The organism is Ureibacillus galli (genome assembly GCF_014836845.1).
GTDB classification, from domain to species: domain Bacteria; phylum Bacillota; class Bacilli; order Bacillales_A; family Planococcaceae; genus Ureibacillus; species Ureibacillus galli.
This window is the reverse complement of the sequence record NZ_JACSQA010000009.1, coordinates 1-101,774: the sequence shown is the minus strand read 5'-3', so window position 1 is coordinate 101,774 and position 101,774 is coordinate 1. Positions and strand designations below refer to the sequence as shown.

General features: G+C 34.8%; 104 protein-coding genes and 1 other annotated feature. Of the genes, 76 read left to right on the top strand and 28 right to left on the bottom strand.

Annotation, left to right across the window (positions count from 1 at the left end):
* Positions 1-305: 305 nt before the first annotated feature.
* The 6 genes from H9636_RS08425 (at position 306) to H9636_RS08400 (ending at position 7,905) form a co-directional block, all read left to right on the top strand.
* Positions 306-1,766, top strand: coding sequence for an alpha-amylase family glycosyl hydrolase (locus H9636_RS08425; RefSeq protein ID WP_191707178.1), 1,461 nt, complete (start codon positions 306-308; stop codon positions 1,764-1,766).
* Between the two features lie 308 nt (positions 1,767-2,074).
* Positions 2,075-3,103 (top strand): ABC transporter ATP-binding protein, encoded by a 1,029-nt coding sequence (locus tag H9636_RS08420; protein WP_191707177.1) that lies wholly within the window; start codon positions 2,075-2,077, stop codon positions 3,101-3,103.
* Positions 3,081-4,028 carry an ATP-binding cassette domain-containing protein gene (locus H9636_RS08415; protein ID WP_191707176.1) on the top strand — a complete coding sequence of 316 codons (948 nt, stop codon included), beginning with the start codon at positions 3,081-3,083 and terminating at the stop codon, positions 4,026-4,028. Before H9636_RS08420 ends, H9636_RS08415 begins: the two co-directional genes overlap by 23 nt.
* A gap of 2 nt (positions 4,029-4,030) precedes the next feature.
* Entirely contained in the window at positions 4,031-4,993 is a 963-nt protein-coding gene (opp4B, locus tag H9636_RS08410) for an oligopeptide ABC transporter permease (protein WP_191707175.1), read from the top strand.
* 30 nt (positions 4,994-5,023) lie between these two features.
* Positions 5,024-5,929, top strand: a complete 906-nt coding sequence (locus H9636_RS08405; RefSeq protein WP_191707174.1) for an ABC transporter permease — start codon at positions 5,024-5,026, stop codon at positions 5,927-5,929.
* A 152-nt stretch (positions 5,930-6,081) separates the two neighbouring features.
* Positions 6,082-7,905, top strand: a complete 1,824-nt coding sequence (locus tag H9636_RS08400) for an oligopeptide ABC transporter substrate-binding protein (RefSeq protein WP_191707173.1) — start codon at positions 6,082-6,084, stop codon at positions 7,903-7,905.
* Positions 7,906-8,002: 97 nt separating this feature from the next.
* Here H9636_RS08400 and H9636_RS08395 read toward each other — a convergent pair whose 3' ends face one another.
* Both H9636_RS08395 and H9636_RS08390 read right to left on the bottom strand, forming a co-directional pair.
* The gene (locus tag H9636_RS08395) at positions 8,003-8,857 is read right to left on the bottom strand and encodes a DegV family protein (RefSeq protein WP_191707172.1); all 855 of its coding nucleotides are present in this window, start codon (positions 8,855-8,857) and stop codon (positions 8,003-8,005) included.
* Positions 8,858-8,951: 94 nt separating this feature from the next.
* Entirely contained in the window at positions 8,952-9,758 is an 807-nt protein-coding gene (locus H9636_RS08390; RefSeq protein ID WP_191707171.1) for a Cof-type HAD-IIB family hydrolase, read from the bottom strand.
* Between the two features lie 210 nt (positions 9,759-9,968).
* Between H9636_RS08390 and H9636_RS08385 the strand changes: the two genes are divergently transcribed.
* The 3 genes from H9636_RS08385 (at position 9,969) to H9636_RS08375 (ending at position 13,450) form a co-directional block, all read left to right on the top strand.
* On the top strand, positions 9,969-10,733 hold the full coding sequence (locus tag H9636_RS08385; protein WP_191707170.1) for a prolyl oligopeptidase family serine peptidase: 765 nt from the start codon (positions 9,969-9,971) through the stop codon (positions 10,731-10,733).
* Positions 10,734-10,785: 52 nt separating this feature from the next.
* Positions 10,786-11,100 (top strand): metal-sulfur cluster assembly factor, encoded by a 315-nt coding sequence (locus H9636_RS08380; RefSeq protein WP_191707169.1) that lies wholly within the window; start codon positions 10,786-10,788, stop codon positions 11,098-11,100.
* A gap of 205 nt (positions 11,101-11,305) precedes the next feature.
* Positions 11,306-13,450, top strand: a complete 2,145-nt coding sequence (locus H9636_RS08375) for an ATP-dependent Clp protease ATP-binding subunit (RefSeq protein ID WP_191707168.1) — start codon at positions 11,306-11,308, stop codon at positions 13,448-13,450.
* A gap of 94 nt (positions 13,451-13,544) precedes the next feature.
* On the opposite strand, the gene H9636_RS08370 is transcribed toward H9636_RS08375, so the two are convergent.
* Positions 13,545-13,736: a YjzD family protein gene (locus tag H9636_RS08370; RefSeq protein ID WP_122971014.1), complete on the bottom strand. Its 192-nt coding sequence runs from the start codon at positions 13,734-13,736 to the stop codon at positions 13,545-13,547.
* A 190-nt stretch (positions 13,737-13,926) separates the two neighbouring features.
* Here H9636_RS08370 and H9636_RS08365 point away from each other — a divergent pair, with 190 nt between their 5' ends.
* A complete protein-coding gene (locus tag H9636_RS08365; RefSeq protein ID WP_191707167.1) occupies positions 13,927-14,865 on the top strand; it encodes a beta-ketoacyl-ACP synthase III in 939 nt (312 codons plus the stop codon).
* 67 nt (positions 14,866-14,932) lie between these two features.
* A complete protein-coding gene (fabF, locus tag H9636_RS08360; RefSeq protein ID WP_191707166.1) occupies positions 14,933-16,168 on the top strand; it encodes a beta-ketoacyl-ACP synthase II in 1,236 nt (411 codons plus the stop codon).
* Positions 16,169-16,442: 274 nt separating this feature from the next.
* Here fabF and trpS read toward each other — a convergent pair whose 3' ends face one another.
* Positions 16,443-17,432: a tryptophan--tRNA ligase gene (gene trpS / locus H9636_RS08355; RefSeq protein WP_191707165.1), complete on the bottom strand. Its 990-nt coding sequence runs from the start codon at positions 17,430-17,432 to the stop codon at positions 16,443-16,445.
* 91 nt (positions 17,433-17,523) lie between these two features.
* Positions 17,524-17,741: a binding site (T-box leader), on the bottom strand.
* Between the two features lie 472 nt (positions 17,742-18,213).
* On the opposite strand from trpS, the gene spxA reads away from it, so the two are divergent.
* From spxA to pepF, 4 genes are all read left to right on the top strand, one after another.
* The gene (gene spxA, locus H9636_RS08350) at positions 18,214-18,609 is read left to right on the top strand and encodes a transcriptional regulator SpxA (RefSeq protein ID WP_174232646.1); all 396 of its coding nucleotides are present in this window, start codon (positions 18,214-18,216) and stop codon (positions 18,607-18,609) included.
* Between the two features lie 414 nt (positions 18,610-19,023).
* The gene (mecA, locus tag H9636_RS08345; protein WP_191707164.1) at positions 19,024-19,677 is read left to right on the top strand and encodes an adaptor protein MecA; all 654 of its coding nucleotides are present in this window, start codon (positions 19,024-19,026) and stop codon (positions 19,675-19,677) included.
* Positions 19,678-19,836: 159 nt separating this feature from the next.
* Entirely contained in the window at positions 19,837-20,970 is a 1,134-nt protein-coding gene (locus H9636_RS08340) for a competence protein CoiA (protein ID WP_191707163.1), read from the top strand.
* Between the two features lie 53 nt (positions 20,971-21,023).
* Positions 21,024-22,832, top strand: coding sequence for an oligoendopeptidase F (pepF, locus tag H9636_RS08335; protein WP_191707162.1), 1,809 nt, complete (start codon positions 21,024-21,026; stop codon positions 22,830-22,832).
* 419 nt (positions 22,833-23,251) lie between these two features.
* Here pepF and H9636_RS08330 read toward each other — a convergent pair whose 3' ends face one another.
* The 4 genes from H9636_RS08330 to H9636_RS08315 all read right to left on the bottom strand — a co-directional run bounded on the left by H9636_RS08330 (position 23,252) and on the right by H9636_RS08315 (position 26,026).
* Positions 23,252-24,064, bottom strand: a complete 813-nt coding sequence (locus H9636_RS08330) for a DsbA family protein (protein ID WP_191707161.1) — start codon at positions 24,062-24,064, stop codon at positions 23,252-23,254.
* Positions 24,061-24,462, bottom strand: a complete 402-nt coding sequence (locus tag H9636_RS08325) for a globin domain-containing protein (RefSeq protein WP_122971004.1) — start codon at positions 24,460-24,462, stop codon at positions 24,061-24,063. Before H9636_RS08325 ends, H9636_RS08330 begins: the two co-directional genes overlap by 4 nt.
* Positions 24,463-24,682: 220 nt before the next feature.
* Positions 24,683-25,417 carry a lytic transglycosylase domain-containing protein gene (locus H9636_RS08320; protein WP_191707160.1) on the bottom strand — a complete coding sequence of 245 codons (735 nt, stop codon included), beginning with the start codon at positions 25,415-25,417 and terminating at the stop codon, positions 24,683-24,685.
* 21 nt (positions 25,418-25,438) lie between these two features.
* Positions 25,439-26,026, bottom strand: coding sequence for a CYTH domain-containing protein (locus H9636_RS08315; RefSeq protein WP_191707159.1), 588 nt, complete (start codon positions 26,024-26,026; stop codon positions 25,439-25,441).
* A gap of 102 nt (positions 26,027-26,128) precedes the next feature.
* Here H9636_RS08315 and H9636_RS08310 point away from each other — a divergent pair, with 102 nt between their 5' ends.
* From H9636_RS08310 to H9636_RS08285, 6 genes are all read left to right on the top strand, one after another.
* A complete protein-coding gene (locus H9636_RS08310) occupies positions 26,129-26,515 on the top strand; it encodes a UPF0738 family protein (protein WP_191707158.1) in 387 nt (128 codons plus the stop codon).
* Between the two features lie 83 nt (positions 26,516-26,598).
* On the top strand, positions 26,599-27,273 hold the full coding sequence (locus tag H9636_RS08305; RefSeq protein WP_191707157.1) for a GTP pyrophosphokinase: 675 nt from the start codon (positions 26,599-26,601) through the stop codon (positions 27,271-27,273).
* The gene (locus H9636_RS08300) at positions 27,251-28,069 is read left to right on the top strand and encodes an NAD kinase (RefSeq protein ID WP_263604148.1); all 819 of its coding nucleotides are present in this window, start codon (positions 27,251-27,253) and stop codon (positions 28,067-28,069) included. The genes H9636_RS08305 and H9636_RS08300 overlap by 23 nt, the downstream gene beginning before the upstream one ends.
* A gap of 11 nt (positions 28,070-28,080) precedes the next feature.
* A complete protein-coding gene (locus tag H9636_RS08295; protein ID WP_191707155.1) occupies positions 28,081-28,989 on the top strand; it encodes an RluA family pseudouridine synthase in 909 nt (302 codons plus the stop codon).
* Positions 28,990-29,116: 127 nt separating this feature from the next.
* A complete protein-coding gene (mgtE, locus tag H9636_RS08290) occupies positions 29,117-30,493 on the top strand; it encodes a magnesium transporter (protein WP_191707154.1) in 1,377 nt (458 codons plus the stop codon).
* A gap of 78 nt (positions 30,494-30,571) precedes the next feature.
* Positions 30,572-30,904, top strand: a complete 333-nt coding sequence (locus H9636_RS08285; protein ID WP_191707153.1) for a hypothetical protein — start codon at positions 30,572-30,574, stop codon at positions 30,902-30,904.
* A 45-nt stretch (positions 30,905-30,949) separates the two neighbouring features.
* Here H9636_RS08285 and H9636_RS08280 read toward each other — a convergent pair whose 3' ends face one another.
* On the bottom strand, positions 30,950-31,465 hold the full coding sequence (locus H9636_RS08280; RefSeq protein WP_191707152.1) for a CotY/CotZ family spore coat protein: 516 nt from the start codon (positions 31,463-31,465) through the stop codon (positions 30,950-30,952).
* A gap of 192 nt (positions 31,466-31,657) precedes the next feature.
* Here H9636_RS08280 and H9636_RS08275 point away from each other — a divergent pair, with 192 nt between their 5' ends.
* The 6 genes from H9636_RS08275 (at position 31,658) to H9636_RS08250 (ending at position 34,428) form a co-directional block, all read left to right on the top strand.
* Positions 31,658-32,059: a YhcN/YlaJ family sporulation lipoprotein gene (locus H9636_RS08275; protein ID WP_191707151.1), complete on the top strand. Its 402-nt coding sequence runs from the start codon at positions 31,658-31,660 to the stop codon at positions 32,057-32,059.
* Positions 32,060-32,515, top strand: coding sequence for a stage V sporulation protein AC (gene spoVAC / locus H9636_RS08270; protein ID WP_191707150.1), 456 nt, complete (start codon positions 32,060-32,062; stop codon positions 32,513-32,515). It begins immediately after the preceding gene.
* On the top strand, positions 32,509-33,504 hold the full coding sequence (locus tag H9636_RS08265; RefSeq protein WP_191707149.1) for a stage V sporulation protein AD: 996 nt from the start codon (positions 32,509-32,511) through the stop codon (positions 33,502-33,504). Before spoVAC ends, H9636_RS08265 begins: the two co-directional genes overlap by 7 nt.
* Before the next feature lie 10 nt (positions 33,505-33,514).
* Entirely contained in the window at positions 33,515-33,883 is a 369-nt protein-coding gene (gene spoVAE / locus H9636_RS08260) for a stage V sporulation protein AE (RefSeq protein ID WP_191707148.1), read from the top strand.
* A 66-nt stretch (positions 33,884-33,949) separates the two neighbouring features.
* Positions 33,950-34,165, top strand: coding sequence for a YjcZ family sporulation protein (locus tag H9636_RS19445; RefSeq protein ID WP_191707182.1), 216 nt, complete (start codon positions 33,950-33,952; stop codon positions 34,163-34,165).
* A gap of 14 nt (positions 34,166-34,179) precedes the next feature.
* Positions 34,180-34,428, top strand: a complete 249-nt coding sequence (locus tag H9636_RS08250; protein WP_191707147.1) for a stage VI sporulation protein F — start codon at positions 34,180-34,182, stop codon at positions 34,426-34,428.
* Between the two features lie 82 nt (positions 34,429-34,510).
* Here the strand turns inward: H9636_RS08250 and H9636_RS08245 are convergent, their stop codons facing one another.
* The 3 genes from H9636_RS08245 to H9636_RS08235 form a co-directional block, all read right to left on the bottom strand.
* A complete protein-coding gene (locus H9636_RS08245) occupies positions 34,511-34,942 on the bottom strand; it encodes a GNAT family N-acetyltransferase (protein WP_191707146.1) in 432 nt (143 codons plus the stop codon).
* A gap of 4 nt (positions 34,943-34,946) precedes the next feature.
* Positions 34,947-35,462: a YjcG family protein gene (locus tag H9636_RS08240; RefSeq protein WP_191707145.1), complete on the bottom strand. Its 516-nt coding sequence runs from the start codon at positions 35,460-35,462 to the stop codon at positions 34,947-34,949.
* Between the two features lie 82 nt (positions 35,463-35,544).
* A complete protein-coding gene (locus tag H9636_RS08235) occupies positions 35,545-36,264 on the bottom strand; it encodes an alpha/beta hydrolase (protein ID WP_191707144.1) in 720 nt (239 codons plus the stop codon).
* Positions 36,265-36,404: 140 nt separating this feature from the next.
* Here H9636_RS08235 and H9636_RS08230 point away from each other — a divergent pair, with 140 nt between their 5' ends.
* The gene (locus tag H9636_RS08230) at positions 36,405-36,986 is read left to right on the top strand and encodes a phosphatidylglycerophosphatase A family protein (RefSeq protein WP_404817745.1); all 582 of its coding nucleotides are present in this window, start codon (positions 36,405-36,407) and stop codon (positions 36,984-36,986) included.
* A 464-nt stretch (positions 36,987-37,450) separates the two neighbouring features.
* On the top strand, positions 37,451-38,065 hold the full coding sequence (locus H9636_RS08225; protein ID WP_191707142.1) for a thermonuclease family protein: 615 nt from the start codon (positions 37,451-37,453) through the stop codon (positions 38,063-38,065).
* Positions 38,066-38,202: 137 nt separating this feature from the next.
* Here H9636_RS08225 and H9636_RS08220 read toward each other — a convergent pair whose 3' ends face one another.
* Positions 38,203-38,358 carry a hypothetical protein gene (locus tag H9636_RS08220; protein WP_191707141.1) on the bottom strand — a complete coding sequence of 52 codons (156 nt, stop codon included), beginning with the start codon at positions 38,356-38,358 and terminating at the stop codon, positions 38,203-38,205.
* A gap of 139 nt (positions 38,359-38,497) precedes the next feature.
* On the opposite strand from H9636_RS08220, the gene H9636_RS08215 reads away from it, so the two are divergent.
* From H9636_RS08215 to H9636_RS08175, 9 genes are all read left to right on the top strand, one after another.
* Positions 38,498-39,889 (top strand): aldehyde dehydrogenase, encoded by a 1,392-nt coding sequence (locus H9636_RS08215; protein ID WP_191707140.1) that lies wholly within the window; start codon positions 38,498-38,500, stop codon positions 39,887-39,889.
* Positions 39,890-40,129: 240 nt separating this feature from the next.
* A complete protein-coding gene (locus H9636_RS08210; RefSeq protein ID WP_191707139.1) occupies positions 40,130-41,188 on the top strand; it encodes a M42 family metallopeptidase in 1,059 nt (352 codons plus the stop codon).
* A gap of 2 nt (positions 41,189-41,190) precedes the next feature.
* Complete coding sequence (locus H9636_RS08205; RefSeq protein ID WP_191707138.1) at positions 41,191-42,660, top strand: UDP-N-acetylmuramoyl-L-alanyl-D-glutamate--2,6-diaminopimelate ligase; 1,470 nt, start codon at positions 41,191-41,193, stop codon at positions 42,658-42,660.
* 183 nt (positions 42,661-42,843) lie between these two features.
* Positions 42,844-44,421, top strand: coding sequence for a peptide chain release factor 3 (locus H9636_RS08200; protein ID WP_191707137.1), 1,578 nt, complete (start codon positions 42,844-42,846; stop codon positions 44,419-44,421).
* Positions 44,422-44,863: 442 nt separating this feature from the next.
* Complete coding sequence (locus H9636_RS08195) at positions 44,864-45,634, top strand: TerC family protein (protein ID WP_191707136.1); 771 nt, start codon at positions 44,864-44,866, stop codon at positions 45,632-45,634.
* Positions 45,635-45,734: 100 nt separating this feature from the next.
* A complete protein-coding gene (locus H9636_RS08190; RefSeq protein ID WP_191707135.1) occupies positions 45,735-47,084 on the top strand; it encodes a TrkH family potassium uptake protein in 1,350 nt (449 codons plus the stop codon).
* A 121-nt stretch (positions 47,085-47,205) separates the two neighbouring features.
* On the top strand, positions 47,206-48,006 hold the full coding sequence (locus tag H9636_RS08185) for a glycerophosphodiester phosphodiesterase (protein ID WP_191707134.1): 801 nt from the start codon (positions 47,206-47,208) through the stop codon (positions 48,004-48,006).
* A gap of 537 nt (positions 48,007-48,543) precedes the next feature.
* Positions 48,544-50,010 (top strand): ATP-binding protein, encoded by a 1,467-nt coding sequence (locus tag H9636_RS08180; protein ID WP_191707133.1) that lies wholly within the window; start codon positions 48,544-48,546, stop codon positions 50,008-50,010.
* Between the two features lie 84 nt (positions 50,011-50,094).
* A complete protein-coding gene (locus H9636_RS08175) occupies positions 50,095-50,541 on the top strand; it encodes a MarR family winged helix-turn-helix transcriptional regulator (protein WP_191707132.1) in 447 nt (148 codons plus the stop codon).
* A gap of 136 nt (positions 50,542-50,677) precedes the next feature.
* Here the strand turns inward: H9636_RS08175 and H9636_RS08170 are convergent, their stop codons facing one another.
* Both H9636_RS08170 and H9636_RS08165 read right to left on the bottom strand, forming a co-directional pair.
* Positions 50,678-51,289 (bottom strand): CPBP family intramembrane glutamic endopeptidase, encoded by a 612-nt coding sequence (locus H9636_RS08170; RefSeq protein ID WP_191707131.1) that lies wholly within the window; start codon positions 51,287-51,289, stop codon positions 50,678-50,680.
* A gap of 104 nt (positions 51,290-51,393) precedes the next feature.
* On the bottom strand, positions 51,394-51,585 hold the full coding sequence (locus H9636_RS08165; protein ID WP_122972411.1) for a YkvS family protein: 192 nt from the start codon (positions 51,583-51,585) through the stop codon (positions 51,394-51,396).
* A gap of 123 nt (positions 51,586-51,708) precedes the next feature.
* Between H9636_RS08165 and H9636_RS08160 the strand changes: the two genes are divergently transcribed.
* The 13 genes from H9636_RS08160 to H9636_RS08100 all read left to right on the top strand — a co-directional run bounded on the left by H9636_RS08160 (position 51,709) and on the right by H9636_RS08100 (position 64,501).
* Positions 51,709-51,897 (top strand): hypothetical protein, encoded by a 189-nt coding sequence (locus H9636_RS08160; protein ID WP_191707181.1) that lies wholly within the window; start codon positions 51,709-51,711, stop codon positions 51,895-51,897.
* A gap of 90 nt (positions 51,898-51,987) precedes the next feature.
* Complete coding sequence (locus H9636_RS08155) at positions 51,988-52,167, top strand: aspartyl-phosphate phosphatase Spo0E family protein (protein ID WP_191707130.1); 180 nt, start codon at positions 51,988-51,990, stop codon at positions 52,165-52,167.
* A gap of 248 nt (positions 52,168-52,415) precedes the next feature.
* Entirely contained in the window at positions 52,416-53,300 is an 885-nt protein-coding gene (locus H9636_RS08150; RefSeq protein ID WP_191707129.1) for an NAD(P)-dependent oxidoreductase, read from the top strand.
* 49 nt (positions 53,301-53,349) lie between these two features.
* Positions 53,350-54,675, top strand: coding sequence for an MFS transporter (locus H9636_RS08145; protein ID WP_191707128.1), 1,326 nt, complete (start codon positions 53,350-53,352; stop codon positions 54,673-54,675).
* A gap of 99 nt (positions 54,676-54,774) precedes the next feature.
* A complete protein-coding gene (locus tag H9636_RS08140; RefSeq protein ID WP_191707127.1) occupies positions 54,775-55,677 on the top strand; it encodes a chemotaxis protein in 903 nt (300 codons plus the stop codon).
* Positions 55,678-55,962: 285 nt separating this feature from the next.
* Complete coding sequence (locus tag H9636_RS08135) at positions 55,963-57,504, top strand: Ppx/GppA family phosphatase (protein WP_191707126.1); 1,542 nt, start codon at positions 55,963-55,965, stop codon at positions 57,502-57,504.
* Between the two features lie 23 nt (positions 57,505-57,527).
* Positions 57,528-59,663, top strand: coding sequence for an RNA degradosome polyphosphate kinase (locus H9636_RS08130; RefSeq protein ID WP_263604147.1), 2,136 nt, complete (start codon positions 57,528-57,530; stop codon positions 59,661-59,663).
* A gap of 164 nt (positions 59,664-59,827) precedes the next feature.
* The gene (gene fadH / locus H9636_RS08125; protein ID WP_191707125.1) at positions 59,828-60,595 is read left to right on the top strand and encodes a 2,4-dienoyl-CoA reductase; all 768 of its coding nucleotides are present in this window, start codon (positions 59,828-59,830) and stop codon (positions 60,593-60,595) included.
* 146 nt (positions 60,596-60,741) lie between these two features.
* Entirely contained in the window at positions 60,742-60,981 is a 240-nt protein-coding gene (locus H9636_RS08120; RefSeq protein ID WP_191707124.1) for a short-chain dehydrogenase, read from the top strand.
* Between the two features lie 141 nt (positions 60,982-61,122).
* On the top strand, positions 61,123-61,563 hold the full coding sequence (gene cbpB / locus H9636_RS08115) for a cyclic-di-AMP-binding protein CbpB (protein WP_191707123.1): 441 nt from the start codon (positions 61,123-61,125) through the stop codon (positions 61,561-61,563).
* An 84-nt stretch (positions 61,564-61,647) separates the two neighbouring features.
* On the top strand, positions 61,648-62,538 hold the full coding sequence (locus H9636_RS08110; protein ID WP_225230145.1) for a LysR family transcriptional regulator: 891 nt from the start codon (positions 61,648-61,650) through the stop codon (positions 62,536-62,538).
* 115 nt (positions 62,539-62,653) lie between these two features.
* On the top strand, positions 62,654-63,370 hold the full coding sequence (dapD, locus tag H9636_RS08105) for a 2,3,4,5-tetrahydropyridine-2,6-dicarboxylate N-acetyltransferase (protein ID WP_191707121.1): 717 nt from the start codon (positions 62,654-62,656) through the stop codon (positions 63,368-63,370).
* A gap of 12 nt (positions 63,371-63,382) precedes the next feature.
* Positions 63,383-64,501: an N-acetyldiaminopimelate deacetylase gene (locus H9636_RS08100; protein ID WP_191707120.1), complete on the top strand. Its 1,119-nt coding sequence runs from the start codon at positions 63,383-63,385 to the stop codon at positions 64,499-64,501.
* A gap of 81 nt (positions 64,502-64,582) precedes the next feature.
* Here the strand turns inward: H9636_RS08100 and H9636_RS08095 are convergent, their stop codons facing one another.
* From H9636_RS08095 to H9636_RS08070, 6 genes are all read right to left on the bottom strand, one after another.
* The gene (locus H9636_RS08095) at positions 64,583-65,779 is read right to left on the bottom strand and encodes an MFS transporter (RefSeq protein ID WP_191707119.1); all 1,197 of its coding nucleotides are present in this window, start codon (positions 65,777-65,779) and stop codon (positions 64,583-64,585) included.
* 172 nt (positions 65,780-65,951) lie between these two features.
* Positions 65,952-67,028 carry an ABC transporter substrate-binding protein gene (locus H9636_RS08090; protein WP_191707118.1) on the bottom strand — a complete coding sequence of 359 codons (1,077 nt, stop codon included), beginning with the start codon at positions 67,026-67,028 and terminating at the stop codon, positions 65,952-65,954.
* Complete coding sequence (locus H9636_RS08085) at positions 67,025-67,828, bottom strand: ABC transporter permease (protein ID WP_191707117.1); 804 nt, start codon at positions 67,826-67,828, stop codon at positions 67,025-67,027. The genes H9636_RS08090 and H9636_RS08085 overlap by 4 nt, the downstream gene beginning before the upstream one ends.
* Entirely contained in the window at positions 67,828-68,631 is an 804-nt protein-coding gene (locus H9636_RS08080) for an ABC transporter permease (RefSeq protein ID WP_191707116.1), read from the bottom strand. The genes H9636_RS08085 and H9636_RS08080 overlap by 1 nt, the downstream gene beginning before the upstream one ends.
* Entirely contained in the window at positions 68,624-69,724 is a 1,101-nt protein-coding gene (locus H9636_RS08075) for an ABC transporter ATP-binding protein (protein WP_191707115.1), read from the bottom strand. Before H9636_RS08075 ends, H9636_RS08080 begins: the two co-directional genes overlap by 8 nt.
* Before the next feature lie 11 nt (positions 69,725-69,735).
* Positions 69,736-70,278 (bottom strand): helix-turn-helix domain-containing protein, encoded by a 543-nt coding sequence (locus H9636_RS08070; protein ID WP_191707114.1) that lies wholly within the window; start codon positions 70,276-70,278, stop codon positions 69,736-69,738.
* A 221-nt stretch (positions 70,279-70,499) separates the two neighbouring features.
* Here H9636_RS08070 and H9636_RS08065 point away from each other — a divergent pair, with 221 nt between their 5' ends.
* Both H9636_RS08065 and H9636_RS08060 read left to right on the top strand, forming a co-directional pair.
* A complete protein-coding gene (locus tag H9636_RS08065) occupies positions 70,500-71,042 on the top strand; it encodes a peroxiredoxin (protein WP_191707113.1) in 543 nt (180 codons plus the stop codon).
* 50 nt (positions 71,043-71,092) lie between these two features.
* Positions 71,093-71,536 carry a TlpA family protein disulfide reductase gene (locus H9636_RS08060; protein ID WP_191707112.1) on the top strand — a complete coding sequence of 148 codons (444 nt, stop codon included), beginning with the start codon at positions 71,093-71,095 and terminating at the stop codon, positions 71,534-71,536.
* Between the two features lie 80 nt (positions 71,537-71,616).
* Here H9636_RS08060 and H9636_RS08055 read toward each other — a convergent pair whose 3' ends face one another.
* A complete protein-coding gene (locus H9636_RS08055; RefSeq protein WP_191707111.1) occupies positions 71,617-72,387 on the bottom strand; it encodes a DUF2935 domain-containing protein in 771 nt (256 codons plus the stop codon).
* A gap of 620 nt (positions 72,388-73,007) precedes the next feature.
* On the opposite strand from H9636_RS08055, the gene H9636_RS08050 reads away from it, so the two are divergent.
* Positions 73,008-73,799, top strand: a complete 792-nt coding sequence (locus H9636_RS08050; RefSeq protein WP_191707110.1) for a formate/nitrite transporter family protein — start codon at positions 73,008-73,010, stop codon at positions 73,797-73,799.
* Between the two features lie 436 nt (positions 73,800-74,235).
* Entirely contained in the window at positions 74,236-74,895 is a 660-nt protein-coding gene (locus H9636_RS08045; protein ID WP_191707109.1) for a potassium channel family protein, read from the top strand.
* 39 nt (positions 74,896-74,934) lie between these two features.
* Here H9636_RS08045 and rnjA read toward each other — a convergent pair whose 3' ends face one another.
* Both rnjA and H9636_RS08035 read right to left on the bottom strand, forming a co-directional pair.
* The gene (gene rnjA / locus H9636_RS08040) at positions 74,935-76,602 is read right to left on the bottom strand and encodes a ribonuclease J1 (protein WP_122972385.1); all 1,668 of its coding nucleotides are present in this window, start codon (positions 76,600-76,602) and stop codon (positions 74,935-74,937) included.
* 5 nt (positions 76,603-76,607) lie between these two features.
* On the bottom strand, positions 76,608-76,817 hold the full coding sequence (locus H9636_RS08035) for a DNA-dependent RNA polymerase subunit epsilon (RefSeq protein WP_191707108.1): 210 nt from the start codon (positions 76,815-76,817) through the stop codon (positions 76,608-76,610).
* Positions 76,818-77,298: 481 nt separating this feature from the next.
* Here H9636_RS08035 and H9636_RS08030 point away from each other — a divergent pair, with 481 nt between their 5' ends.
* Positions 77,299-78,069, top strand: coding sequence for a Cof-type HAD-IIB family hydrolase (locus tag H9636_RS08030; protein WP_191707107.1), 771 nt, complete (start codon positions 77,299-77,301; stop codon positions 78,067-78,069).
* Between the two features lie 133 nt (positions 78,070-78,202).
* Here H9636_RS08030 and def read toward each other — a convergent pair whose 3' ends face one another.
* Positions 78,203-78,760, bottom strand: a complete 558-nt coding sequence (gene def / locus H9636_RS08025; RefSeq protein WP_191707106.1) for a peptide deformylase — start codon at positions 78,758-78,760, stop codon at positions 78,203-78,205.
* Positions 78,761-79,155: 395 nt separating this feature from the next.
* Here def and pdhA point away from each other — a divergent pair, with 395 nt between their 5' ends.
* From pdhA to H9636_RS07970, 11 genes are all read left to right on the top strand, one after another.
* Positions 79,156-80,268: a pyruvate dehydrogenase (acetyl-transferring) E1 component subunit alpha gene (pdhA, locus tag H9636_RS08020; protein ID WP_191707105.1), complete on the top strand. Its 1,113-nt coding sequence runs from the start codon at positions 79,156-79,158 to the stop codon at positions 80,266-80,268.
* 3 nt (positions 80,269-80,271) lie between these two features.
* Positions 80,272-81,249, top strand: coding sequence for an alpha-ketoacid dehydrogenase subunit beta (locus H9636_RS08015; protein ID WP_122972380.1), 978 nt, complete (start codon positions 80,272-80,274; stop codon positions 81,247-81,249).
* Positions 81,250-81,277: 28 nt separating this feature from the next.
* The gene (locus H9636_RS08010; protein ID WP_191707104.1) at positions 81,278-82,642 is read left to right on the top strand and encodes a dihydrolipoamide acetyltransferase family protein; all 1,365 of its coding nucleotides are present in this window, start codon (positions 81,278-81,280) and stop codon (positions 82,640-82,642) included.
* A gap of 3 nt (positions 82,643-82,645) precedes the next feature.
* Positions 82,646-84,058 (top strand): dihydrolipoyl dehydrogenase, encoded by a 1,413-nt coding sequence (lpdA, locus tag H9636_RS08005; RefSeq protein WP_191707103.1) that lies wholly within the window; start codon positions 82,646-82,648, stop codon positions 84,056-84,058.
* Positions 84,059-84,243: 185 nt separating this feature from the next.
* Positions 84,244-85,848 carry an ATP-binding protein gene (locus H9636_RS08000; RefSeq protein ID WP_191707102.1) on the top strand — a complete coding sequence of 535 codons (1,605 nt, stop codon included), beginning with the start codon at positions 84,244-84,246 and terminating at the stop codon, positions 85,846-85,848.
* On the top strand, positions 85,841-86,530 hold the full coding sequence (locus H9636_RS07995; RefSeq protein WP_191707101.1) for a response regulator: 690 nt from the start codon (positions 85,841-85,843) through the stop codon (positions 86,528-86,530). Before H9636_RS08000 ends, H9636_RS07995 begins: the two co-directional genes overlap by 8 nt.
* A gap of 254 nt (positions 86,531-86,784) precedes the next feature.
* Positions 86,785-87,804, top strand: coding sequence for a tripartite tricarboxylate transporter substrate binding protein (locus H9636_RS07990; RefSeq protein ID WP_191707100.1), 1,020 nt, complete (start codon positions 86,785-86,787; stop codon positions 87,802-87,804).
* Positions 87,805-87,871: 67 nt separating this feature from the next.
* Positions 87,872-88,321, top strand: coding sequence for a tripartite tricarboxylate transporter TctB family protein (locus H9636_RS07985; RefSeq protein ID WP_191707099.1), 450 nt, complete (start codon positions 87,872-87,874; stop codon positions 88,319-88,321).
* Positions 88,322-88,336: 15 nt separating this feature from the next.
* On the top strand, positions 88,337-89,863 hold the full coding sequence (locus tag H9636_RS07980; RefSeq protein ID WP_191707098.1) for a tripartite tricarboxylate transporter permease: 1,527 nt from the start codon (positions 88,337-88,339) through the stop codon (positions 89,861-89,863).
* Positions 89,864-90,010: 147 nt separating this feature from the next.
* Positions 90,011-90,427, top strand: coding sequence for a CidA/LrgA family protein (locus H9636_RS07975; protein WP_191707097.1), 417 nt, complete (start codon positions 90,011-90,013; stop codon positions 90,425-90,427).
* A complete protein-coding gene (locus tag H9636_RS07970) occupies positions 90,399-91,079 on the top strand; it encodes an LrgB family protein (RefSeq protein ID WP_225230144.1) in 681 nt (226 codons plus the stop codon). The genes H9636_RS07975 and H9636_RS07970 overlap by 29 nt, the downstream gene beginning before the upstream one ends.
* 63 nt (positions 91,080-91,142) lie before the next feature.
* Here H9636_RS07970 and H9636_RS07965 read toward each other — a convergent pair whose 3' ends face one another.
* Entirely contained in the window at positions 91,143-92,612 is a 1,470-nt protein-coding gene (locus H9636_RS07965; protein WP_191707096.1) for an aminotransferase class I/II-fold pyridoxal phosphate-dependent enzyme, read from the bottom strand.
* A 142-nt stretch (positions 92,613-92,754) separates the two neighbouring features.
* Here H9636_RS07965 and H9636_RS07960 point away from each other — a divergent pair, with 142 nt between their 5' ends.
* Together H9636_RS07960 and H9636_RS07955 are read left to right on the top strand one after the other, a co-directional pair.
* Positions 92,755-93,714, top strand: a complete 960-nt coding sequence (locus tag H9636_RS07960) for an NAD(P)H-dependent flavin oxidoreductase (protein ID WP_191707095.1) — start codon at positions 92,755-92,757, stop codon at positions 93,712-93,714.
* Between the two features lie 21 nt (positions 93,715-93,735).
* Entirely contained in the window at positions 93,736-94,005 is a 270-nt protein-coding gene (locus H9636_RS07955) for a UPF0223 family protein (RefSeq protein WP_191707094.1), read from the top strand.
* 328 nt (positions 94,006-94,333) lie between these two features.
* On the opposite strand, the gene H9636_RS07950 is transcribed toward H9636_RS07955, so the two are convergent.
* The gene (locus H9636_RS07950) at positions 94,334-94,960 is read right to left on the bottom strand and encodes a YktB family protein (protein WP_191707093.1); all 627 of its coding nucleotides are present in this window, start codon (positions 94,958-94,960) and stop codon (positions 94,334-94,336) included.
* A 121-nt stretch (positions 94,961-95,081) separates the two neighbouring features.
* Between H9636_RS07950 and H9636_RS07945 the strand changes: the two genes are divergently transcribed.
* Together H9636_RS07945 and H9636_RS07940 are read left to right on the top strand one after the other, a co-directional pair.
* Positions 95,082-95,279, top strand: coding sequence for a hypothetical protein (locus tag H9636_RS07945; RefSeq protein WP_191707092.1), 198 nt, complete (start codon positions 95,082-95,084; stop codon positions 95,277-95,279).
* 103 nt (positions 95,280-95,382) lie between these two features.
* Positions 95,383-96,174, top strand: coding sequence for an inositol monophosphatase family protein (locus H9636_RS07940; protein ID WP_191707091.1), 792 nt, complete (start codon positions 95,383-95,385; stop codon positions 96,172-96,174).
* Between the two features lie 84 nt (positions 96,175-96,258).
* Here the strand turns inward: H9636_RS07940 and H9636_RS07935 are convergent, their stop codons facing one another.
* Complete coding sequence (locus tag H9636_RS07935; RefSeq protein ID WP_191707090.1) at positions 96,259-96,444, bottom strand: DUF5325 family protein; 186 nt, start codon at positions 96,442-96,444, stop codon at positions 96,259-96,261.
* A gap of 145 nt (positions 96,445-96,589) precedes the next feature.
* Here H9636_RS07935 and typA point away from each other — a divergent pair, with 145 nt between their 5' ends.
* The 5 genes from typA (at position 96,590) to H9636_RS07910 (ending at position 101,664) form a co-directional block, all read left to right on the top strand.
* Positions 96,590-98,434 (top strand): translational GTPase TypA, encoded by a 1,845-nt coding sequence (gene typA / locus H9636_RS07930; protein WP_191707089.1) that lies wholly within the window; start codon positions 96,590-96,592, stop codon positions 98,432-98,434.
* Between the two features lie 38 nt (positions 98,435-98,472).
* A complete protein-coding gene (locus H9636_RS07925) occupies positions 98,473-98,856 on the top strand; it encodes a YlaH-like family protein (RefSeq protein WP_191707088.1) in 384 nt (127 codons plus the stop codon).
* Positions 98,857-99,109: 253 nt separating this feature from the next.
* A complete protein-coding gene (locus tag H9636_RS07920; protein WP_225230143.1) occupies positions 99,110-100,108 on the top strand; it encodes an ABC transporter substrate-binding protein in 999 nt (332 codons plus the stop codon).
* A 1-nt stretch (position 100,109) separates the two neighbouring features.
* On the top strand, positions 100,110-100,883 hold the full coding sequence (locus H9636_RS07915; RefSeq protein WP_191707086.1) for an ABC transporter ATP-binding protein: 774 nt from the start codon (positions 100,110-100,112) through the stop codon (positions 100,881-100,883).
* Positions 100,870-101,664, top strand: coding sequence for an ABC transporter permease (locus H9636_RS07910; RefSeq protein WP_191707085.1), 795 nt, complete (start codon positions 100,870-100,872; stop codon positions 101,662-101,664). The genes H9636_RS07915 and H9636_RS07910 overlap by 14 nt, the downstream gene beginning before the upstream one ends.
* Positions 101,665-101,774: the final 110 nt, after the last annotated feature.

Below are 101,774 nucleotides of genomic sequence, written 5' to 3'. Positions count from 1 at the left end.
CAAAGCCGGTGAAATTTTACTTATCGTAAAATTTCACCGGCTTTTCATTTCAGAGGTGGGTTTTGTCCCAGCCTCTTTTTCTATTATTTAAAAATAGATAGCGAAGCAAAAAAAATAAAGGATAAAAGATATCCATAAAAGTGTTTCCTTTTGGACAGATTAAAACCATAAATCTCTTAGGCAAAATAGTTGTTCACTGTTTTGTCTTATTTCACAGTGGGATTTGTTATTTTCCTTTGAAAAGATGGCAGTTCATCTTTTTTTTTTGGTAAAATGGCGTTGGTATGGTTTGAAGGAGAGGGATTATGTTGAATTTTAAAAAGTGCATTAGTGGCGTAGCGGCGTCACTTTTATTAGTTGCTTCATTGACAATTTCTTCTGTTGCTAAAGCGGAAGAGACGAAATCAATAGAAGATGAAAGTATATATGATTTATTAATTGATCGAATTTTAAATGGAACATTAGAAAACGATTACAATGCCGATGCAGAAAATCCGTCCCAATTTGCTGGTGGTGATTTTAAAGGATTACTTGAAAAACGATCATTGATCACGAAAATGGGCTTCACAATTGCGTCAATTGGTTCTGTTTTTTCAACTGAAACATACGACGGTTCGATGGTAACAAGCTATCGTCAAATTGAGCCACAGTTTGGGACACCTGAGGAACTGACAAATTTAATCGAAACTTTTCATGATGATCATGTAAAAATGATGATTGACTTCCCTTTATCAAATGTAAGTGAAAATCACGAATGGGCACAAGATGGTGATAAGGCAAATTGGATAATAGAAAAATCCAATGGGAAAGTTCGTTGGGATTTAAATAACAAAGAAGTTCAGCAAGCGCTTATCGACTCAGTAGTTGAATTTGTTACTACATATAACGTAGATGGCGTACGATTAACGAATTTAGATACGGCTAGCCCTTCATTTTTGAATGAAGTTATTGAGGCAATCAAATCAGTCAACAACAATGTTTATGTTATTTCGAATGAGGAGAGCGACGCAAATTTTGATGCGACATATTTTGAAGAAACAAACGAAGCATTTCGAAATGCATACAAAAATGTAGATCAAGATTCATCAGCTCTATTAACCAATGTGGCCCCATTTGTTGAAGGTAAACAAGCTCCTGCCCAATTGATGATCGATTCCCTATTAACAGATCGCTTTACGTTATCTGCCGAAGCCTATCCTCCAACAAGGGTAAGACTTGCCATTGCTGCAACTCTTCTATTACCAGGGGTACCAGTAATGCAATACGGAACGGAAATTATTATGAACGGAGAAGCAGGACCGAACGCTCACCAGTTATATAATTTCCGGACCGATGAGGATATGGTGGAATTTATAGGTGACGTTCAAACATTACGTAACCAATCAGAAACGTTACGTAACGGTGAATTTAAACTAATTAAAAATGAAAATGGTTTCTTAGTTTTTGAACGTTACTCTGATGATGAAAGATGGGTTATTGTTATTAATAACACTGGTAAAACAACAAAAGTTGATATTCCTGCTGATGAAGTCGGCACAGATAAAGAACTTCGTGCTATGTTAGATAGTGACACAATACGAGTAAATGATGAAGGAAATTTCCCTATCGTATTAGATCGAGAAATTGTAGAAATATACCAAGTAACAGAGGAAAAGGGTATTAATATTTCTTACTTAATTGCGTTAGGATTAGTTTACCTTTTATTTATTGGCTTTATTATTGCTTTAATAAAAAGAGGTAAACGGAGAAGAGCCAATCAAAATTAAAAAAATTGACGTCTCAGAGGTATTTTATACTTTTGAGACGTTTTTTTTCTTATGGACAGCATAATGTTGGGATGTCTAAGAAAAGTATTTTATTCATAAAATGGAGTGTACATTTCAAATATTTAGTTATTTCTGAAAAATAAACTCGAAATCTGTTGACTTCATTTATTACACAAATATATAATTTATTGCAACAATACATAAATTGTTAAAAGATTAATAGTTTTCGGAAAAGATTGTGTAACAAGAAGATTTGTAATATTCAAATTAATAAAAAGCGAACATGATTGCTAGAAAGGAGAGTTAATTTGAAAACAGATGAATTATTAAAAATTAATGACTTACATACCGGTTTTCGAATTAAAGATACATTTTATGATGCAGTAGACGGAGTTTCCCTTACATTAAGGAAAAATGAAATTCTTGCAATCGTTGGTGAATCTGGTTGTGGTAAAAGTACCCTTGCAACTTCCATTATTGGACTGTATGACCAAAACAAAACGCGTGTTCAAGGAGAAATTTTATTTGACCAAAAAAACTTAGCTGCCCTTTCCGAAGAAGAGATGAATGGCATTCGAGGTCTTCAAATCAGTATGATATTCCAAGATCCTCTTTCAGCATTAAATCCTTTGATGCGTATTGGGGAACAAATTGAAGAGGGCTTAATCTATCATACGGATTTGACAAGTGAAGCAAGGCAAGCAAGAGTACTAGAATTATTGAAACAAGTAGGAATTAAAAACCCTGAGAGGGTAGCTAGACAATTCCCTCACCAATTATCAGGTGGAATGAGACAAAGGGTAATTATTGCAATAGCAATTTCTTGTAAACCGCAAATTATTATTGCAGATGAGCCTACTACAGCATTGGACGTTACGATTCAAGCGCAAATTTTAGATTTATTAATTGATTTACAAGCTGAAACAGAAGCGGGAATTATTTTAATTACCCATGATTTAGGTGTTGTCGCAGAGGTGGCTGATCGAGTCGCAGTTATGTACGCAGGAGAAATTATTGAAGAGGCACCCGTAAATGAGTTGTTTACAAATCCAAAACATCCATATACTCGTTCCCTGTTTAACTCCATTCCACAGATGAATTCGGAGTCGGAACGTTTAAATGTTATAGAAGGTATTGTACCGTCATTGATGAACTTACCTAGATCTGGTTGTCGATTCTCTCAACGAATACCTTGGATTCCAAAAGAAGCTCACGAGGAACATCCAGCACTCCATGAAATTTCACCTGGTCATTTTGTACGTTGTACATGTTGGAAAGAGTTTCATTTTAAAACGGATAAAGGGGGCGGGACATATGAGCTTCATGCAAATAAATGATTTAAAAGTCCACTATCCTATTCGCGGAGGATTTTTCAACCGAGTGATTGATCAAGTTCATGCTGTTGATGGAATAACGATGGAGTTTGAAAGAGGCAAAGCCTATGGATTAGTAGGTGAATCAGGTTGTGGAAAATCCACAACAGGAAAAGCCATTATTGGGTTAGAAAAAATATCGGGTGGATCTATTTTTTATGAGGGAGAAAATGTGACAAATAAACGTAGAAGTCGAAAGTCTGCGTTTAGTCGTGATGTCCAAATGATTTTCCAAGATGCCCACTCTAGTTTAAACCCTCGAAAACGGGTGAAGGACATCATTGCCGAACCAATTCGTAATTTTTTAAAGCTATCCCCTCAAGAAGAGGAAAGAAAAATAAGTGAATTATTAGATATTGTCGGAATGCCTGATGATGCAAAATTCAAATACCCCCATGAATTCTCTGGAGGTCAAAAACAACGATTAGGAATTGCGCGGGCCATTGCAACAAATCCAAAATTAATTATTGCTGATGAACCTGTATCGGCTTTAGACTTGTCTGTTCAAGCTCAAGTTTTAAATTTCATGAAAGATATTCAAAATGAGTTTGGTATTAGTTATTTATTTATCTCCCACGATTTAGGAGTTGTAAAACATATGTGTGATCACATCTCGATTATGTATAAAGGTCGATTTGTTGAATCGGGAACAAAAGGTGATATATATCATAACCCGCAACATATATATACAAAACGATTACTTTCTGCTATTCCAGAAGTGACTCCGGTTGGAAGGGAACAACGGAAAAGAGAAAGAATACAAGTAGAGCAACATTATCAAGTCGAACATAAAAATTATTTTGATGAAAATGAACGGGTATTTGATTTAGTACCGGTATCAAGCACCCATTTTGTGGCAGCTACTTCACAAGTGAAGGAGGTCATGTAATCATGTGGAAAACGATTGTCAGACGATTTTTAATAATGATTCCACAGTTATTTGTTCTGAGTGTTATTATATTTATTTTGGCGAAGTTTATGCCTGGGGATCCCTTTACAGGACTAATTACACCAGAAACAGATCCGGCTCGTATTGCGGAACTTCAAGAAAAAGCAGGGCTAAATGATCCATGGCATATTCAATATGTACGATGGGTTGGTAACGCAATCCAAGGGGATTTAGGACTTAGTTATACGTATAAAAGGGACGTTGCTGCTTTAATTGGTGAGCGTGCGTTAAATACGTTTTGGTTATCGTTATTAAGTGTGATTTTACTTTATTTAATTGCCATTCCATTAGGAATTTTAGCGGGTAGGTACCAAAATTCATTTTTAGATAAATCAATTGTATTTTATAGCTTTGTTACATATGCCATTCCGACATTTGTTTTATCTCTCGTATTTTTATTTATTTTTGGTTACCAACTACATTGGTTCCCAACAAACGGCAGTGTAAATATTGAACATGAGGCAGGTTCGTTAAGTTATTATTGGGACAAATTCTATCATATTATATTACCATCTATTACTTACGCTATTTTAGGTACGACAGGGATTATTCAATATTTACGTTCAGAAATTATCGATGCAAAGTCGATGGATTTTGTTCGAACTGCTCGTAGTAAAGGAATTCCAATGAGAAAAGTGTATTCTAAACACATTTTCCGTAACTCTTTATTACCAATTGCAGCGTTTTTAGGCTTTACTATTACAGGGTTACTTGGGGGATCAATTTTCATTGAAACAATCTTTGGCTATCCAGGTATGGGACAATTATTTGTAAGTTCTATCTCATCCAGAGATTATAGTGTAATAACAGCACTTGTTATGTTATTTGGCTTCTTAGCCCTTTTAGGTAGTCTCTTATCCGATATTATAATGAGTATTGTTGACCCTCGCATTAGGATTGAATAGGCGACACTAAAAAGTTAAGGAGGATCCAAAATGGCAAAGAAAAAATATAAAAAGAATAAAACTTATGTAAATTCTCCTCCTACTGGAATTCAAGTAGTATTTAGAGAATTTATGAAAGATAGATTAGCATTGTTTTCATTAGTTGGATTAGTCGCTGTAATTATAGGTGTCTTTATATGGGCATTCTTCTTTATCGACCAAGATCAATTAATGCGTGTAAGTTTACGGGATAAATTTGCAGTACCTGGGGATAAGTTCTTATTAGGGGCTGATGAGGGCGGTAAGGATATTATCGGTCAAATTATTGTCGGTGCGAAAAATTCCCTTTTAATAGCAATCTCTATTACGATTATTACTGGTGTGTTTGGTGTCGTTGTTGGTTTAGTTTGTGGATACTTTGGCGGCTGGATTGATAATATGTTCATGCGTATTATTGATTTCTTCATTACAGTTCCATCTTTAATGTTAATCATTGTTTTTGTAACTGTTGTACCGAAGTATACCGTTGCTTCCTTCGTATTGATCATGAGTTTATTTTTATGGACAGGAACAGCGAGATTGATTCGTTCAAAAGCATTGTCCGAAAGTAAACGGGACTATATACAAGCATCGAAAACCCTAGGAACAAATGATTTTGTCATCATTGTGCGGGAGTTACTACCGAATTTAAGTTCCATTATTATTGTAGAGCTTACGTTAAACTTTGCGGGAAATGTAGGCATTGAAACTGGCTTATCTTATTTAGGATTCGGATTACCAATGTCAACTCCATCCCTTGGAACACTCGTTAGTAATGCAAACAACCCGCTCGTATTACAACAATATTGGTGGGTTTGGTTACCGGCATCACTATTCATCTTAATCATGATGCTTGGTATCAACTATGTCGGACAGGCGCTTCGAAGATCAGCCGATGCCCGTCAGCGTTTAGGTTAATATTAAAAATTGCGTTTTAAAATAACTGAAAATTGGTTGTATTAGAACTTTTTAGAAATCATTTTGGTACCGCCATATTTACAATTTAAAAGTAAATATGTTTGACTATATATAATTTTAAACAGGTACAAAAAGAAAAGGGAGGAAAAGGAATGAAAAAAACAAAGTGGTCGCTATTGGCGCTATTATTTTCTGTCTTACTAGTTTTAACTGCTTGTAATGGCGGAGACGACAAGCCAGCTGAAGACACAAAAGGTACGGAAGATACAGGTACTGAGAAAGATGCAAAAAATCCTGATGAGTTATTTACACTTGCAGTAGAAAATGAGGAAGAAGCGATTGAAGGTGGAACGCTTCGTGTTGCCATGGTGAAAGATGAACCTTTCCAAGGAATTTTCAACTGGGAACTTTATGAAGACGCTTATGATGCAGACCTTATGAACTGGGCTTCAAATGTCATTTTTGAAACAGATGAAAACTTTATGATTACAGATACAGGACTTGCTACATTAGATGTAGATCAAGATAATAATAAAGTAACTGTGAAAATCCGTGAAGGTGTGAAATGGTCTGATGGTGAACCATTTACGATTGATGATGTCATTTTACCATACCATATAATTGGACACCCAGATTACACGGGAGTTCGTTATGATACTCAATTCCAAAATATTGTTGGTGCGGAAGAGTATAATGCTGGAAAAGCTGATACGATTTCAGGTCTTAAGAAAATCGATGATCATACATTAGAAATTAGTTTTAAACAATTATCTCCAGCTATTTATTATTCTGGTGATGGTTTATGGTCCTATGCAGCACCAAGTCACCAAATTAAAGATATTCCAGTTGCTGAATTAGTAGAATCTGATGCGGTTCGTAAAAATCCAGTAACGTTAGGTGCATTTAAAATTGACAAAATCGTACCAGGTGAATCGGTACAATACTCGAAAAACGAACATTACTGGAAAGGTGTACCGAAACTCGATGGTGTTGTAGTTGAAGTAGTTCCGAGTAGCTCCATTTCAGTAGCGATTGGATCTGGAAAATATGATGTTATTCAACACTTTAATGCGACAAAAATGCCAGAAATCGAAAACTATGACAATGTTACAGTTTTAGGTCGTCAAGAGCTATACTATTCTTATTTAGGATTTAAAGTAGGTAAATACGACTTTGAAAACAATACAGTTGTAACAGATTTAGAAGGTTCAAAAATGGGTGATGTCAAATTACGCCAAGCGATGGGCTATGCTTTAGATATCGAACAAGTTTCGGAAGTGTTCTATAATAACCTTCGTGAACGAGCAAATTCTTTAATCCCACCAGTATTTAAAGCATTCTACGATGACTCTTTAGAAGGATACACTTATGATCCAGAAAAAGCGAAAGCATTATTAGATGAAGCTGGATATAAAGATGTAGATGGCGATGGAATACGTGAAGATAAAAACGGCAAAAAATTAGAAATTAAATTAGCTGCAATAGCAGGGGATGCTACACAAGACGAAATTATCGCATTCTACCTTCAAAATTGGAAAGATGTTGGATTAAATGTAACATTAACAACTGGTCGTTTAATCGAGTTAAACTCATTCTACGATAAAGTTGAAGCAGACGATCCGGAAATTGACATCTTCATGGGTGCTTGGGGAACTGGTACTAATCCATCTCCAGCAGGACTATACGGCAAAGTGGACCAATTTAATTTCAGCCGTTATACTTCTGAAGAGTTAGAAACAGCAGTTAAAAATATTGACTCACCAAAGTCTTTCGATACAAAATACCGTGCAGGGGAATTTAAAAAATTCCAACAACATATCGAGGAAATGGCAACAACAATTCCAATGCAATTCCGATATGAAATTTTCCCGGTTAATAAGCGTGTGAAAAACTTCAGTGTCGATTATGCAAATGAATACACATCTTATTTACATGAAATCGAATTAACTGCTGAAGAACCAGTAGCTTCTAACTAATAGAAATGAAAAGATGAATCGAAGAGTTCCACTCTTTGATTCATCTTTTTCATTTAGGGAAATAGAAAAAAGTTGTCCCAAAGGAACAACTTTTCCATTATGAATATTCTTTATCTGTAAAGAAAATAGCAATTGTACCAGGTCCAGAATGGGCCCCAATAACAGCTCCAACCATTGTCATTTCAAATGCTTTTGGTTTTAACTTTTCTTCGATTAATGCTTGTATTTCTTGAGCAAACTCTAAATCATCGCCATGGCTTATCCCGACGATTTTATTCGAGAAGTCGCCACCTCGTTCAACCATTAAATCGATCATACGATTAATCGCCTTTTTTCGACCCCGAATTTTCTCAAGGGGAATCAATTTCCCATCTTCTACATGTAAAATCGGTTTTATACTTAATAGGCCACCGATAAAGGCGCTGGATTTGGAAAGTCTTCCTCCAGCTGCTAAATAATCTAAATTTTCCACTGTGAAAAGGTGGGTCATATGTTCAGCTAAATGGGCAATACGAGACGCCATTTCATCTAAAGATAAACCTTCTTTACGCAACTTAACAGCTTCTTTTACAAGTAAGCCACAGCCTAGAGAAGCACATTTTGAATCGATAATTTTTAATTTGAAATTTGGATAATTTTCGCGTACCTGTGCAGCAATCATGACAGCAGTGCTATATGTACCAGATAAGTTGGATGAAAAGGCAATATAAAGTCCTTCTTCATCATTTTCCGCTAGTTTTTCAAATTCATTTAAAAATACTTCAGGTGACACTTGAGACGTTTTTGGAGTAACTCCCTGTCTCATCGCATCATATACCGTTTTAGGATCAATATCTATGATGTCATTGTACTCTGTATGATTTAAATCAACTCGTAATGCAAATAATTCGACGTCTTCCTCTGTGAAAAATTGCTTCGGTAAATCACAGCCACTATCTGCAAAAATTTTCATAAATCTACCTCCTTGAATGATGAATGATGTTTTTCAGTCATTCCCATGATGAGGATAAAGAGGAAATAAAATGGATTTCCACCGATATCTATACTTACAATTTTAGTCTTTCTATTAGGACTTTGGCAATCCCATCTTCATTATTACTTAAAGTAATTTCATTGGCGATATTTTTTAAATCATCGATTCCATTAGACATCGCAACACCGATTCCAGCATAGTCGATCATTTCTAAGTCGTTATCTTCGTCACCGAAAGCAATGATTCTTTCGCGGGGAATATTTAAATCCTTTGCAACAAGGGATATACCTACTGCTTTATTTAAACCTTTTCGGACGATTTCAACTATATGGAAAGGTGCTCCCCATCGACGATGTTCAATAAGTTCCGCATGAACACTTTCTAAATGGTCACGAATAATCGGTACATTTGCTTCTTCGGCATGGATAAGTAAACTTGTTGGATCTTCATGTAAGTTCCCTCTTAAATTTCCAATCGTTACGCGAGGGTCTCCCATTTTAAAAATGTCCATCATCGTTTCATTCTCAACGTGAATAAACACGTCGTCCATTACTTCCGCAATTAAATTCTCATATTGGTATTTATCAACAGAATCAACCACATCATAGACGACGCTGAGATCGATAGGTGAATGGACTGTTTTCCATGCTTCATTTTTCGGATGATGTATGAGGGCACCGTTAAAGTTTACGATGGGTGTATTAAGCATTAACTCATTATAATACAGTTGGCTTGCTCTAAATGGACGTCCAGTCGCAATCATCACTTGATGACCTGCTTCTTTTGCTTTTATTAAAGTTGCTTTTGTTTTTTCAGAAATTTGCTGTTTGTCGGTTAATAACGTTCCGTCTAAATCTAATACGATTAAATGTTGTTTCATAAGGAATTCTCCTTTCTCTATCTTACTGATTTTATCCCTTATGGATATATTTAGTCAAAATTTTGTATTTTATATTCCTTTCATTCAGAAAAAAATTTCCAACAATGATATGATGGTTATAAGTAGTTTTTCTCCCATAAACAAAACTATAAGAGAAAACGGCTTAGAAATAATTTATTGTGTTCAATATATTAAAGGAGTGACAAGAAGATGCTTGTTCAAGATGATATGTGGAATGGGATTCCTTTATTACACGTTTATAATAATTCGATGACGCCACAATCACCGGTCGTAATCTTTTTACACGGTTTTGGAAGCGCAAAAGAACATAACTTACACTATGCATATCAATTAGTTAAAAAGGGTGTTCGTGTCATCTTACCAGATGCTTATTTACATGGAGATCGTTCAGAAAATCTATCTGAAATGAAAATGAATGTTCACTTTTGGGAGATTGTATTAAAATCTATCCAAGAAATGGACATTATCTATACTGAACTACAAAACAGAGGACTTTTAACTTCCGGTAAAGTTGGAATCGCAGGAACATCGATGGGAGGAATCGTTACCTCCGGTTGTCTTAATGCTTACGACTGGGTTCATACAGCGGGTATTTGTATGGGAGCTCCAGGATTTGTTGAACTTTCAAATTACCAATTAAATCAATTTGAATCATTGGGTGTCAAATTACCAATGGATGATAAACAAAAGGAACAGTTACAAACCCTTTTAGCTGAATATGATATTACAAAGGATCCTACTCGTTTTAATCAAAGACCCGTTATTTTCTGGCATGGTCATAAAGATGAGACTGTACCATTTAAAAATACATATCATTTTTATACTCAATTGCGTTCATACTATGAACAAACACCAGAACGATTAAAATTTGTCGAATCACCTAATTATGGTCATAAAGTTCCGCGCTCTGGTGTACTTGCCGTAACGGAGTTTCTTTCGGAACATTTGGCATAACGAAATCGGTTTGCTATGATAGAGTCAATAGAAAAGAAAGGGGAAACACAAAATGGCAGTAAGTGAAGAAATGAAAGAAAGCATTTTAGGTGCATTAGAAAATGTCATTGATCCTGAGTTAGGTATTGATATTGTCAACTTAGGTTTAGTATATGAAGTAGATTTAGATGAAGAAGGGGTTGCGAAAATTACGATGACCCTAACATCTATGGGTTGTCCATTAGGTCCAGTTATTGTTGACCAAATTAAAACGGCATTAAGTGAACTACCTGAGGTAAAAGATGTAGATGTAAACATCGTTTGGCAACCGGCATGGTCAAAAGATAATATGTCTCGTTATGCAAAAATGGCTTTAGGTATTCGATAATAAAATATCGTAGAGTCCCATAATACTGATGAGAAGTGTAGCATAAGTCGTTTTGACTTTGTCTACACTTTTTTCCGTTTTACCTAGCAATTTAATGACAAAAACTTTTAAGTGTCAATTTTTGCATTCGTCCTTTGAACAACATATAATTGAAATAGTCAAAAAAGGTCAAATTTAATTCATCTTTTGAAAGGGTGTTAAATGAATGCAATTTCAGCAACAAGACAATCGCAGTCCATTAGAACAATTTGGTCGCAATTTAATTGAAGAAGTAAAAAGTGGGAAAATGGATCCCGTAATTGGTCGAGATGAAGAGATAAGAAATGTCATTCGTATCCTATCAAGAAAAACGAAAAATAACCCTGTCTTAATTGGTGAGCCAGGAGTAGGGAAAACGGCTATTATTGAAGGCTTAGCACAAAGAATTGTGAGAAAAGATGTACCAGAAGGCTTAAAGGATTGTATTTTGTATGAACTTGATATGAGTTCATTAATTGCGGGAGCAAGTTACCGTGGACAATTTGAAGAACGTTTAAAAAGCGTTTTAACGGAAGTAAAAAAATCAGACGGGAAAATTATTATATTTATCGACGAAATTCATACGATTGTTGGAGCCGGTAAAACGGATGGGGCAATGGACGCTGGTAATATGTTAAAACCAATGTTAGCCCGGGGAGAACTCCATTGTATCGGTGCAACGACGTTAGATGAATATCGAATGTATATAGAAAAGGACCCTGCATTGGAACGTAGATTCCAACAAGTAATGGTTCGTGAACCTTCAATAGAAGATACGGTTTCCATCTTACGTGGATTAAAGGAACGCTTCGAACTACACCATGGAGTACGGATTCATGACCGAGCGATAATCGCTGCTGCCCAATTGTCGAACCGTTATATTACGGATCGTTTTTTACCGGATAAAGCAATCGATTTAATTGATGAAGCTTGTGCGATGATTCGTACGGAAATCGATTCGATGCCTCAAGAACTAGATTCGGTAACGCGACGTGTTATGCAATTGGAAATTGAGGAGCAAGCGTTAACGAAAGAAAATGATGAAGCAAGTAAAAAACGACTCGAAGCGTTAAATAGTGAATTGGCTTCATTAAAAGAAATAGCCGAAAAGATGCGGAAACAGTGGGAAGAGGAAAAGGGAAATTTACAAAAAATACAACAAAAACGTGAGCAATTAGATCAATTTCGTCGTGATTTAGAAGAGGCGGAAAGTAAATATGATCTAAATAAGGCTGCAGAACTCCGCCATGGTAAAATTCCAGCTTTAGAAAAAGAATTAGAGAACCTTGAAGAACAATTGAAAATGGGTTCTGAGAATCGAATTTTGCGTGAGGAAGTAACAGCTGAAGAAATTGCATCCATTATTTCTAGATGGACTGGAATTCCTGTTACAAAGTTAGTGGAAGGGGAAAGGGACAAATTACTACGTTTAAAGGATACGTTACATGAACGAGTAGTTGGACAAGATACGGCTGTTAATCTCGTTACAGAAGCCGTTTGGCGTGCCCGTTCAGGAATTAAAGATCCGAATAGACCAATTGGTTCCTTTATTTTCTTAGGCCCGACTGGAGTAGGGAAAACGGAACTAGCGAAAGCGTTAGCAGCTCAACTTTTCGATTCAGAAGAGCATTTTATTCGTATTGATATGAGTGAATATATGGAAAAGCATAGTGTTTCACGACTAGTTGGGGCACCTCCTGGATATGTAGGATATGAAGAAGGAGGACAATTAACAGAAGCAGTCCGTAGAAACCCATATTCAGTTGTTTTATTAGATGAAATTGAAAAAGCTCATTCGGATGTCGCCAATATTTTATTACAAATATTAGATGACGGTAGGATAACAGATAGCCAAGGTCGATTGGTCAACTTTACAAATACTGTAGTCATAATGACATCCAACATTGGTTCCCATTACTTACTTGAATCGAAATTAGAGCAACAAGAAGATATAGAAGATTTAGTCATGTCTGAACTTCGGGTACATTTTAAACCGGAATTATTAAACCGAATAGATGATATTATTCTGTTCCATGCGCTATCTTCAGAACATTTTAGTGATATTAGTAAGAAGTATATTGAACAATTACGAAAACGGATTGCAGAACAAGAAATTAGTCTAAAAGTTGATGAACAGGTTGTTCATTGGATTGTGGAACAAGGTAGTGATCCCCAATATGGAGCTAGACCTTTAAAACGTTTTATTCAACGTCATGTTGAAACGGCGGTGGCGAGGGAGTTATTAAAAGGGGAAGTGCTACCAGGTGATGCATTACATGTTTCGATTGAAAATGATCAGTTAGTTGTATTAAAAGAATCAAAATTTCAATAAATAAAGAACGGGTAACTCTAAATGGAGTTACCCGTTCTCTATTAAATCTCTATAAAAATAAGAAAAGCACTTCTATATGGAAGTGCTTTGTTTATTAGTGATGATCCGCTTCAGGAGTCGGCTCGTTCGGAATGATTGCACTAATAATAAAGATTAAAACAGTAAAGATAACTGCTAAAATTGCACTAGTTGTTAGGCTGAATTCTACCGCTAAAATGGAACTTACAACATAGTTTAACATTGTAACTAAAAGGAAAGACCATACTAAAGTCATTAAATATCGCATTCATTTCACCTCTAAAAACTTTTTAAGTTAGTATACCTATATTCATCTTAATTATCATAACATAGGTCCGTAAAAAAGAACAATAAAGTTTTAGAACAATTCGTGAATTAAAAGGTTGAGGAAACAATTTTTATGAGCTATAATTAAGACCAAGTACTAAATGTTAGTCGTAAAAACAGGGGGTTAAAAAATGAATGCTGGGATTATTGGAGTAGGCAAATATGTTCCCGAAAAAGTAGTAACAAATTTTGACTTAGAGAAAATTTTAGATACAAATGATGAGTGGATTCGTACAAGAACAGGAATTCAAGAAAGAAGAATTGCAAGTGAGAACGAAAATACATCCGATTTAGCCTATGCAGCAGCAGCATCTGCAATACAAAATGCTGAAATTTCTGCGGATCAAATCGGTTTAATTTTAGTTGCAACAGTAACGCCTGACCGTGGATTCCCGAGCGTTGCCTGTCAATTACAGGAAAAATTAGGTGCAGTCAATGCAGCAGCAATGGATGTTTCCGCAGCATGTGCAGGGTTTATGTACGGACTTTCAACAGCAAAACAATTTGTTGAAAGTGGTAGTTATCAATATGTATTAGTAGTAGGTGCTGAAAAGTTATCCAAAATTACCGATTGGACAGACAGAAACACGGCAGTATTATTTGGTGATGGTGCTTGTGCAGCAGTGATTGGTCAAGTAAGTGAAGGTAGAGGGATTCTATCATTTGAGTTAGGTGCAGATGGAACTGGTGGTAAACATCTGTTTTTAAATGATCAACAAGCGATTGCGATGAATGGTCGTGAAGTATTTAAATTTGCCGTAAGACAAATGGGAGAATCAGCGTTATCCGTTTTAGAAAAAGCTGGTCTATCAAAAGAAGATGTAGACTTTTTAATCCCTCATCAAGCAAATATTCGAATTATGGAAGCATCTAGAGAAAGACTAGATTTACCAGAAGAAAAATTATCCAAACGGATTCATAAATATGGAAATACTTCTTCAGCATCTATCGGACTTGCGCTTGTAGATGAATTAGAAGCCGGTAAAATTAAAGACGATGATATCATTGTATTAGTTGGATTTGGTGGAGGACTTACATGGGGCGCTGTAGTGCTCAAATGGGGAAAATAATAGAAATCAAAACGGTTTTATAGTAACCTAAAAATAGTTTAGAACCTAAGGGGGATAAAGAGAAACCATGAAAAGAAGAGTCGTGATTACAGGTGTAGGAGCTGTTACACCTCTTGGTAACACAATTGAAGAGACATGGGAAAATTTAATTGCTGGAAAATCAGGTGTTGGCCCTTTAACGAGAGTGGATGCTGAAAAGTTTCCTGTAAAAGTAGCAGCAGAAGTAAAGGATTTTGATATTGAACAATATATCGATAGAAAAGAAGCGCGTAAAATGGACCGTTTTACTCATTATGCTCTAGCTTCCTCTATCATGGCAGTAAAAGATGCTGAGCTTGAAATTACTGAAGAATTGGCACCACGAGTAGGTGTTTGGATTGGTTCAGGTATTGGTGGTATGGAAACTTTTGAAAACCAGTTTGAAACGTTCCAACAACGTGGGGTACGTCGAGTAAGCCCATTCTTTGTACCGATGATGATTCCAAACATGGCTTCCGGTCAAGTGTCGATTCATTTAGGTGCAAAAGGAATTAACTCATGTTCAGTAACGGCATGTGCATCAGGGACTAACTCCATTGGAGATGCTTTTAAAGTAATCCAACGTGGTGATGCAGATGTAATGATCACTGGTGGTGCTGAAGCGCCAATCGTGAATATGGCAGTGGCAGGATTTTGCTCAAGTACTGCATTATCTTTAAATCCGGATGCGCAAACTGCTTCCCGTCCATTCGATGCAAATCGAGATGGATTTGTAATTGCAGAAGGCGCAGGTATTTTAGTTTTAGAAGAATATGAACTTGCTAAAAAACGCGGCGCAAAAATTTATGCAGAAATAGTAGGATATGGCGCAACAGGTGATGCTTATCATATTACTGCTCCGGCACCAGAAGGGGAAGGAGCTGCTCGTGCTATTCAACAAGCATTAGATGATGGAGAAATTGATCCAACATTAGTAGGTTATATTAATGCCCACGGAACAAGTACTCAATATAATGATTTATTTGAAACAAAAGCCGTAAAATCGGTATTTGGCGATCATGCCTATAAATTAGCAATGAGCTCAACGAAGTCGATGACAGGCCATTTACTAGGTGCTGCTGGTGGGGTAGAAACAATCTTTACTGCTTTGGCGTTAAAAGAAGGTGTTTTACCACCAACAATTAATTTAGAAAATCCTGATCCAGAATGTGATTTAGATTATGTTCCAAACAGTGCCCGTAGAGAGTTTGTGGAATATGCGATGAGTAATTCCCTTGGCTTTGGTGGCCATAATGCAAGCTTGCTGTTGAAAAAAGTCGATTAATCACATCTGTTAGACGATGTCGAAATAAGAAATGCCTTTAGCGAAAAGCTAAAGGCATTTTTGTTTAGGCAAATGAATATTTAGTATTAAAGGATGGTGGACATGTTTCGATTTATGCTCTTTCTATTTAGCTATGGAATTTGTGTCATGTCGGTAGGAAATTTACTATTATATTTAAACTATCGAACATTAGGCTATTCATGGTCTGCGGTTTGGTCTTTTATTATTGGAACCCATGAATTGTACATAGCTGCCGTGTCATTAATCGTTTTATTTATCTTAATTTTCGACCTAATCCCATCGCGTTTTCCATTTTCTTAACCGTTTTAGATGCAATCGCATTGGCTTTCTGTGCCCCTTCATCTAAAATGCGATCTAACTCATCAGAATGAATTAATTCATTAAAGCGTTCTTGGACAGGTGTTAAATGTTCAATTAAACTTGTTGCTACCCCTTCTTTAAAAGCACCGTAGCCTAAGCCTTCATATTTTTTCACCAATGAAGCAATATCAAGACCTGTAACAGCTGATTCAATAGTTAATAAATTTGACACACCTGGCTTATTCGTTTCATCAAATGCTACATAGCCATCTGAATCCGTAACAGCGGATTTAATTTTCTTTTCAATTTGTTTTGGCGTATCAAGTAATCGAATCGTTGCCTTCGTATTTGGATCAGATTTGCTCATTTTTTTCGTAGGTTCTTGAAGAGATTTAATACGAGCCCCCGCCTTTGGTAACTGAATTTCAGGAATAACAAAGACTTCTCCAAATCGTTTATTAAATCGTTCTGCTAAATCACGGGTTAATTCGATATGTTGTTTTTGGTCTTCTCCAACTGGTACGATGTTTGTATTATATAAAAGAATATCTCCAGCCATTAAGGGTGGGTAAGTTAGAAGACCAGCATTAACTGATTCTTTTCCATCAGATTTATCTTTAAATTGGGTCATCCGTTCAAGTTCCCCAATTGTAGCGACACATTGTAACATCCAGCCAGCTTGAGCGTGGGCAGGTACTTCCGACTGGATAAATAAAGTTGCCTTGTTTGGATCAATTCCTACTGCTAAATAAGTTGCTGCTAGCGTTCGAATGTTTGATTGCAACTCTTTAGGATCTTGTGGAACAGTAATCGCATGCTGGTCGACTATACAATAAATGGCATTTCCTTCATCTTGAAGGGTTGGAAATTGCATAAGTGCCCCTATATAATTTCCTAATGTGATAACTCCTGTAGGCTGAACACCTGAAAAAATCGTTTTCATGAAAAATCCTCCTAAAATCTTTTAATGTTTTCCAAAGATTCATTCTTAAAAAAGCAATAAAAAAACATCATACGCCCTTACGTTTTACACGTAATGGGACGAATGATGTTGAATCCGCGGTACCACCCAGTTTGTCATTAATGACCACTTTGACTTCGTAACGAGAAGTAAACGGGCTTTACTACTGAAAATAAAAGTTCATAAAGCCAACTCAAAAGTCCATTCCAATTGCTCCGTCTTCTGTTTACACCAACCACAGATTCTCTATGCACGGTAGGCAAAAGTACTACTCTTTTTCATCGTTTTTTCAATTTGTTTAAAAATTATATAAAAAAATAGAACTAAAAGCAAATATTAATTTATTTCTAATGTTGGAATGAAAATGAAAAAGTTTGGGTAGTATTGTATCGAACAAGGAAATTAATCGTTATTTAAGTAATTCTTTTTTGTAAAAAAACGTACTATTTAACAGAGAGTTGCGATATCTTCTCGATTAATGTCAGCTAATTGAGAATTGTAAATTGGATGAAAGGAAAAGTTTATTTTTTTATCTATAGGGGAATTAAATAGATGAACTATCATTTTAATAAGGAATTTAGTTTTAAAAGAGAAAAAAATGACATAATTAATGTGACCTATTAATTCTTTTTTAATGGTAAGCTATATCCAAATGAAAAAGATTATTGTATAATGAAAACATGTTTTTAAATTAAATTAATTCTAAACTAATAAAAGCTTGAGAATATACACCGATACCACTTAGGAAGGAAGTGTAATAATGATTGTAACATTATTTACATCACCAAGTTGTACATCTTGTCGAAAAGCGAAGGCATGGTTAGAAGAACATGAAATTCCATATAGAGAGCGTAACATATTTTCGGAGCCGTTAACAATCAGTGAGATTAAAGAAATTTTACGAATGACTGAAGATGGCACGGATGAAATTATTTCGACACGTTCAAAAATTTTCCAAAAACTAAATGTTGATGTGGAAAGTTTACCATTACAACAATTATATGAATTAATTCAAGAATATCCTGGATTATTACGTCGACCTATCATATTAGATGAGAAACGTTTACAAGTTGGATATAATGAAGATGAAATCCGACGATTTTTACCAAGGAAAGTTCGTGCTTTTCAATTGTTAGAAGCACAAAAAATGGTGAATTAATTTTTTTAGGAATATTTAGATTCGTTTATCGATAAAATCCATTAATCTTGGATTTTATCGTTTTTTAATTTTATATAGATTTCTATATTATAAAGTAGAAAAAAAGGAAAATTTTAATTTATTTTTTCAAATCGTTATACTTGATTTCATCTGTCTAGTCAACTACAATTTCAATATTCAAATTATTTTATTTGAACAGTGTTTTTTTCTTTTCATTTTAAATAGGTAATCATACAATAGAGTTATAGAATAAAGCATAGATATAAATAAAAACCGTTTTGTTCTGTAGCAAAAATTGCATTGTATTACTGGTCTTAAGTTTTTGAATTGTCAGGTTAAAACTGTACAATTCAAAACATACTAAGAACGCTTTCTTTGTTTTTCAACGAATGACTGTGAAGGGAGTTGAGTCTAATGGACATCGAACGCGTAAACGAAAACACAATTAAACTCTTCATTACTTATCGTGATATTGAAGATCGTGGTTATAGTCGTGAGGAGATTTGGTATAACAGAGCAAAAGGGGAAGAACTTTTCTGGGATATGATTGGAGAGATCAATACAGAAGATTACTTTGATCTTGATGGACCAATTTGGATACATGTGAATGCTTCTGAACATGGTCTAGAAGTGATTGTAACTCGTGCTAATATAAATTCAGATGGTGAATCCAATTCATTATTATCAAGTTTTGAGGAACATCGAGATGCTGCGCACAACAAAAATTTAGATGAATCCATTTTTGATTCCTTCGAAGATGAAGAATTAAATCATCAAGGAACAAATCATATCTCCATTTACAAATTTAAAGATATTGATGAGATTATCCCTGTGGCAAATCGTTTGCTTCCATTTCGATTACAATCTTCTTTATTTAAATTTGAAAAATATTACTATGTAGCAGTTGATTTTTCAAATGTTACTGAAAAGGTTGAACGCCAAAATATTCGTTCCATTATTAATGAATATTTAGGTAGTTCGAAAATAACGATTTATCGATTACAAGAATACGGCGAAGCAATCATGCCAGAAGATTGTTTTGAGACAGTAATTCAATATTTTGGATAAATAAAACGAGATGTCTTTTTTAAGGCATCTCTTTTCTTATTCCTTTGAAAGAAAAGTTGCAGTTCATCTTACCGGCGAAATGTTTATTTTAAACACTTTACAAGTAAATGATTGAAAACGGCTACTACACTTTTTAAAATAAATAAAAGGAGGTAGCAAATGCTTGTAGCTTATACAGAACAAAAGAAACGATTTGTATTAAATTCAAGCATACCGGAAACAACATTAAAGCAACTGCGAGAAAAACAAAGATTTTATTGCCCTCAATGTAAACAACTACTTCAATTTAAAATCGGTACATTTAAAATTCCCCATTTTGCCCATTATTCTAACAAAGAATGTAATGATTTTTTTTCTGAACGAGAATCAGAGCAACATTTACTAGGTAAAGAACATCTATATGATTTGTTCCAACATCTTTTATTACAAGTAGAATTAGAACCTTTCTTAAGGGGGTTAAAACAGCGGCCGGACTTATTAATCGAAAAAGATCACCGTCGTTTTGCCATTGAGTTTCAATGTAGTCCTATTTCCATAAATAGATTTAAAGAACGAAATGGAGGCTATAAAAGTAATGGAATAGAAGTCTATTGGATTCCGAACACGCCCTATAAAAGAGTTCAAAGAGGAATACAAATTATGTCCATTAATAAGCATATGCAGCTATTTAGGAATACGGATGGCCATCAATCTTATATTATGGCGTACCATCCAGCAATGCGACAATTTGTATATATATCTAATCTTATGTTTCTTCATGGCAATCGTTTTATTTCGAAAGTGCAAATAATTCCTCAAATGAAACAGCGTTTTCCCTTTTATATTCCTAAACCATTATCTGAAGAGGAGTTTAAACAATATTTATTGTTATTTAATCGTGTGAAACATCATTATTTACGGTGGGTCGTATTAGTAAATAAAAAAGGTGTAAATCATTTATTTTTAAGAAGTCTTTATGAGCTTCGATTAAATGGACAAACTCTCCCGAACTACATTGGAATACCGATAAACGGAAGTGAACATTTGAAAGTATCTCCCATTGAATGGCAAACAGCTCTTTTTTATTTTTTACATATTTCAAGAATATCATTAGCCCATTTCATCGAAACAAATACTCAAAAATTTTTACAATGGGCAAACTTGCCAGAAACAAACGCCGCTAAATCCATCGTTAAAGAGTATTGCCATATCCTTGAATCTTTATCGATTGAGCATTATCGACAATCAATTCGTAACGAAGAATTATTTCAAAAGTTATACACCCATTTTCTTGCAATGAAAACTAAATATTGAGAAAATGGATTTGTGATTCGAATTACGAAATAAATGGTATGGGAGGTCATTACATGGCAAAAAAAGTGTTATCGAGGGAAGAAGTTCCTGTTGAGTTAACTTGGGATTTAGAAGGAATCTTTTCTTCAGATGAGGCATGGGAACAGGAATTTAAGGAAATTGAAAAATTAATACCAGAGGCGGATAAATATAGAGGAAAAGTAGCGGAAAGTGCTCAAAGTTTATATGATACGTTACAGTTTAGCGATCAATTATCCGAACGTTTTGGAAGACTTTATGTGTATAGCCATTTAAAACATGACCAAGATACGACAAATGGAAAGTATCAAGCGATGGATAGTCGGGTTCGTTCATTAGGAGCGAAATTATCAGCAGCATGGTCCTTCGTTACGCCAGAAATTTTATCGATGGAAGAAGAAACAATCCAACAATATATTCGTGAGTATGAACCGTTAACTTTATATAATCAAATGTTAACGGAACTAAATTTACAACGTCCTCATATCCTCACAGCTGATAAGGAGGAACTGCTTGCCCAACTTGGAGAGGTAACAGGTTCTTCAGGAAATACTTTTAGCGCATTAAACAATGCAGACTTAGAATTCCCTTCGGTGAAAAATGATGAAGGGGAAGAAATTCAGTTAACCCATGGCAATTATATTACGTTTTTAGAAAGTGATAATCGGGAAGTTCGAAAAAATGCTTTTAAAGCAATGTACGATACTTATGGTAAATTTAAAAATACTTTTGCTTCCACTTTAGCTGGAAATGTAAAAGCCCATAACGTTAGTGCGAGAGTACGTAAATATAATTCGGCAAGACATGCGGCAATGAGTAATAATTATATTCCGGAAAAAGTGTACGATCAATTAATTTCTACAATCCATGAATTTTTACCAGTTCTTCATCGTTACGTTTCATTGCGCAAACAAGTTTTAGGCGTTGAAGAATTGCATATGTATGATTTATTTACACCACTTGTAAAAGAAGTGAAAATTGAAATGCCTTACGAAAAGGCAAAAGATATAATGGTTAAAAGTTTCGAGCCTTTAGGTGAAGAATATCAATCCATTGTTGTCAAAGGATTAGAAAGTCGCTGGGTAGACGTACTTGAAAATAAAGGGAAACGTAGCGGTGCCTACTCTTCAGGTACTTATGGAACAAATCCATTTGTGTTAATGAATTGGCAAAATAACTTAGATAATTTATTTACTTTAGCCCATGAATTTGGCCATAGTATGCATAGTTACTATACTCGTCAAAACCAACCGTATCCTTATGCTTCTTACTCAATCTTCGTCGCAGAAGTAGCATCTACATGTAACGAAGAACTATTATTTGATTATTTATTAAAAACGACGGATGATCCACAACATAAAATTTATTTATTAAATCACTGGTTAGATGGGTTCCGTAGTACCGTTTTCCGTCAAACAATGTTTGCAGAATTTGAGCATATTGTTCATGAATTGGATCGCAATGGGGAAGCCATTACAGCTGAACGCCTAAATGAAATTTATTATGATTTAAATAAACAGTATTTCGGCAATGACATGACAGTGGATGAAGAAATTGCATTGGAATGGGCAAGAATTCCTCATTTCTACATGAACTATTATGTTTACCAATATGCGACAGGTCAAAGTGCTGCCACTGCTTTAAGCAAACAAATTTTAGAGGAAGGAAAAACTGCTGTAGAACGTTATATTAACAATTTCTTAAAAGCTGGTTGTTCCGATTTCCCAATAGAAGTATTAAAAGCAGCAGGGGTGGATATGGAGTCCCCAACACCTATTCAGAATGCATGTAAAGTATTTGAAGAAAAATTAAATGAATTAGAGAAACTTTTATTAAAAAAATAATTTTAATGAATAGTGGTGGTGCTACATTTTAAAATGTGGCACCACTTTCTTTTATATGAAAATATTACGATATCACTTTCTCTTTATAAAAAATTTCATTTAAAATATGCCCTTCTAGGCGGTTCAAACCGTTGAAAACGTTTACTATTTGACGATTTTGTGAAACAACTGTAGTTTCGTTGCATCCCTTAATATTCCGTGATAAAGTAAATACGTGAAATAAATCACATAACAAACATACACCCCTTTGTTTGAACGTGAACATTTCTCCCATCCCCTTTGTGAAAAGAGGCGTCATTATTCTTGTAGAAGGATAATGAAGCCTCTTTTATTATGTATATATACTTTAATAAAAAAATAGACAAAGACGATGAAAGTCCTTGTCTACAAATAGAATAATAGATGAAATAATAAGTGCTTTATTGATTACATTTTTTACGCCATAACGTCACTTCATCGTTCGTGAGGCGTTCGATTTTTTGCTGAAGCATTCGCTTTTTTAATTCTCGCTCTGCTTCTTGATGAGAAATTGAATAAATTTCCGCTACATCACTAGTTGTGAGTATATGGAAACGATTAAATAATTCATCAAAGGTAGGAAGTGGATTACAAGTGATTTCCTCATTGATCATCTCTTGTAAAACTTGAACATAAACTTCATATGCATACATTCCACTAACTTTTAAACCCTCGTCTTCGATACATTCATTAAAGAAAACGATTGTCGGCACTTCGTCAACTTCCATCTCATGGGTAATGTGCAAATCACATTGAAACGCTCTTGCAGCTTCTTTAGAACCAAAATCAGAAATAAATTCATCCAGATCAATGTTCGTTTCTTTTGCAATTTCAATTAACGCAGAATAGGAAGTTACATTTTTCGTTTTTAAAAGGGCGTGCTCCTGGAGTTTTAGTAAATAACGAGTAGCTGCCCGTTTTCCTTGTAGCTCCGCTGCTTTAATCGCAATAGATGGGAGTGCCGGATGGGTAATGTCCAGTTCAGCACCAGTCATGCATCCCTTTGTACGACGACTTAACGTATTTAAAGAGGCAAGCTTTGTACTTAAAATATATCTCCACGTAAAATAATGTTCATATTCTACCGTTAACTTTCGCAACATCGTTTGCATTGTCAAAGCCTTTTTACAAAGCGGATCGATAAAAATATATAATTCTATTGGTTTCGTAATAGAAGGTGCGGCAGGTTTCGATAATAATTGGACATTATTCATTCAAACTCCTCCTCATCTTCATTTGGCGAATTAATCATATGATTAGCCGTTAAGACAAGTCGTTGATAATAAACTTCACGGAATTTACCTTCTAATCCGACTTCATCCATCGCCTCTTTCATACATTCTAACCAAGCTTGTGCACGATCTGGTGTGATTTTAAAAGGTATATGACGAGCTCTTAACATCGGATGCCCGTGTTCTTCTGTATATAGATTTGGCCCACCTAAGTACTGGGTCTGAAATTGAATTTGTTTTCTAATAGTTTCAGTTAAATCTTCTGGGAAGATCGGTTTTAACTGTGGATGCTTCGCAACACGTTTATAAAAAGCGTGAAGGAGGTCAGAAAGTTTTTCAGCACCAATTTCCTCGTAAGGAATCGTATATTTTCGATTCATAGGTGTACTCCTTTACTTCTTTTATAAGTATACGTAATGAAATATCCGCGTATTGCATACCGTATAATCAATTGACAACAAAAGTAATAAAGCCAAGATAGCTATCGTTATTAACCTTCTTTTATAAGGTGTTAGTTATATTCTAACAACCTAATCCCTTTTTCACAAACAAATCGCATATAAGAGGGAAAATAGATTGTAACAATGACTTCAAACCTATTTACGCATTATAATAGCCTAATACATTATTAACATAATGTATAGTTTCTTTGAATGGTGGAATACCGTTATATTTCGCTACATTTCCTGGCCCCGCATTGTATGCTGCTAATGCAAGTTCAACGTTCTGATTGAATTTGTTTAACATTTGGCTTAAATATTTCGTTCCACCCATAATATTTTGAACAGGATCTGTCGCATCTTCTATTCCGAGATATCTAGCTGTGCCTGGCATTAGTTGCATTAAACCTGTCGCACCAGCGGAACTAACCGCGTTCTCGTTAAAATTGGATTCTTGCTTAATAACCGATGCAATTAATTTTTCAGGTACACCATAGGTTTCAGAAGCTTGTGCAATGATATCAGCATATGCTTCAGCACCAGCTAATACATTTTTGTAACCAGCTGAATTGACATAATCTTTATTTATATGGTTTGTAAAAAGATTATTATCCATGCTTTGGATTAATTGGTGATAGTAAGGAGTTAAATCATTAGCATCATTGTTGTAAGTGAAATTTGCTAAATAATTGTTATCGATTCTATTCGTTGCAGGTTCATTTTGCATGCTTGCATAATAGCCTAGTAAATTATCAGAGCTATTTATGGAAGTGGATGAAGTTAACATCATTTCTTCCAATAATTCAGTAAAAATGGAACTATCGTTTGATAGCGTTTGAACATTTGATGTATTACCAAATGATTGAATTGCTTGAAGTTCAAGTAACTTCTTCATTGATGAAATTTCCAATCCGCTTCAACCCTTCCTGTCTTTTAAAGCTTTCATAAAGCGGGCAATTTTTTTATCCGCCACTTGAATGGTAATTTGATTTTTTTTCAAAAAATCTTGAAAGATTTCTTTTCCTTCGATTTCATTATCTGTTTCATATTCTACCTCATAATCATCACACTGCAAATAGAAAGAATGGTCAAAGACAAGGGTTCCACCTTTGTAATCTATTTCAACCCGATCTGTCGTTAATGAACCAAATAATTTTAATTTTTCAATCGGAATGTTCAGCCGTATTAATTGGTCCTTTATTTTGTCAGCAACGACCCCATTTCCTTCAAGCATCATACGGGCTTGTTCTTCTGTAATTTCCTCTGTCGTTTCAAGGTGAATGTTTTCAGCGGTTTTTTCTTTTAATGTTACAACGGTTTTATTCGTTGTTTTGCGAATTCTCAAACCGGATGATAATGCCTTTAAATGGAATTGAGGAGTATCAAAGTAATGATTGATTTGCCGAACAATCATTTTTTCCTCTACTTGGAATTTTTTTAATAAGTTTTCATATTGTTCTTTTGTTAGTACATTTTTAAATTCAATTTCAACTTGTTGATTCATCTTTTTTCCTTTCTAAATATGTAATTTTCCACATTCTCTTTCTCGAAATGGACGCTGCTATGTTAAAATATGAAAAGAAAAGTGGTGAAGGGAAGTTACATAATGCGAAACCTTTATAAAATAGAGAAATGTCAATTCTTACATAACGATTTACACTTTAGTTTAAACGAAAATCTAAATAGAATACAAATTCAACCCGCAGGACAAGTTCTTGCAGATTCTGATAACTTAGCCTTTATTTATTTAGTAGAAGAGGAAGATGGCTATAGTTATTTACAAATTCCTCAAACATTATGGCCAGAACTAGTACAATTAGTGAAGTTAAATCGGGATCCTTATTTAGTATTAAAAGACGAGAAAATGGTATTAACAAACTTCACTGAAGAATTGAATGCCCTTCTTTACAATATTGAAGGAAATGACAACTACGGAAATGACTTTGTTGTTGCCGTAGAAACAACTTTTAAAGAAATTTTAATCGGTGAATAGTAGCGAAACAAAATCATTTGCAAAGCCTAAGAAATGAATCATAGTCAGAAATAATGGTGTCTTTGCGTTGGGGGGAGTCTTCTATGGTACCATGGGGTACATTTTTAAGTCCGTACAAACAGGCTGTAGATGAATTGAAAATTAAATTAAAAGGGATGCGTTCACAATTTGGGATTACGGGAACAACTTCTCCAATTGAATTTGTGACAGGTCGTGTAAAACCATTAGCTAGTATATACGATAAAACCCTTGAAAAAGGAATAGCCTTTGAACCTTCTCAGCAATTGGCTACCGAATTACAGGATATCGCAGGGTTACGAATTATGTGTCAGTTTGTCGATGATATTTCAACAGTCGTAAATTTAATTCGTCAACGGGATGATTTGAAAGTAATTGAAGAAAAGGACTATATTACGCATAGTAAACCGAGTGGCTATCGTTCGTATCATATGATTGTTGAATATCCCGTTGAGACGATTACAGGCAAAGTAGAAGTGCTTGCAGAAATTCAAATTAGAACGCTCGCTATGAATTTTTGGGCGTCCATTGAACATTCATTAAACTATAAATATAAGGGAATATTTCCAGAAGAAATTAAATATCGATTACAAAACGCGGCAGAAGCAGCCTTTAAATTAGATGAAGAAATGTCTTCCATTCGTAGTGAAATACAAGAAGCACAAGTTTACTTCAGTGAAATTAAAGAAGCAATTAATCCAAAAATACGATCAACTAATGAGGGAAAGGAGTGTGAGTAATTTGAAATTTTCCATCCAATCACGGAGAGATTCTCAATCAAATGAATTAATGGAGCTTGCCAAAACGTATTTACAAGATTTTGGACTAGTTTTAGATGATGACGAACCGGAGATTGTTATTTCCATTGGTGGAGATGGGACGCTATTACATGCCTTTCATCGACATTCCCATCGTTTAAATGAGGTTGCCTTTGTCGGAATCCATACAGGACATCTTGGATTTTATGCAGACTGGAAACCGTCTGAATTGGAAAAGTTAGTATTATCAATAGCAAAAAATGAGTTCAATGTGGTGGAATATCCTTTATTAGAAGTGCAAGTGCATACCCATCATGCGGAAACTGCAACTTATTTAGCTTTAAATGAAGCGACAATCAAATCACCAGATGTGACTTTAGTAATGGATATTGAACTTAATGGCAATCAATTCGAGCGGTTCCGTGGAGATGGTCTATGTGTTTCAACTCCTTCGGGTAGTACGGCTTATAATAAAGCGTTAGGCGGAGCGATCATTCATCCAACTTTACAAGCATTTCAAATTACGGAAATGGCGTCGATTAATAATCGCGTTTTCCGTACGGTTGGATCTTCCCTAGTTTTACCTGCCCATCATAGTTGTACGTTAAAGCCGGTAAAAGACCAACAGTTTACGATGACCATCGACCATATCCATCTGATTCAGGATGATTTAAAATGCGTCACCTTTAAAGTAGCAAATGAAAAAGTACGTTTTGCTCGATTCCGTCCATTTCCATTTTGGGAGAGAGTACATGATTCATTCGTTTCGAACGAATAATAGGAGAATATATGGAAAATAGATTTCAACTACAATTCCAAGCGGAAATGGATGGTCAACTTTTACGGGATGCCATTAGCCGCCAAGGTATTTCAAGGAAAGGTTTAACCTCAATTAAATTCAATGGTGGCACGATTCATGTTAATGGTGTAGAACAAAATGTTCGGTATGTTTTAAAAAAAGGCGACCTAATTACAATTATCTTTCCAGAAGAAAAAATAAGTAGTGGATTAATAGTGGAACATGGAAAACTAAATATTGTCTATGAAGATGAGGCATTCATTATTTTAAATAAACCTCCCTTTATGAATACAATTCCATCTCGGCAACAACCAACGGGTAGTATTGCAAATATGGTAAGTGGGTACTTTGAGGAGCAAGGTATTCCATCTACGGTACATATTGTTACAAGACTTGACCGAGACACTTCCGGATTACTTTGTATAGCTAAGCATAGTCATATTCATCATTTAATGGGGCTTCAACAAAGAAAACAAATGATTAATAAACAATACGAAGCAATGGTTCACGGACATATTGAGTTAGATAATCAAGTCATAGAAGCGCCGATTGGAAGAAAAGATTCAAGTATTATCGAGAGGGAAGTTCGTCCAGATGGTCAATTTTCCCGTACCGATGTTACAGTGGTAAAAAGAGGATATATGAAAAATGGAGAACCCATTACCCATGTAAGATTAAAGCTCCACACAGGAAGAACCCATCAAATACGAGTCCATATGGCACATCTTGGTCATCCTTTAGTAGGTGATGAATTATACGGAGGAAGTCGTGAGGTGTATGATAGACAAGCCTTGCATTGTGTTTTATTGGAAATGAAACATCCGTTAACAGGAGAGGACTTACACTTTACAAGTGAAATACTTAAATCGATGGCACAGTTATTGAATTATGAAAGTTGAAGATGTTCGGTACTCGAACATCTTTTATTTTTTCTGATAGAATTATAAAAATATTATGATGTTTTAAAAATAGGTTTACGTAGACACAAAATCCACCTATTATAATAACTTGAGAGGAGGGGACAGTATGGTAGAGCAACAACATAACAAAAATGAAGAACTATATAATGTTGAAGAATTACGCCAATATTTACTTGAAGGTAATATTGAAAGTTTCAGGGAAATCTTTTTAGAACTTCATCCATATGATCAGGCACAATTTTATGAAAAGGTTGGACCTGACATACGTAAAACAATCTATCAATTCTTGTCTCCTCAAGAAATGGCTTTAATCTTTGAAGCAATTGAATTAGAAGATGAAGAATACGAACAATTTTTAAAGGAAATGGACACTGTTTACGGAGCAGAAATGCTTTCCTATATGTATACTGATGATGCAGTGGACGTTTTAAATGAATTAGATGATGAACATCGTGAAAGCTATTTAGAAATTATGGATAGCGAAACGGTAGAAGAAATTAACGAGCTCTTAGCATACGAAGAATATACTGCTGGAGCCATTATGACGAAGGAATACGTTTCAATCCTTGAAAATTCCACAGTACGTTCAGCCATGACGGTTCTTCGAAATGAAGCGCCCAATGCGGAGACGATTTATTATGTATTTGTAGTAGATGAAAATCATTGTTTAACAGGTGTTATTTCGTTACGTGATCTAATCATATCCGATGAGGATACTTTAATTAAAGATATTATGAATGAACGTGTTGTCTTTGTTAAAGTTTCTGATGACCAAGAAGATATCGCACAAATTATGAAGGATTATAACTTCTTAGCTATACCGGTTGTAAATGAATCCAATAAATTAATTGGGATTATTACAGTCGATGATATTATCGACGTCATTGATGAAGAAGCATCAGATGACTATTCAAAACTAGCTGGTGTAACGGATATTGATGATATTGAAGCAAGTCCATTTAAAGCGGCAAAAAAACGATTGCCTTGGCTTATTATGCTGTTATTTTTAGGAATGATAACAGCAACATTAATGGGGCAGTTTGAAGAAACATTAGATAAAGTTGCTTTACTCGCTTTATTTATCCCGTTAATTTCTGGTACTTCAGGTAATAGTGGAACACAAGCGCTGGCCGTTGCTGTGCGCGGTATCGCAACAGGTGAAATTGATGAAAAAAGTAAAATGAAAATGTTACTCCGGGAAGTCATGACAGGTTTAATTACTGGTATTGTTTGTGGATTAATTGTCGTAGGGATTATTTTTATTTGGAAGCATACATTACTCGTTGGGTTATTAGTTGGAGCAGCAATCGGTTGTTCCATCCTTGTGGCAACGATCGCTGGTTCCTTCATTCCATTATTGATTCATAAACTTGGGGTAGACCCTGCTGTCGCTTCCGGTCCTTTTATTACAACCCTTAATGACGTAACGAGTATATTAATCTATTTAGGCTTGGCTACAACATTTTTAGGACAGTTAAGTTAACATTTCAAAATCAAAAAGGTGACGTGATTCACGAAAAATTTCGTTTTGCATATTTATAAGAAAAAAAGGATGTGTAAAATGGAAGAACCTTTATTGTTTATTCCAACTCCACCGTTCTATTATATTGAGTTGGATAAGGAAGAAACGCAACAGTTTTTTGAGGAAAGTACTTCTGTCTATGAAATTTCTCGATCAGAGAAACTAAATTCAGTAATTGCAAAACAGCTTTATTATTTTTGCCAGCCGATTAGAAAGAAAAGTGGACGTGTTTTAGTATTAAAATTACGAAATAACGAAAAAGTAATAGGTGTTATTGAAGCATTTGATGGCGATCAAGTTAAGATGAAAGTAAATGAAAATGTGGAAATAATTGATGTAACAGATATTGTATCGATTTCTACTAAATATTAATAAAAGTCGGCAAATCCTTATGGATTTGCCGACTCTTTTTTCATGTTAATCACAAATGTGTAAGTTCGTATCTTTAATACATTGTACTCCTGCAAATGCTGAAAGGTCTACTGTTAAACAAGTTTCTGTTTTCTTGAAGTCACATACGTCTGGGATTAAACATAAAGATAATCCTGTTTCATCTTCATTCAATAAACTTACTTCGTCACCTTCGGACATATCTACTGGAGCAACAACTCGTAAAGTTGCACAGCAATCAAACGCATCTTCTACTCTGAAGAATGGCGATGGATGCATTCCACCTAATTTTGATTTATACCATGCAAAGAATGGTAAGCCGTTCGTATTTAATAACATGAATACTCGAGTATCTGCTAGTTGTCTTGATGGGAAAGCAAGACCACCTAGTGGTTCTAAGAAGCAGCTAGTTCCACAACCGTCACAATCGTCGTTTACTGCCTGATTTTGTATATCTAATATAGTTTTTACAACTTCACAAACACACCCTTCATGATGATGATGTGATGTGCCACCGATATTATTATTTCTTCCACAACCCATTATCATTTCACCTCACTTTATCATAGCTTCAATCTACAATATGTCATTTTGAAAAGGAAAACCGGGCGATAGTTTATAGGCTTTTAAATTCCTCACCATTTTTATGAAAAAAATTACCCTTATTACCCAGTTGGACGCATTGAATAAATTCGCATTTAAATGACCATAATGGGTTAAAAAGGGGGTTGAATTTTGAAAAAATTGGTATTACCTTTATTTGTCCCATTTTTTTTAATTGGATGTTCAAATGAACAAACGATTCAAGTAACGGACTTAGCAGCTGATGAAGAGAAGCGGATCGAAATTGAAGATGCAATCCGTAATAAGGAGGAAATATATTCAGCTAATGCTATTTTTGTCAATGATGAATTATTAGTCTCTATACAAGTAGATCCTTGGCTCGGATTTAAAGAACAAAAAGTAGAAAAAAGGCTTCAAAAGGAAATTGAAGAAAAATACCCTGATTTAAATGTACTCGTATCGTCAGATTACAAAATGTATTGGGAATCACAGAAGCTTTTAGATGAAGAAGACGAGAAAAAAATGGCGGATGAAGTTAAGAAATTGAAAGATTTAGCAAAGGAGGAAACATAAATGGATCCGCAAGAATATCAACAATTGGAGCAACAAATGACGCCTCCTACTCCGTACTTAAAAAATGTATTAAAAGCCTTTTTTGTTGGAGGTATTATATGTACGATTGGACAAGCAATTACTTACTTATATGTGATCTTTTTTAATTTTACAGAACAAACTGCTGGTAATGCGACAGTAGCAACGATGGTTTTTATAGCGATGATATTAACCGGTTTAGGTTTATATCGTAAGCTTGGTCAATTTGCAGGAGCTGGTAGTGCAGTTCCGGTAACAGGTTTCGGTAATGCGGTTATTTCAGCTGCAATTGAAGGGAGAACAGAAGGATTTGTTCTCGGTGTAGGAAGCAATATGTTTAAATTAGCTGGCTCTGTTATTTTATTTGGTGTCGCTTCCGCTTTTTTTGTTGCCCTTATTAAACTTATTTTAGTATCGGTGGGCGTGCTAGAATGGTAATTTTGTTCCCATCAAAACCATCAATTCTTGCTTGTGGAGCCGTAGCAGGACCAGTTGAAAGAAAGAGTGTATTTTATTCATTTTTTGACTCTGTTATTGAAGATGAAAGATGGGGTCAAAAAACAAATGAACAAGGTCATTCCCAAATGATTCAAGAAGCTTGTGACATTCTTATGAAAAAAGCAGAAATAAATAATTTAGATGTAGATTTCTTTTTAAGTGGTGATTTAGTCAATCAAATGACTCCTACTAATTTTGCTGCTAGAGAACTGGCGATTTCTTTTATCGGGTTATTTTCAGCATGTGCAACTTCAATCTCTTCCGTTATTATTGCCAGTTTACTTACTGAACTAGGCGCATCAGAATTGGCTATTGCAGGAGCTTCAAGTCAACATAATGCCATTGAACGCCAATTCCGTTATCCGATTGACTATGGGGCTCAAAAACCTGCTACCTCCCAATGGACGGTCACAGCGGCAGGGTATGCCCTCGTAGGGAAACATAATCCCGAATATCCTTCAATTATTGCGGGGACAGTTGGGAAAGTGGTCGACTATGGTGAAGTAAGTCCGTTTCATATGGGAGGAGCGATGGCACCCGCTGCTTACGATACAATTACATCCCATTTGAAAAAACGTCATCAAAAAATAACTGATTATGATCTTATTATGACTGGCGATTTAGGAAAAATAGGACTAAAAATTTTAAAAGCGATGTTCGCTCAATCGGGAGCAAAACAAGAAGAACTAGACGTATTAAGAGATGCTGGGGCAGAGTTTTATGGTGATGATAAGGCGTTTCAAGCTGGAGCAAGTGGAGCAGGTTGTTCGGCATCGGTATTTTTTAGTTATATTGAACAGCAACTGAAAATAGGACGTTATAAAAAAGTATTACTAGTTGCAACAGGCGCTCTACTCTCTCCAATGTCATTTCAACAAGGGGAGACGATACCTTGTACTGCGCATGCAATCGAAATAACGATGGAGTGAGGCGAGAGAAATGCTTTTTTTTAACTTTTTAATTGCATTTATTGTGGGTGGATTTATTTGTGTAATTGGTCAATTGTTGATGGATGTTTTCAAATTAACACCCGGTCATACATTATCAATACTCGTTGTTGTAGGTGCCATTTTAGATGGACTCGGATTATATGAACCACTGATTGACTTTGCAGGAGCAGGTGCAACAATCCCTATCACATCCTTTGGAAACTCCTTAACCCATGGTGCTTTAGCGGAAGCAGAAAAGCATGGGTGGGTAGGTGTTTTAACAGGTATGTTTGAAGTGACAAGTTCCGGTATCAGTGCTGCAATTGTTTTCGGTTTTATTGCAGCGTTAATTTTTAAACCAAAAGGTAAAGCAAATTAGACAAATAACCCTCCTTCTCTTTGTATACCGTCATAGTATACAAAGGAGAAAGGAGGGATTTTTTTGATGTGTCATAAATGTGGAGGTCAAGTAAGTCCAGCTTATGACTACAATTACTGTAGTAATCAAGTAAGCCCAGCTTATGATTTTAATTATTGTGGTTCCAGTCAAGTAAGTCCTGCATATGATATGGATGGTGGCAAAGGATATAAAGGATCAGCATTTGTATTAATTGTAGTATTATTCATTTTATTAATTATTGTAGGAAAGTGTTATATGTAAGGGAGGGAAGTTAAATGCAAAACCCTTTTTTTAAACAAATTGAAAACAAAACAGGTGTAGATATGGATGAAATATTTGCACTTGCGAATGCAATTCAACATGCAGACTTTTCCAATGAAAAACAAGTTCGTAAAATCATTAAAAAAGTAAGTAAGTTAGCGAATAAGCCTGTATCAAAGGAATTAGAAGATCGAATTGTTAAATCGATTATGCAAGAAGGAAAATCATTAGATTTAAGTAAAATTCAAAAAATGTTAGGCTAACATAAAAGCAGTCACCCAATTCGCCCCCTGATTGTTAGAAGGTTTCTAACAATAAGAGAGGCAAAACAAAAGGTGACTGCTTTTATTTTATTATCTTCTCCATTGCTCGATGCGGAATTCCTGCATCTAAAAATTCTGGAGATGTAACTTCAAAATTTAATTTTTCGTAGAATGGGATAGCGTAACTTTGAGCATTTAGTTTAAGTTTTTTCCATCCCTCTGAGATAGCAAAATCTTCTACCTTTTTCATTATAAGAAGTCCAAGCTTCTTTCCTCTATACGGTTTCAACACACATACACGTTCAACTTTTCCAACTTGGCTTTCAATTTCGCGAAGACGAGCGGCTGCAATCGTTTTACCTTCATCGTTGACAATGAAGTGGATTGCTGTAGCATCATGTTCATCTAGTTCTAAATGTTCAGGAACGCCTTGCTCTTCAACGAAAACCTTTTTTCTTACGGCGAAAGCTAATTCTAATTCTTTTTCATTGTCCACTATTTTTACTTCAAACACGATACTATTTCGCTCCTGTTAGACGGAATGTTTCGTAAGTTGTCCATGAACCGTCTTCTAATTGGTAAACTAAGTGGATTCGATCGATTGTTTCTTTTTCATCGACACCAACCATTCGCAATTGGCCAAAAATATCGCCGTGTTCTGTTTCAGTGAGATCTTGTGCAATAGTGATATGTGGAATAAAAACGTGTTTTGGTTGACCGATGTTTAAGTGTTGTTGGATATCTTCATGAATATTTTTTAATTGTTCTGTTGGTTCTATTTTAAAATAAATAACATTTGTCGTTGGGAAGAAAGAACTGATACGTGATGCATGTATCGCTAAAGGTCCATAATTTTGTGCAATTGAAGCGACAGTTTGAGATATTTGGTTAATTTCATTATCATCGGCTTCAAAAGCTTCTTTTAGCGTAATGTGTGGTGTTATTTTTGAGTAATGTGAATCGTATCGTTTTCGATACGTGTTAGCTAAATCTTGCAATCTTTTTGACGGAAATGCGACGATACCGTATTTCATAGTTCATTGCCCCCTATAAATTCTAATTTATAAAAGAATTATAACAGATTTCAAATATTTAGACATTTTTCGGGCATAATTATTAACTGAAATTTTCAATTAATGCCCTTTTTAAATCTGGCTTCCAGTATTTCCATGTATGGTTGCCATTAAACTCTTCATAAAAAGTTTTGTAACCTTTTGATACTAATAATTGATGCAGTGTACGATTCGGTGTTAAAAAATCTTTAATCTGTTTATCAGTTGTTAATACCTTATCTTCTTCTTTTCCAATAATATGATAAATGGAAATGGTATTGCTTTTATCTGCTTGTTCTACAGTGTTTAAAACGTGTTCATCCACATATGGTGATTGTAGAATAGCTTTACTAAATATATTAGGATATTTTATTGCAGCAAGTAAAGAAACCGTTGCTGCCATCGAATCCCCAATAAGACCTCTTGAAGAACCTAGCTGATAAGTGGAATATTCTTCATCCAAATAAGGAACTAATTCATGGGCTAAAAATCGTAAATAGGCTTCATGATATTTTCCTGTTGGAATATATTTATTTTTCCTATCTTCAACATTTTTATAAGGGATTCCAACAATAATAATATTTTCGATTTCATAATCATCCAATAATTGATCTGCGAGGCGAGTAATTCCACCTAATTGGAAATAGTCTTTTCCATCGGATGCAATTAAAATGTTATATTGATTTAGTGGTGTATAATTTGCAGGCACATAAATTAATAATTCGATTTCTTCTTGTAATGAGTTACTAAAAAATGCAACGTCTTTAACAGTTCCTTTATTCACGAAGGGGGCCTCCTCTTCTATCGTAAGTGTATCGAAATTGTATCATAATCCGATGACAACGTGTACTATGTTTGTAAGTCATCGAGGGGTGTTGTGTAGAATAATTTACAAAAAACATAATGGGAATGAGGATGAAAACCGTGCATAATAAAAATGTTCGAGTACCTTCAAAAGAAGTAACAAAAGCAACGAAAGATGCGTTAGAAAAACGTGGTGTAAAAGTAGAGGATATAGCTGAAATTGTTTTTAAAATGCAGTCTCCGTATAATGAAGGGTTATTAATAGAACATTGTATCGATTCAGTAGAGCGAGTATTGTGTAAACGTGAAGTACAACATTCGGTCTTAGTAGGAATTGAATTAGATGTATTAGCTGAAAAAAAATTGCTGTCAGAGCCATTACAATCCATTATCGCTTCTGATGAAGGTCTATTTGGGGTAGATGAAACATTGGCATTAGGTTCGGTGATGACCTATGGTAGTATTGCATTAACAACCTATGGTCATTTAGACAAAAATAAAATTGGCATTATTAAAAAACTTGATACGAAAAGCGGCGAAGGTGTACACACCTTTTTAGATGATTTAGTTGCTAGTATTGCTGCATGTGCCGCATCTAGGATTGCCCATCGCACGCGTGATTTAGAGGAAGAAGGAGAAACTTTTGCAGATGTTCCTCCAGTAATATTAGACCCAACTGATAAAACAAATACTGATATCTAACGAACATAAAACTGTTTAATAATATTGTTGAACAGAAAAAATAATAAGACCTACATAAATATGTACATCCCTATTTTGTACATATTTATGTAGATGTATAATGACTATAAGAGATGATTTTTTAATCATTTGAAAATAAGTAAAAGTGTGAGGATTAATATGAAACCATCTGATATAAAAACATTAATTTCGAGTGGGGTAATTATTTTAGCGGTCATTTTATATTTGGTTTTTAAATAAATAATTAATTCCAATTGGACTAGCATTTAGCTATGATACAAGCCTGTGCTCTACTAAGAATCATATTGTAAAATATGATTCTTAGTAGAGCATTTTTTTATATTGTAAATTTATGTAATTGTATATTTTTAAGTCCTTTACTCTACTAGAGTATTGGAAATAGGTCTAAGAGGTGTTTTTTGGTATAATAATAGAAATAAATGTAATAGCGAAGAGGTAACAACATGAGTATTGTAGATGTAAAAACATTCATTATAAGTGGCACAATTATCATTGCTGTAGCACTTTATTTTATTTTTAGTCATATAGCGTCGAAAGAAACTGTTCAGAAAGATATTGACTACTTAATTACACCCAATTTTGCAAAAGAAGCAACGGGTAATGAATTAGTAAAAGCGGAATATGTGTCAACGAATGACGGCGATACTTTCCGTTTAAAGGTAAATGGAAAAGAAAAGCGCGTTCGTTTATTAATGGTCGATACACCGGAAATGAATTATGAAGAAAATAATCCGATGCCTTTTGCAGAGAGTGCAAAGGATTATACACAAAAATTACTAGAAAATGCTTCGGAAATTGAAGTGCTTTCTGATGTTGGAAATAAAACAGATCATTATGGCCGATTGTTAGCCTATGTATTTATAGATGATATCCTTTTACAAGAATTGTTATTACGTGAAGGGTATGCAGCTGTTCGATATATCGATAAACCAAATAATACATTAGAAGAACAATTTAAAGAAATAGAAAAAAGGGCAAGAGCGAGTAAAATAAACATTTGGAAAGAGGAAAACTATTTACAACAAGATGGATTCCATCCAGAAGTAATAGAGCAATAAATACAGAATTACGAATATAGGCATTTTTTTAGGGCGACTTTTCATTCATATTGAAAAATCGCCCTTTTTATAGGCTATTCCATATTCAATTATCCGTTTTTTCGGATTCAATAAAGGAAAATTTCATTTTCCCTTAATTAAAAATCATTTGGTTGTTCGTTTTCTTGCGGCAATTGTTCTTCTTTCAAGAATAAAAAAGATTCGTCCTCTAACTGATGCACTTTTTCTTCATTTAATCCAATAGATAAAGGTCCTGAAAAAATTTTCTCCCACCAAGTATCAGTCGAAATCATATAAAATTGCCCCCTTCAGTTTTATCGCTTTATCCTTCTTTACCCTTTTTAGAAGGATTTAGACGACAAATTGTAGTAAATTGTACATAATTATTATTAACGATTTAAATAAAATTATGTATTGAAAGAAGGGATACAAATGGCACGCTATACGGAAAAAGACGTTGAAATCATGATTGAAGAGCAAAAAAAATTTTATTTAACAGGGCATACAAAAAATATTGAATTCCGAAAAAAACAATTATTAAAACTAAAAGAGAAAATAAAACAATATGAAAAAGAAATATTAAAAGCACTAAATATGGATTTACATAAAAGTGAATTTGAAGCTTATTCAAATGAAATCGGAATCGTTCTTGATAGCATTAATTATTTAGTGAAAAATATCGACGAATGGGCAAAACCTGTACAAGTAAAAACCCCTGTTCATTTTCAACCTGCTAAAAGTTTTATAGTTCGAGAACCTTATGGAGTTGTCCTAATAATCGGACCATTTAATTATCCATTCCAACTTGTTATGGAACCGTTAATCGGAGCGATTATTGGTGGTAATACAGCGATTGTAAAACCTTCTGAATCCTCTGTTCATACGACAAAAATCATAAAAAAAATGATTGGAGAAACCTTTGATACATCTTATGTGCGGGTAGTAGAAGGTGAAAAGGATGAAGTGACAGCATTAATTCATGCTTCCTTTGATTATATTTTCTTTACTGGTAGTGTGGCAGTAGGTAAGGTGGTTATGCGAGCTGCAGCTGAAAAGTTAACACCTATTACATTGGAGCTTGGAGGCAAAAGTCCAGCTATCGTTGATCAAACAGCGAATATTGAGGTTGCAGCGAAAAGAATTGTTTGGGGAAAATTTAATAATACAGGTCAAACTTGTGTAGCACCTGACTACTTATTTGTCCATTCTTCAGTTTATGAAAAATTAATGAAAGCAATAAGAAAAACAATTGAACAATTTTATGGAAAAAATCCGCAGCAAAGCCCGGACTATGGTCGTGTCATTAACGAACGGCAATTTCACCGCTTAAAACAGCTAATCGAAGTCGAAAAAGAATATATAACTTATGGTGGTAGTACTGATAAAACCGATCTTTATATTGAACCGACGATACTTGAAAATATTACGTGGTCCAATCCAATTATGGAAGATGAAATTTTCGGTCCGATTTTACCCGTTATGAAATATGACAGTTTAAAAATGGCTATTTATGAAATACAAAAATTACCTAAACCGTTAGCAGCCTATTTCTTCTCAGAACATGAAAAAGCGATAGATTATTTCCTACAAGAATTACCATTTGGGGGAGGGTGTATTAATGATACCGTTACCCATGTAGGGAATCCTTATTTACCATTTGGTGGTGTAGGTCCATCAGGTGTAAATGCTTATCATGGAAAGGCTAGTTTTGAAAACTTTACCCATCCAAAATCCATCATGAAGCGTTCTTCAAGATTTTCTAATAATTTATTATTCCCACCATATAAACAAAAAGTAAAACTTGTAAGAACAATGTTGAAATAACTAAATCCATCGAGAGATTCAAAAATGAATTGGGTTTCTCGATGGATTTCCTATTAATGCTTTGCTGTACTAGTGATATAATAATGGTTACAACGGTTCGTAGCAGTTTGTCTTTCTCTAAACGGTTATGGATTCATATTTAAAAATACATAAAATTACTGGGTGTCGATTATTGACGAATTTTGTTATTATTAACTTTATTCAATTAAATTATACTAACTAAAGATTGGGGGATATTAGATGAAAAATGTATTTAACGAAAAAAATACAATTGATTTATTAGGTCAATTAGTAAATATTCCAAGTCCTTCAGGCTATACAAAAACAATTATGCAATTTATCGGATCTTATTTACATGACCTAGGCATCGAATATAAGCAGACAAATAAAGGTGCCATTATCGCTACAATAAAAGGAGAAAATGATTCTTCCCACAGATTATTAACTGCTCATACGGACACGTTAGGTGCGATGGTAAAAGAAGTAAAAGCTAATGGCCGTATAAAGCTGACAATGATCGGTGGCTTTCGATGGAATGCCGTTGAAGGGGAATATTGTACAATTCATACGGCTGACGGTAAAAAAATACGTGGAACGATTTTAATGCACGAAACAACCGTTCATGTTTATAAAGAAGCTGGTGACTTGAAACGGGATGAAAATCATATAGAAGTACGCATTGATGAAAAATGCTTTAATGCAGAAGATGTACGAAAAATTGGGATAGAAGTTGGAGATTTTGTATCCTTTGATCCTCGTTTTGAAACAACAGAGTCAGGGTTCATTAAATCCCGTCATTTAGATGACAAGGCAAGCACAACCCTGCTATTACAATTAGTGAAGTTTATTAAAGAACAAAATATTTCATTACCTTATACAACTCATTTTTATATTTCCAACAATGAAGAAATAGGTTATGGAGGAAACTCAAACGTTCCAGAACAAGTGGTTGAATATATTGCGGTAGATATGGGAGCAATTGGCGATGGCCAAAGTTCAGATGAATATACAGTATCCATTTGTGCAAAGGATTCGAGTGGACCCTATCATTATGAGTTAACTCACTATCTAGTGAACTTAGCAAAAACAAATGGTATTCAATATAAATTAGATATTTATCCTTATTATGGCTCTGATGCTTCAGCTGCTATTCGAGCAGGTTACGATGTGAAGCACGCCTTATTTGGCCCAGGAATAGAGGCTTCTCATGCTTATGAACGTACTCATGTAGATTCATTAAAAGCCACAGCGGAACTATTATTTGCCTATGTAACTTCACCAATGGATTCGGAGGATTAATTATGTATACAGAAGAATTATTAAATGTGATTCCATTAAAGAAAATTATTGGTCAGTTACCAAGCAGAATCAAAGATATTTCGATCGATTCAAGAAGTGTTCAGCCGAAAAGTATGTTTATTTGTATTAAAGGTGATACAGTAGATGGTCATCTTTTTGCGCAAAAAGCAGTGGATGCTGGTGCTACGGTTGTCGTGGCCGAACGTGAATTACCAATCGAAGGAGAAGTGGCACAAGTTATCGTAAAAAATACAAATCGTGCCCTTGGTCTGCTTGCTGCTAAGTTTTTTGACTATCCTTCTAACGATATTACAATGATTGGTGTCACAGGCACGAATGGGAAAACAAGTGTTTCTGGCATTATCCACCATATGCTAGTCGGGATGGGGGAAAAATCTGCACTGTCGGGTACAATTGGATTTGAACTAAATGGTGTTTTATATGAAACGGCGAATACGACGAATGATGTGTTAAGTACACAGCAAATGATTTTCCGTGCAAAAATGGAAGGCTGTCGCGCAATGGTCATGGAAGTTTCGTCCCACGGTTTAGCACTGGGAAGGTTAGCTGGTGTCGACTATGATATTGCAGTGTTTACAAACTTAACCCACGACCATCTCGATTTCCACGGTACAATGGAAGAATACGGACATGCAAAAGGGTTATTATTCTCCCAATTAGGACAAGATTTTACTAAAAACAAACATGTCGTTTTAAATGCGGATGATCCATGGTCCGAAAAATATGAACAAATGACCTCTTATCCTGTTTGGACTTACGGTTTGAAAAATGATGCGATTTTCCGTGCTGAAAATTGTAACTATGAGGATGGAATTACAACTTTTGATATGATTACGCCGGAAGGTAAGTTCCCGATTACGATGCACTTACTCGGAGAATTTAATGTTTATAATATATTAGCTGCTACCGCTGTTTTTTATGCAAGAGGTTACACTATGGAAGCGATAATCGAACAAATTGAAGATTTAGCTCCAGTAAGAGGGAGAATGGAAAGAGTCAAAACGGATCTGCCATTACAAATCTTTATCGATTATGCCCATACACCAGATGCAATTGAAAAGGCGATTAAAGCTGCATTACCATATAAAAAACCTGAAAATAAATTAATCTTTTTAGTTGGAACGGGCGGCAATCGTGATAAGTCAAAACGTCCAGCTATGGCAGAAAAAGCATCAATTGCTGATTACGTTGTATTAACAACGGATGACCCACGATACGAAGAATATGATAGTATTACGAGTGACTTAGCTAAAGGTATGCAACATGAAAATTATGCATGTATCGGAGATCGGGCAGAAGCGGTTCGTCATGCAGTATCAGTTGCAGAACCTGGTGACATCATTATTTTTGCAGGCAAAGGTCATGAAGATTATCAAATTATAGGGAATACGAAATATCCTCACAGTGATGCTGAAATTGCAATTGAAGCAGGTCGCTTGAAATTTGTTTAAACTTTTTTACTTTAAAATGATTTGATTTTAAAAGGCTGTCCAAAAGCTAAAATGCTATAGGGCAGCCATTCCATTTTTATTTGTAAATGGTTATTGTACATTCTATGGAATAATAAAAATGGTTGTGCAACAAGCATAAATTCTTTTATTATAGGAGAGGTATGAAAAAAGGAGACGGAAAAAATGACTTCAAAAATAGAACAAGATATATTATCTCGTCGTACCTTTGCCATTATCTCTCACCCGGATGCTGGTAAAACGACGATTACAGAAAAATTGTTATTATTTGGCGGTGCCATTCGAGATGCAGGTACTGTAAAAGGGAAAAAAACGGGTAAATTTGCGACTTCCGACTGGATGGAAATCGAAAAACAACGGGGAATATCTGTTACATCTTCCGTTATGCAGTTCGATTACCAAGGCTTCCGAGTCAATATTTTAGATACCCCTGGACACCAAGATTTCTCTGAAGATACGTATCGAACATTAATGGCGGTCGATAGCGCGGTAATGGTAATTGATGCGGCAAAAGGGATTGAAGCACAGACGTTAAAACTATTTAAAGTTTGTCGTATGCGTGGGATTCCTATTTTCACATTTATAAATAAATTAGATCGTCAAGGGAAAGAACCTCTTGAGTTAATTGAAGAATTAGAAGAAGTTTTAGGAATCAATGCATATCCAATGAACTGGCCAATCGGTATGGGGAAAGAATTTTTAGGAATTTACGATCGCTATAATAAACGTATTGAGCAATTCCGTACGGATGAATCTGATCGTTTCTTACCGATTAATGAAGATGGAGAGTTAGCTGTGGATCATCCGATGAAGGTAACTTCCTATTACACTCAAGCAATGGATGATATTTTGCTTTTAAATGAAGCAGGAAATGACTTCTCTGAGGAAAAAATTCGTCGAGGCGAATTAACACCAGTATTTTTCGGTTCCGCTTTAACGAACTTTGGCGTTCAAACGTTCCTAGAAACGTATTTAAAATTTGCACCTGCACCTCAACCTCGACTAACAGAAGATGAGCAATTCATTGATCCGGTTGAACATAATGAATTTTCTGGTTTCATTTTCAAAATTCAAGCAAACATGAACCCAGCACACCGTGACCGAATCGCTTTTGTGCGCATTGTGTCAGGGAAGTTTGAGCGCGGCATGAATATTACTTTATCTCGGACAAATAAAGCCTTTAAAGTATCTCAATCAACTCAATTTTTAGCGGATGATCGTGAAACGGTAGATGAAGCAGTTGCGGGTGATATAATCGGTCTTTATGATACCGGTACTTATCAAATTGGGGATACGGTAGTCGGTGGAAAGAAAACATTCCAATTTGAAAAACTACCCCAATTTACTCCGGAAATTTTTGTTCGTGTTACAGCAAAAAACGTAATGAAATCAAAACAATTCCATAAAGGGATTTTACAATTAGTTCAAGAGGGTGCGATACAATATTATAAAACTCTTCACACGGAAGAAGTTATTCTTGGTGCGGTAGGTCAATTACAATTTGAAGTATTCGAACATCGTATGAAGAATGAATATAATGTAGAAGTACAAATGCAACCAATTGGTTCAAAAATCGCACGTTGGATTGAAAATGAAGAAGAGGTCAAAGAATCGATGTCATCGTCTCGCTCGATGCTTGTAAAAGATCGCTTTGATAATTATGTATTTTTATTCGAAAACGAATTTGCGATGCGCTGGTTTTCCGATAAAAATGAAAACATTAAACTGTATAGTTTACTGTAAAAGGAAAAGCAGACATATAGTTCATTACGGCAAATTCCATCATTGCTTTTAAAAGTTACTGTGCTATAATAAATTTTGTAGAAAACTGAATATCCATTTGACTTTGTCAAAGGGGAGTAGCTATAAGTATTTTAAATACTTACTTTACATTCGTCATTACATGGTTTAACACCATCGGATGTAATAGCATTGAACTTTTACGTTTTCAAAATAATTTATTTTGGGGACGTTCCAATTGCTTAGCAAGACCTTTGCCTTTCCAAGGCAGGGGTCTTTTCTTTTGTCAAACAAAAGGTATGGAAAATCAGTAGTATTTTGACAATGCTTAAAGGCTATAAAATCAAATAATAGATTGATTTTCGTCTAAAGAGTGAGTAGTGTGAGTTTTTCAATATTTAAAATGCCAACTTTATGGGTATACAAAAGGTAGGGAGGAAGTTTTGTGGATATATTTTTAGAATATGCCTGGGTATTAGTAGTTTTAATAGTATTAGAAGGTTTATTAGCCGCAGATAATGCAGTAGTTATGGCTGTAATGGTTAAACATTTACCAAAAGACCTGCAGAAAAAAGCATTATTTTACGGATTATTCGGTGCCTTTATTTTCCGTTTCGTTGCTTTATTTTTAATAACAGTATTAGTAAATTACTGGCAAATTCAAGCAGTAGGTGCCCTTTATTTATTATTTATTTCAATTAAAAATATATATGAGCAGAAGTTTAAAAAAGAAGAGGAAGAAGAAGAGAACGAAGAGAAGTCTCAAAAAGGTAAAGGATTTTGGGCTACAGTGGCAAAAGTTGAATTTGCAGACATTGCCTTTGCAGTAGACTCAATGCTTGCAGCCGTTGCGATTGCGGTTACGTTACCAGAGGTTGGAGATTTCCATATTGGAGGAATTAACGCTGGTCAGTTCGCTGTTATGTTCTTCGGTGGTATTATCGGGATGATTTTAATGCGATTTGCAGCTCAATGGTTCGTTAAAATTTTAAACGATTATCCAGATCTAGAAACGGCAGCATTTTTAATCGTTGGTTGGGTAGGTGTTAAATTAGTTGTTTTAACTTTATCTCATGATAAAGTTGGCGTACTTCCACATGACTTCCCTCATTCAACAACTTGGGAAATTATTTTCTGGGGTGTATTACTCGCTATTGCCCTGGGGGGTTGGTTTACTAGTGTTGCTAAAAAGAAAAAGCATGCAACAGAAGAATAGAGGAAACTTGAGGGACAGTCATGACTGTCCCTCTTTCTTTTTAGTAAGATATTCATTATACTAGTGTAACTAGAACTTAATGAATAAAGAGGCGAATTAAGTGGTCCGATATAGAAAAAAGACACGAATTATCACACCATTTCAACTACTTGTAACTTATTATTTTATAGCCATTGCATCCTCTTTCTTATTATTGAGAATACCAGCAGTATACCAAGATCATGTTGAAATTTCTCTTGTCGATACGTTATTTACAGCTGTTAGTGCAGTAAGTGTGACAGGATTAACAGTATTTGATATAGCATCGACTTTTACTCCTTTTGGAATGGTTATATTATTAATAATACTTCAACTTGGTGCCATTGGTATTATGTCGCTAGGTACTTTTTTATGGATTATTACAGGTAAAAGAATTGGAATGCGCGAAAGACAATTAATCATGATTGATTACAATCAGTACAATTTATCGGGTGTTGTTCAATTATTAAAAGAAATCGTAAAAATTCTTTTCATCATTGAAGCTATTGGTGCACTTATTTTATCGATTCATTATCACCAATATTTTGATACGTGGAATGAAGCGTTTAAACATGGAGTGTTTGCATCGATTTCTGCAACAACAAACGGTGGATTTGATATAACGGGAGATAGTTTAAGACCGTTCCATTCGGATTACTTTGTTCAATTTATTACAATGATTCTTATTGTACTTGGAGCCATCGGATTTCCAGTTTTAATTGAATTGAAAAACTTTTTGTTCCGTAAAGATCCAACGTTTAGATTTAGTTTATTTACAAAAATAACAACATTAACTTATGGCATTTTATTTGTGGCAGGTTCGTTCATCATTCTAATAATCGAATCTTTCCAATCCTTTAAAGGAATGTCTTGGCATGAAAAATTATTTACTGCTATGTTCCATTCCATTTCAACTAGATCAGGCGGATTGACTACATTTGATATTACTCAATTTAGTGAGGCAACGGATATTTTCTTAAGTTTTCTAATGTTCATCGGATCCTCTCCTAGTTCGGTAGGAGGTGGTATTCGGACGACAACTTTTGCGTTAGCGATTTTATTTTTAATCAATTTTGCGAACGGTCGTACAGAGATCCAATTATTTGGGCGTGAAATTTATTTAATTGATATTTTCCGTTCATATGCAGTGATTATTTTAGCATTCTTTATGGTAATGATTGCAACGATGATCTTGTTAATTACAGAACCGGCAGCAACAACGACCCAAATTATATTTGAAATTACGTCTGCCTTCGGAACATCGGGTATGTCCCTTGGAATAACGGAACATCTTTCGACGGAAGGGAAATTCGTAATGATGATTTTAATGTTTATCGGTCGAGTAGGTTTAATTTCCTTCTTATATACTTTAGGAGGGAAAGCGGAGAAAGCTCCTTACCGTTACCCGAAAGAACGAGTAATTATCGGATAAATTACGAATATTTCTTCTAAAAGAGGTTAAACATTGTTTAACCTTTTTTTGCTTTAATTTGTCATTTCCTTATTATTTAAAACTTAGCATGAAACAAATTAAATTAAGATAAAATAAGCATATGAAGAAAATAATCGCTTTTCTAACTTTTTTCATCACTTTTAGTTCCTTAATGATTGTGTTGGCACAACCGCAAGATGACTTTCTTATTATCGCTCATCGTGGGGCGAATGATGTAGCTCCCGAGCATTCCGAAACAGCATATAAAGTGGCCATAGAAAGACAAGCTGATTATATTGAAATTGATTTAAGGATGACAAAAGATGGACATCTAGTAGCGTTACATGATCATTCTGTTGACAGAACAACTAATGGGACGGGAGACGTATCGGAGAAGACATTAGCTGATATAAAAAAATTAAGCTTAAAAAATGAGGAAAAGATTTTAACTTTGGAGGAAATCTTCACTAAATTTGCAAATACTACAAATTATTATATTGAGACGAGGCTCGTCAATTACAAGGCGAAGATGGAAGAACCACTTATTCAGTTAATTAATAAATATGGTTTACAACAACAAGTAATGATTGGCTCTTTCTCTGAAAAAAGCTTATTAAAAATAAGGGAACTCAATCAAAACATTCCCCTTGTATATACGGTTTTAAATGACAATGTCAAATATTTGGATGTTAGTCGCATTAAGCAATATGCTATGGCCATTGCACCAAATGCAAACCAAATTAATAAGGAGTTTGTTGATCGAATGCATTCAGAAGGATTAAAGGTGTATGTATGGTTCTTTCATGATAATGAACAAGATTTAATGATGAATACTTTGTTATTAAATGTGGATGGCGTTTTTACAGACTTTATGAATGAAACGAAAGCATTGATGAACATAATAGAGGATTATGGAACTTGATGGTAAAAATAAAATAAGAATGTTGAAAATTAGGTCTCATAAATATTTTATGAGGCTTTTTTCTTTTACATTTCGGTAATTATCGATATGAAAATTCATTAAGGGAATTATATTTTTTTGTAAAAAAATACTATATATATAGTGAATTTATTATTTCTACATATTTATTAAATAAAAATTATGCCCATAGTGGTTTAAATTCAAATGAATTTGGGTATAAAGGACGGGGAATTCGAGATTACATTTTGTTGTGATAAGGAAATTTTACATAGAACTTATTACACATTGATAGCAAAATATTGTAAATTAAAATGGAAAATTAATATTATTTCGTTAGTTAGTTAAATAAAATGATATTCATTACCCATTTTATTACCAAATGAAGTATGAAATAATTTGTTATAAATATATATTAAGAATATTTTGTAAAATTAAAAAAAGGAAGTCATAAATAGAACTTCTAATTAATAGAATAGATATGAATGAATTGCGTGTTAGAGAGTATTTTTCCAAATGGAAGGGATTGGTGTATGCAAAATGGTGAAAACTGTTAGACCTATATTTAGGAAATTGTTTAAAACCGTTAATGATCCAGTGCTTATTTTAAATACTTCTTGTCAGATTGAGTCAATTAATGACTTTGCAGCGCAACTGTTAAATATAGATCCTACAATAAGACAGGAATTACCGATGGACGAGTTATCAAAGGCTCGCTGGAATGATTTTGTGTCGAAAATCCAGAAAGAATTAGGTGGCTTTTGCAATTTAAATATAAAAATCGGAAAAAACAAATTTAAAGAAATTCGATTAATGGGATATTTTCACGAACAGAAGAACCTTGTCTTTGCTAGAATTGCTTTAATGACTGAAAAACGTACTTTAGTAAGTCAAAAAAGTAACCTCGATATTTATTCGATGTTTAATGATATATCCCATGGCATCATTTTATCTGATAAAAATGGATATATTTTGGATGCAAATGATATGGCACTTGAGTATTTCCAATGTGGAAAAAAACATCTCATTAACAAACAACACGAAATGATTTTTGAAATGCTAAACGATTATGAATATAGCAAGTTACAATATTTCGCAAATCTTCTCAACACTGGACGAGCTTCTGTTCATGTTTCAAGTATGAATAAACACGGGGAAGATATTTATTTAAAACTAGACAGTAAATTTAATTATAAAATGAATATAGTTGTTACAACTATGACAGATGAAACAGAAAAGATGTTATTAAAGCAGAAGCTTGAACAACAAGAAAGTCAAGATAGTATTGGACAAATGGCTGCTAGTATTGCCCATGAAATTCGCAATCCCCTCACGTCTCTAAAAGGTTTTCTAGAGTTAATTAAAATTAACTCTTCCGATGAAAATTTGAGTTATTTAAACATCATGGATTCCGAATTACAAAGAATGGATGAAATTTTAAATGAAATATTATATTTGTCCAAACCAAAACAAACCCAATATGAACAAATTTCGGTATTTCAAGTTGTACATGATGTCGTAGAACTAATGATTCCATTCGCACTGCAAAACAATATTATGTTGAAAATAGATAGCTATAATTATTATAGTTTGAACATTTTAGGGAGTAGTACGCGACTAAAACAGATGCTTATTAATTTAGTGAAAAATGCTATAGAGGTAATGACAGATGGCGGTACTATTATTATTAAACTTGAAACAAATAATGATGGGATTGATGTCTCTGTAATTGATGAAGGTCCAGGTCTCACAGATACAGAAATCAATCAATTGTTTACACCATTTTATACAACAAAGCCGACAGGAACAGGTCTTGGTCTACCTTTAGTAAAGAAAGTGATTGAAGAACATAATGGATCGATTAAAATAGAAAGTTCCGTTGGGAAAGGGACAACCTTTAAAATTTCATTACCAATTTGTGATGAGAAGATTATTTGTACAGAAGAAGAAAATATAATCGATGTATGGTTAGAAAATGAAACCTTAGATCGATTACCAGTTGTTTAAAAAACAATACCCGTTACTTGCTTTGCAAAACTTTCTTTTTATCGCTATAATTCATGTATATCTAGATAAAAAGGATGTTTTGTCATGTCTACAAATGAAATTAAGCAATCGCTTAAATTGTATATAGTTTTATCACGAGCGAATAAAGCCATAAACGAAGTGACGAATCAATTTTTCCAACAGCACGGTTTAAATCCGACTGAATTTGCCGTTCTAGAACTACTTTATCATAAAGGACGTCAACCCCTTCAACAAATTGGTAATAAAATTTTGTTAGCAAGTGGTTCAATCACGTATGTTATTGATAAGTTAGAAAAAAGAGGATATCTACAACGGGTATCTTGTCCTTCCGATCGCCGTGTTACTTTTGCTGATATAACAGAAGCGGGTTCAGAATTTATGAAACAGCTTTTCCCTGAACATGAGCAAAATTTACATGAATTGTTAAGTGTGCTCACAACTGAGGAAAAGGATACGGCAATTGAGCTGTTGAAAAAACTAGGATTATCTATAAAGGATTTATCATATTAAAAGGAGTTGTCTCATTTCAGCATGAGACAACTCCTTTTGACTTGTTATAAAATTCATCCATATCATTATAGTAAAATAGTAAAAAGTTAAGTGATCATAGTGAACATCGAAACTTCTGTTTTAGTTTACTTTATGATTAGTAGAAAGGTAAAATCATAAACAATAACAAAATGAATACTTCATGGGACACGATAATAAGAGGCATACTTTTTTTCCACTCATAAAGCGTACCCCAAACGAGTCCCGTTAATAGGGCTACTAAAATACCGGGGAAAAATCCACTAAAACTAAAGGATAACGCAAATAAAATACTAGTAATAATAACTGCTATTTTTGGTGAAACCCATTTTTTTAATTGTTGTTGAACATATCCACGCCAAAACAGTTCTTCACCTACGACAATTATGAAAATAAGTAAAAGATAATGCCAGATATTGTTTGGACCGTATGTTTCTAAAAAACTTTGAACGTTGTTTTCTATGCTTCCATTTAAATTCGTTAGGATTAGATAGCCAAGGCGGACAATACCGTATAAAATAGTGCTATATCCAATACCAAATAATAAATATTTCCAAGTTGGAAGTTCATCTTTAAAATTCCCATTTAAAATCGCTATGGCCATTCCTACAAGAAGGGTAAAGGTATAAAGATACCAAAAAATACTTGCTTCTTTAAAAGTGAAAAATAGCATGACATAAATGAAAATGAAAGAAAGAAGGAGTCCAGCTAATTGTTTTGATATTTTCATTGGGTAATGACCTCCTTTTGACTATTTTAACAAAAAAAAATTTCCCTATCATCTTTTAGTAAATGAAAAGGGAAATTAAATTAATATAAATACTGATCTGCCAATTAATTACCACCTGGATGATTTAATATTTTGTATCGCTTGTGATTAACTACTGTTTTTTCTTCCATATCGAGGTCATGGAAATTATCCATAATCGTTAAGTCGACAATGACAGAGTTTTCGTTAACTTTCTCAACGACCCCTTGTAATCCTTCTTTAAACTCGACAATATTTCCAACTTCTGCTATTTTCATAAGAGTCAGCTCCTTATTGACTAATATTAAGAAAGTTTGCATGAAAATCTGGAAAAAGTAAATACATTTTCGAATAATTAATTAATTTTATTTAAATTTTTATAAAGGAAGTATGTAGTTATGATGGAAAAATATAAAAAAATGATTGAACAACTAAAATCAGGGGAAGTGAAAAGTGTTGAGATATCAAAAGAAGAATTTTTACAGTTCCGGGAAGTGTTAGTGAAAGATGAAATGTTTAAACATTTTCGTGGAGAGGCACAGCAGGGAGGAAATGTAATCTTCACTTTTTTAGAAGTGCCTAGAAGCTAGACCATGTCGAACTTTGTCAACCGATTTCCTCCCTTATTTTACTGGAAAACTTTATAATATAATCATCTTTATTTTTTAGGAGGAGTCTTCTTGGGAAAAGACCTTTTAAAAGAACTGGAAAAGAAGAGACAAATGATGATTAAATCTGGGCTTGAGTACGGTCTACAGAACCCAAAAACGATTCGGTTGAGTAAAGAATTAGACCGGCTTATGAATCAGTATGAAGATGAAGATTTTAAAAGTAACGATGACTATTATTATGTACAATAATAAATAAAAATTTTTTGGAGTAATTGTTTAAAGAATGAAATAAGTGGATATATTATAAATGAACACAGCAACATTCTCATTTCCCCCTTTAAGAGCAGAAGAGATTATCTTCTGCTCTCTTTTTATTTTCTTTGTTTTGTAAAAATCCCCTTAATTCTTTATGCTATATCTCTACAAAAGTTTGTTTATTTGCTAAACTACATTAAAGTGGAAAATATTGTTGCTTTATTTCAGCGGAAAAAGGAGTAATGGAAATGACGTTACATAACAAAAAAATAGCATTTATCGGAACAGGCGTAATGGGAGCAAGTATTGTGAAACATTTATTAAAAGCGAATTTTGACGTTACAGTATACTCCCGTACAAAATCTAAAACAAACAACTTAATTGATTTAGGTGCAAATTGGGCGTCTACACCAAAAGAAGCGGCAGCTGGGAAAGATATTATTTTTACAATGGTTGGTTTCCCTTCTGATGTGGAAGAAGTTTATAGCGGGCAAGATGGAATATTACAAGCAGCAAAAGAAGGCGCTATTGTAGTCGATATGACGACATCCGAACCGACATTAGCAAAGAAATTATATACAATGGCGAAAGAAAAGGGAATTTTCAGTATGGATGCTCCTGTATCGGGTGGTGACGTTGGAGCACAAAATGGAACGCTTTCCATTATGGTTGGTGGAGATAAAGAAATCTTTGATGAGTTGCTACCGATTCTACAAATATTTGGTTCGAATATAGTATATCAAGGAGGACCTGGTGCAGGACAGCATACGAAAATGTGTAACCAATTATTAATTGCTACAAACATGATCGGTGTTTGCGAATCCATTGCCTATGCCTTAAAAGCTGGATTAGATATTGAGAAGGTTCTCCAATCCATTTCTACAGGTGCCGCTGGATCTTGGTCTTTAAGTAACTTAGGCCCACGGATGATTAAAGGCGATTTAGAACCAGGATTTTATGTGAAACATTTTATTAAGGATATGAAGATTGCTATTGAAGAAGCAGAAAGAATGGATTTAGATTTACCGGGGGTCAAACTGTCAAAACAGCTTTATAACACTTTACTAGAAAAAGGGTATGGTGAGAAGGGGACTCAAGCATTAATCAAGTATTATGTGGAAGATTAAAAATTAATGTTTTTTGGTGGGTATCAAAATACATTTAGGAGCGAGTGCTTTGGGGAAAACGTATCATAATAACAGCGCTAAACCAAGAGGTCCTATTGCCTTATATTTATCTCTACCTATATTATCTTGGGCTTTCTATGATTTCGCTAATACAATCTTTTCATCAAATATCAATACAATTTTTTTTCCGTTTTACATGGATGAAGTATTAGGGACAGATGAAGTGAGACAACAAGTTGCAAGTACTTTTATATCATATGCGAATGCAGTAGCAAGCTTTTTTTTAGTTGTGTTTTCACCCCTTTTTGGAGTGTGGATTGATCAAACGGGCTATAAAAAAAGATTTATTGCTTGGTTTGCGTCCATTTCCATCTTCTTTACTTTTATGATGGGGATTTTGGCGAGTATTAATTTTGGCATTAGTTCTACGGGTATTCCACTAAGTCTATTTTTTGTAGTAATAAGTTTCGTTATAGCAAAATTTTTCTTTAATTCAAGTTTAGTATTTTATGATTCGATGATGGCGGATCTTGGAACTAAAGAAGAGATGCCCCTTATTTCTGGATTTGGTGTAGCAATCGGCTATTTAGGAACGATTTTTGGGTTGTTCGTTTATTTATTAGTAAACGATGGCGATTTCCACCGTTCCTTTATTCCTACAGCAATTATGTATCTTCTTTTTTCTTTACCTTTATTTATCTTTATAAAAGATAAGCCAATACCAAAAGAAAAAAGGAAGAAGATTAAGTTTATTGAAGGGTATAAGGAAATCTATCAAACGTTTAAAGAAATGAAAAAGTATAAATCAATCTTTACATTTATGATTACGTACTTTTTCTTAAACGATGCAATTGCGACAACCATTGCGATGATGGCGATATATGCAACGGCAATTGTCGGTTTTACTTCAGGCCAATTTATTATTCTCTATTTAGTGAGTACCGTTTCAACAATTATTGGCTCCTTTGTATTTGGTTATATAACAAAGTCAATCGGGGCAAAACGTGCTATAACCATTGTTGCTGTGATTATGTCCCTTGCACTTCTTTTAGCGGTCTTTGCAACGGCACAGTGGATGTTTTGGGTTGCAGGAAGTATGTTTGGAGTATCTCTTGGTTCAATGTGGGTGACATCTAGAACGCTTATTATTGAGATGTCACCAGAAGATAAACGGGGCCAATTTTTCGGGTTATTTGCATTTTCAGGAAAGGTTTCTTCAATTATCGGACCTGCACTTTATGGTACGGTGACATTACTTCTAAAGGACTATGGGACTTTAGCTAGTAGAGTAGCCTTAGGTTCTTTACTAATCTTAACAATTATCGGTCTCTATATTCATTTGTATGTAAGTCCTAAAAATCAAAATCAAGAGTAGGAGAAAAGGCTTCCCTATGATACAATCTATTTATAAATAGATGGTTTTTACCATTACGATTTAATAGTTATATCGTAGTAGGGAAAGGGGCAAAATATTTTGGAACAAAAAGGGATTTTATTAGAAAGTGGTACTAATGAACTAGAAATAGTTGAATTTGAAGTGGCGAGCAATAAATTTTGTATAAACGTTATAAAAGTTAAAGAAATTATTCAGCCTATTCCAGTTACGTTTATTCCACATGCCCATCCACATGTTGAAGGAATTATACAATTACGAGGTGAAGTTTTACCTGTTGTAGATATGTTAAAAGTTCTAGGGATTTCCAATGCTTCTTATAGTTCTCAACAAAAATATATTGTTGCAGAATTTAATAAGCAAAAGGTTGTTTTCCATGTGGATAATGTTACACAAATTCATCGTATATCCTGGAATGCTATTGAGAAACCTTCCGATATGTATCAAGGAGGTTCGTCACAAGTAATAGGGGTTATTAAGCAAAATGATTCGATGATTCTATTATTAGATTTTGAAAAGATAATGGTGGATATCAATCCGGAATCTGGTATCAATGTAAATTCTGTAAGAAAGCTTGGTAAGCGTGATCGTTCAGAGAAAAAAATTATCATTGCGGAAGATTCACCGCTATTAAGAAAACTATTACATGATACGATGAATGAAGCAGGTTATGTAAATTTAGAGTTTTTCGAAAATGGCCAAGATGCATATGACTATTTAGAAACGTTAACTGAAACAAATCGTGCCATTGAGGAACATGTCCAATTAGTTATTACAGATATTGAAATGCCTCAAATGGATGGTCATCATTTTACTAAAAAAATAAAATCCCATTCGGAACTGGGGAAATTGCCTGTGATCATTTTCTCAAGTTTAATTACAAATGATCTTCGTCATAAAGGCGAAGCAGTTGGAGCTGACGAGCAAATTAGTAAACCGGAGATAGCAGAGCTTATCTTAAAAGTAGATGAACTAATTCTATAAAGGCTAGAATAGGTATCCTTAAATTATATATTTCCTTTCCGCGGTCGGATACTTTAAATAAGTTTCCGGCCGTTATCTTTTTAATCTCCTTTTCTTGGTTATGGTAAACTAATGAAAATTAGTAATAGTCTACTTCTCTAATATTGGTCATTTTACAAGTTAGTAGACGAATTAATATAAATTAAAATAGACGAAATGGTGTTTTTCACCGTTTAAAGTCTGACTAATTCAACCATTCTGAAAAGAGAGGTAAAATTGATTAATGTTGAAAGAGATGTGATACCTATGGATAGATTAAAAACAGCGATTATCGATATTGGATCAAATACGATACGTCTAGTTGTTTATGAATATAACCATTTAGAAGGCTTACGAGAACTAGGAAATTTTAAAACAGTTGCTAGATTACGTACATATATTCAGCCGAATGGTGATATGTCTGAGCAAGGAATTCAATTATTAGTAAATACGTTGAAAACATTTAAAGAAATTATGAGTGATTTCGACGTTATGGACATTAAAATAACAGCAACTGCAGCCATCCGCCAAGCAAAAAACAATCAAATGATTATTCGTTATATAGAAAAAGAAACAGCTCTGAAAATTGAATTACTTACAGAGGAAGAGGAAGCTTATTTTGGCTTTTTAGCCGTTGCCCATACAATGGACACCCCTTCAGCTGTCACAATCGATATTGGTGGCGGTTCAACAGAAATTACATTATTTGAAAATAAGAAAATAATAAAAGCATTTAGTTTTCCCTTTGGAACTGTTTCATTAAAACAAAAATTCGTTTCAGGCGACATCATGAATATAGAAGAAAAAAAATTGTTACGTCAATTTGTAATGGATCAGTTCCAACAATTAAATTGGATTCAACAGATAGATTTACCTGTCATTGGAATTGGTGGTAGTGCTCGAAATGTTGCCCAAATTCATCAACAACTCATTAATTACCCTATTTCGGGGGTACATCAATATGAATTAAAACGCGCTGAATTAACGAGTCTTGTTAACTATATTGAAAGAATGAGTTTTGAACAATTAAAACAATTGGATGGATTATCTTCTGATCGTGCAGATATTATTGGAGTTGCGTTGGAAGTTTTCCAAGTTTTATTGTTCGTTGTCAATGCACCATCCTTTCAAATAAGTAAAAAAGGTTTGCGGGAAGGCATTATGATTAATCGAGTACTTCAAGATGACCCATCAGCTTATGATAAATATCAAGTATATGAACATAATGCGAAAAGGCTTATCTATCGGTATGGTCGTTCTGAAGAGGAGTGTCGATTTCTACAACTGATAACAGAACAATTTTATAAGGAAAGTTGTCGGTTAAATTTATTAACTTTTAATGATTATCATTTACAATTAATAAAAAAAGCAGCTCCAGTTTATGCCATTGGCGATTATATTGAGCAAGATTCATCCAATCAGCATACGTTTTATTTACTAGCTAACCAATCAATTGCAGGCTTGAATCATCTTGATCGAGTTAAACTTGCATTAATGGCTTCATATAAAAATAAAGATTATTTTAGAAGATTTGCATCACCATTTTCCTCTTGGTTAACTAAAGAGGAAATGAAAGTATTAAAAGACTATGGTGCCATTTTAAAATTTATTTATTCTTTAAATGTAACAAAACGGAATATTGTTCAATCAATTGAATTGAAAAAAGTGGATGATACCATTCATGTATTAATATTGGTAAATCGTGATCCGATGACGGAAGTATATCAGTCTGACCGACAAAAAAAGCATATTGAACGTGTTTTCAAGAAACCGGTGAAAATTCATTTTTATAAAAAGGGTGAAATGTGATGACGAAAGATTTCCAATTGGAGATGCCTCGCGGAACAGATGTGGAAGAGGCCACTTCCTATGAGCGGATGTTAGAAGAGATAGCAAAGCCACATTATTATAATAACCGTGAGTTAAGCTGGTTAGCGTTTAATGAACGTGTTTTAGAAGAAGCAGAAGATATACAAAACCCATTACTTGAACGGTTAAAATTTTTAGCTATTTTTAGCTCCAATTTAGATGAATTTTTTATGGTTCGTGTAGCAGGTTTACAAGATCAAGTAAGGGCAGGTTTTCATAAACCTGAAAACAAATCCGGTCTTACTCCAAAAGAACAGCTAACGAAAATTGCGAAAAGAACACAAGCGCTCGTAAAGAGGCAAATGGAAGTACTCCGTCATTTAATTTACGATTTATTACCTCAAGAAGGGGTATATATTTCCGATTTTAAATTATTAAATGAAAAACAAAAACAATATGTAAACGAGCTATTTGAAGAAACGATTTTTCCGGTTTTAACTCCAGTTGCAGTAGATGCGTATCGACCGTTCCCAACCTTACTTGGAAGAACGTTAAACTTGCTTGTCATGTTGGAGGAAAATGGTATTAGTGATGATAACGAAAAAGTTGCGATCGTTCAAGTACCTTCGGTATTAGATCGCTTTATCGAGGTACCAAGTGAAAATGATGAAAAGGTATTTGTGCTGTTAGAAGACGTCATTACAAGTCATATTGATCAATTGTTTTATGGATATAAAGTGAAATCAGCCCAAGCTTTCCGTTTAACGAGAAATGCCGATTTAACTATTCATGAAGAGGGGGCACAAGATTTACTCGTTGAAATAGAAAAAGAGTTGAAAAAAAGAAAGTGGGGCGTCGGTAGCCGTTTGGAAGTACGGGACGGCGAGATGAGTGATGAAGTGCTCGACTATTTATTAGAAGAGTTTGAAATTGAAGAATCGGATGTATTTAAAATAGACGGACCATTAGATTTAACTTTTTTATTCAGTTTTGTGAAAAAAATATCTTTTAGTCTTGAACATTTGGAATATGAAAGCTTTATTCCACAACGACCGAAGGATTTGAATTCTGATGAAGATATATTTGAAAAAGCGTTAACGCAAGATATATTCTTCCATCACCCTTATGAATCCTTTGAACCAATTGTGGAGTTTATAACGGATGCAGCTGTCGATCCAACAGTATTAGCAATTAAACAAACTTTGTACCGAGTAAGCGGTAATTCTCCTATTATAACAGCATTAAAGCAAGCAGCAGAAAATGGTAAACAAGTGACCGTTCTAGTAGAATTAAAGGCCCGATTTGATGAGGAAAACAATGTACATTGGGCTAAAGAGCTTGAGCAAGCTGGATGTCTTGTTATTTACGGGGTAAACAATTTAAAAACCCATTCGAAAATTACCCTTGTTGTTAGGAGAAAACATGGGAAAATTGAGCGCTTCGTCCATTTAGGAACAGGAAATTATAATGACGCTACTGCCAAAATCTATACAGATATGGGCATTATAACGACTGATAAAGAGTTCGGAATTGATGCAACAAACTTTTTCAATTATTTAAGTGGCTATACAGAAAAGCCAAAATATCATCATTTAGTTGTAGCTCCTTTTGACATCCGCGATGAATTTATTCGATTAATCGACGAAGAAATACGGATGCATCAAGAGCATGGGAATGGTTTTATCCGTGCTAAAATGAATTCATTAACAGATAAAGAGCTAATCATGAAAATGTATGAAGCATCGATTAAAGGGGTAAAGATAGAGCTTATTATAAGAGGAATATGTTGTTTACGGCCGGGTATCCCAGGTATTAGCGAAAATATAAATGTAACGAGTATTGTCGGACGATTTTTAGAACATTCTAGAATTTTTTGGTTCCATCATAACGGGGAAAATAAAGTTTTCTTATCTTCTGCTGATATGATGACACGCAATATGGTGAAAAGGGTAGAAATTTTATTCCCGATATATTCTGAAGATATTAAACAACGTGTAATGGAAATTTTTATAACACAAATGGCGGATACTGAAAAGGCACGGATTCAAGATGCAAATGGCGAATATCATTATAAAGAAATTAGTAATAATCGTGCCAAGCTCAATTCGCAAGAACACTTTTTGTTAGAGGCAATGAGTTCTGTTATTGTAGAAGATTAATAAATTGAACAAACCAACAAATTTTATCTGTAAAAATTTGTTGGTTTTTTTGTATTGAGAGAAAATGTTTTTCTATATATTCTGATAATTGAATGACATTCGACTATCTTTATAGTAAAATTGGAAGTGAATGGTTATTCATTTTGGGAATGGGGGATGTGTGTATGTTAAATAAAGAGACTTATATTATTACAGGTGGTTCTAGTGGAATGGGACTAGCTATGGCAAAACAATTTGTGCAAGAAGGGGCTAATGTTGTGATAACTGGACGGGATTTAGAACGTCTGGAAAACGCAAAAAAAGAAATTTTATCCTATGGTTCAACGATAGAGACATTCCAAATGGATGTTCGACAAATTGAGCATGTAAAAGGAATGGTTCAATTTGCAATCGAACGCTTTGGAAAAATTGATGGTTTAGTCAATAATGCAGCAGGAAACTTTATCGTAGCTGCTGAAAATTTATCGCCAAATGGTTGGAAAGCGGTAATAGATATTGTATTAAACGGTACTTTTTACTGTACATCCGAAGTAGGCAAGTATTGGATTGAACAAGGAATTAAAGGGAAAATTTTAAATATGGTTGCTACTTATGCTTGGGGGGCTGGTGCAGGAGTTATTCATTCAGCAGCTGCAAAAGCAGGTGTTTTATCATTAACACGCTCCCTTGCAGTTGAATGGGGACATAAATATGGAATTCGTGTCAATGCCATTGCACCAGGGCCAATTGAGAGAACAGGTGGAGCAGGGAAACTTTGGGAATCGGAAGAGCAAGCAAAACGAACGGTTCATTCTGTTCCATTAAAGAGACTGGGGACGCCAGAAGAAATAGCAGAATTAGCTACATTTATTATGTCCGAGAAAGCTTCTTATATGAATGGTGAATGTGTCACTTTAGACGGAGGACAGTGGTTAAACCAATATCCTTTTTAGTAGTAATTAGTAAAGTGAATCAAAACTAGATAGATTTCCTTTGAAAAAATGAATTAAAGAACTTCTTTTTTCTAAAAGAATAAAACAAAGCACCGTCGACTCATACTAAGTACACTTTCAATACTAAACATTAGGAGGTGTAATGTATGGGCATGTGGACAATTCCGATGATCATTACAGTTGTATTAATCATCGCAGTATCCTATTATTTAACGGCGGGCGTTATGAAAAAATCGAGACAACGTGCATCAGCTACAGATACACCAATCAATAAGATGGTCAAAGAGCATCCAGTAGCAATGAACCCGATTATAATTATGTATTTAATTTTTGGTTTATTTGCTGGAATTATGATCTTCTATTACTGGTCGATTTATGGATATTAGTATGTGAAGTTTTAGGAATAACATCCTTCTACTCCAAATTACTTGCTGCATATCATGGTCAATTGTGAACAAATTGTGATATTATATAGTATGTAGTATCCCTGTTCTGAAAGTTGACTTACAGAAAAAGGAGTAGAAGGTATGATTTCAACAAATACAAGAGAATTATTAGATACACCAATTAGTGACTTTATTATTTCATCCGAAAAAGTTGCACATGTACAAATTGGGAATAGTGCTGAACACGCTTTACTCGTTTTAACGAAAACAGGTTATTCATCTGTACCTGTATTAGATATTAAATATCGTTTACAAGGTTTATTAAGCATGAAAATGATAACAGAATCAATTTTAGGATTAGAACGAATTGAATATGAAAAACTTACAAATATTAAAGTTGATGATGTAATGGATAACAACGTTACTTTTTTAAAAATCACAGATACATTTCAAAAAGCTTTAGATTTAGTGATCAATCATGCATTTTTATGTGTCGTAGATGAGGAAGGTACCTTTGCTGGAATTTTAACTCGTCGTGTCATTTTAAAACAATTAAAAAAATATATTTATCAAGTAGATTAATAAAGTAAAAAAAAGGTAGCGACAAAATCCATTAAAATGGATTTTGTCATTTTTTATATTCGTTTAACATTGGGGGAGTTTCCATTGACAACAACAGAAGCAGAAATTATTAAAATTTTAGCTGAAGAAAAAAATATGAGAAAAGCAGCAGAAAGACTTTTTCTTACGCAACCTGCCCTCTCTCAACGATTACAATCTATTGAGAAAGACTGGGGGGCACAGCTTTTCATTCGTTCACAAAAAGGGTTAACGCCAACACCTGCAGGGGAATTAGTTATCCAATATGCGATTGAATCGATTGTTCGAAGGGATGAAGTATTCGATACGATACAAGGGTTAAACTCTAAAGTCCACGGTACATTGAAAATTGCTTGTGCTTCCATTGTTGGTCAAAACTGGCTTCCAAAAGTATTGAAAGATTTTGTAACCCAATATCCTGATGCAAAAATTTCCCTTATTACCGGATGGAGTTCAGAAATTGTAAAGGCGCTTTATGAAGGAGAAGCACATGTCGGAATTGTGCGCGGGCAAGCGGAGTGGAAAGGAAAAAGAGTTCATCTATTTAGAGATATGATGTACTTAGTTGATAAGGAAATTGAAAAAATTGAGGACATTTTAACAACAGAACGTCCATTTATTCAATTTAAAAGTGATTCCAATTACTATCAAGAAATTCAACTTTGGTGGCAAAGACACTTTTCATCAAATCCGAAACGTCAAATTATTGTGGATCAAATTGAAACTTGTAAACAAATGGCCATGAATGGTATTGGATATGCCATCCTACCGTCTATTACGTTAAATGGAGAAGAAAAGGTGAATAAAATTCCATTAACGAATAATGAAAAAGATACAGGTTTAACGAGAGATACATGGCTTATTGGATACGACTCTTCATTTAAATTAAGACAAGTAGAAGCTTTTGTAGATGTCGTCAAAGAACATGCTAGCTGCCTTTATGATTATACGAAATAATGTATAAAATCGTACCTTTATAAAGTTCAATGAATTTTTATACGTGCTATTTGATTGAAAATTTAGTACAATCAATTTATGTCAATGGAAATTACATAGATAGGAGTTTAAGTTAATGACAAAAAAATTAAACGCGCAAGAAATTATTCAATTTATTTCGGATTCTAAAAAGGTAACACCTGTAAAAGTTTACGTTAAAGGTGAAGGTGTTGCCGATTTATCATATGGTGAAAATTCTAAAGTATTCGGTGAAGAAAATAGTGCAGTCGTTTTTGGTGAATGGAACGAGATTGAAAATGCTTTAAAAGAACATGGTGATAAAATCGCTGATTATGTCGTTGAAAACGATCGCCGTAATTCGGGTGTACCTTTACTAGATTTAAAATATCAAAATGCTCGTATTGAGCCAGGTGCGATTATCCGTGATCAAGTAACAATTGGTGACAATGCCGTTATTATGATGGGTGCTATTATTAATATCGGGGCAGAAATCGGTGAAAAAACGATGATTGATATGGGTGCTGTTTTAGGTGGACGTGCAACTGTAGGGAAAAACTGTCACATTGGTGCGGGAACAGTTTTAGCAGGTGTGATTGAACCACCATCCGCAACGCCAGTTATTATTGAAGATGATGTTGTTATCGGTGCGAATGCGGTTGTATTAGAAGGGGTACGTGTAGGGAAAGGCGCTGTGGTAGCAGCAGGTGCAATTGTTATTAGCGATGTGGAGCCTTATACAGTAGTAGGTGGAGTTCCAGCACGAGTATTAAAACAACTAGATGAAAAAACAAAATCAAAAACTGAAATTATTGATGCATTAAGAAACATTTAAGAAGGTGTCATAATGGATACACTTGTCCAAATCCGTAGGGAATTGCATCAAATTCCAGAACTCGGATTTAAAGAATTTAAAACGCAAAAATATTTGCTTGAGAAGCTTAGCGAATTTCCCCAAAATTTTTTAACAGTGACTACTTGGAAGACAGGAATTGTGGTGAAAATTGAGGGAAGTAATCCAACGAAAACAATCGGTTGGCGATCTGATATTGATGGTTTACCAATCGTTGAAGAAACAGGTTTACCATACTCCTCTGTCCATGAAGGTAATATGCATGCGTGCGGCCACGATTGCCATATGACAATCACACTTGGATTAGTTCAAGCACTTGCTAGCAATCAACCGGAACACAATGTCGTCGTATATTTCCAACCGGCTGAAGAAGGGCCAGGTGGTGCTAAACCGATGCTAGAATGGTTAAAAACGGAACGACCAGACCTTTTACCAGATGAAATTTATGCATTACATATTGCTCCTGAATATCCAGTTGGTACTGTGGCAACTCGTCCGGGATTATTGTTTGCGAATACATCTGAACTTTTTATCGATTTAAAAGGGAAAGGTGGACATGCTGCTTATCCCCATAAAACAAAGGATATGACCGTTGCTGCTGCCAATTTAATTTTACAATTACAGACGATTGTAAGTCGTAATGTCGATCCAATGGATAGTGCAGTCGTTACGATTGGTAAAATGACTTCCGGAACAGTGCAAAATATTATTGCAGAAAATGCACGATTGGAAGGCACCATTCGTACGTTGAATGCAGAAGCAATGGCAGAGGTGAAGCGACGTATAGAGGCAATTTGTACAGGGATTGAAGCTTCCTTTGACTGTGAAGTTTCAATAGACTATGGTTCGATGTATTATGAAGTGAATAATCATCCTGAATGCGCAAAACGCTTATTACAATTTGCTGATCAATTTGAAGGGGCATCTTCTTATCATTGTCCGGCTGCCATGACAGGTGAAGATTTCGGTTATTTCTTAAAGGACATTCCAGGTGCTATGTTTTGGGCCGGGGCAAATTGCGAGTATGGATTACATCACGCAAAAATTAGTCCAGATGAACAATTACTATCCTTCAATGCCCAATTTGTTGAACAGTTTATAAGATCTTTATAGCAATAAAAAAGAGTTATCCTTTTCTATGTATTTCCATGGTGAAAAGGATAACTTTTTTTATGATTATTGTATCGTTTTGAATTATTGAGTTGGGCTACTCAATAAATGGGGCGCTTTTTTCAGCGTCCAACTATATGCTAGTACGAAGCAGCCTAACAATATAACGGTTCCTAATATAAATGGAGAAGCCATATTCCATTCGAGTAACACACCTGCTAAGGCAGGTCCAACCATATTTCCTAAACTCATATAAGCATTATTCATACCTGCAGCAAATCCTTGGTCTGCACCTGCAAACTTAGAGATTAATGTATTAACAGCTGGTCGTATAAATACTGTTGCTATTTGGAAAAGGGTCGTAACGAATAAAATGACAAAGAATCCGCTAATGTAAATCATTAAGACCATTGAAATGGCAGCAGCAATTAAGTTAACATAAATCACTTTCATTTCGCCAAAACGTTTGAATAAATTATCGATAATAAACATTTGAAGAATGACGCCAGCAAATCCTCCAACAGTAATGACAATAGCAATATCAGTTGGAGAATAATTAAATTTATGAGTTAAAAACATCGATAATGTTGATTGGAAATTTGAAATACCAAAGCTAAAGGTAAATACGACAATTAATAAAATAAAATAAGGTGTTTTAACCGAACGAACTAATTGGTTAATAATATTTTCCCGTTTCACTTCTTTTGTTTCCTTCATTTGTGGTGGAACATTCGGTAACACGATAATTGAGAAGAGGGAAGCAATTAATGCGATAATTCCTGCTAAGAAGAAGGGGAAGTGTAAATCGACATTTGCTAAAAATCCACCTAAACCCGGTCCTATCATAAATCCAAGGGAAATCGCGGCACCAATCATTCCCATCCCTTTTCCTCGTTCCTCAACAGTCGTAATATCGGCAACATAGGCCATAATGGGTGGCATAATGAAGGCAGCGCCAACACCACTTAAAAAACGTGCGATAAATAGTATCCACACATGGGTAGCTAATCCAAATAAAATTTGGGAAACCCCGTAAACAAACAGTCCCCCGATAATGAAAATTTTTCTACCGTAGCGATCTGACAGATCACCTGCTACAGGAGATAATAAAAATTGGGCGAAGGCAAAGGAAGCAATTAAAAATCCTAGTACTTGCCCGCCAACGCCAAAAATTTCAAGGTAGGAAGGCAATACGGGAATTAATATCCCAATACCTCCCATCGTAATAAACATATTCGCCATTAAAATGAGTAAGACAATTTTTTTCTTTTTCTGTGTCATTTCTGTCCACCCTTTCTTACTTGTATCCGCTCTATATATTCATGTTTCATAGCTTATCATATTGTATATCTATTAACTACAAATAAGTAGTGGACTAAAGACTGAAACAAATTAGATATATTGACATATTTCTACATGTATCCTGCGATGATAAAAAAATAGGAGGAATCTATTATCGGATGCTCATTTTAAACTCTAAAAAGTATTCATTATATTTTCCTAACCATTCTAAGCCTAAATTTTTGTAAACTTCTAATTTATTCCTTAATGCTTCATTTGGATAGAAGCGTTCATCTTCAATCACTTCAGGATCCATTAATTCCATTGCCGCCTTATTAGGTGTGGAATATCCGACATAATCATTATTTTGAGCAGAAACTTCCGCATCTAACATAAAGTTAATAAATGCATGGGCACCTTCCACATTGGCTGCTGTTTTAGGAATAACAAAATTATCGAACCATAGATTGGACCCTTCTTCCGGAACAGCGAAATCAAGCTCTTCATTTTCCCACATCATATCTGCAGCTTGACCAGACCAAGTTAGGGCAACGGCAGCTTCATTATTTATCATTAAAGGTGTAATTTCATCTCCGATAATCGCCTTTACATTTGGTGATAAAGTAATTAATTTATCAGTTGCTTGACGTAGCAACGTATCGTCTTTAGCATTTAATGATTCCCCAATGGAGTTCAATCCCATTCCAATTACTTCACGTGCACCATCGACTAAAAATACTTTGTCTTTTAATGAAGGATCCCATAAATCTTCCCACGTTGTAAAAGTTAAATGATCCGCAACTAAATTTGGATTATATACAATTCCAACAGTACCCCAAAAGTATGGGATGGAATATTCATTTTTCGGATCGAAGGCTAAATTTAAAAAATATGGATCAATATTTTTTAAATTAGGTAATTTGGAATGATCGATCGGTAAAAGTAAATCCTCTTCAATCATCTTTTCAACCATATATTCTGATGGTACTGCTACATCGTACGCCGAACCACCTTGTTGAACCTTAGTCATCATCGCTTCATTCGAATCGAATGTTTCATAAATAACATTGATGCCTGTTTCTTCGGTAAATTGATCGATGACATCTGGATCGATATATTCTCCCCAATTGTAAACTGTAATTGTATCCGTAGTTTTAGAAGAACTTGAAGATTCTATTTTATTAATTGCGAAAATCAGAAGGACACAGACGATTACGATAGCAAAAGTTGCTTGTATTAATGATTTCATCGATGTACCCCCTCTGAGGTATTATTTTTAGTTCGATTCGTCACGAAGTAATAGCCAATGACAACTAATACCGTTATGAAGAATACAAGTCCGGATATTGCGTTTATTGTAAGCGAAATACCTGCCCTTGCCATGGAGTAAATTTCAACAGATAAAGTGGAAAATCCATTACCAGTAACGAAAAATGTAACAGCAAAATCATCTAATGAATAGGTTAAAGCTAAGAAGAATCCTGCGAATATTCCGGGTTGAATATATGGGAGGATAATTCTAGTTAAAACATCCCGTTTTGTAGCACCTAAATCCTTTGCCGCATCAATTAACGAAGTATTCATTTCTAAAAGTTTTGGTAAAACCATTAACACGACAATGGGAATGCTAAATGCTACATGGGATATTAAAACAGATGCAAAACCTAATTTGATGCCAATGATTGTAAAGAGTATTAAGAAACTTGCACCAATCACAACGTCTGGGCTAACAATTAGGACATTATTTAATGAAAGAAGTGTATTACGCATTTTATGGTCTTTAATCGAAACAATTCCAATCGCGCCTAACGTTCCAATAATTGTGGCAATCAACCCTGATAATAGCGCGACAATGACGGTATTCATTAAAATGACGATTAATCTAGAATCATCAAAAATTGCTTTATAATGTTCAAGGGTGAAAGATTCAAAATGATTCATTGAACCACCACTATTAAAGGAATAAAAGATTAAATAAAAGATCGGCGCGTATAAAATGATAAAGACTAGAACTAAGTATACTTTTGAAACGGTTGATAGTTTTTTCATTATGCGCGACCTCCCTTCTTCTGCCCTGTGAATAGCATAATAATAACCATTAATATAATTAGGAAGACGGCGATTGTCGAACCCATCCCCCAGTTTTGAGAAACGAGGAATTGTTGTTCAATTGCTGTACCTAAAGTAATTACTTGGTTTCCAGCAATTAATCGTGTAATCATAAATAAAGATAATGCTGGAATGAATGTGACTTGTATTCCTGATTTCACCCCATCAATTGTTAACGGGAAAATAATCCGACGGAATGTGGTAAAACTTGATGCCCCTAAATCACGGGCAGCATAAACTAAAGTCGGGTTCAATTTATTCAATGAGTTAAAAATCGGGATTATCATAAAAGGAATAAATATATAAACCGACACGAAAATAAAACTGAAATCCGTAAATAAAATTTGTTGTTGTTCAAGACCGAATGTTTTTATAAAAGCATTAATAGGTCCGTAAAGCCCAAATATCCCAATAAAGGCATATGTTTTTAATAATAAGTTAATCCAAGAAGGAATGATGATTAACATTAACCATAAATGTTTATGTTTCGTTTTTGTTAACAAATATGCTGTTGGATACGCAATGATTAATGTAAAGAACGTAATTAAAAAGGCATACCAAAAGCTAGTTAGCGTCATTTTTAAATAAACCGGAGTAAAAAAGGCTTTATAATTATTCAATGTAAAATGCCCGTTTAAATCGAGCATAGAATAATAGACGATTAAGGCGATAGGTGCGATAACGAATAGAGCAATCCAAAAAGCATAGGGGAATAGTGACCCTTTTGAAACTTTATTAAACATTTTCTTCTTCCCCATATGATTCTAAACGTCGATCAAATTCTTCTTCTGTTTCATTTAATCGCATGACATGAATTGCCTCTGGAGAAAAGTCCAGACCTATTTGTTCACCTACTTCAGCCTTTTTAAGAGAGTGTACTAACCATTCGTTCCCATCTTGGTCATACGTTGATAGTTCATAATGAACACCACGGAACAGTTGGGTATCGACGGTTACAACTAATTTACCTTTATCAACTGCTGTCATTTCTAAATCTTCTGGTCGGATAACGATATCTACTTTTTCGTTTGGTTTCATACCTTTATCTACACAATCGAAGGTTTTACCTGTAAATTGAACTTTAAAGTCTTCAATCATGACACCGTCTACGATATTAGATTCACCAATAAAGTCCGCAACAAAGCGATTAATTGGTTCATCATAAATATCAACGGGTGTTCCTGATTGTTGAATCTCGCCATCATGAAGGACAAAAATTTCGTCGGACATCGCCAATGCCTCTTCTTGGTCATGTGTTACAAAGACAAACGTTTTTCCTAATCGTTGTTGTAATTCTCGCAATTCATATTGCATTTCTGAACGTAATTTTAAATCGAGGGCAGATAATGGTTCATCTAATAAAATTACTTGTGGATCGTTTACAATCGCTCTTGCAATCGCAACCCTTTGGCGTTGACCACCGGACATTTCGGAAATTTCACGATTTCCATAACCGCTTAAATTAACAAACTTTAAAGCTTCCAATACCCGCTCTTGAATTTCTTTTTCTTTCAGTTTTTTTATACGTAACCCAAAGGCAACATTTTCAAAAACATTTAAATGGGGGAAGAGGGCGTAATCTTGAAAAACTGTATTTACTTGTCGTTCGTTTGCTGGAACATGATTTATTTTTTGATCGTTAAAATAAATATTTCCCTCTGAAGGATCCGTAAATCCGGCAATGATACGTAAAATCGTTGTTTTACCACAACCTGATGGACCTAATAATGTGTAAAATTTCCCTCTTTCCAGCTCTAAATCGATGTTTTTTAAAACAACAGTGCCGTCATCATACGATTTTGAGACATTTTCAAATCGAATAATTGTATCACTCATGTTCCTACCTCCTATAAATAAGATTCTGTCGCTACTAATAACAATTCTGTTTTGCCGTTGTTAGCGTTGAAAATTTGATGATTTGAGGATGCTTCATAATAAATAGCGTTACCTTCACTAGCGATATATTCTTCTTCTCCAATGACGAGTCGAATCCGGCCTTTAAGAACATAAATAAAAGTTTCAGCTAAGGAAGGTTCAAACTGTTTATATTCACCATCTTTTTGAAGAGTTAAAATAACAGGTTCCATTTCTTTTTCATTTGAAGTAGGGATAAGCCATTGTATTTTATAATTTTTCTCTTCATCAATATAGGAAGTTTGATCGTCTTTGTTATAAACAACCTTTTGCTCCTGTAAAGAATCGTCAAAGAAATCCCTTGGCGTCGTTCCTAAAACTTCTAATATCGAAAATAACGTTTCAATTGATGGCGAATTTAAATCTCGTTCCAGTTGAGAAATATATCCTTTTGTTAAATCTGTGCGTTCACCTAACTCTTCTTGTGTAAGGCCTTTTTTAAGTCGTAATGCTTTAATTTTCGCACCAATTTGCATGTTATAACTCCTCGGATTGTTTAGTATACATAAACTTCAAATATGAAAGTTTACTATAACAAAACTTTTTGTTTATTATTAACGATACAATTATACAAAATTCGAGTAAAAAATCAATAGAATATTTATTAAAATTGGAAATTTCCCCAATTAGATGAATATGTTGTTATTTATATGGAGAAAAAATTTGAAATGAAATGGTTGATTTTGGAGGGAAGGAAATGACGGAACTAAAAGTAGGAAAACAAGCTCCTCTTTTTGAAATGGATGCTGTAATGCCTGATAAAACCTTTGGTAAAGTGTCCTTAAAAGAAAATATACAGCAGGAGAAATGGACGGTATTATTTTTTTATCCGATGGACTTTACATTCGTCTGTCCAACTGAAATTACAGCTATCTCAGATCAATATGATTTATTTGAAGATTTAGAGACGGAAGTAATCGGTGTATCAACTGATACGGTATACACCCATTTAGCGTGGATTAACACTGACCGAACGAAAAACGGACTTGGCCAGTTAAATTATCCCCTTGCAGCAGATCATAATCATCAAGTTGCAAAAAAATATGGAGTTTTAATAGAGGAGCAAGGGGTTGCATTAAGAGGATTATTTATTATAAGTCCGGAAGGGGAGCTTCAGTATCAAGTCATTCATCATGATAATATCGGTCGGGATATAGATGAAGTATTGAGGGTTCTTCAAGCACTTCAAACTGGCGGGTTATGTCCAGCAAACTGGCGACCTGGGGATGAAACGCTCTAGTCATTTCGAAAGGGGGGAGTTCTACTTAATTTCTTTCAAGGAGGATGTTTATGAAATTACGCTCACCAATGCCTGAACTAAAGGGAGAAACAAAGTGGTTAAATGGCACAGTGACAAAACAAGAGTTAATAGGGAGAAAGCCAACCTTAATTCATTTTTGGTCGGTTAGCTGCCACTTATGTAAAGAGATCATGCCTGAAGTCATCCAATTAAGAGACCGCTATAGAAATGAATTAAATGTAATTGCAGTGCATATGCCTAGATCCAATGAAGATACTGAAGTGGATAAAATTAAGAAAGTAACAAAAAAATATAAAATATCCCATCCAGTTTTTATTGATAATTCCCTAAAGTTAAGTGATGCCTTTGAAAATGAATATGTTCCAGCATATTACGTCTTTGATAAATACGGTTTACTAAGACATTATCAATCAGGTGGTAGCGGTATGAAAATGCTCGAGAAAAGAATAAACAAAATACTTGCAGAAACTTAATTTGGATAAAAATGTGTAGCTTGGATTACTGCCCCCTAAAGTGAGTTTTTGCCTAACTTTTAGAGGGCAGTAACTTTCAGCTACACTTTTTCATTTGCTTTAGACTGTGCAAGTTTCAATAAGTAATATTGTTCTTCTCTAGCCATATGGTCTGCCATTGAAACAGAAAAAACACCTAGTACTTCAGCGTTTAACTCCATTTCTTCCAATTCATTTAAAAATGTTTTAAATAACCCGATTTCAACTTCAACATCATGGTTAAATTTTGATAGCGCAGGAAATTTATCTACATTTGTCCGTAAGTAACCTGTCAACTCTATCGCTTTTAAATAAAATTGCTCGAAATGCTTTGTGAAGGCGTGGCTTTTTTCTTTTAATCTTTTTTCTACACCATCAAGGCGATCATTAATTGCTCCTGCGTGTCCTGATGCATCTACTAACCACAGTAAATGATGATGTAACTGATGGAAAATCGGTGGGGCTTTCCCTTGTTTTAAGAAACTCATTATTAATAAATATTCTTCTAATTCATTGACCATATGATTGATAAAAGTAGGGGTAAGATGAATTTTCATATTACTTGTAATATGTCGTTTAATAATTGAAAGTTTATAGGTTCTAAGTTGGTTTGCAGCCTCTTCTACTTTGTTTATAAATGGTTGCATATTTGATTCATTCAACATTTTTACTTGGGCTAAAAGCTGATCGAATAGTTGAATAAAATAGGCTGCCTTTGCGATATCATCTTTTTCTGAAGGATAAAGTGAATCATGAATAAATCGAGCGTGATCTCCTAATACTTGTAACCAAAATCGATGTTCAAAAACTGCGCTCTTTACGTAATCGGACAAGCTAAACACACTCCTTTTCTCACTTCATCTTAAAGTATTCAAAGAAGCATCAGTTTATTAAAAATAGCTGCTCTTTATAAATAAAATTTATAAGGCGGGTAATCTATAGGGAATACTTCATAAGGAATAATTATAGTTAGAATTTTTTTCAGATACATGATTTCAAAGTGGAATGTTTATTTAAATTACTTGTTATATTTCGAAAGTGTATAAGAAAGCTCCATAACAGTTAAACTTCGATTGTGAGTGATTTCTTCATGATGGTATTAGAAGTAAGTGTATATCCTTAGTTCACAACATAGTTGAATCCACTAGTCTTCACATTTATGGTGACGGTCAATTTTAAATCATTTAAATCCTAATAAAATAAAAAAATGTTGCAGTTCGTGCTGTTATACGTTAAAATGAAAAACGTTTCCAACACAAACATATTGAAAACATAAAATGGTAAATAGGTAAGACCTGCTTATTTGCTTTTATATGAATTCTATATAAGTAAAAATTATGATGGTTGATTTCTTTGTACCGAGTGCAAAGGCGTTAGGCAGCATCTCAAAAACCTTTTGAAGAAAAGGTTTTTAAGGTGCTGCCTTTTTTCATTACAAATAGGAGGAATAGTGATGGCATTTCATAAACCACAAAAAATTGCAGAGATTACGATAGAAGCAGGGGTGACGAAGACTAAACTTCCTTTCTCCCATCTAATGTTGCTTGGGTTTTTAGGGGGAGCATTTATTTCATTAGGTTATTTACTGGATATTCGAGTCATTGGTGATTTACCTGCAGAATGGGGAAGCCTTTCGAATTTAATCGGGGGAGCCGTATTCCCCGTTGGACTAATTCTAATTGTCCTCGCTGGAGCAGAATTGATTACAGGAAATTTAATGTCTGTATCCATGGCATATTATGCAAAGAAAATTACGCTAGGTTGTCTCGTTCATAATTGGGTTTGGGTCACTTTAACAAATCTTGTTGGAGCACTTTTCGTAGCATACTTCTTTGGACATGTAGTCGGTTTAACGGAAACAGGTCCATATTTGGATAAAACGGTTGCGATTGCACAGTCAAAAGTAGACCACACGTTTTTAGAAACGTTTGTATCGGCAATCGGTTGTAACTGGCTTGTATGTCTAGCGATTTGGCTAGCTTATGGAGCGGATGATTTTATTGGTAAAATTGCTGGTATTTGGTTCCCGATTATGGCGTTTGTGGCGATTGGCTTCCAACACGTTGTTGCGAATATGTTTGTGATACCGGCTGCAATTTTTGCAGGACAGATGACTTGGGCTGATTTTATTGGAAACATCATTCCAACTTTCCTTGGAAATGTAGTTGGTGGAGCTGTTTTTGTTGGGTTGCTTTATTATTATGTTTATCAGAAACAAGCAAATCAAGTACGGAAACCTCGTTAGACTATATAAATTAAGAATCCCTTTAATTATAATAGTGCTCTGAAAAACAGTTTCGTGCTCTTAGGGCTACTTCAATTTCTGCTAATGGTAGTTGAAGTAGTCCTTTGTATTTTCTCGCCATAATTTGATATACAAATCATGATTGATGAAGAAGGCAATTTGTTTAAAGGGGTAATTTCCTTAATATTATCGGGTAGTGAAGTGTATATCGAACTGACCCTTTACTTTTGCCCAAATAGGATTATTCTGTTTAAATTGGAACATTTGGAATGGGGAACATCATAACGATTTATAAATGATTATGTTTCGAATTTGAATATACTTTGTAAAAGATTTGTGTAGGAGGATTGGATAAATTTTTTTCCAATCGTTATTTGTACAAAATAATCATACTAGGTTAAAATAATACCATTGATGTTTTGTACGGAGGGGCATAATGAAAAAAGAATTTGTTGTCATAGGATTAGGTCGTTTTGGAGGAAGTATTGTAAGGGAGTTAGTGCGGTTAGGGGCAGATGTTTTAGCGATCGATAGTTCTGCTGAAAGAGTAGATGAATACGCAAAAATTGCTACACAGAGCGTAATTGCCGATACAACGGACGAGGAAGTGATTAAATCCTTAGGGATTCGAAACTTTGAGCATGTCATTGTGGCGATTGGAGAAAATATACAGGCAAGTATTTTAACGACGTTAATTCTAAAGGAACTTGGCGTAGAACAAATAACAGTAAAAGCTCATAATGATTATCATGCAAAAGTATTAAAGAAAATTGGAGCAGATCATGTCGTTCATCCTGAGCGGGATATGGGAATACGTATTGCGAATAACATCATGTCCAACAATGTTTTAGATTATTTAGAGTTGTCCGATGAGCATTCCATAATGGAGATTCGCGCGAACGATCGTATTGCAGGTTTTTCTTTAATTGATCTAGATATTCGTGCGAAATATGGAATTAATATTGTTGGAATTAAAAGAGGGGAAACGATTGTCATTTCACCTGCTGCCGACGATAAAATATTGCTTGGGGATATTTTATTAGTTATCGGTGCCGATGTGGATATTAATCGCTTTGTAAAAAAAGCAATGAGTTAAAACAAAAAAAGGGTTGTCCTTAATGGGACAACCCTTTTATTATACTTCCATTATAATCGGTAAAATCATTGGACGGCGTTTTGTTTTCTCAAATAAATAAGGTCCTAAAACGTCGGTAATTTCATTTTTCAATTCAGTCCACTGAGTAGATTTTCCTTGAATCATTTCATTTAAATGACTATTTAACATTTTTTGTGCTTCACTAATAAGTGTACCAGATTCACGCATATAAACAAAACCACGGGAAATAATGTCAGGTCCAGCAACAATTTTTTGTTTCTTCATATCGACGCTAACAACGACGATGACCAATCCTTCTTCTGAAAGGATTCGGCGATCTCGTAATACAATATTTCCGATATCTCCAATACCGCTGCCATCAATATACACATCACCAGAAGGAATTCGGCCAGCTACATGGGCTTCATTCGAACTTAATGCTAAAACGTCTCCATTCTCCATAACGAACGTATTTTCAATTGGTACGTCACAATCTTCTGCAAGATTCGTGTGCATTTTTAACATCCGGTATTCACCGTGAATCGGCATGAAAAATTTCGGTTTAATGAGTCGAAGCATTAATTTTTGTTCTTCTTGTGATCCATGACCGGAAGTATGGATATTATTTAACGAACCGTGGATTACTTCAGCACCAGCGCGGAACAATAGATTAATAATTTTATTAACACTCATTGTATTACCTGGAATCGGTGAAGAAGAAAATACAACTGTATCACCAGGTTGTATTTGAATTTGTCGATGTGTACCATTTGCAATTCGTGATAATGCCGCCATTGGTTCCCCTTGAGAGCCGGTACATAAAATCATCACTTCATTTGCAGGTAAACGATTAATCGTTTGTGCATCAACAAAAGTTTCCTTTGGTGCAGTTATATAACCTAATTCACGACCGATGGAAATAGCGTTATCCATCGAGCGACCGAAAACAGCAATTTTACGGCCATATTGGGCTGCCGCATCAGTTACTTGTTGAAGACGATGAATATTTGATGCAAAGGTTGCAAAAATAATACGTCCTTCAACTTTTCGTAAAATATCATGAATACTTTCTCCGACTTTACGTTCAGACATCGTAAAGTTTGGAACTTCAGCATTCGTACTATCTGATAGTAAGCAAAGTACGCCATCTCGGCCGATTTCAGCCATTTTCGTTAAGTTTGCTGGCTCCCCTACTGGAGTGAAGTCAAATTTAAAGTCTCCTGTATGAACAATGTTTCCAGGAGGTGTTTTAACGACGATTCCAAAGGCATCTGGGATACTATGAGTAGTTCGGAAGAAGCTAACGGATGTTTTTCTAAATTTAATTACATCGTCTTCTTTAATTTCGATTAATTTTGTTGTACGAAGTAAACCATGTTCATCTAGTTTATTGCGCAATAAACCTAAAGCAAGTTTTCCTCCGTATACCGGAATATTTACTTGTCTCAATAAATAGGGAATACCACCAATATGATCTTCGTGTCCATGGGTAATAAATAAACCTTTAATTTTATCAGCATTACGTACTAAATAAGTGTAATCCGGAATAACATAATCGATTCCTAATAAATCGTCTTCCGGAAACTTGATTCCAGCATCAATGACAATAATTTCATCCTGGAATTGAACTGCATATGTGTTTTTACCGATTTCGCCCAGTCCGCCGAGAGCGAAAACAGCCGCTTGATCATTTTTTACAAATTTCATAAATATTAAGCATTCTCCAAGCGGAAGTTCGGGCTATTTTTTTCATACTCTAAGTAGTTGCCCTCAAGCAATTGAATATATTCAATGTTGTAGTTACGGTCTTTTAAATAATCGCGGACTTCTCTTTCAGAAGATGCTTCTAAATAAAGACTCTTTGTATTTTCGCGAACTGGTACCTCTAAAGCATTTTCTTGATAATAAACTTTGTAAATCATGTTTTCTCTCCTTTAATTAACGTACATTTTCTTGCATCGACTAGATTTTAAAAAATTTTATTGTGCCTTAGAAAATATAGCAGAATATTGGCTCAAACATATACTAAAATCTACGACATTTTCTAGAGGCTTTATCTTTCTTCAGTAAATAGACTATTTAAACATTGAAAACACCTGTCTCCATATTACCATCAATTGGTTGAAGAGTCTTGTTTTGAAGAAAGATAAATGTCACTAATCTTTAAAATGATGCATTTCCTTTATATTATCATGCGTCTCCTTTAAAATAAAGAAAAGCCCTTCAAATTTGAAGGGCTTAAGCAATTGATTTTTTTCCGAGGATGCCATTTAATCGTTTCAAAATTTTCTTTTTGAGTCGTTTTAACATGGCACATCACTCCTTAAGTTCATTATACTGTTATTTTTCTATATGTAAAGTATTTTTCGTTTACATATAAATATGCGTTGAGAGGATTTTGACATGACGAACATTCTATTTTTCGATGTTGATGGAACACTTTATAATAGTAGGAAGGAAATTCCTAATTCTGCAAAGAAGGCAATTGAACAAGCACGGGAAAATGGGTATGAAATTGCGATTGCTACAGGTAGAGCTCCTTTTATGATTCAAAGTATTTTAGAGGAGTTAAAAATTGATACATATGTTACATTTAATGGTCAATATGTCGTGTATAAAGGGAAGGTCATCTATACAGATAGTGTTCCAAAAGAATATTTATCCGAAATTATTCAGTTTGGCCATGAACGAAACCATCCGGTTGTATTCTTAGATGATAAAGAGATGATCTCTTCTGTTGAAGGAAACCCATTTATTGAAGAAAGTATCAATACATTGCAGTATCCTTATCCTGTCACCAATCCTTCTTTTTATGAAAATAAAGACGTGTATCAAACGCTCATTTTTATGGAAGAAACCGATGAAAAACTATATCATGAGACATTCCCAGAAGTGAAATTCATTAGATGGCACCGATATTCTTGCGATATTATTCCGAAGGACGGTTCAAAGGCAAGAGGTATAAAGAAATTATTGGAGAAAATGGATATACCAATCGAAAATTCCATCGCTTTTGGAGATGGTTTAAATGATATCGAAATGTTGCAAGCGGTTGGTACGTCTGTTGCAATGGGAAATGGCCATGAACAAACGAAAAGGGTGGCTAATTACATTACAGATCATGTCGACAATGATGGTTTAACTAAAGCAATGAAAGAGCTACGTATTATATAAAAGGTATATAGGTTACAAATACTTGTCACTTTATTATTAGTTTATGTAGGACATTAATACCTACCTAGACTATAATTAAAATATTTTGTTAATAATAAAGGAGGTGTCTTCAATAAGACACCTCCTTTATCTATTACTCACCATTAAGTGGGAATGAATCCGGTACAGGAGCGAATGGATTTTCTTCATTAATGTGGTCATAGAACATTACACCATTTAAATGATCTAATTCGTGTTGGAAAGCAACAGCCGGTAAACCTTTTAAACGAATTTTCTTTTCTTCACCATCAACGGTATAGAATTTAGCAGTAATTCGTGCGTAACGTGGGACATACCCTGGTACATCACGGTCGACAGATAAACAGCCTTCACCTGAAGGAATATAAGTTTTTTCTACTGAATGACTGACAATTTTCGGGTTAATCGCAACAAAACTATAAAGTTCTCCTTTGTCATCCTCTACATGTAAGGCGAACATTCTTTTTAGTTGATTAACTTGATTAGCTGCTAACCCAATACCGGGGCGAAGACCATATTTTTCAGCTAGCTCTGGGTTTTGACTATTGATTAAATACTCCAATAGCTCAGAGGCTAGTTTGCGGTCATCTTCTGTTAAAGGAAATGTCACTTCCTCAGCTCTTGTCCGTAATGTAGGATGACCTTCGCGAATAATATCTTCCATTAAAATCATATTTATTCTTCCTTTCAGTAACTACTATGTATTTAAAGTATACAAAACTGTTGATTATATTTTAAAAATATCATATGTTTTACTTTTTTGCTTATGAAAAGTTTAACTATAACAGTATATGTAAATAGAGAAAAAGAGGGAATGATAATTTTAGAAAAATTATGCAGTGAATACTAATGAAATAATAAGTTGAAACGTTCTGTTGTAATACAGTTTTTCAATTCAGTATAACAGGTTAGTTTTAGAATCGTCTTGTGGAATTAAGAAAAAAAGTGCAAATTAAACAATAATCTATGATTGACCGAATGAAATTATTTTTATATACTCAATCTAACAATATATTGTACTACTTTTTTTGAGAGAAATTTTAATACAGAATTAAGGAGAGGTGCTTTATGGGAGAAAAAATTTCAAAACAATTTGATCCAACTGCTATTTTACAAGAGATCGAAAGCAAGTTTGAGATGTTCCAAATTTTAAATGAAGAGGGGAAAATCGTTAATGAGGATGCTGTTCCTGATTTAACAGATGAAGAATTAGTTGAACTAATGACTCGTATGGTTTACACACGAATTTTGGATCAACGTTCGATTTCATTAAACCGTCAAGGAAGATTAGGTTTCTATGCACCTACTGCAGGTCAAGAGGCATCTCAATTAGCTTCTCACTTTGCTTTGGAAAAAGAAGACTGGATTTTACCAGGTTATCGTGATGTTCCTCAAATCGTATGGCATGGTCTTCCATTATGGAAAGCATTTTTATTTAGCCGGGGGCATTTTGTAGGGAATCAAATTCCTGAAGGCGTAAATGTTGTACCTCCACAAATTATTATTGGTGCACAATACGTTCAAACAGCTGGAGTAGCGTTAGGTATTAAAAAGCGTGGCACAAAAAATGTTGCGATTACTTATACAGGTGACGGTGGTTCTTCACAAGGTGACTTCTATGAAGGAATTAACTTTGCAGGTGCCTTTAAATCACCAGCAATTTTCGTCGTACAAAATAACCAGTATGCAATTTCAACACCACGTGACGTTCAAACAGCAGCAAAAACAATTGCTCAAAAAGGGATTGCGGCTGGAATTCCAAGTATTTTAGTTGACGGTATGGACCCACTAGCAGTTTATGTTGCAACTCGCTATGCCCGTGAACGTGCGGTAAACGGTGATGGACCTTCTTTAATTGAAACAATGTGTTACCGTTATGGACCACATACAATGTCCGGTGATGACCCAACACGCTATCGTACAACGGATATTGATAACGAATGGGCAGCAAAAGATCCAATCGTGCGCTTCCGTATTTACTTAGAAGGTAAAGGATTATGGTCAGAGGAAAAAGAAACAGAAGTAATCGAGCGTGCTAAAGAAGAAATTAAAGCAGCGATTAAAAAAGCTGATGAAACACCAAAACAAAAAGTTACGGATTTAATTGAAAATATGTACGAAGAAAAACCTTACAATTTACAAGAGCAATATGAAATCTACAAAGCGAAGGAGTCGAAATAACCTATGGCACAAATGACAATGATTCAAGCAATTACGGATGCACTACGTTGCGAACTAAAAGACGATGAGAATGTTTTAGTGTTTGGTGAAGACGTAGGTGTAAACGGTGGGGTATTCCGTGCAACGGAAGGCCTCCAAAATGAATTTGGCGCCGATCGTGTATTTGATACACCACTAGCTGAATCTGGGATTGGTGGATTAGCAGTTGGGTTATCATTAACAGGTTTTCGACCAGTTCCTGAAATTCAATTCTTCGGTTTCGTTTATGAAGTAATGGATTCAATCAATGGCCAGTTAGCACGTTACCGTTACCGTACAGGCAATACGTATGCGATGCCAGTAACAATTCGTTCGCCTTTCGGTGGTGGCGTTCATACACCTGAAATGCACTCTGATAGTTTAGAAGGTTTAATGGCTCAACAACCTGGATTAAAAGTTGTTATCCCATCAACACCTTATGATGCAAAAGGTCTTCTTATTTCATCTATTCGTGATAATGATCCGGTTATTTTCTTAGAGCATTTAAAACTTTATCGTTCTGTTCGTGAAGAGGTACCAGAAGAATCATATACAATCCCACTTGGTAAAGCAGATGTGAAACGTGAAGGAAAAGATTTAACAATAATCGCATATGGATTAATGGTTCATGAAAGTTTAAAAGCAGCTGAAGAGCTTGAAAAAGAAGGGTATTCAGTAGAAGTAATCGACTTACGTACGATTCAACCTCTAGATATTGATACAATTATTGCATCCGTTGAAAAAACAAACCGAGCAATCGTTGTACAAGAAGCACAAAAACAAGCTGGTATCGCTGCAAATGTGGTAGCTGAAATTACGGAACGTGCGATTCTAAGTTTAGAAGCACCAGTTTTACGTGTGGCAGCTCCTGATACAGTGTATCCATTCCCACAAGCTGAAAATATTTGGTTACCAAATTATAAAGATATTTTAGAAACAGCAAAAAAAGTTTTAACATTCTAATGATTTGTAGATAGAAAGGGTGAAATAAATGGCGTTTGAATTCCGCATGCCTGACATTGGAGAAGGTATTCATGAAGGTGAAATTGTAAAGTGGTTCGTTAAACCAGGCGACAAGATTCAAGAAGATGATGTACTTTGTGAGATTCAAAATGATAAAGCAGTTGTTGAAATGCCTTCGCCAGTAGAAGGAACAGTTGAGGAAATCGTCGTAGAAGAGGGTTCTGTAGCGGTCGTAGGAGATGTCATTATCCGCATTGATGCACCTGGATATGAAAATCTTCAGTTTAAAGGCGATGATCATCATAAGGAAGAACAATCTACTGCTACTACAAGTGCACAAGTTCAAGGAACAGCAGAAGACGGTGATCCTGTCGAAAAGGCACCAGTGGAAGGGGACTCAAAAGAAACTGAGTCTAAACAAACTGCAGCACCAGCTCCGACAACAGTAACATCAAGCAATAATCGAGTGATTGCGATGCCATCTGTACGTAAATATGCACGAACAAACGATGTAGATATTCATTTAGTGAGTGGAACAGGTAAAAATGGTCGCATTTTAAAATCTGATATCGATAATTATTTAAATGGTGGAGCTGAAAACAAACCAGAAACAGTTTCTACGGTTGAAGAAACGAAATCTGAAACAACTACAACGACTAATGTGGAAGTACCTGTAAGTTTTGAGGGTGAATTCCCTGAAACTCGCGAAAAAATTTCGGGTATTCGAAAAGCAATTGCGAAAGCGATGGTTCATTCTAAACAAACGGCGCCTCACGTTACGTTAATGGATGAAGTGGATGTAACAGAATTAGTTGCACATCGTAAGAAATTTAAAAATATCGCTTTAGAAAAAGGAATTAAACTAACTTATTTACCTTATGTGGTAAAAGCATTAGTTTCTACTTTACGTGAATTCCCAGAATTAAATCGTTCATTTGATGACGCGACAAATGAAATTATTCAAAAGCATTATTATAATATAGGTATTGCAGCTGATACAGATAAAGGTTTACTTGTACCAGTTGTAAAACATGCTGATCGCAAGTCTATTTTCAAAATTTCAGCAGAAATTAATGATCTTGCAACAAAAGCTCGTGAAGGTAAACTTTCACCAAATGAAATGAAAGGCGGAACATGTTCTATAACGAATATTGGTTCTGCTGGAGGTCAATGGTTTACGCCAGTAATTAACCATCCTGAAGTAGCAATTTTAGGAATTGGAAGAATTTCAGAGAAACCTGTAATAAAAAATGGTGAAATTGTAGGGGCACCTGTGTTAGCATTATCATTGAGCTTTGATCATCGTATGATCGACGGCGCCACAGCGCAAAATGCTTTAAATCATTTAAAACGTTTGCTCAGTGACCCGGAACTTTTATTAATGGAGGCGTAAAAAATGGTAGTAGGAGATTTCGCAATTGAAATTGATACTTTAGTCGTTGGAGCAGGCCCTGGTGGTTATGTAGCCGCAATTCGTGCAGCTCAAACTGGACAAAAAGTAACAATTGTAGAAAAAGATGTATTAGGTGGCGTTTGCTTAAACGTAGGATGTATTCCTTCAAAAGCTTTAATTTCTGTAGGTCACCGTTTTGAACATGCTAAACATTCAGAAGATATGGGAGTTATCGCTTCTGAAGTGAAACTTGATTTTGAAAAAGTTCAAGCTTTCAAAAATAGCGTTGTAAACAAATTAACTGGCGGTGTAGAAGGCCTTTTAAAAGGAAATAAAGTAAACATCGTAAAAGGAGAAGCATATTTCGTTGATGCTAACACTGTTCGTGTTATTGACGGAGATTCTGCTCAAACATATACATTTAAAAATGCAATTTTAGCTACGGGTTCTCGCCCTGTTGAAATTCCAACATTTAAATTTACTGATCGCGTTTTAAATTCAACTGGCGCTCTTAACTTAAAAGAATTACCACAAAAATTAGTCGTTATCGGTGGCGGTTATATCGGTACAGAACTAGGTTCTGCATTTGCAAACTTTGGTACTGAAGTAACAATTATTGAAGGTGGTAAAGATATTTTAGCCGGCTTCGAAAAACAAATGACTCAAATCGTTAAAAAAGGCTTAAAGAAAAAAGGTGTTACAATCGAAGTAAACGCATCTGCTAAAGGTGTCGTTGAAAACGAAAATGGCGTAGTTGTTACTTATGAAGTTGGCGGAGAAGAGAAAACTGTTGAAGCTGACTATGTATTAGTAACAGTTGGTCGTCGTCCAAACACAGATGAGCTTGGCTTAGAACAAATCGGTATTGAGTTCGCAGAGCGTGGTTTATTAAAAGTTGATAAACAATGTCGTACAAACATTCCTAACATCTATGCAATTGGTGATATCGTTGCTGGACCACAACTTGCTCATAAAGCTTCTTACGAAGGTAAAGTAGCTGCAGAAGCAATCGCTGGTGAAAAATCAATCGTAGATTACTTAGCGATTCCAGCTGTATGTTTCACAGATCCAGAAATGGCAACTGTAGGTTACAGTGAAGAACAAGCAAAAGCTGAAGGATTAGAAGTAAATGTGGCTAAATTCCCATTCGCAGCGAATGGTCGTGCCCTTGCTTTAAACCAAACTGAAGGTTTTGTAAAATTAGTTGCACGTAAAGAAGACGGTTTACTTGTAGGAGCTCAAATTGTTGGTGCTGGCGCTTCTGATATGATTTCAGAATTATGTTTAGCAATTGAAGGTGGAATGACTGCAGAAGATGTATCTTTAACAATTCACCCTCACCCAACATTAGGTGAAATTACAATGGAAACTGCTGAAGTATTACTAGGCAACCCAATCCACATCATTTCAAAATAATTGTATTTTAAACGTATTCACACTGCTCACTGCAGGTGAATACGTTTTTTTATTTCTATAAATTTTAAATAGATACTTATCGTCCTATAGTTCCATTTTACTGAATAATCAAAACCTACAAAATTTTCGTTTAGTTGATTATAATGGAGAGAGTTCATTATATATTACTTTTGGAGAGAGAAGCGATGAAATCTCATACGATGCAATCGAAAATATTTTCCTATAATATTTTCGTTATTTTATTAATTACAATAGCCATTGGCATTTCATTTTACTTTACATTATCAAGTGTTATTAAAAATGAAATTGGCTTAAAAGCAGTACAAATTGCGAAGACGACAGCAAACCGTCCAGATATTATTGCAGGTTTTTATGCAGAAAATCCATCTGAAGTACTTCAGCCGATAGCTGAGGAAATAAGGAGAGAAACCGATGCCGAATATGTTGTAATCGGGAATGAAGAAGGGATTCGTTATGCCCATCCTGTGGAGGATCGTATCGGTAAAAAAATGGTCGGGGACGATAACGAAGATGCACTAGAAAAGGGATTAACTTATATTTCGGAGGCGACTGGAAGTCTTGGACCGGCTATTAGGGGGAAAACGCCTGTCATTGGATATAACGGTGAAATTATTGGTGTTGTGTCTGTAGGATATTTAAAAACAGACCTTAGTTCGATGTTTTTAGGGTACTTGGATAATATTGTTTATATTTTAATTTTTGGTATAATAATAGGAATTATTTTCTCGTCCCTTTTATCGAAGCGCTTGAAAAAGGAGTTGCTCGATTATGAACCAATTGAAATTGCCGAGCTTTTAAAACAACAAAATGCCCTTATTGAATCGGTTCGAGAAGGGATTATTATGGTAGATCATAAAGGAATCATTACGGTTGTTAATTCGGCAGCACACAATACATTGGCCATTAGTGAAGAGGTTCCATTAGTAGGGAAAGATATCCGTGAAGTGATTCCGAATTCCCATTTATTCGAGGTTTTATCGACCGGCGAAAGACAGTTAGACCGACCAATGATTATTGCCGGAAAGAAGACTGTAGTAAACCGCATTCCGATTTTAAATGGAGATAAAGTCGTTGGTGCCGTTTCAAGTTTTCGTTTACAATCGGAAATTGATCGTTTAGCAATGGAACTGTCCCAAGTAAAAAAATATGCAGAAGCATTACGTGCTCAAACTCATGAATATAATAATTTTTTATATACGATTTCTGGTTTAATACAGTTAGAAAATTATCATGAGGCCCTTGATTTAATACATAGTGAACGGGCAGAGCAAGGAAGTTTAATTCAATTTATATCACAAAGGTTTAATGATCCGCTCATAAGTGGGATTTTAATCGGTTTTTATAATAGAGCGAAAGAATTAAAAATAAAATTAATCATCGATGAAGATAGCCGTTTAGAAAAGTTACCGAAAACGATACAAAAACATCTTTTTGTATCAATTTTAGGAAATCTAGTAACAAATGCCTTCGAAGCTGTTGAACATTTAGAGGAAAAGGATCGTTCGGTAAGAATCTTAATTCTCGATAATGAAAAGGAAATATTAATAGAAATTGAGGATAGTGGGAACGGTATTGATGATGATATAAAAGATCAATTATTTGAAAAAAGAATTACAACAAAAGAAAAAGAAAATCAGCATGGTTTTGGTCTAATAAAAGTGAAAGAAAATGTTGCGGAACTAGGAGGTGAAATATATATTGAAAATGGCGATTTAGGGGGAGCGCTATTTATCATCGTGATTCGAAAAGGGGGGGTTAATCATGCATGACATAATAGAAGTGTTAATTATTGAGGATGATAAAAGAATTGCCCGTATTCATCAAAAATTTCTTGAAAAAATAGAGGGGTTTCAAAATGTAGGAATAGCTTATAATGCGGAAGAAGCCTTTGAATGGATTGATTCTTTTCATCCACATTTAGTTTTATTAGATGTTTATTTTCCAGATAAATTAGGGACAGACATTTTAGAATATATTAAAATAAACAGTCCTGAAACGGACACGATTTTCATAACAGCGGCATCTGAAACAGAAATATTAAAAAAAGCCTTTCATGGTGGGGTAGTAGACTATTTATTAAAACCGCTTACATTTGATAAATTTAAAGAAAGTTTGGAATCTTATCGTTCCAAACGGTTGCTACTTGAAAAAAATGCCCATCTTGAGGAACACGAAATAAAGGAAATTTGGACTTCCACCAAAGATATGCAAAGATTGGATGAATTAACGCCAAAGGGAATCGATGCCATTACGAAGTCAAAAGTGTATCAATATTTAGGTACATGTACAAAAGGGGTTACGGCTGAAATGTTAGGAAAAGATTTAGGGATTAGCCGTTCAACTGCAAGACGTTATTTGGAACATTTAGTAGCTGAAAATAAGGCTTATACAGACTTGATATACGGAACAGTAGGTAGACCTGAGCGAAGGTACATATTAAATAAAGAATGATAATATGAACTTAATTGAGAACTTAAAATGAAATATTATTCCATTTGAATGGCACCATAGTATGGTGCTTTTTTTCTTTTAAATCTTAGAAAATATTAATCTTCCCCTTCGTCATATCCCGGTGAACATTATGAACAAAATAGGCTTTATGGAATAAATATCATTTTATTTTACTTTTATTGTAATAAGTATGCGCTTTCATTAAAGTACAGATAGACATTCATAAAAAAATGGGGATGTATAAGGGGGATATTATGAAGAAACAATTTATGCTTTGTTTTGTACTTACACTTTCTTTCGTTTTAGCAGCATGTGGTAGCAATACTTCAAAAACTTCAGGCGATGGAGATTCAAAATCAAGCTATCCAGAAAGTAACATTGTTATGGTTGCACCATCTGGAGCAGGTGGAGGCTGGGATTTAACAGCACGTGCTGTTTCAAAGGTTATGTCTGAAACAGGTTTAGTAGACAAGGCAATCACTGTAGAAAATCGAGCAGGTGGTGGCGGTGCAGTATTTATGGCAGAGTTTGCTACAAAAGAGGCAAATAACGATTATATGTTAATGGCAAAATCACCGCCAATTCTTGTAAATAATTTAAAAGCAGAAGGAAACAGTCCTTACGGTTATAAGGATACAAAACCGCTTGCTCAATTAACAAGAGATTATGGAGCGATCGTTGTAAAAGCGGACTCTCCGTACAATAGTTTAACGGAAATATTAGATGCGATTAAAGAAGATCCATCTTCGATTACATTAGCAGGAGGTTCAGCGCCGGGATCGATGGATCACCTAATTGGTATATTACCTGCGTTTAAGTATGGTATCGATCCGAAAACTGTAAAGTATGTTTCTTATGATGGTGGTGGAGAAGCGGTTGCAGCGTTATTAGGTGGGAACGCCGATATGATTGCTACAGACGCATCTGCAATTGGTGAATATGTTAAATCTGGTGATGTAAAAGTATTAGCTGTTAGTTCAACTGAACGTCTAACAGGTGTTTTAGAGGATGTTCCAACATTCCAAGAACTAGGTATCGATGCAGAGTTCACGATTTGGAGAGGAATTTTTGGACCAAAAAATATGTCCGATGAAGCATATGAATATTGGACGAAAAAACTAGCTGAGATGGTAGAAACAGACGAATGGAAAACTGAATTAGAACGTAATGGTTGGGCAAGCGAATATCGTGATGCCGAAGAATTTACGGCATTTTTAGAGGAACAAGAAAAAGTAATTGGGGATTTATTGAAAGCGCTAGATATGCATAAATAAGTTAGTAGCTGTCCGATAAGTAGTTTCTTAGAGGACAGCACATTTTTTTAATGAATGAGGTGCAGTGATGACAAAGAGTTTTGATAAAATCGCTGGAATTGTTTTTTTATTAATAAGCATTTTATTTATTTCAGAAAGCTTGAAAATTTCTGGGAGTGCTTACGGTTCCACAATTGGACCAAAGACATATCCATTAATTTTAGGCATAGTATTAGGACTTTTAAGTTTACGATTATTATATGAAACATTTAAAAGTAAATCAGAAAGTAAAGAGAAATCAACTTTAGAAATAAAGAAGTTTGCTATTATCTTTATTTCTGCTATTCTTTATATTTTTTTACTAGAAATTATCGGTTATGTGCTCTCAACATTCATCTTTTTAGTCGTAACTTTCCAAGTGATGGAGAGAGGAAAAATCATATCAACGATAATCATTTCAGCAATATTCGCAATAGGTGTATATGCAATGTATGTTCAGTTGCTCGGTGGGGCATTACCGAAATTTTCGTTATTTTAAATAAGAGGTGTTGTAATGAGTACAATTCAATATTTATTTGATGGGTTCGCTGTAGCACTTCAATGGCATAATTTATTATTTGCTTTCATTGGGGTTGTTATTGGTACTGCTGTCGGTGTACTACCAGGGATTGGTCCGATGAGCGGAGTCGCATTGCTAATTCCGGTAACTGCTACTTTAACATCTGGAATGCCTACAGACGCTGCAGCAGCAAGCTCAATTATTTTATTAGCTGGTGTTTACTATGGAGCGATGTATGGTGGATCCACAACTTCCATTTTATTAAATACACCTGGTGAATCATCATCGGTTGTGACGGCTTTAGATGGGTATCAAATGGCTCAAAAGGGCCGAGCGGGTGCCGCTTTATCGATTGCTGCGATTGGCTCCTTTGTTGCAGGGATTATCGCCCTTCTAGGCTTAGTATTATTAGCAAAACCATTATCAAATCTTGCATTAGAGTTTGGACCGGCAGAATATTTCTCACTTATGTTATTAGGTTTATGTGCTGTGAGTGGTCTTGCTGGAAAATCGATGACAAAAGCATTAATGATGACAGTTTTTGGTTTAATGCTTGGTACAATTGGAATTGATGCAGTATCCGGTATTGCCCGTTTTACATATGACATTCCAGTACTATATGGGGGATTGGAATTTTTAACGATTGCTGTAGGGTTATTTGCTTTAGGAGAAGTATTTAAAACGATATTGGAGCGGGACAGTGGTGATGCACCTATCGCAAAAATCAATCGCATTTTGCCAACGAAACAAGATTTAAAAGATAGTGCTAAACCTATTACTCGTGGTTCTTTACTTGGGTTCTTTATTGGGGTATTACCAGGAGCAGGTGCTACGTTAGCATCTTTCTTTTCCTACATGACTGAGAAGAAGATTAGTAAAAATCCCGATTCCTTTGGAAAAGGAAACATTGCTGGTGTTGCGGGGCCAGAATCAGCGAATAATGCCGCTTCAGGCGGTGCGATGATTCCCCTTCTTACATTAGGAATCCCAGGTTCAGGAACTACAGCGATACTAATGGGGGCACTCATTATGTACAATGTGCAACCAGGTCCTTTATTATTTGATGATCATCCTGAAATCGCTTGGGGATTGATTGCAAGTATGTTTATAGGCAATTTAGTTTTATTAATATTAAATATGCCTTTAGTAAGAGTGTTTGCAAAAATTATTCAAACACCTAAAAAATATTTATTACCAATTATTATTACGATTTCCTTTTTTGGTGTTTATGCCGTTCAGTACACAACTTTTGATTTATATCTATTACTCGCTTGTGGTGTTTTAGGATATTTACTGTCGAAAAATGATTATCCTGTTGCACCGATCGTTTTAGCATTAGTATTAGGACCAATGATTGAAAATAATATGCGACGAGCTTTAACAATTTCCAATGGAGATTGGAGCATTTTTGTCACAAGTCCTTTATCACTTGTATTTTTAATTATTGCAGCTGCATGGATCATTGTGCCATTAATTTTAAAGTTTACAGGTAAAAAGGTCATTGTGAATGAGGAAGAGTAAAAATAATGAATCATTTTTCGAGACAAAGTAGAAAATCTGCTTTGTCTTTCTTTTATTTTCTAACATTATAGACAGCTATTTTTCATAGGCGTACAATAACTGTATTGAGAAAGGGGGGGAGGCAAAAGGGTAGCCTTTTGCTGAAAGATGAGAATTATTCGTATAATAGCCCAGATTGCTATCTTATATATTTTTTACTATGTAGGGGTTTTCTTTGTGGAAATAACAAAGTTACCTTTGCCAGCTAGTGTTATTGGTTTAATTTTACTCGCGCTTTGTTTACAGATGAAGTGGGTAAAGGTTGAGTATATTCGTGAAGGGGCAGGTTTTCTCCTTGCCTTTATGACATTATTCTTCATTCCTCCGATTGTAGGGATTATCGATTATCCTGAGTTGTTGTCCCTTGAAGGAATCCTATTGATGGTAACGATATTTATTAGTACTTTATTTGTTATCTTGTTCACAAGTAAATTAAGTGAGAAGATCGAACAAAAGGAATTAAAATTAAAGGAAAAAAAGGAAGGAGAGGAACGGGTTGTTGAAAGCAATCATCTTCATCCTTAGTACAGTTGTTTTATTTTTGTTATTCAATCAATTACATAAAAAATACCCTTATCCTTTTCTATTGCCGATCTTAACAACAACAATTGTCATTATCGCAGCACTTTTATTATTTCATATACCCTTTTCTGACTATATGGAAGGGGGAAAGTATATACAACATTTATTAGGTCCTGCAGTCGTTGGATTAGCCTATCCTTTATATAATCAAAGAAAATTGATTATGAAGTTTAAATATACAATTCTATCTGGTATTTTCATAGCGATGATTAGTGGTTTAATTAGTGTATATGTTATTTTGAAATTATTTAAATTAGATGATTCATATATTTTAACTGCCTTACCAAAATCATTAACGACTCCAATTGCGATGCAAGTGAGTGAAACAATTGGTGGAATTCCACCATTAACAGCAGTCTTTGTTATGATTGCAGGATTTACAGGCGCATTATTTGGTTCGATGATTTATAAATTGGGGAAAGTTCATTCTCCTATTAGTAGAGGAATTTCTATGGGTAGTGCAAGTCATGGTGTCGGAATAACGAAGTTAAAAGAATATGGAGAGGAAGACTTGTCGATTGGCTCATTATCGATGGGATTAAGTGCAGTAATTGGTGCGATAGTATGTCCGATTTTTGTCTTTATCTTCTTTTAATGTGAAAAAAGAGGATGTCTTATAAATGAATAAGACATCCTCTTTATATTTGAAAAGTTTCAATTAAAAGATTGGTTTTCTTTCTTTAATAACGCGAATCGTTTTTAAAGAAAGATCTTCTGGTCCTTGAACAGGTAAGCCAGCATCAATATTCATTTGAATATATCGGATATTATCTTCAGTAATTATTTCCCCAGGAATAAAAATAGGGATCCCAGGAGGATATACCATGATAAATTCCGCACAAATATAACCAACAGATTCTTCTAATGGCATTACTTCTGTACTAGAGTAAAAGGCGTCACGCGGTGTCATCGCAAGAGCAGGAATATCCGGAATATTAACATTTGTTTCTTTCACGGATGCTTCTGACTCGAATGCTAATGACATTCTTTGCAGTGCATTTACTAGTAAATTAATTTCTTTTTTCGTATCCCCTAATGTAACTAAACAGAGGATATTATAGAGGTCAGATAATTCAACTTCTATATTGGCGTTTAGACGTAACCATTCTTCAGCTTGATGACCTGTAATTCCTAAGTCTTTTACACTGATTAAAATCTTTGTAAGATCCATATCAAATGTTGCGGAGGAATGTAGTTTTTCTCTTCCTGCCACTTTTAAGTGAGGAATTTTATTAATTCGTTTTCTTGCATCTTTTGCAAGGCGAATCGTTTCATCGATTAAATCGTATCCATGTACTGCTAATTGACGTCTAGCACAGTCAAGTGAAGCAAGTATTGGATAAGAAGTGGAAGTAGTTGTTAACATCGAAAGAACGGATTGTACACGGTTTACCGATACTAGTCCTTCTTTAACGTTCAATACAGAACTTTGTGTCATCGAACCACCTAGTTTATGCACACTCGTTGCAGCCATATCTGCTCCTGCCTGCATAGCCGATATTGGTAATTCATCATGGAATTTTATATGAACACCATGCGCTTCATCCACAATAACTGGGATGTTATGGGCATGGACAATATCAACAATTCGTTTTAAATCAGCAGCAAAACCAAAATAAGTTGGATTAATCACTAACATTGCTTTTGCATCTGGGTAAGTTTTTAATGCCTTTTCCACAGATTCTGCTGAAATACCATGGGCAATACCGAATTCTTCATCGACTTCAGGATGGATAAAAATAGGGATGGCCCCAGCTAAAACAATTGCAGACATTGTTGATTTATGAACATTCCGTGGTACCAAAATTTTATCACCTGGACCGACGACGGTTAAAATCATCGCCATGATAGCGCCACTAGTACCTTGAACGGAAAAAAATGTATGGTCAGCACCAAAGGCTTCAGCAGCTAATTTTTGTGCTTCCTTAATCGCGCCTTTTGGTGAATGTAAATCATCTAGTGGAGCAATATTGATTAAATCAATTGATAAAACGTTGTCTCCGACGAACTCACGAAAGGCTGGGTCCATTCCTTGACCTTTTTTATGTCCAGGAATATGAAATTGTATTGGATGTCGATTTCGGTGTTTGAGTAATACGTCGAACAATGGAGTCTCTAATTGTGACAACGCAGGTACCACCTCACTTTATATAAATTTTGAAAACAAGAAGAATTATAGCACCTATTCAACATCATGACTACATAAATTTAAAGGAATTTTTCCGATGTGAGAGAAATTATTAATAGAATGTGAAAAAGGGGATGACGATATGGACTGGGAAACAAGAATAACACGCCTTTTAGGAATAAAATATCCTATCATTCAAGGGGGGTTAGCTTATTTAGCATACTCCGATTTGGCAGCGGCTGTATCGAATGCTGGAGGATTAGGACAAATTACGGCAATGAGTTTAAAATCGCCAGAATTACTAAGAGAAGAGATTTATAAAATTCGGGAAAAGACGGATCGACCCTTTGGGGTGAATTTTGCCATCGGAATGTATGGTAAAGGATATGAAGAAATGGTGAAAGTTGCAGTGGAAGAAAATGTCCCTGTCATTTCAATGACAGGGGGCAACCCAGCACCAATATTCCATTTACTAGAAGGAACATCAATCAAAAAATTAGTGTTAGTAGCCGCAAAAAGGCAAGCTATAAAGGCAGAACAGCTTGGAGCTGATGCAGTCATGGTTGTTGGTCAAGAAGGGGGAGGTCATTTAGGGCGCGACGATGTCGGAACGATGGTACTTGTTCCTCAAGTAGTCGATAGCGTATCGATACCTGTCATCGCTTCAGGAGGTATTGGGGATGGCCGTGGTTGGATGGCTGCCCACGCACTAGGTGCTGAAGGGATTGAAATGGGGACTAGATTTATTGCAACGAAGGAATGTGTCCATGCCTCTAAGGAGTATATAGAAGCTCTCCTACACAGTTCAGAAACAGATACGACGATAATTAAACAGTCGATTGGTGCTCCTGCCCGAGTATTAAAAAATGAATTTACTGAAAAAATTATAGAAATTGAAAATGAAACGCCTACTTATGAGGCATTAAAAGATTTCATAAGTGGAGAAGCCAATAAAAAATTTATTTATGATGGGGACAATCAAAATGGTTTTGGATGGGCTGGCCAAGTAACGGGAATGATAAAAGATGTACCGTCCGTTCAAGAGTTAATCGAGCGGATGGTTGCACAAGCTGAACAAATCAGAGTAAAATGGGGTCACTAAAATTAAAGGTAGGGTTTTTGTATGGAATATTCATATCCAATATCATCAGATTGGTCAACAACAGAAATTATCGATGTGATAAAGTTTTTTGAAGGAGTTGAACAAGCATATGAAAAAGGGATTAAAAGGGAAGATATGCTTGCTCGATATCGTCGATTTAAAGAGATAGTACCATCCCAAGCAGAGGAAAAAACCGTCTTTCGTGAGTTTGAAGAGGTTAGCGGTTATGTAAGCTATAAAGTAGTTAAACAAACGAAAGAAAAAGAAGACGGGACAATCGTAAAAATGTAAGTTAAAAGAATGGATGTATGAATATTAAAGGATTTGGAATGATATTATTCTAAATCCTTTTTTATTTTACAAAAAACATGGTTTTCTTAAAAAAGAACTTCTTTAAAAGGCTAAAAATTGTAAGAAGAAAATTAGTAGAAATATGTAATGTTTGTAATCATCTTGTGCATATTAATGATACAACACATCTAAATAAGGGAACGAAATTTTAAAAATTTAATTTCTTTTAAAAAAAGGATTTAGTTCATTCAGAAGCGTAAAGATAAAGAAAGGCTAAAGTTCAAGTAAATGGTTACTTTCACTTCAGCCTCTATGAACACTTTGTAAATTATTTACCAATGATAATGTTGTAAATAGGTAAAAGAGCTTCAAAAGTTTCTTCAGTAAGTTGTAAAAATTGTTCCGATGAAAGATTTACAGCTTCTTCTCTTGAAATGTGGCGTCCAACTAAAAATTCTCCTTTTTTGACGTCTCGTAATCGGATTAATAAATTTTCCAGCTGTTCTTCACGACCTATTTTTAAAGATATTGCGTCTTGTGACATATGATCACCCGATATAATGAAATCCTCCGGCAAATTATCAAAATAGTCAATATTGTTTAATAAACGTGTTGCCATTTCAGCTTTTTGTGGTGCTTCATAAATAATTGCAACGATTATGAATAAATGTGTATTCCAAAGTCCAATTTGAAAATGAGGAAGCGATTTATACCCACGTTTATAAGGAGCAAACGCAACCCATGAATCTTTAGGAGGATTGATTGTTCTTCTAGCGTGTTTAGCTACATGTGGGAAAAATTCATCACCTGTTTTAGAGCTAAAGTAACTTGAAAACATTTCACCTAATTGTTGGAATTTTGGGCGAACAATAGAAGATAGAGCTTCCATCCGTTGTTCTAAACCATCTATTTCGAAAACTTCGAAGTCTTTGTTTGTCCATTTAATTTTGTCCATTAATTATAGCCCCCTATTTGAATTACATGTTTATTTTATCAGTTTTTTGGGAAAAATTTTGTAACAAACCATTCTTTCATGAGACAAAAATTTTTAAAAAATGAAAGGGAAGTGATTTAGTATGAAACAGATGATTAAAATTATACGTAAAGTTGATATTGAAAAGCAATATGAACAAATTTTACGTTTAGAGCTGGATTACGAGCTTGCCTCCTTGTATGCAGCTATGCAAGAGAATGATGAAAAGGAAATGGAAAAGAGTAAAAAACGTCTTAAAGAAATTCAAGACGAATTAGATGGTCTCCACGCATATGTTTAAAAATTTTATAATTAAGTAAAAATCACTTGCTCCATATCGGACAGCAAGTGATTTTTGTTATAATTGGTAAAAGGGAAATGTTGACTAAGAAGGTGGGGGTTATATGAATATAAATAAAGTGGATGAATTTGCGAAAGAAATGATCTTTGAGGCAGGGAAAAGAATACGTGAAGCCTTTTCCTATGATTTAAAGGTATACACAAAATCAGGAGCTAACGATTTAGTTACGAATATCGATCGTGAAACAGAATTATTTTTTATAGAGAAAATTAAAGCGTCCTTCCCCCAACATAAAATATTAGGTGAAGAGGGAATGGGGGAAAATGTAACATCTCTAGAGGGTCCGGTATGGATTATCGATCCAATTGACGGAACGATGAATTTTGTGAAGCAGCACCGTCATTTTATGATTACTATGGGGTTTTTTATTGATGGTATAGGAAAACTCGGATACATATTTGATGTTATGAGAGAAGATCTTTTTTACGCTATAGAAGGACAAGGGGCTTGGTACAATGATTCACCATTACGCAAACTCCAACCGGTACCGCTCGAAGAAGCTGTGATTGGCATTAATGCAACTTGGGTTACGCCGAATAGAGTTGTTAATCATGAAAAAATGATTGAGCTTGTTCATACGATTCGTGGTACACGTTCTTACGGTTCTGCAGCGATGGAAATTGCCTTTGTTATTAGTGGGAAATTAGATGCTTATATATCGATGAGATTGTCACCGTGGGATATTGGTGGAGGAACAGTCATTGCGAAAGAAGTAGGAGCCATTGCATCGAATTTAAAAGGTGAAGAATGTAACCTTTTATCAAAAGATACATTCATCATTGCAAATCCTTCTATTCATCATCAAATATTAAATGATTATATTGAAGAAAAATAAAAAATCGTAGGTAGCAAATTTTTTGTTACCTACGATTTTTGAATTATCCGAATAAGATGTGGCAAGATAAGAAAAACGAATTTATTAAAGTAAACCTTGGTCCCTAAATTTTCGTTTCATTTTAAATCCTGTCATCATTACGACACATAATGCTACTAATCCCGCAATAGCTCCGATAGCTGTTTTGGCTGCAATGGCATAACCAACGGAAATCATTGATAACATTGCCGCAACTGCAAAGATGAACATGACAATTTTTGCTTTATTCATGCACAATAGTCCTCCTTACTTGATAGAAAAGTATCGATATTGATCCAAGTTTGTCGAAATTGTAAAAATATGAAAAAGACAAGTATCTCTTCTTGTGCTATAATAACACAGTTAATCATATGAAAAAAGAATGTGGAGTGGAATAATGACAAAGTTACGCGAAGATTTACGCAATATCGCAATTATCGCACACGTTGACCATGGGAAAACAACATTAGTTGACCAATTGTTAAAACAATCTGGAACTTTCCGTTCAAATGAACATGTTGAAGAAAGAGCAATGGACTCGAATGATCTTGAACGTGAACGTGGTATTACGATTCTTGCTAAAAATACAGCAGTAAACTATAACGGTACTCGTATAAATATCCTAGATACACCAGGACATGCCGACTTCGGTGGAGAAGTAGAACGTATTTTAAAAATGGTTGATGGTGTATTACTTGTTGTCGATGCATATGAAGGTTGTATGCCTCAAACACGCTTTGTTTTGAAAAAAGCATTAGAGCAAAAATTAACACCAATCGTTGTTGTTAATAAAGTTGACAAAGATTCAGCCCGTCCTGAAGAAGTAGTAGATGAAGTACTAGATCTATTAATCGAATTAGGTGCAGATGAAGAACAATTAGAATTCCCAGTTGTTTATGCATCTGGTGTAAATGGTACGGCTTCCCTAAATCCAGACCCATCAAAACAAGAAGAATCGATGCAATGCTTATTTGAATCGATTATTGAACATATCCCAGCACCAATTGATACACGAGAAGAACCATTACAATTCCAAGTAGCATTATTAGATTATAATGACTTCGTTGGTCGTATCGGTATTGGTCGTGTATTCCGTGGAACGATTCATGTAGGGCAACAAGTGGCTTTAATGAAACTTGATGGTTCAGTGAAAAACTTCCGTGTAACAAAATTATTTGGTTTCTTCGGTTTAAAACGGGAAGAAATTCAAGAAGCGTACGCTGGAGATTTAGTAGCAGTATCCGGAATGGAAGAAATTAATGTTGGTGAAACGGTATGTCCAGTTGATCATCAAGAAGCATTAACACCATTACGTATTGATGAGCCAACATTACAAATGACTTTCTTAGTAAATAATTCTCCATTTGCTGGTCGTGAAGGAAAATGGATTACGTCAAGAAAAATTGAAGAACGTCTTCGTTCCCAATTACAAACGGACGTATCTCTTCGTGTAGAAGATACTGATTCACCAGATGCTTGGATTGTGTCTGGGCGTGGAGAACTTCACTTATCGATTTTAATTGAAAACATGCGTCGTGAAGGTTATGAATTACAAGTGTCTAAACCACAAGTAATTATTCGCGAAATCGATGGAGTAAAATGTGAACCAATCGAGCGTGTACAAATTGATGTACCAGAAGAAAGTGTTGGTTCTGTTATCGAGTCCCTTGGTAACCGTAAAGGGGAAATGTTAGATATGGTCAATGAAGGAAATGGACAAGTTCGTTTAATCTTCATGGTACCTGCCCGCGGATTAATTGGATACACAACGGAGTTCATGTCATTAACAAAAGGCTTTGGTATTATTAACCATACGTTCGATTCATACCAACCTGTTGTACCTGGCCGTGTTGGTGGACGTCACCAAGGTGCCCTTGTGTCAATGGAGACAGGGAAAGCGACAACTTATGGTATGATGCAAATAGAAGACCGTGGTACACTATTCGTAGAACCAGGTACTGAAATTTACGAAGGTATGATCGTTGGTGAAAATAATCGTGATAATGACATTACAGTTAATATTACGAAAACGAAACAAAAAACAAATGTACGTTCAGCGACAAAAGACCAAACAAACGTTATTAAACGTCCACGTATTTTAACTCTTGAAGAAGCTTTAGAATTTTTAGATGATGATGAGTATTTAGAAGTAACTCCAGAATCGATTCGCTTACGTAAACAAATTTTAGATAAAAACGAACGTGAGAAACAAGCGAAAAAGAAAAAATACGCAGAACAATAATAACTGTTTTGGGGAAATGATGAGAGGTGTTGGAGAAGATGAACTTGTTTGGAACGTTAAATTATATTCAAGCATCTGCACCTACGAATGCAAGTGAAAATGAGTTTGTATTCGGACGCATGTCAGGTATTACTCGCTATCTTTACGAAAATTTACCAAGCTATGCCGTTGCTGGTTATGTTGTCTTTTTATTAGTATTTATTTTATCAGCAATTGTTTATAAACTTGGCTTTGCTAAAAACGATTTATCGCTTATTAAAAATGTGATTATATATATATTCTTATTTATAGGATGTATTGTTTTAACGTTTTTAGCACTGTTCTTGCCTATGATTGAGGGGCTAATTGTTGCTGCCTTCATATTAATCCTATACAAAATCCGCTTATGGCGTGAAAAACGGGAAAAAAGCGCAGCATCTTAATATCTTTAAAAAAGGTAATCCAATTTTTGGATTACCTTTTTTTATGCTCAAGTTATTATTAAAAAGGATTGGAAAGGAGATGCTAGTAGTCACTTTATTTACCTCATTGGTTGAGATGTACTATAAATGCATAATAACAGTATCCATTTTCTAATATATACCGATGAAATAACGATTTTATAGGGATTCACACATTTTTAATTGAATGCATAACCTACCTTTGATAAACAGTATGAATGGGGAGGTCGGAGCATTGAAAAATTGGGTGAAGTCCAGTCTATTATTCATTTTAGCTTGCTTTACTATAATCGTTTTAACTGCTTGTAATGATAAAGAGGATCTTCAAACGGTCAAAGTCGGTGAAGTTACACGCTCCATTTTCTACGCGCCTCAATACGTAGCTATTACCCAAGGCTTCTTTGAAGAAGAAGGGTTAGAAATAGAATTATCTACAATAGCTGGTGGAGATAAAACGATGACAGCCCTTTTGTCCGATGGGATTGACATTGCTTTAGTTGGTTCTGAAACATCGATTTATGTATCTGCTCAAGGTGCCAATGATCCAATCAAAAACTTTGCACAATTAACACAAACAGACGGAACATTTTTAGTTGCAAGAGAAAAAATTGAAAACTTTTCTTGGGATATGTTAAAAGACTCAACATTCCTTGGACAACGTAAAGGTGGCATGCCGCAAATGGCAGGGGAATATGTGTTAAAAAAACATGGCATTGATCCCCAGGAAGATTTAGAGCTAATCCAAAATATAGATTTTGCTAATATATCTACAGCCTTTGCATCAGGTACAGGTGACTTTGTTCAACTATTTGAACCGACTGCTAGTGTATTTGAACAAGAGGGCAAAGGTCATATCGTTGCCTCTTTTGGTACAGAATCTGGTCCTTTACCATATACAGTATTCATGGCAAAGGATAGCTTTATGAACGAAAATCCAGAAGTAATTGAGAAATTTACTCGAGCGTTAAAGAAAGCCCAAGATTTTGTTTATGAAAGTTCTGTTGAAGAAGTAGCAGAAGCGATTCAACCATTTTTTGAAGATACAGATATAGAGCTAATTGCAACGGTTGTTGAACGCTACCGTGAACAAGAATCCTTTGCGAAAGACCCCGTTTTAGATGAAGAAGAGTGGAACAATCTACAAGATATTATGGAAGAAGCTGGTGAACTTCCAAAACGTATGGATTATAACGAATTAGTTGATACAACGTTTGCAGAGAAGGTTTTGGAGTAAAATGGACTTTTTAACTGTCACCAACGTTCACCATACGTATTTTTCAAAGGAAGCCGCAACTGAGGCATTACAAAATATTAATTTAACCATTCATAAAGGAGAATTTGTCTCTTTTATTGGCCCTAGTGGTTGTGGAAAAACGACACTTCTCTCCATAATTGCTGGATTGTTTCAACCTACATCTGGGACAGTGACAATCGAAAATCAAGAGGTTTACGGAAATTCCGAATTATCAATTGGATATATGCTTCAACAAGATTATTTATTTCCTTGGAAAACGATTGAAGAAAACATTACTCTCGGCTTAAAACTTTTAAAAGAGGATAACCAAAACTTTTCAAAGGTTACTTCTGATTTGTTACATGATGTTGGATTACCTCCAATTGGAGAAAAATATCCGAGAGAATTGTCAGGTGGAATGCGCCAAAGGGTTGCTTTAGCGAGAACCCTTGCAGTTGACCCGAAAATTTTATTATTAGATGAACCATTCTCTGCCCTTGATTATCAATCGAAATTGAAACTGGAAGATTTAGTTGCAAACAAACTGAAGGAGTATGGTAAAACGGCAGTACTTGTAACGCATGATTTAGGGGAGGCGATTGCGATGAGTGATCGTATTTTCTTATTTTCCCCTAGACCAGGCAAGTTACATCAAATTTTTGAAGTACCTGAAGAATTAAGACAATTAACACCCTTTGATGTAAGGTCCCATTCAAGTTATTCCCCCCTATTCCAAATGATTTGGAAGGAGCTTGAAAACCTTGAACAATCATAAACTCCACGAACAATTTAAACAGTCGCTTATAAAGGAAAAAAGATGGGTCCGGTTTTACCAATTATTAATTTTGATTGCGTTTTTTTCCCTTTGGGAAATCGCTTCAAGATTAAAATGGATTGACCAATTAATTTTTAGTTCGCCTTCAAAAATCTATTCGTTATTAGTTGAAAATGTAGTAGACGGCACCATATTTGTTCATATAGGGTATACCGTCTTTGAAACGGTATTAGGATTTATTATCGGGACATTACTTGGAACAATTTTAGCTGCAATCTTATGGTGGTCTCCTTTTCTTTCAAAGATTTTAGATCCATACTTAGTTATATTAAATGCGATGCCGAAAGTAGCTTTAGGTCCTATTTTAATCGTTGCAATGGGTCCTGGGATGAATTCGATTATTACAATGGGTGCTATTATCTCAGTTATCATTTCAACGATTGTGATCTATACTTCCTTTAAAAACGTTGATGGAAACTATTTAAAAGTACTGCAAACCTTCAATGCTTCACGGTTCCAAATGTTTAAAGAGGCCATTTTACCTGCCTCTTTTCCAACTATTATCTCAACGTTAAAAGTGAATGTTGGATTATCATGGGTAGGGGTTATTGTCGGAGAATTCCTCGTATCATCCAAAGGATTAGGGTACTTAATTATTTATGGTTTCCAAGTATTTAACTTTAACCTCGTGTTAATGTCACTGTTGATTATTGCCATCTTTGCAACAATTATGTATCAGTTAGTGGAAATATTAGAGAAACGGTTAATTAAAAATGAATAAAAATAAGCATCATTCAATGATTTGAATGATGCTTTCAGATTGTCGACAAAAGGCCTTCAGAATGGTCACATTCTGAAGGCCTTTTGTAATTTTGAACGTTTTTCGGGTAT

What these genes read in the sequence shown, in the direction of transcription:
- H9636_RS08200 (WP_191707137.1), top strand. Translation starts at nt 42,844, where the DNA reads ATGACTTCAAAAATAGAACAAGATATATTATCTCGTCGTACCTTTGCC.
- H9636_RS07980 (WP_191707098.1), top strand. Translation starts at nt 88,337, where the DNA reads ATGAGTACAATTCAATATTTATTTGATGGGTTCGCTGTAGCACTTCAA.
- H9636_RS08320 (WP_191707160.1), bottom strand. Translation starts at nt 25,417, where the DNA reads ATGAAGAAGTTACTTGAACTTCAAGCAATTCAATCATTTGGTAATACA.
- pdhA (WP_191707105.1), top strand. Translation starts at nt 79,156, where the DNA reads ATGGGAGAAAAAATTTCAAAACAATTTGATCCAACTGCTATTTTACAA.
- H9636_RS08120 (WP_191707124.1), top strand. Translation starts at nt 60,742, where the DNA reads ATGGGCATGTGGACAATTCCGATGATCATTACAGTTGTATTAATCATC.
- H9636_RS08315 (WP_191707159.1), bottom strand. Translation starts at nt 26,026, where the DNA reads ATGAATCAACAAGTTGAAATTGAATTTAAAAATGTACTAACAAAAGAA.
- H9636_RS07915 (WP_191707086.1), top strand. Translation starts at nt 100,110, where the DNA reads ATGGACTTTTTAACTGTCACCAACGTTCACCATACGTATTTTTCAAAG.
- lpdA (WP_191707103.1), top strand. Translation starts at nt 82,646, where the DNA reads ATGGTAGTAGGAGATTTCGCAATTGAAATTGATACTTTAGTCGTTGGA.
- H9636_RS08425 (WP_191707178.1), top strand. Translation starts at nt 306, where the DNA reads ATGTTGAATTTTAAAAAGTGCATTAGTGGCGTAGCGGCGTCACTTTTA.
- H9636_RS19445 (WP_191707182.1), top strand. Translation starts at nt 33,950, where the DNA reads ATGTGTCATAAATGTGGAGGTCAAGTAAGTCCAGCTTATGACTACAAT.
- H9636_RS08185 (WP_191707134.1), top strand. Translation starts at nt 47,206, where the DNA reads ATGAAGAAAATAATCGCTTTTCTAACTTTTTTCATCACTTTTAGTTCC.
- H9636_RS07955 (WP_191707094.1), top strand. Translation starts at nt 93,736, where the DNA reads ATGGAATATTCATATCCAATATCATCAGATTGGTCAACAACAGAAATT.
- H9636_RS08405 (WP_191707174.1), top strand. Translation starts at nt 5,024, where the DNA reads ATGGCAAAGAAAAAATATAAAAAGAATAAAACTTATGTAAATTCTCCT.
- H9636_RS08175 (WP_191707132.1), top strand. Translation starts at nt 50,095, where the DNA reads ATGTCTACAAATGAAATTAAGCAATCGCTTAAATTGTATATAGTTTTA.
- H9636_RS08380 (WP_191707169.1), top strand. Translation starts at nt 10,786, where the DNA reads ATGGCAGTAAGTGAAGAAATGAAAGAAAGCATTTTAGGTGCATTAGAA.
- H9636_RS08000 (WP_191707102.1), top strand. Translation starts at nt 84,244, where the DNA reads ATGAAATCTCATACGATGCAATCGAAAATATTTTCCTATAATATTTTC.
- H9636_RS08085 (WP_191707117.1), bottom strand. Translation starts at nt 67,828, where the DNA reads ATGAAAAAACTATCAACCGTTTCAAAAGTATACTTAGTTCTAGTCTTT.
- H9636_RS08210 (WP_191707139.1), top strand. Translation starts at nt 40,130, where the DNA reads ATGAAAAATGTATTTAACGAAAAAAATACAATTGATTTATTAGGTCAA.
- H9636_RS08370 (WP_122971014.1), bottom strand. Translation starts at nt 13,736, where the DNA reads ATGCGATATTTAATGACTTTAGTATGGTCTTTCCTTTTAGTTACAATG.
- H9636_RS08295 (WP_191707155.1), top strand. Translation starts at nt 28,081, where the DNA reads ATGGAAAATAGATTTCAACTACAATTCCAAGCGGAAATGGATGGTCAA.
- H9636_RS08400 (WP_191707173.1), top strand. Translation starts at nt 6,082, where the DNA reads ATGAAAAAAACAAAGTGGTCGCTATTGGCGCTATTATTTTCTGTCTTA.
- H9636_RS08030 (WP_191707107.1), top strand. Translation starts at nt 77,299, where the DNA reads ATGACGAACATTCTATTTTTCGATGTTGATGGAACACTTTATAATAGT.
- H9636_RS08100 (WP_191707120.1), top strand. Translation starts at nt 63,383, where the DNA reads ATGGATACACTTGTCCAAATCCGTAGGGAATTGCATCAAATTCCAGAA.
- H9636_RS08070 (WP_191707114.1), bottom strand. Translation starts at nt 70,278, where the DNA reads ATGCAAATTGGTGCGAAAATTAAAGCATTACGACTTAAAAAAGGCCTT.
- rnjA (WP_122972385.1), bottom strand. Translation starts at nt 76,602, where the DNA reads ATGAAATTTGTAAAAAATGATCAAGCGGCTGTTTTCGCTCTCGGCGGA.
- fabF (WP_191707166.1), top strand. Translation starts at nt 14,933, where the DNA reads ATGAAAAGAAGAGTCGTGATTACAGGTGTAGGAGCTGTTACACCTCTT.
- H9636_RS08325 (WP_122971004.1), bottom strand. Translation starts at nt 24,462, where the DNA reads ATGAATCGAAAATATACGATTCCTTACGAGGAAATTGGTGCTGAAAAA.
- H9636_RS08395 (WP_191707172.1), bottom strand. Translation starts at nt 8,857, where the DNA reads ATGAAAATTTTTGCAGATAGTGGCTGTGATTTACCGAAGCAATTTTTC.
- H9636_RS08165 (WP_122972411.1), bottom strand. Translation starts at nt 51,585, where the DNA reads ATGAAAATAGCAGAAGTTGGAAATATTGTCGAGTTTAAAGAAGGATTA.
- H9636_RS08365 (WP_191707167.1), top strand. Translation starts at nt 13,927, where the DNA reads ATGAATGCTGGGATTATTGGAGTAGGCAAATATGTTCCCGAAAAAGTA.
- H9636_RS08050 (WP_191707110.1), top strand. Translation starts at nt 73,008, where the DNA reads ATGGCATTTCATAAACCACAAAAAATTGCAGAGATTACGATAGAAGCA.
- H9636_RS08240 (WP_191707145.1), bottom strand. Translation starts at nt 35,462, where the DNA reads ATGAAATACGGTATCGTCGCATTTCCGTCAAAAAGATTGCAAGATTTA.
- H9636_RS08150 (WP_191707129.1), top strand. Translation starts at nt 52,416, where the DNA reads ATGGAAATGACGTTACATAACAAAAAAATAGCATTTATCGGAACAGGC.
- H9636_RS08045 (WP_191707109.1), top strand. Translation starts at nt 74,236, where the DNA reads ATGAAAAAAGAATTTGTTGTCATAGGATTAGGTCGTTTTGGAGGAAGT.
- H9636_RS07990 (WP_191707100.1), top strand. Translation starts at nt 86,785, where the DNA reads ATGAAGAAACAATTTATGCTTTGTTTTGTACTTACACTTTCTTTCGTT.
- H9636_RS07985 (WP_191707099.1), top strand. Translation starts at nt 87,872, where the DNA reads ATGACAAAGAGTTTTGATAAAATCGCTGGAATTGTTTTTTTATTAATA.
- cbpB (WP_191707123.1), top strand. Translation starts at nt 61,123, where the DNA reads ATGATTTCAACAAATACAAGAGAATTATTAGATACACCAATTAGTGAC.
- H9636_RS08225 (WP_191707142.1), top strand. Translation starts at nt 37,451, where the DNA reads ATGAGTATTGTAGATGTAAAAACATTCATTATAAGTGGCACAATTATC.
- H9636_RS08080 (WP_191707116.1), bottom strand. Translation starts at nt 68,631, where the DNA reads ATGTTTAATAAAGTTTCAAAAGGGTCACTATTCCCCTATGCTTTTTGG.
- H9636_RS08205 (WP_191707138.1), top strand. Translation starts at nt 41,191, where the DNA reads ATGTATACAGAAGAATTATTAAATGTGATTCCATTAAAGAAAATTATT.
- def (WP_191707106.1), bottom strand. Translation starts at nt 78,760, where the DNA reads ATGATTTTAATGGAAGATATTATTCGCGAAGGTCATCCTACATTACGG.
- H9636_RS08135 (WP_191707126.1), top strand. Translation starts at nt 55,963, where the DNA reads ATGGATAGATTAAAAACAGCGATTATCGATATTGGATCAAATACGATA.
- H9636_RS08215 (WP_191707140.1), top strand. Translation starts at nt 38,498, where the DNA reads ATGGCACGCTATACGGAAAAAGACGTTGAAATCATGATTGAAGAGCAA.
- H9636_RS08265 (WP_191707149.1), top strand. Translation starts at nt 32,509, where the DNA reads ATGGTAATTTTGTTCCCATCAAAACCATCAATTCTTGCTTGTGGAGCC.
- H9636_RS08090 (WP_191707118.1), bottom strand. Translation starts at nt 67,028, where the DNA reads ATGAAATCATTAATACAAGCAACTTTTGCTATCGTAATCGTCTGTGTC.
- H9636_RS08065 (WP_191707113.1), top strand. Translation starts at nt 70,500, where the DNA reads ATGACGGAACTAAAAGTAGGAAAACAAGCTCCTCTTTTTGAAATGGAT.
- H9636_RS08010 (WP_191707104.1), top strand. Translation starts at nt 81,278, where the DNA reads ATGGCGTTTGAATTCCGCATGCCTGACATTGGAGAAGGTATTCATGAA.
- mgtE (WP_191707154.1), top strand. Translation starts at nt 29,117, where the DNA reads ATGGTAGAGCAACAACATAACAAAAATGAAGAACTATATAATGTTGAA.
- H9636_RS08285 (WP_191707153.1), top strand. Translation starts at nt 30,572, where the DNA reads ATGGAAGAACCTTTATTGTTTATTCCAACTCCACCGTTCTATTATATT.
- H9636_RS08280 (WP_191707152.1), bottom strand. Translation starts at nt 31,465, where the DNA reads ATGGGTTGTGGAAGAAATAATAATATCGGTGGCACATCACATCATCAT.
- typA (WP_191707089.1), top strand. Translation starts at nt 96,590, where the DNA reads ATGACAAAGTTACGCGAAGATTTACGCAATATCGCAATTATCGCACAC.
- dapD (WP_191707121.1), top strand. Translation starts at nt 62,654, where the DNA reads ATGACAAAAAAATTAAACGCGCAAGAAATTATTCAATTTATTTCGGAT.
- H9636_RS08385 (WP_191707170.1), top strand. Translation starts at nt 9,969, where the DNA reads ATGCTTGTTCAAGATGATATGTGGAATGGGATTCCTTTATTACACGTT.
- H9636_RS08305 (WP_191707157.1), top strand. Translation starts at nt 26,599, where the DNA reads ATGGTACCATGGGGTACATTTTTAAGTCCGTACAAACAGGCTGTAGAT.
- H9636_RS08015 (WP_122972380.1), top strand. Translation starts at nt 80,272, where the DNA reads ATGGCACAAATGACAATGATTCAAGCAATTACGGATGCACTACGTTGC.
- H9636_RS08340 (WP_191707163.1), top strand. Translation starts at nt 19,837, where the DNA reads ATGCTTGTAGCTTATACAGAACAAAAGAAACGATTTGTATTAAATTCA.
- H9636_RS07940 (WP_191707091.1), top strand. Translation starts at nt 95,383, where the DNA reads ATGAATATAAATAAAGTGGATGAATTTGCGAAAGAAATGATCTTTGAG.
- opp4B (WP_191707175.1), top strand. Translation starts at nt 4,031, where the DNA reads ATGTGGAAAACGATTGTCAGACGATTTTTAATAATGATTCCACAGTTA.
- H9636_RS08130 (WP_263604147.1), top strand. Translation starts at nt 57,528, where the DNA reads ATGCCTCGCGGAACAGATGTGGAAGAGGCCACTTCCTATGAGCGGATG.
- H9636_RS07935 (WP_191707090.1), bottom strand. Translation starts at nt 96,444, where the DNA reads ATGAATAAAGCAAAAATTGTCATGTTCATCTTTGCAGTTGCGGCAATG.
- H9636_RS08375 (WP_191707168.1), top strand. Translation starts at nt 11,306, where the DNA reads ATGCAATTTCAGCAACAAGACAATCGCAGTCCATTAGAACAATTTGGT.
- H9636_RS08415 (WP_191707176.1), top strand. Translation starts at nt 3,081, where the DNA reads ATGAGCTTCATGCAAATAAATGATTTAAAAGTCCACTATCCTATTCGC.
- spoVAC (WP_191707150.1), top strand. Translation starts at nt 32,060, where the DNA reads ATGGATCCGCAAGAATATCAACAATTGGAGCAACAAATGACGCCTCCT.
- fadH (WP_191707125.1), top strand. Translation starts at nt 59,828, where the DNA reads ATGTTAAATAAAGAGACTTATATTATTACAGGTGGTTCTAGTGGAATG.
- H9636_RS08160 (WP_191707181.1), top strand. Translation starts at nt 51,709, where the DNA reads ATGGAAAAATATAAAAAAATGATTGAACAACTAAAATCAGGGGAAGTG.
- H9636_RS08095 (WP_191707119.1), bottom strand. Translation starts at nt 65,779, where the DNA reads ATGACACAGAAAAAGAAAAAAATTGTCTTACTCATTTTAATGGCGAAT.
- H9636_RS08075 (WP_191707115.1), bottom strand. Translation starts at nt 69,724, where the DNA reads ATGAGTGATACAATTATTCGATTTGAAAATGTCTCAAAATCGTATGAT.
- mecA (WP_191707164.1), top strand. Translation starts at nt 19,024, where the DNA reads ATGGACATCGAACGCGTAAACGAAAACACAATTAAACTCTTCATTACT.
- H9636_RS08220 (WP_191707141.1), bottom strand. Translation starts at nt 38,358, where the DNA reads ATGATTTCGACTGATACTTGGTGGGAGAAAATTTTTTCAGGACCTTTA.
- H9636_RS08390 (WP_191707171.1), bottom strand. Translation starts at nt 9,758, where the DNA reads ATGAAACAACATTTAATCGTATTAGATTTAGACGGAACGTTATTAACC.
- trpS (WP_191707165.1), bottom strand. Translation starts at nt 17,432, where the DNA reads ATGAAAACGATTTTTTCAGGTGTTCAGCCTACAGGAGTTATCACATTA.
- H9636_RS08060 (WP_191707112.1), top strand. Translation starts at nt 71,093, where the DNA reads ATGAAATTACGCTCACCAATGCCTGAACTAAAGGGAGAAACAAAGTGG.
- H9636_RS08035 (WP_191707108.1), bottom strand. Translation starts at nt 76,817, where the DNA reads ATGATTTACAAAGTTTATTATCAAGAAAATGCTTTAGAGGTACCAGTT.
- spoVAE (WP_191707148.1), top strand. Translation starts at nt 33,515, where the DNA reads ATGCTTTTTTTTAACTTTTTAATTGCATTTATTGTGGGTGGATTTATT.
- H9636_RS07925 (WP_191707088.1), top strand. Translation starts at nt 98,473, where the DNA reads ATGAACTTGTTTGGAACGTTAAATTATATTCAAGCATCTGCACCTACG.
- H9636_RS07995 (WP_191707101.1), top strand. Translation starts at nt 85,841, where the DNA reads ATGCATGACATAATAGAAGTGTTAATTATTGAGGATGATAAAAGAATT.
- pepF (WP_191707162.1), top strand. Translation starts at nt 21,024, where the DNA reads ATGGCAAAAAAAGTGTTATCGAGGGAAGAAGTTCCTGTTGAGTTAACT.
- H9636_RS08250 (WP_191707147.1), top strand. Translation starts at nt 34,180, where the DNA reads ATGCAAAACCCTTTTTTTAAACAAATTGAAAACAAAACAGGTGTAGAT.
- H9636_RS07975 (WP_191707097.1), top strand. Translation starts at nt 90,011, where the DNA reads ATGAGAATTATTCGTATAATAGCCCAGATTGCTATCTTATATATTTTT.
- H9636_RS08170 (WP_191707131.1), bottom strand. Translation starts at nt 51,289, where the DNA reads ATGAAAATATCAAAACAATTAGCTGGACTCCTTCTTTCTTTCATTTTC.
- H9636_RS07960 (WP_191707095.1), top strand. Translation starts at nt 92,755, where the DNA reads ATGGACTGGGAAACAAGAATAACACGCCTTTTAGGAATAAAATATCCT.
- H9636_RS08180 (WP_191707133.1), top strand. Translation starts at nt 48,544, where the DNA reads ATGGTGAAAACTGTTAGACCTATATTTAGGAAATTGTTTAAAACCGTT.
- H9636_RS07950 (WP_191707093.1), bottom strand. Translation starts at nt 94,960, where the DNA reads ATGGACAAAATTAAATGGACAAACAAAGACTTCGAAGTTTTCGAAATA.
- H9636_RS07945 (WP_191707092.1), top strand. Translation starts at nt 95,082, where the DNA reads ATGAAACAGATGATTAAAATTATACGTAAAGTTGATATTGAAAAGCAA.
- H9636_RS08330 (WP_191707161.1), bottom strand. Translation starts at nt 24,064, where the DNA reads ATGAATAATGTCCAATTATTATCGAAACCTGCCGCACCTTCTATTACG.
- H9636_RS08310 (WP_191707158.1), top strand. Translation starts at nt 26,129, where the DNA reads ATGCGAAACCTTTATAAAATAGAGAAATGTCAATTCTTACATAACGAT.
- H9636_RS08300 (WP_263604148.1), top strand. Translation starts at nt 27,251, where the DNA reads ATGAGGGAAAGGAGTGTGAGTAATTTGAAATTTTCCATCCAATCACGG.